This is a genomic window from Micromonospora sp. NPDC048830 (genome assembly GCF_043198215.1).
Taxonomy (GTDB): domain Bacteria; phylum Actinomycetota; class Actinomycetes; order Mycobacteriales; family Micromonosporaceae; genus Micromonospora.
This window is the reverse complement of record NZ_JBICUP010000027.1, coordinates 1-96024: the sequence shown is the minus strand read 5'-3', so window position 1 is coordinate 96024 and position 96024 is coordinate 1. Positions and strand designations below refer to the sequence as shown.

At 69.8% G+C, this 96024-nt stretch carries 76 protein-coding genes and 6 pseudogenes; 36 read left to right on the top strand and 46 right to left on the bottom strand.

Features of this window, described 5'->3' with window-relative positions:
• Positions 1 to 15 precede the first annotated feature (15 nt).
• Positions 16 to 7260, top strand: coding sequence for a hypothetical protein (locus ACGFIZ_RS22320; protein ID WP_393422062.1), 7245 nt, complete (start codon positions 16 to 18; stop codon positions 7258 to 7260).
• A 63-nt stretch (positions 7261 to 7323) separates the two neighbouring features.
• Positions 7324 to 7572 carry a hypothetical protein gene (locus ACGFIZ_RS22315; protein ID WP_393422060.1) on the top strand — a complete coding sequence of 83 codons (249 nt, stop codon included), beginning with the start codon at positions 7324 to 7326 and terminating at the stop codon, positions 7570 to 7572.
• 1046 nt (positions 7573 to 8618) lie between these two features.
• On the opposite strand, the pseudogene ACGFIZ_RS22310 reads toward ACGFIZ_RS22315, so the two are convergent.
• Positions 8619 to 8911: pseudogene (locus ACGFIZ_RS22310) on the bottom strand (transposase); the annotation flags it as partial.
• Between the two features lie 758 nt (positions 8912 to 9669).
• On the bottom strand, positions 9670 to 10203 hold the full coding sequence (locus ACGFIZ_RS22305; protein ID WP_393422058.1) for a DDE-type integrase/transposase/recombinase: 534 nt from the start codon (positions 10201 to 10203) through the stop codon (positions 9670 to 9672).
• Positions 10204 to 10342: 139 nt separating this feature from the next.
• Between ACGFIZ_RS22305 and ACGFIZ_RS22300 the strand changes: the two genes are divergently transcribed.
• The 5 genes and pseudogenes from ACGFIZ_RS22300 to ACGFIZ_RS22280 all read left to right on the top strand — a co-directional run bounded on the left by ACGFIZ_RS22300 (position 10343) and on the right by ACGFIZ_RS22280 (position 14381).
• Entirely contained in the window at positions 10343 to 10705 is a 363-nt protein-coding gene (locus tag ACGFIZ_RS22300) for an antibiotic biosynthesis monooxygenase family protein (RefSeq protein WP_347671939.1), read from the top strand.
• 190 nt (positions 10706 to 10895) lie between these two features.
• Positions 10896 to 11108 (top strand): annotated as a pseudogene (locus tag ACGFIZ_RS22295) (reverse transcriptase N-terminal domain-containing protein); the annotation flags it as partial.
• An 851-nt stretch (positions 11109 to 11959) separates the two neighbouring features.
• Positions 11960 to 12637, top strand: a complete 678-nt coding sequence (locus ACGFIZ_RS22290; protein WP_393422056.1) for a cyclodeaminase/cyclohydrolase family protein — start codon at positions 11960 to 11962, stop codon at positions 12635 to 12637.
• Between the two features lie 600 nt (positions 12638 to 13237).
• Positions 13238 to 13516, top strand: a complete 279-nt coding sequence (locus tag ACGFIZ_RS22285; protein WP_393422054.1) for a hypothetical protein — start codon at positions 13238 to 13240, stop codon at positions 13514 to 13516.
• A 418-nt stretch (positions 13517 to 13934) separates the two neighbouring features.
• Positions 13935 to 14381: an AAA family ATPase gene (locus ACGFIZ_RS22280; protein WP_393422052.1), complete on the top strand. Its 447-nt coding sequence runs from the start codon at positions 13935 to 13937 to the stop codon at positions 14379 to 14381.
• Positions 14382 to 14768: 387 nt separating this feature from the next.
• Here the strand turns inward: ACGFIZ_RS22280 and ACGFIZ_RS22275 are convergent, their stop codons facing one another.
• Both ACGFIZ_RS22275 and ACGFIZ_RS22270 read right to left on the bottom strand, forming a co-directional pair.
• A complete protein-coding gene (locus tag ACGFIZ_RS22275; protein WP_393422050.1) occupies positions 14769 to 15311 on the bottom strand; it encodes a transposase in 543 nt (180 codons plus the stop codon).
• 112 nt (positions 15312 to 15423) lie between these two features.
• Positions 15424 to 15630 (bottom strand): annotated as a pseudogene (locus ACGFIZ_RS22270) (transposase); the annotation flags it as partial.
• 724 nt (positions 15631 to 16354) lie between these two features.
• On the opposite strand from ACGFIZ_RS22270, the gene ACGFIZ_RS22265 reads away from it, so the two are divergent.
• On the top strand, positions 16355 to 16774 hold the full coding sequence (locus tag ACGFIZ_RS22265) for a helix-turn-helix domain-containing protein (protein ID WP_393422048.1): 420 nt from the start codon (positions 16355 to 16357) through the stop codon (positions 16772 to 16774).
• A gap of 142 nt (positions 16775 to 16916) precedes the next feature.
• Positions 16917 to 17279, top strand: coding sequence for a hypothetical protein (locus ACGFIZ_RS22260; protein WP_393422046.1), 363 nt, complete (start codon positions 16917 to 16919; stop codon positions 17277 to 17279).
• An 11-nt stretch (positions 17280 to 17290) separates the two neighbouring features.
• Here ACGFIZ_RS22260 and ACGFIZ_RS22255 read toward each other — a convergent pair whose 3' ends face one another.
• A complete protein-coding gene (locus ACGFIZ_RS22255) occupies positions 17291 to 17809 on the bottom strand; it encodes a phosphatase PAP2 family protein (RefSeq protein ID WP_393422066.1) in 519 nt (172 codons plus the stop codon).
• A 424-nt stretch (positions 17810 to 18233) separates the two neighbouring features.
• Here ACGFIZ_RS22255 and ACGFIZ_RS22250 point away from each other — a divergent pair, with 424 nt between their 5' ends.
• Together ACGFIZ_RS22250 and ACGFIZ_RS22245 are read left to right on the top strand one after the other, a co-directional pair.
• A complete protein-coding gene (locus ACGFIZ_RS22250; RefSeq protein WP_393422044.1) occupies positions 18234 to 18752 on the top strand; it encodes a hypothetical protein in 519 nt (172 codons plus the stop codon).
• Positions 18753 to 18765: 13 nt separating this feature from the next.
• Positions 18766 to 19989: an MAB_1171c family putative transporter gene (locus tag ACGFIZ_RS22245; RefSeq protein ID WP_393422042.1), complete on the top strand. Its 1224-nt coding sequence runs from the start codon at positions 18766 to 18768 to the stop codon at positions 19987 to 19989.
• Positions 19990 to 20256: 267 nt separating this feature from the next.
• Here ACGFIZ_RS22245 and ACGFIZ_RS22240 read toward each other — a convergent pair whose 3' ends face one another.
• Positions 20257 to 21453: an IS630 family transposase gene (locus ACGFIZ_RS22240; protein WP_393422040.1), complete on the bottom strand. Its 1197-nt coding sequence runs from the start codon at positions 21451 to 21453 to the stop codon at positions 20257 to 20259.
• A 106-nt stretch (positions 21454 to 21559) separates the two neighbouring features.
• Here ACGFIZ_RS22240 and ACGFIZ_RS22235 point away from each other — a divergent pair, with 106 nt between their 5' ends.
• A complete protein-coding gene (locus ACGFIZ_RS22235; protein ID WP_176738019.1) occupies positions 21560 to 21922 on the top strand; it encodes a hypothetical protein in 363 nt (120 codons plus the stop codon).
• Positions 21923 to 21978: 56 nt separating this feature from the next.
• On the opposite strand, the pseudogene ACGFIZ_RS22230 reads toward ACGFIZ_RS22235, so the two are convergent.
• Positions 21979 to 22131 (bottom strand): annotated as a pseudogene (locus ACGFIZ_RS22230) (transposase); the annotation flags it as partial.
• A 190-nt stretch (positions 22132 to 22321) separates the two neighbouring features.
• Between ACGFIZ_RS22230 and ACGFIZ_RS22225 the strand changes: the two are divergent.
• Genes ACGFIZ_RS22225 through ACGFIZ_RS22215 form a run of 3 tightly spaced genes read left to right on the top strand, consistent with a single transcriptional unit; the run spans position 22322 to position 24697 of the window.
• Positions 22322 to 23248, top strand: coding sequence for a BadF/BadG/BcrA/BcrD ATPase family protein (locus ACGFIZ_RS22225; protein ID WP_393422038.1), 927 nt, complete (start codon positions 22322 to 22324; stop codon positions 23246 to 23248).
• 12 nt (positions 23249 to 23260) lie between these two features.
• Positions 23261 to 23974 carry an N-acetylmannosamine-6-phosphate 2-epimerase gene (locus ACGFIZ_RS22220; protein WP_393422036.1) on the top strand — a complete coding sequence of 238 codons (714 nt, stop codon included), beginning with the start codon at positions 23261 to 23263 and terminating at the stop codon, positions 23972 to 23974.
• A gap of 30 nt (positions 23975 to 24004) precedes the next feature.
• Positions 24005 to 24697 carry a GntR family transcriptional regulator gene (locus ACGFIZ_RS22215; protein WP_393422034.1) on the top strand — a complete coding sequence of 231 codons (693 nt, stop codon included), beginning with the start codon at positions 24005 to 24007 and terminating at the stop codon, positions 24695 to 24697.
• A gap of 135 nt (positions 24698 to 24832) precedes the next feature.
• On the opposite strand, the gene ACGFIZ_RS22210 is transcribed toward ACGFIZ_RS22215, so the two are convergent.
• The 3 genes from ACGFIZ_RS22210 to ACGFIZ_RS22200 all read right to left on the bottom strand — a co-directional run bounded on the left by ACGFIZ_RS22210 (position 24833) and on the right by ACGFIZ_RS22200 (position 28335).
• Complete coding sequence (locus tag ACGFIZ_RS22210) at positions 24833 to 26635, bottom strand: putative bifunctional diguanylate cyclase/phosphodiesterase (protein WP_393422032.1); 1803 nt, start codon at positions 26633 to 26635, stop codon at positions 24833 to 24835.
• A complete protein-coding gene (locus ACGFIZ_RS22205; RefSeq protein WP_393422030.1) occupies positions 26632 to 27438 on the bottom strand; it encodes an SAM-dependent methyltransferase in 807 nt (268 codons plus the stop codon). Before ACGFIZ_RS22205 ends, ACGFIZ_RS22210 begins: the two co-directional genes overlap by 4 nt.
• 183 nt (positions 27439 to 27621) lie before the next feature.
• Positions 27622 to 28335 carry a hypothetical protein gene (locus ACGFIZ_RS22200; RefSeq protein WP_393422028.1) on the bottom strand — a complete coding sequence of 238 codons (714 nt, stop codon included), beginning with the start codon at positions 28333 to 28335 and terminating at the stop codon, positions 27622 to 27624.
• A 73-nt stretch (positions 28336 to 28408) separates the two neighbouring features.
• Between ACGFIZ_RS22200 and ACGFIZ_RS22195 the strand changes: the two genes are divergently transcribed.
• Positions 28409 to 29239 carry a PIG-L family deacetylase gene (locus tag ACGFIZ_RS22195; RefSeq protein WP_393422026.1) on the top strand — a complete coding sequence of 277 codons (831 nt, stop codon included), beginning with the start codon at positions 28409 to 28411 and terminating at the stop codon, positions 29237 to 29239.
• 68 nt (positions 29240 to 29307) lie between these two features.
• On the opposite strand, the gene ACGFIZ_RS22190 is transcribed toward ACGFIZ_RS22195, so the two are convergent.
• From ACGFIZ_RS22190 to ACGFIZ_RS22170, 5 genes are all read right to left on the bottom strand, one after another.
• Positions 29308 to 29715: a low temperature requirement protein A gene (locus tag ACGFIZ_RS22190; protein WP_393422064.1), complete on the bottom strand. Its 408-nt coding sequence runs from the start codon at positions 29713 to 29715 to the stop codon at positions 29308 to 29310.
• Positions 29661 to 30467 (bottom strand): low temperature requirement protein A, encoded by an 807-nt coding sequence (locus tag ACGFIZ_RS22185; RefSeq protein ID WP_393422024.1) that lies wholly within the window; start codon positions 30465 to 30467, stop codon positions 29661 to 29663. Before ACGFIZ_RS22185 ends, ACGFIZ_RS22190 begins: the two co-directional genes overlap by 55 nt.
• A gap of 189 nt (positions 30468 to 30656) precedes the next feature.
• Complete coding sequence (locus tag ACGFIZ_RS22180) at positions 30657 to 31874, bottom strand: low temperature requirement protein A (protein ID WP_393422022.1); 1218 nt, start codon at positions 31872 to 31874, stop codon at positions 30657 to 30659.
• A 152-nt stretch (positions 31875 to 32026) separates the two neighbouring features.
• The gene (locus ACGFIZ_RS22175; protein WP_393422020.1) at positions 32027 to 32497 is read right to left on the bottom strand and encodes a TspO/MBR family protein; all 471 of its coding nucleotides are present in this window, start codon (positions 32495 to 32497) and stop codon (positions 32027 to 32029) included.
• Between the two features lie 443 nt (positions 32498 to 32940).
• Complete coding sequence (locus tag ACGFIZ_RS22170; protein WP_393422018.1) at positions 32941 to 33762, bottom strand: S1 family peptidase; 822 nt, start codon at positions 33760 to 33762, stop codon at positions 32941 to 32943.
• Between the two features lie 562 nt (positions 33763 to 34324).
• On the opposite strand from ACGFIZ_RS22170, the gene ACGFIZ_RS22165 reads away from it, so the two are divergent.
• A complete protein-coding gene (locus ACGFIZ_RS22165) occupies positions 34325 to 35251 on the top strand; it encodes a pyridoxamine 5'-phosphate oxidase family protein (protein ID WP_393422016.1) in 927 nt (308 codons plus the stop codon).
• A gap of 100 nt (positions 35252 to 35351) precedes the next feature.
• On the opposite strand, the gene ACGFIZ_RS22160 is transcribed toward ACGFIZ_RS22165, so the two are convergent.
• The 10 genes and pseudogenes from ACGFIZ_RS22160 to ACGFIZ_RS22115 all read right to left on the bottom strand — a co-directional run bounded on the left by ACGFIZ_RS22160 (position 35352) and on the right by ACGFIZ_RS22115 (position 45470).
• A complete protein-coding gene (locus ACGFIZ_RS22160) occupies positions 35352 to 35804 on the bottom strand; it encodes a class I SAM-dependent methyltransferase (RefSeq protein WP_393422068.1) in 453 nt (150 codons plus the stop codon).
• A 20-nt stretch (positions 35805 to 35824) separates the two neighbouring features.
• Positions 35825 to 36094 (bottom strand): annotated as a pseudogene (locus ACGFIZ_RS22155) (class I SAM-dependent methyltransferase); the annotation flags it as partial.
• 5 nt (positions 36095 to 36099) lie between these two features.
• Positions 36100 to 36912: a class II aldolase/adducin family protein gene (locus tag ACGFIZ_RS22150; protein ID WP_393422014.1), complete on the bottom strand. Its 813-nt coding sequence runs from the start codon at positions 36910 to 36912 to the stop codon at positions 36100 to 36102.
• Between the two features lie 48 nt (positions 36913 to 36960).
• A complete protein-coding gene (locus tag ACGFIZ_RS22145; RefSeq protein WP_393422012.1) occupies positions 36961 to 38544 on the bottom strand; it encodes an FAD/NAD(P)-binding protein in 1584 nt (527 codons plus the stop codon).
• Positions 38545 to 38742: 198 nt separating this feature from the next.
• Positions 38743 to 40416, bottom strand: coding sequence for an AMP-binding protein (locus ACGFIZ_RS22140; RefSeq protein ID WP_393422010.1), 1674 nt, complete (start codon positions 40414 to 40416; stop codon positions 38743 to 38745).
• A gap of 582 nt (positions 40417 to 40998) precedes the next feature.
• Positions 40999 to 41811: a GNAT family N-acetyltransferase gene (locus ACGFIZ_RS22135; protein WP_393422008.1), complete on the bottom strand. Its 813-nt coding sequence runs from the start codon at positions 41809 to 41811 to the stop codon at positions 40999 to 41001.
• A complete protein-coding gene (locus ACGFIZ_RS22130) occupies positions 41703 to 43136 on the bottom strand; it encodes an MFS transporter (RefSeq protein WP_393422006.1) in 1434 nt (477 codons plus the stop codon). The genes ACGFIZ_RS22135 and ACGFIZ_RS22130 overlap by 109 nt, the downstream gene beginning before the upstream one ends.
• 50 nt (positions 43137 to 43186) lie before the next feature.
• Positions 43187 to 43321 carry a hypothetical protein gene (locus tag ACGFIZ_RS22125; protein ID WP_393422004.1) on the bottom strand — a complete coding sequence of 45 codons (135 nt, stop codon included), beginning with the start codon at positions 43319 to 43321 and terminating at the stop codon, positions 43187 to 43189.
• A gap of 422 nt (positions 43322 to 43743) precedes the next feature.
• Complete coding sequence (locus ACGFIZ_RS22120; protein WP_393422002.1) at positions 43744 to 44709, bottom strand: methyltransferase; 966 nt, start codon at positions 44707 to 44709, stop codon at positions 43744 to 43746.
• The gene (locus ACGFIZ_RS22115) at positions 44706 to 45470 is read right to left on the bottom strand and encodes a PIG-L deacetylase family protein (protein ID WP_393422000.1); all 765 of its coding nucleotides are present in this window, start codon (positions 45468 to 45470) and stop codon (positions 44706 to 44708) included. The genes ACGFIZ_RS22120 and ACGFIZ_RS22115 overlap by 4 nt, the downstream gene beginning before the upstream one ends.
• A gap of 390 nt (positions 45471 to 45860) precedes the next feature.
• On the opposite strand from ACGFIZ_RS22115, the gene rsmI reads away from it, so the two are divergent.
• The 3 genes from rsmI to ACGFIZ_RS22100 all read left to right on the top strand — a co-directional run bounded on the left by rsmI (position 45861) and on the right by ACGFIZ_RS22100 (position 52730).
• A complete protein-coding gene (gene rsmI / locus ACGFIZ_RS22110) occupies positions 45861 to 46823 on the top strand; it encodes a 16S rRNA (cytidine(1402)-2'-O)-methyltransferase (protein ID WP_393421998.1) in 963 nt (320 codons plus the stop codon).
• A 517-nt stretch (positions 46824 to 47340) separates the two neighbouring features.
• Complete coding sequence (locus ACGFIZ_RS22105) at positions 47341 to 49293, top strand: hypothetical protein (RefSeq protein WP_393421996.1); 1953 nt, start codon at positions 47341 to 47343, stop codon at positions 49291 to 49293.
• A complete protein-coding gene (locus ACGFIZ_RS22100; protein ID WP_393421994.1) occupies positions 49290 to 52730 on the top strand; it encodes an MFS transporter in 3441 nt (1146 codons plus the stop codon). The genes ACGFIZ_RS22105 and ACGFIZ_RS22100 overlap by 4 nt, the downstream gene beginning before the upstream one ends.
• Before the next feature lie 99 nt (positions 52731 to 52829).
• Here the strand turns inward: ACGFIZ_RS22100 and queD are convergent, their stop codons facing one another.
• The 4 genes from queD to ACGFIZ_RS22080 form a co-directional block, all read right to left on the bottom strand.
• Positions 52830 to 53186 (bottom strand): 6-carboxytetrahydropterin synthase QueD, encoded by a 357-nt coding sequence (gene queD / locus ACGFIZ_RS22095; RefSeq protein ID WP_393421992.1) that lies wholly within the window; start codon positions 53184 to 53186, stop codon positions 52830 to 52832.
• Positions 53186 to 53833: a 7-carboxy-7-deazaguanine synthase gene (gene queE, locus ACGFIZ_RS22090; protein ID WP_393421990.1), complete on the bottom strand. Its 648-nt coding sequence runs from the start codon at positions 53831 to 53833 to the stop codon at positions 53186 to 53188. The genes queD and queE overlap by 1 nt, the downstream gene beginning before the upstream one ends.
• The gene (gene queC, locus ACGFIZ_RS22085; RefSeq protein WP_393421988.1) at positions 53830 to 54531 is read right to left on the bottom strand and encodes a 7-cyano-7-deazaguanine synthase QueC; all 702 of its coding nucleotides are present in this window, start codon (positions 54529 to 54531) and stop codon (positions 53830 to 53832) included. Before queC ends, queE begins: the two co-directional genes overlap by 4 nt.
• A gap of 174 nt (positions 54532 to 54705) precedes the next feature.
• A complete protein-coding gene (locus ACGFIZ_RS22080; protein WP_393421986.1) occupies positions 54706 to 56055 on the bottom strand; it encodes a cation:proton antiporter in 1350 nt (449 codons plus the stop codon).
• 716 nt (positions 56056 to 56771) lie between these two features.
• Here ACGFIZ_RS22080 and ACGFIZ_RS22075 point away from each other — a divergent pair.
• From ACGFIZ_RS22075 to ACGFIZ_RS22045, 7 genes are all read left to right on the top strand, one after another.
• On the top strand, positions 56772 to 57701 hold the full coding sequence (locus ACGFIZ_RS22075) for a zinc-binding dehydrogenase (protein WP_393421984.1): 930 nt from the start codon (positions 56772 to 56774) through the stop codon (positions 57699 to 57701).
• Positions 57702 to 57981: 280 nt separating this feature from the next.
• A complete protein-coding gene (locus ACGFIZ_RS22070) occupies positions 57982 to 59385 on the top strand; it encodes an MFS transporter (protein WP_393421982.1) in 1404 nt (467 codons plus the stop codon).
• 137 nt (positions 59386 to 59522) lie between these two features.
• Entirely contained in the window at positions 59523 to 60458 is a 936-nt protein-coding gene (locus ACGFIZ_RS22065) for a WD40 repeat domain-containing protein (RefSeq protein WP_393421980.1), read from the top strand.
• Between the two features lie 49 nt (positions 60459 to 60507).
• Positions 60508 to 61020: a DinB family protein gene (locus ACGFIZ_RS22060; RefSeq protein WP_393421978.1), complete on the top strand. Its 513-nt coding sequence runs from the start codon at positions 60508 to 60510 to the stop codon at positions 61018 to 61020.
• Positions 61021 to 61583: 563 nt separating this feature from the next.
• Positions 61584 to 63455, top strand: a complete 1872-nt coding sequence (locus tag ACGFIZ_RS22055; protein WP_393421976.1) for a B12-binding domain-containing radical SAM protein — start codon at positions 61584 to 61586, stop codon at positions 63453 to 63455.
• A gap of 557 nt (positions 63456 to 64012) precedes the next feature.
• Complete coding sequence (locus tag ACGFIZ_RS22050) at positions 64013 to 65368, top strand: aminotransferase class III-fold pyridoxal phosphate-dependent enzyme (RefSeq protein WP_393421974.1); 1356 nt, start codon at positions 64013 to 64015, stop codon at positions 65366 to 65368.
• Between the two features lie 34 nt (positions 65369 to 65402).
• Entirely contained in the window at positions 65403 to 66215 is an 813-nt protein-coding gene (locus ACGFIZ_RS22045; protein WP_393421972.1) for an APH(3') family aminoglycoside O-phosphotransferase, read from the top strand.
• 155 nt (positions 66216 to 66370) lie between these two features.
• Here the strand turns inward: ACGFIZ_RS22045 and queF are convergent, their stop codons facing one another.
• From queF to ACGFIZ_RS22010, 7 genes are all read right to left on the bottom strand, one after another.
• Entirely contained in the window at positions 66371 to 66742 is a 372-nt protein-coding gene (gene queF, locus ACGFIZ_RS22040) for a preQ(1) synthase (protein ID WP_347668771.1), read from the bottom strand.
• Positions 66743 to 66749: 7 nt separating this feature from the next.
• Positions 66750 to 68006, bottom strand: a complete 1257-nt coding sequence (locus ACGFIZ_RS22035; RefSeq protein ID WP_393421970.1) for a DegT/DnrJ/EryC1/StrS family aminotransferase — start codon at positions 68004 to 68006, stop codon at positions 66750 to 66752.
• Complete coding sequence (locus ACGFIZ_RS22030) at positions 68006 to 69985, bottom strand: radical SAM protein (RefSeq protein WP_347668769.1); 1980 nt, start codon at positions 69983 to 69985, stop codon at positions 68006 to 68008. Before ACGFIZ_RS22030 ends, ACGFIZ_RS22035 begins: the two co-directional genes overlap by 1 nt.
• A gap of 1 nt (position 69986) precedes the next feature.
• Positions 69987 to 71255 carry a glycosyltransferase family 4 protein gene (locus ACGFIZ_RS22025; protein WP_393421968.1) on the bottom strand — a complete coding sequence of 423 codons (1269 nt, stop codon included), beginning with the start codon at positions 71253 to 71255 and terminating at the stop codon, positions 69987 to 69989.
• Positions 71248 to 72273, bottom strand: a complete 1026-nt coding sequence (locus ACGFIZ_RS22020) for a Gfo/Idh/MocA family protein (protein WP_393421966.1) — start codon at positions 72271 to 72273, stop codon at positions 71248 to 71250. The genes ACGFIZ_RS22025 and ACGFIZ_RS22020 overlap by 8 nt, the downstream gene beginning before the upstream one ends.
• Positions 72266 to 73450, bottom strand: a complete 1185-nt coding sequence (locus tag ACGFIZ_RS22015) for a 2-deoxy-scyllo-inosose synthase (protein ID WP_393421964.1) — start codon at positions 73448 to 73450, stop codon at positions 72266 to 72268. Before ACGFIZ_RS22015 ends, ACGFIZ_RS22020 begins: the two co-directional genes overlap by 8 nt.
• 126 nt (positions 73451 to 73576) lie before the next feature.
• Positions 73577 to 74875 carry a DegT/DnrJ/EryC1/StrS family aminotransferase gene (locus ACGFIZ_RS22010; RefSeq protein ID WP_393421962.1) on the bottom strand — a complete coding sequence of 433 codons (1299 nt, stop codon included), beginning with the start codon at positions 74873 to 74875 and terminating at the stop codon, positions 73577 to 73579.
• Positions 74876 to 75138: 263 nt separating this feature from the next.
• Here ACGFIZ_RS22010 and ACGFIZ_RS22005 point away from each other — a divergent pair, with 263 nt between their 5' ends.
• From ACGFIZ_RS22005 to ACGFIZ_RS21985, 5 genes are all read left to right on the top strand, one after another.
• Positions 75139 to 75963 carry an Rmt family 16S rRNA (guanine(1405)-N(7))-methyltransferase gene (locus ACGFIZ_RS22005; protein ID WP_393421960.1) on the top strand — a complete coding sequence of 275 codons (825 nt, stop codon included), beginning with the start codon at positions 75139 to 75141 and terminating at the stop codon, positions 75961 to 75963.
• Between the two features lie 51 nt (positions 75964 to 76014).
• Positions 76015 to 77247, top strand: coding sequence for a glycosyltransferase family 4 protein (locus ACGFIZ_RS22000; RefSeq protein WP_393421958.1), 1233 nt, complete (start codon positions 76015 to 76017; stop codon positions 77245 to 77247).
• The gene (locus ACGFIZ_RS21995) at positions 77244 to 78041 is read left to right on the top strand and encodes an SDR family NAD(P)-dependent oxidoreductase (RefSeq protein WP_393421956.1); all 798 of its coding nucleotides are present in this window, start codon (positions 77244 to 77246) and stop codon (positions 78039 to 78041) included. Before ACGFIZ_RS22000 ends, ACGFIZ_RS21995 begins: the two co-directional genes overlap by 4 nt.
• 94 nt (positions 78042 to 78135) lie before the next feature.
• Positions 78136 to 79764 (top strand): GMC family oxidoreductase, encoded by a 1629-nt coding sequence (locus ACGFIZ_RS21990; RefSeq protein WP_393421954.1) that lies wholly within the window; start codon positions 78136 to 78138, stop codon positions 79762 to 79764.
• A 14-nt stretch (positions 79765 to 79778) separates the two neighbouring features.
• Positions 79779 to 81032, top strand: coding sequence for an aminotransferase class III-fold pyridoxal phosphate-dependent enzyme (locus ACGFIZ_RS21985; protein ID WP_393421952.1), 1254 nt, complete (start codon positions 79779 to 79781; stop codon positions 81030 to 81032).
• Positions 81033 to 81074: 42 nt separating this feature from the next.
• On the opposite strand, the gene ACGFIZ_RS21980 is transcribed toward ACGFIZ_RS21985, so the two are convergent.
• Complete coding sequence (locus ACGFIZ_RS21980) at positions 81075 to 81884, bottom strand: hypothetical protein (RefSeq protein ID WP_393421950.1); 810 nt, start codon at positions 81882 to 81884, stop codon at positions 81075 to 81077.
• A gap of 7 nt (positions 81885 to 81891) precedes the next feature.
• Positions 81892 to 83049, bottom strand: a complete 1158-nt coding sequence (locus ACGFIZ_RS21975) for a tRNA-ribosyltransferase family protein (RefSeq protein WP_393421948.1) — start codon at positions 83047 to 83049, stop codon at positions 81892 to 81894.
• 275 nt (positions 83050 to 83324) lie between these two features.
• Between ACGFIZ_RS21975 and ACGFIZ_RS21970 the strand changes: the two genes are divergently transcribed.
• Together ACGFIZ_RS21970 and ACGFIZ_RS21965 are read left to right on the top strand one after the other, a co-directional pair.
• Positions 83325 to 84458, top strand: a complete 1134-nt coding sequence (locus ACGFIZ_RS21970; protein ID WP_393421946.1) for a DMATS family aromatic prenyltransferase — start codon at positions 83325 to 83327, stop codon at positions 84456 to 84458.
• 24 nt (positions 84459 to 84482) lie between these two features.
• Positions 84483 to 85898 carry a tryptophanase gene (locus ACGFIZ_RS21965; RefSeq protein ID WP_393421944.1) on the top strand — a complete coding sequence of 472 codons (1416 nt, stop codon included), beginning with the start codon at positions 84483 to 84485 and terminating at the stop codon, positions 85896 to 85898.
• Positions 85899 to 85977: 79 nt separating this feature from the next.
• Here ACGFIZ_RS21965 and ACGFIZ_RS21960 read toward each other — a convergent pair whose 3' ends face one another.
• The 4 genes from ACGFIZ_RS21960 to ACGFIZ_RS21945 are packed head-to-tail and all read right to left on the bottom strand — an operon-like array spanning position 85978 to position 90006.
• Positions 85978 to 86532 carry an ATP/GTP-binding protein gene (locus ACGFIZ_RS21960; protein WP_347668749.1) on the bottom strand — a complete coding sequence of 185 codons (555 nt, stop codon included), beginning with the start codon at positions 86530 to 86532 and terminating at the stop codon, positions 85978 to 85980.
• A 17-nt stretch (positions 86533 to 86549) separates the two neighbouring features.
• Positions 86550 to 86915, bottom strand: coding sequence for a DUF742 domain-containing protein (locus ACGFIZ_RS21955; protein ID WP_393421942.1), 366 nt, complete (start codon positions 86913 to 86915; stop codon positions 86550 to 86552).
• On the bottom strand, positions 86912 to 87343 hold the full coding sequence (locus ACGFIZ_RS21950) for a roadblock/LC7 domain-containing protein (RefSeq protein WP_393421940.1): 432 nt from the start codon (positions 87341 to 87343) through the stop codon (positions 86912 to 86914). The genes ACGFIZ_RS21955 and ACGFIZ_RS21950 overlap by 4 nt, the downstream gene beginning before the upstream one ends.
• Positions 87340 to 90006 carry a nitrate- and nitrite sensing domain-containing protein gene (locus tag ACGFIZ_RS21945; RefSeq protein WP_393421938.1) on the bottom strand — a complete coding sequence of 889 codons (2667 nt, stop codon included), beginning with the start codon at positions 90004 to 90006 and terminating at the stop codon, positions 87340 to 87342. The genes ACGFIZ_RS21950 and ACGFIZ_RS21945 overlap by 4 nt, the downstream gene beginning before the upstream one ends.
• Before the next feature lie 247 nt (positions 90007 to 90253).
• Here ACGFIZ_RS21945 and ACGFIZ_RS21940 point away from each other — a divergent pair, with 247 nt between their 5' ends.
• Positions 90254 to 90601 carry a hypothetical protein gene (locus tag ACGFIZ_RS21940; protein WP_393421936.1) on the top strand — a complete coding sequence of 116 codons (348 nt, stop codon included), beginning with the start codon at positions 90254 to 90256 and terminating at the stop codon, positions 90599 to 90601.
• Positions 90602 to 90824: 223 nt separating this feature from the next.
• On the opposite strand, the pseudogene ACGFIZ_RS21935 reads toward ACGFIZ_RS21940, so the two are convergent.
• The 4 genes and pseudogenes from ACGFIZ_RS21935 to ACGFIZ_RS21920 form a co-directional block, all read right to left on the bottom strand.
• Positions 90825 to 91350, bottom strand: a pseudogene (locus ACGFIZ_RS21935) (DUF6244 family protein).
• Positions 91351 to 91498: 148 nt separating this feature from the next.
• Positions 91499 to 93265, bottom strand: a complete 1767-nt coding sequence (argS, locus tag ACGFIZ_RS21930) for an arginine--tRNA ligase (protein WP_393421934.1) — start codon at positions 93263 to 93265, stop codon at positions 91499 to 91501.
• 318 nt (positions 93266 to 93583) lie between these two features.
• A complete protein-coding gene (trpS, locus tag ACGFIZ_RS21925; RefSeq protein ID WP_347668739.1) occupies positions 93584 to 94642 on the bottom strand; it encodes a tryptophan--tRNA ligase in 1059 nt (352 codons plus the stop codon).
• 101 nt (positions 94643 to 94743) lie between these two features.
• A complete protein-coding gene (locus tag ACGFIZ_RS21920) occupies positions 94744 to 94923 on the bottom strand; it encodes a hypothetical protein (protein ID WP_393421931.1) in 180 nt (59 codons plus the stop codon).
• Between the two features lie 288 nt (positions 94924 to 95211).
• Between ACGFIZ_RS21920 and ACGFIZ_RS21915 the strand changes: the two genes are divergently transcribed.
• The gene (locus tag ACGFIZ_RS21915; RefSeq protein ID WP_393421929.1) at positions 95212 to 95463 is read left to right on the top strand and encodes an SCO4848 family membrane protein; all 252 of its coding nucleotides are present in this window, start codon (positions 95212 to 95214) and stop codon (positions 95461 to 95463) included.
• Positions 95464 to 96024: the final 561 nt, after the last annotated feature.

Below are 96024 nucleotides of genomic sequence, written 5' to 3'. Positions count from 1 at the left end.
AACGCGCGTAGCACGGTGCCGGCCGGCGCTGCCTCCCGCGCCGATGACACGCCGATCCACCACAACGCCAACGCCAACGCCAACGACCGTGACAGTGACAGCGCCAGTGACACGTCTGTCTCCAGCGATGGCATATTCAGCAACCTCGACACCAGCGACACAATTTCGATCAGTGACGTGTCCTTGCCGGACGAGCCGGTCAGTGGCGCGTCGGGTAAGGGCGGCTTCAGCGACACGGATTCGCTAAGAAATGTGTCGTCGCCGGACGAGTCGTTCAGCGGCGACCCCGGCACACACCGCGAGCCGGTCGTCACGGCAACCGGGCAGGCCGTCGGGGCGATTGAGTCCGCGCAGCAGGTCACGGCTGCTGACCAGACGCTGGCGCGCCCGGTCAGCAGCGGTGACCGGTTGTGGTGTGTGCCGGCCACTCTCGACGCGTTCAAAGATGTGTACGGGAGGTGGGGCAACCGGGGAGTGTTCGACGACCGGTTCATCGGACCGGATCGCCGATTCGCGGCCAAGATTGGCTGGCCGCAACTGTTGGAGATTCTCGACGTGGTGCCCGAGCGTGTCGCCCCCCACCCCGACGGGGTCGCAGGAGAGGACGTGCTGGCCGCGTTGCGGGCGGTGCCGGGGTCGATGGTCGTGGTCAGGGCCGCACCACCGAACGAACCGCAGCACGTGTTCGCCCTCCACAACGAGCCACAAAAATCCGGGCCGCCGAAAATCAAGGTGCGGGACACCCTGGCGCGCGACCCCTTCGACCCACCCAAACCGAACGATCCGATACGTGACCCGTGGCTGCGACACCTGTTCATGTCCAGCACCCGGGTGGCGGCGTTCGACGGGGACGGGCAGCCCGCCACCATCACCGACCTCCTACCCGACCACACCACCGGCCACCCGCAACCGATCACCACGACCGGCACCGACCCCAGCGCGCTCCTGCTCGCCTCCACCAGCACGCCACGCAGCCCGTCCCAGGCGATGCAGGCAGACACCACCTCCCCCGACCCGGCCGACTCTCCCAGACAGCCATCCGAACCAGCGGAAAATGACGAACCGGCTGGTACTGGCCTGGCGTCTATTGGTCAGGCGTTCCGGAACGTAGTGGACCCTGATCCGGATCGAGTTGATCTGGATACGCCGATGCTCGACAAGGATTGGGAGCCGCCGGGGGGCACCGAACAGGTCGAGTCGGATCTGCTGGCGGAGGCCAATCGGGTACGGGCGGACGAGGACGCGCGGCGGCAGGAAGACGAGCAGCAGCGTGCCGACCCGCACTCGGCCGACGATGAACACGAGCGGGTCGAAACGGAGCGGCGGGACGCCGAAAACGCGGAGCGGCGGGCGGAGACGTGGCGTCAGGCCGAGCCGAGGGACGGGGTCGACGCGGCGGCCGGTGCGGCGGATCGGACGCGGTTGGAGCAGACCGTGATACGGCACCAGGAGCGGCTCGACGGTGCCGCGAACGCGGCGCTCGATGCGGGTACGGCCTGGGAGCGTGCGGTCGGGGAGAGGGATCAAGCCGACGCCACTCGGGCCGCAGTCAAGGGGGATGCCGGGGAACCCGATCCGGCAAGGCCGCGGTCCTTCGCCGACGGAGCCATCGGTGAGTTGAGTGTCTCGGCGGTGCAGCAACTGAGGCCGCAGGAGGTGACGGACACTGTCACGCAGTTGATGCATCTGGTGGGGGTCACCGAGGGCGTCACGGCACGAGATGACCTTGGTGTGATCGCGACCTCTGCGGAGGAGGTGCCGGGTATGAGCGGCGCCAGCCTCGCGGCGGACGCAAGCGCCCTCGGACGGACCCATGTTGCGACCGACCCGAGTGGCAAGGAGGAGACCGGCGACAAGACAACCGGCGCCTTCCCGTTTGGCGGGGAGTCCGAACGCGAGTCCGCGCTGGAGGTGGACGGCAAGGTCCTGAACCACACGGTGCTGAACCACAAAGAAGACCCGCAGGAGCAGACCGGCCAGCAGACTCAGGCAGTGGCCTCCGGTGGTGCGCTCACGGAGCACCACCGGGAGGCCGACGATCTGGTGCGACAGGAGGTGGAGTCACAACTGACCGCTGCGCGGCAGATCGAACCGCAGCCTGTCGTTTCGCAGATCAACGAATCTGCGCAGGCACTAGGACCCGACCCTGCGCACGGCGGTATGACGGAGGCGGTACGGCAATACGGGTCACAGCTGGATGGGATGCAGGGACTCGAGCACGTCATGCCTGTGCCGGAGAGCGTTGTCGAGTGGCTGCGCGAGCAGGTGAAGGCGGCGGCGGGCGCTCGGGGAACGCAAGCCGCCTTCGGCACGCAGCTCGATCGGCGGCTTACCGCAAGGTACCTGTTTGCGGAGTGGCCACGGGTGCGTAGCGAATCGGGACTACCGCTGTCGATACCCGCCGATGGCGGGCAGACCCCTTGGCTGCGGGTGGTGCTGGGCGACGCGGCGGCCGCGGACCCCGGAATCGAGCAACTGCGCGACGGCCCGCCGGTCGCATTCCAGCGCTGGGCGTTCGGCGGATGGGAGGTGGCTGAAACCGCGACCGCCTCCGATCTTCGATCCATGAATCTCCCGTTCTCGTATTCGCACAAATGGCCGGTCGAGAACCTCGGTAAGTTGCGGCGGGCGGTGCTGACGGTGCAGCCCACCATCACATACAACCAGATGTCGACCTCGGTCAGGGTCACTGGCGGGGTGCAGGCGCTGACGATCCTGCGCAGTCGCGAGCGTTCCTGGCCGTACATGTATCAGATGCGTTGGCAAATGCGCGTGGGTGACGACGTGAGCCGCCCGTGGATCGACCTCCCCCCGCCAGCCGAGCGGCTGCCGGTGTGGTTCCCGAAACATGTCGTGGAGATCCCGCCCGAGAACACGGAGCAGCCCCGGCCGGCGCGGCTGGACACATTACGCAACGACATTCCCTTGTTCGGGGTCCAGTCGGTGCCGAATGCCGACCGGATCCTCAGCGATGTCATGGCGTCGTTCCGGCCGCAGCTCACGTCGCTGTCGAAAGAGTCGAGAGACGACCTGCAGGAGTTCTTCGGCGAATACAGCCTACGCGGCGATATTCCGTTGATGTGGGTGGGAATCCAGCCATCGCCGTTGCTATTCGCAGAAGACGGTTCGGTAATCGGCTACCTGCGGGTGCGTGCGGACTTGTACGAGCGGGGTGTTGCCGGTCCGGCGACGCAGAATGCCGTGCTGGAGTCGCACGTGCTGCGAATCCTGCGCGTCGAGGGTTCCGCCAAGGTCACCAACGCGGTCGGCGTTGATGGTTCCGTGAGCTTTGGCATGTCACGTGCGCCCGCCGATCCTGTCACGGGGGTCGAGCCGACCGGCGGAACTGTCCGGGGGCAACTCGGTGCGCGGCATCAGGTGTCGCACACACTGGGATCAGGCGGTGGCGCACGCACCTCGCACTCGTTGCGGACGAGTAAGCCGCTGATCCCGCTGGCCGCCGACGTCATTTTCGATATGGAACTCGTCCGGGCGGATGGTGCTGTGGTCCGCCCCGAACCGTCGACCCCCTTGGGGTGGTCTGGGGCGCCGTACCTGGTGATTCTGCGCGTGCCGCCGGCGGACACCGTCACGAAGCCGACCACGCCGCGTTACCTGCCGCTTGAGATCGCGCAGCTGCGTTCGCTCGGCGTCTCCACCACGCCGCTGCGGGTCACGGGTGCCGAGCCGCTGTTCGCATCGGCCGAGACTTGGCTGAGGGAGCGGGGCTTCCTGCCGCCGGACGGCGATCCGTCGCTGGCGGACAGACTGACTGACGAGGCGACCCGGATCCAGCGGTTGGAAAACGTTCGCAAGCTTGATTTGGCACGCTCCGGTATGGGTCTGCGCGGCGCCGCGGACGAGCTGATCGAGGGCGGTTATCCGATCGTGTTCGAACTGCCGGTCCGTGGTGAAATCCAGCGGGTCGAAGTACGCCTGTCCGCCGATCGCCGCTTCGCCGACGAGCCCGAGGGAGGAGTCAGCCACAATCTGTTCCTGCCCGACATTCAGACGTTGAATTGGACCGGTTCGACTCTACCCGCCAGCGAAAAGCGCGCCCGGTCTCCGTTCGGCTGGAGCGCAGGCATTGCTGGTTCGTACTCCAACCCACTTGATCTGGGCGATCAGAGCAGGCCGTTGCAGAGTATTTCCAGCGGAGTCAACCGGTCCTCTCGCCCTGCCACGATCACGGAAACCAGCATCGGCTTCGGGCAGGAACTGTACGCGCTCAGCCCAAGCGCCGACGGGTCGCACACCTTCATGGTGCCGGTGGCGCTACGGATGGAGATATCGTGGAGCTACGGCCCCGTGCCCGAGCCGAGCATCGTCGACGGGATGTTCGCGTTGGCGGTGCCCACCTACCGCACTCTTACCCAGTCGGTGGAGATCAGTCCGTACCAGATGCCCGCACCTCGTGAGGTCACCCATCAGGATCGAGCCAGCCTGAACCAACCGGACGGTGATGCGGTCTACCAGAACGGAGTGCTTCGGCTGCCGGAGTCGGCGCTTGTGGACCGGGTGGAGGGCAGCCGATCGATCCGCGCGGTGGTCAGCGACCTCATCGGGGCCGTACGTCGCGCCGCCGCGGCCGCGGAACGGTCCGCCGCTTCGAGCAATGTCATGCCCGGCACCTTCCCGGTAGACGATGCGGCTGTGCCGCCGCAGGTCGCGGGTGACATAGAGATGCAGATGCAGACTGCGGAGTCGCCGCCGGACTCTGCGGAGACCAACTCGCGCGTGCCCCATGGGGAGGCAGGGGAGGATCGGACGCCGGCCATGCCTGGCGCGTTCCCTCCTGACGAGGCAACCGGGCCGGTCCAGGCGCGGGGGAACGAGCCGGTCGCCGACGATCAGACGGTCGCGCCTTCGGGCGGTGCAGGTCGTACGGCGTCGTGGTTCGGCGGGTTGGTGGTGGGTGGCTGGACGTGGGCGAAGCGGCGGGTGATCGGGGAGTCGTTGAGTCGACCTGAGAGCATGGGCCAGGAGGTGGCGCACGCCGCAATGTCGCCCCACCATTTGGCGGCCAACGCCCTGCAGGTCTTCGACAACCAGTACGTGTCCGAGAACATCGGCGAGCACGGCATGGTGTGGGGCACCGATGTGTCGGTAACGGTTGAGGGCTACCTCACCGATGTGGAGCCCCTGCCACCGCCAGGAACCATGGACATGGAAATCTGGCTGCAGTCCTTTGACGGGTCGTCGCAGACGGCAGAGAGCAGCGTCTTGTACGAAGTGCCGACGGCAGTAACCGGCACCTACGGCAGCGACACGCAATTCGTACCCTCAGGGACGTACACCTACGGCACCCGCGAGGACGCCCACACGACGTTCAGCGACAACACGATGGCGTTCAGGGTGACGACCGAGAACGATGTCTCGATGTTTCGCTTCAAGGCCAGGGCGATCTACATCGTCACCGTCACGAAAGGCAGCCGCAACGTGGTGGCCGGGACCCTTTCCGGCAGCCCGTTCTTCGAGAAGCAGCTCGCGGTGGAACTGCCCGAGGCCGTGGAGTTCCTCCTCACCGAGAACGACCTGTTCAACTATCCGGAGTTGCGGCAAATCCCGGGGGTCCCGCAAGCCGACCCCGAGAGGCCTGCCGAACCCGCCGACCGGATGCTTCCCCACTGGTTCGTTCGCAGCGGCGGGGAGCTTGGCTTCGGCGTGGCCACCGCGGTGATAGCCCGGGGTTCGCGTCCGCAGTTCCGCGAAGGCATCCGTGCCTTGGTCGAGGCGCAGGTGCCGGGGGTGACCCGTCCCGGCCATTCGGCCTACGTGCCTGGCATCTTGTCGCGGATCGCCGACCACAGCTCCCCGCTCGCTCTGCGCTCACTCATCAACGCTGGTCCCAAAGGCCGCGCGACCTTCCACTTCGTGCACCGGTGGTCGTGGCTCGGGCCGCGACTGGTGGAGGTGGAGATCAGCGCCCAGCCCGCACAGACTGCCGCCCAGCTCGCGGGGCTGCGCGGCCGGAAAACCTCGACCACCGCGGGCCTGGACGTTATCCTGGCCCACTCGTCCGGTGAAGGCGGATCCCTGCAGATCGCAGGCGCGAGCAGACAGAGCGTCACCCGCGCCACCGGCAACAAGGTAGCCTTCTCGCCGCTGGCCAAACGGGAAGAACACCAGTCGCAATCGCCTCTCGCGATTGCGACACAGCACAGCCGTACGAACGCCGCATCGTCGCTACGGGAGTACCGGACCTGGCAGCGGACCCTCGCCACCACCCAGTTCGACCGCGTCCCCTACACGCTCGGCGTGACCGCACGATCGATGCCGTTGAGCGACGCACTCATCGTCGCCGTGGGTAGGGCCGCGATCAACGGGCTCCTCGCCGTGGGTCGGCTTGTCCGGCTGGCCTGGCAGGACCTGCCGAGGGTGAGCGCGACCAGCGAGTCGTACCTGGCCTTCCCAGCCCTGGTCACGTTGCGTTTCAGCGAGGCAGAGACGCCTCGGGATCCAATCGTCGAACAGGAGCGCGTCGAGCCGGCGATGTTTACGTCCGACCCGACACTTGTCGTACCTCCGCCCACCGACACGGTCGCCGTCGACATGGAGGTCCCGGCGGAAATTCGTGCGCTGGTGGCCGGTGCGCCCTGGCGGCCGAGCCGAGCGTTTTCTGTGTATGACTTCGATGCCGTGGCGCAACTCGCCGAAGCGATCCGGACCGTCGACCCCTCCCTTGCCGGCGACGATCAGTTGCACAATTCCGTTTCCGCGGAGGGGATCTTCCTCCGTCTGGCCCAGCTTGCCCGCTCAGGCAAGGTCACCATGCTGGAACCGGCTGCAGTGGGTCGGCTGCTGGGCCGCGCCGGCACACCGGGTACGTCGCTCCAGTTCGCGCTGTACACGCCAGGATCCACGAGCACCAGTCGGAACGTGGCCATCGACAGCGTCTACGCCAACACCGACACCTTCGCCACGATCGTCAACTCGTCAGTAATCCCGACGTTCGGCTTCAGCCACACCGCCCCGTTCACTCATGACGGCAACAACTACGGCGGACCGATGGTGCCGATCGCCGGGGTTGAGGCGGCTCAGGATCAGAGCGCGGGCGGCTTTGGGCAGCGGCGCGAGATCATCCGGTTCGGTACCCCCATCGAATCGGCTGACGGTAACGGCACATCGGGATACCAGCTCACCGCGGTCGCCGTGATCCGGGTCGGCGGTCCCAAGGGAACCCGTTGGGTCGTCGGCAACATCGAGATACGCACCACGGAGGCCCCTGCGGGTGCCGAAAACCTCGCCCTAGCTAGATGATTGAGTCCGAAGTCTGGGCTGTACGGCAGCGCGGGCTTGAATGCAGCATGGCGAAGAGTATCGATGTCAGTTGTGAAGACAGACCCCGATACCCTTCTGACCGCACTCTACGTGTTCCTCGACGATCACGTCATCGGGCGTCGCCGGATCGGTCGTCCGCCCCTGCTGTCCGACGCCGAGTTGTTGTGCCTGGCCATCGCGCAGGTCCTGCTGGGTTTTCCCCGGGAACGGCACTGGATCCGCTACGCCCGCAAGCACCTGCGTCACCTGTTCCCCTACATCCCTGCGTTCCGCAGCTCCGCATCGATGTAGTCCGCGAATCTGGGCTTTGAACTGGGCAAACACCTATTGGCCCGGTGACATGGCGTGTCGCTGGGCCGTGGTGTTCGCGCTGGTCAGGCGGTTGCGGGTGTGGGCGCGGATCAGAAGGTTAGGGGTTCGAGTCCCTTCGGGCGCGCTTCTTTGATCAGGGAAGATAGCCGACCGGTTATCTTCCCTGCCGTCGTGTGAGTCACGTGCGAGTCACGCCTGTGGCACACGTTCTTGGACTCGGCACCCCCGAGTTGCGGACATGCGTGGCGGCGCCGTGGGTTCGTCAGGTAGGTGCGCTCGAAGGGCTCGGACTCCTAACTTTTCGGTCTGTCGGGCTCAATCTGGTTGAGGAAGACCGTGACGTTTGGTGAAGTGAAGTCCGGTGCTCGTGTTCCGGCTGCTCATGTCTGCCCGGCCGCACCGCCGCCCCTGCTTGCTGTTGCATCCGGCTCCCTGGGTGAATGCTGATGCGCACCTCGGATGGGCTGGGTCGGGTGTACCGGCGGTGCGGCTGCCGCGCCGAGGAGACCGGTAAGCAACTCGGCGCTCGGTGCGCGCGGCTGGCGGACCTCAGTCATGGGCGCTGGTACTTCGCGTTGCAGGTCGGCGGCGTCGACGGAGGTCGTGATCGAGTTCGTCGGGGCGGATTCGCCACCTTGGCGGAGGCTGAGCGGGCCTGCTGGGAACTGGCCCAGTTGCCGGGGCCGGAGGCGGTGGCGCGGACGTGGACGGTGCGGCGTTGGCTGGGCTTCTGGTTGTCCGAGCTTGAGGGCCGGGTGAGGCCCAACACGGTGCTCAACTACCGCAGCATCGTGGAGCGGTATTTCGTGAGCCACGAAGCCCCCACCGAACGTGAGTCAGGTGGGGGCTTCGTCGTTCCGGTTACAGAGTTCTTCCACGTCGCGCCAACGGGCGCGGCCGCATCGACATCGGGGAAACCATCCTGCGGCCGGAAGAGGGGAAAGGCCGACCAGCAACACGATCATTCAGGACAGACCAGCCAACACACCGGATCCACAACGGCATGTCACGAATTCAGCAACAGGGTCCCCGGGGTGCAGGTCAGCCAGCCGGCGCATGGCCAGTCCGGGCAGGTAGGCCAACTCGTGGCCGCAGGCGCGGGCGACGGTGACCGGCAGCGCGCCGATGGAGGCGGGCTGGTCAACGACGACCAGGATCTGCCCGTGGCGGCCCAGCCGCTCGAACAGGGTGCGCAGGCGTTGCTCGGTGTTGGCAGCGGGGCGTCGTGCAGCCGTCTGCCGTCGGGCGCGAGCCCGACCGCGTGGTGGTCGCTCTTGCCGACGTCCAAGCCGAGGTAGACGCCGTAGGGGCCGTGCACCGGATGCCTCCGTTCCGTCGATGCGGCCTCGGTCGCAGGTCACAGCGTCGGACTGCCGGCAGCCACGTTACGAGGAGACCTACCCGAAGGGTGGCCGGGCCCCTATCAGCGGTCCGCCGACGCCACCCAACCCGGCGGCAACACCCCCCGGATCATCGATGGCAGGGGCAATAAGCCATACCGGGCCGGGCGACCGAGGAGTCCCCGGCTGGGGGCGATCAAAAAGGTAACGGGCTATCCCGATCCCGGGTGGGGTCCGGAAGCGGAATGATCGCGTAGGTTGACGTCCTGCAGAGGGCACGTCACAGACCTGCAAGAATGTAGTGTGATGAACCGGATGCTGGTCGAGGCTGTGTTCGGTCTCGTTCAATCAGTCGCTGGCAGCGACAGAGCCAACGTGGCACTGCCGCTGCCAGCACCGCGCGAAACCGCGAGCGTCGCGTACGGGCAGGATGGCGGTGTATGTGTCACCCATAGCGACGCAGAACGTCGATGACGGTGATCCCGGGAAAAACCACCTTTATACCGAGGTTCTGCGTCTTCTTGTTGCACCGCATGGATCTGGATGCGACCGTCCGGGGCGGCTACTCCAAGTCCTTGCGCCGTTACTCGGATAGGCTCAGTAGTGGCAGGGTCTTGACAATTGCTCCCGAACCGGAGTACCAAATGGGGGGTCGCCATCGTACCCACCCCCCCTCCAGAGCTGCTGACCAGCAAACGCGCACCCGCCTATCTGCAGCTGCCGTAGCAGTGCGATATCAGCCCTGCATCACCAGGAGGTCTTTCCCATGTCCAACGCAGACGTGTTCCGATCGTTGTGCGGTGTGCTGAACGGCGAGGACGCGAAGGTCCTCCACGAGATCATGGCACCGGACATGGAGGTTCACATTGCGCCTTTCCCTGGCTTCCCTGCGGTGCTGCGGGCACCTGGAGAATTCGCGGAACTCCTGGCCATGGAGCACAGGGCTCTTCCCGGCTTGCCTGTCACGCCCCTTAATCTCATTTCCGAGAGTGACCGGCTCGCCGCGTATCTGAAAGTGCCAGGAAGGCACGGCACAATGCTTCTTCAGCAGTTTTCGGAAGAACCACCTCGCGGCCTTCGTGTTGCACCGGGCGGTCACCAGGATGTCCAGGACGTCCCCGTCCTGGACCACCGTCCGCCAGGTACTGCCGCTTTCCGTTGATCTCAAAAAAAAGACCTCGTCCAGATGCCGCTTGTCTCCGCCGGACCTTGCGTCGGCGCAGGCCACGAGCGCAAACCAAGTTGACAACGCCCTTGCAGCCTGATTCACGCAACCCAAGCCACAGGTCTTGGCAACAACTCCTCCAGCGGGTGGAAATGGTTGCCGGTGAAGATCCGGTGAGTGATCACCGAAAGTAATCCTCGCGTAGATTTTATCCGATATTCCTTACTCTTACACGGAGTGTGTCATGAGTGTCGTCAGGATGAATGTTTTGAAGGTTCCGCCGGACAAGCGTGCGGAAGTCGAGCGACTTTATGCGGAACGGCCACGCCTGGTCGAAACCGTCGAGGGCTTCGAGTGGTTCGAGTTGCTCCGGCCGACCGACGGTACCGAAAATTACCTCGTGTACACCCGGTGGCGAACCGAGGCGGACTTCGAGAGGTGGTTCACCGACTACCTGAAGCGGTCCCATCCGACGGTCTTCCCCGAAGGTGAGCAGTCGACGCCACCACCGTGGCGGCCGCAGTCACTGACGACGTGGTCCTTCGACGTCGCACAGCAGTCGCAGCCGTCATCCGCCGTTGACGGAGCGTCACAGCACCAGAGCTGAAGGACAAGTTAGAAACGACGACGGCGATGGCTTTCGCGGTGGCGATGGCGGGCCCTCCGGAGTGAGCGGACCGGAGGGCGAGGTCCCCGACTGGAACGCCATCGACTGGCGGCCTGTGAGGACAACGTACGGCGGCTGCGGCAGCGGATCTTCACGGCCACGCGGGCGGCGAACCTGAAAACAGGTTCGGAATTTGCAGAAGTCGATGCTGCGGTCCCGCAGCAACGCCCTGGTGGCGGTGTGGCGGGTCACGCAGCTCAACGCTGGCCGTAAGGCGGCGTCTACCTGCGTAAGTTCGCCTGGACACCATCGTCCGGCACCAAATGGTCGCAGGAACGGCCGTGCTCCCGGCGTGGAGCAGCAGCCCTCGGCAGATCGGGCATCGGCCCTGCTGGGCTCGTAGGAGCCGCAGCGTGACCGTGCCGATCGGGGGAGGGTTGCGGCGTCGCCGCTGGTGCCAGTAGCCAGTCAGGTGCGGGTCGTTCGGAGAACGAACCACAGTCCCCGCACGAGTGGGAACAGTGGCTCAAGGCCACCCGCACGGCGATCCGCAAACACGTGGTCACCGCCTGGGGCGCTGGCACGCCGGACGAACGCGCCGCAACCCGACTCATACACGCCTCCTGCCGCCGCCGGATCACCAACGGCAGCAAAAGGATAGCGCCATCACCTGCCCGCAATCCTTCAGGGTTTACTTGAGCCGGTTGCCTGGGAATCGGGCGCGGCCGGTTCTGAGGGGTCCCCGGCGCAGTCATGCGACGGGGCTACCCGACGAGCGATGGTTTGGCTTCCTGGCCGACCAGATGAGCCGCCGCGACGCCACAAGAACGTCCAGGCTCGAAGCCGACATCCGCCACTGGATCAGGAACTGGAACGAGGACCTCAAGCCGTTCATCTGAACGAAGAGCCCCGAAGAGATCCTTGAATCCCGCACCACTTCTGCCGACGGATCTCCGGCTCAGGACACTAGACGGACACCCATCGGAAACGACGTTACCTGCTGGCGCGCGGCCCGTGTACCCCTATCTCGTCCCGCTCGTGTGCGCCGGAGCAAGGTTCGAACGCGGCATCCTCGTCGAGCGCTCCGAGGCTGAAGCAGCCTGGGACGAGTCACCCGATCCACAACTCCTGACAATTTACTCCGCGACGCGTTTCGCTGGCTCAGCCGCTCCAACACCCGACGCCGTCATTTCCGGCTCGGACAACGCAGCCCGATCGCTTACGAGAACGCCTCTACACAACATCAAAGGAGCAATGGTCGACATGACGGATCGAATGCTGGACAACTGGTTGGCTTCGGTTGCGTCCGCCACACCCGGCCCCGGGGCGGGCGCGGTGGGGGCTATGAGCATCGCGATGGGAGCCGCGCTCGCAGAGAAAGCGGCGGCGGTCACATTGACGAGATTCAAGCCGACAGAACCTACGGTCACAAGCCATGAACAAATTCTCACAAGTGCGCGCGAGGAAGCTCTGCAGCTCCGGAACCGAGCCGTGGAGCTCGCCGACAAGGAGGCCATAGCGTTTGTGGCCGTGACCACCGCATACCGACTGCCGCAGCGAGACAACGCCGAAAAAGCCATCCGCGCGGAACAACTACGGGAGGCAACGCTCAGGTGCGTCGAGTTGCCGCCACACATCGCCGCTGTCGCCGCGGAACTGGTGCGACTGGTCGAGCGGATGGTCGACAGCGTCAATCTGCATGTGCTGGGAATTGTGGCCACCGCGGTGACGGCGGCTCGCGCCGGTCTGGAGTCGGCGGCCGACTCGATGCGCGTCGACGTCATGACGATGTCGTCCCATGACATCGGGCTTCAGCCTGGCGAGGCAGACGCACAGCTCGCAGCCGCCGATGCCGGCATCACCGCGGCTGAGGCCGCGATCGACCTGGTTCGCCAACGCATGGCGGCCGAGTCGGCGCGCAGCCAGGGCTGAGCCTCGATCCACGTGTGTCACGAACGTTGTAGGGAGCTTGATGTAGGAGGAGCTTCTGGATGCGGTGCTGCGTTAAGAGATGAGGGTTGGCCCCTCGGAGTCGGCCTGCGGGGGCAGGCTTCAAACCGCCCACTGCTGCGTTAGCTGAAGACTGTCGTGGTGAGCGTGTGGGAGAAGGCGCGCGTGATGCGTCAGGTGGGGATCAGGAAGACGAGTGTCGTAGCTGTTGAGGTGCCGAAAGAGGCTCGATGGCATCGAAACCGGAGCATGTGGATAGTTCCGGGATGAGCCTGGAGGTTACCCGTTTACCGGCCAGGTGGTGCCCGGCATGGAGGCGACGTGAGCCTGATCTGCGGCTCTTACGCGGAACGTGAGAAGGCGGTCCCCGATACCGCCGCCCTGTAGGTCGGGGTGCGAGAGGGAGCGTCCCGAGCGGCGGAAACCGTGAGGGGCTGAGTACCGATGCGGGAGGCGCCGGCGGACTGACTCGTAGTAGCTGTGAAGCTCCTGCTGGACACGGTGGGGGTGGAGCCAAGGGGTCAGGTCATCCGTGGTTTGTTCGTTCGATCAACCGGGCCCTTCGGGTCTGGGAGGAGTCGCGTGAGCGAGCTGAAGTCAGCAGGCAAGTCGTTCGAGATTTCGAAGCGGGAAGTATGGGAGGCGTGGGAGAAGGTCAGGGCGAACAAGGGCGCCGCCGGGGTGGACGGCTGCTCGGTTGGGGACTTCGAGGCCGACCTGAAGAACAACCTGTATCGGGTCTGGACGCGACGGCGGGTGTTCTCCGGTGTGCCGCCAGTGTTCGACACGGCCGTCGGTCCACACCTGGGGGTTTGCAGTAGCCGACGACTTCGATGTGCCTCGCGGGGTTGGTGTCGATGAGGCCTTCGCGGACGGCGAGGTTGAGCGCGGCGCGCAGGTGCTGCATCGCTGACGGGGACCGCGGCTTGCCCTTGCATCGAAGAGCGTCGACCCGCCTGGCGCTGCATCGTCCGCCCGACATCGCGTTCGGCCCGTACGGAGCGGGGTCGAGCGCGTCGTGGCGGATGTTGCCCGCCGACACCCGCAGGACCGGAATACCGGCCCTGACGGCGAGCCGCTCCAAGCGGCGTAGGTAGGCCTCCGCACGGATCGCTTCGGTCTGCTGCTCGACGGTTTCGTGAACCACGAAGCCCCCACCGAACGTGAGTCAGGTGGGGGGCTTCGTGGTTCCGGTTACAGAGTTCTTCCACGTCGCGCCCTAGGCTTGCCGCTGACCGGGAGAGAGTTGTTCGCCGCGCATATCCGCCAAGGAGGAATGATGCTCGCCCTTGTCATCACCCGTGGCCTGCCCGGCTCCGGTAAGACCACCTACGCCGAAAGGTGGGTTGCCGAGGATCCTGAGCGTCGCTTCCGCGTGAACCGCGACGACCTGCGGACCATGGGCCACGGTCGCAGGATCGGTGTGCGGTGGCAGGAGGACGCGGTGACCACCGCGCAGAAAGCGCAGGTGCTCGCGCTGCTGCGCGCAGGCCTGAGTGTAATCGTTGACGACACGAACTTGCCGGATGCTTCGGTGGAGCAGTGGCGGCGGCTCGCCAAGCAGGTCGGGGCGAACCTGGTGGCGGTCGACCTGCGGGATGTGCCGGTGGAAACCTGCATCGCCCGTGATGCGGCCCGTGGTGCCGGCGGTGGCCGGCTGGTGGGTGCGGAGGTCATCCGCCGGATAGCCGATGAGGGCCGGTGTAGGGTGCTCGACGCCGTGTAGCTGGGGCAGGGTGCGGGGGCCGGACGCCATGTGGGTGTCCGGCCCTTTCGCGTTCGTCCACCTCGATACCCCCTGGTCGGTTGTTCGGCATCAGGCTTTCGACGGCTTACTTCAGCTTCGCTTTTAACCGCTCCCCTCGGTTCTGCTGCGCCGTTTGGTGTCCTTTTTGGGGTGTTTATTGCCGGCTGCGTGGCGGGGTGCGGGGATGGAGGTACGGCCCTTGGGACGGCCGGGTCCAGGGCGGGTGGTTTCGGCGCGCTGGCGGGGGACCAGGATCCGCCGGGCCTGCTTTTCTGCCTAGTTGAGTCGGCCTGGAGCGCGGTGCCGCGTTGCCGCTGGTCCGTTTCTCCAGGCCGCTCGCCGAACCCGCCGTGCGGCCCGCCTCGACTACACCCTCGCCGCCTGAACGAATTCGGCAACAGGGTCTTGGCGGGTGGATGGTGCCACACCGGCGAGGCGGGCCAGGGAGTCTGGGGTGGGGAACCGGCCGCGGGCGTCGCCGATCTCGGCGAGCAGTCGAGCGGCGCGGACGGTTCCGGACTTGGGCAGGCTGGTGAAGACCTCTCGGTCTGGGTGCAGGGCCAGGGCTTCGGTGATCTGCTGTTCAAGGGCGTCGATCTGTGTGGTGATGGCCTGCAGGGTGGCCAGGTAGGCGCGGGTGATGCCGGCCAGGGCGTGGCCGTGGTCACCGGTGGCGCCGCGGGGCGCGGCGGTGATCCCGGCGTGCAGCACGGCTGGGTCGGTGCGGCCGCAGTAGCCGATGCTTTTCAGCCAGGCGGCCAGGCGTTTGGGCGAAAGCCGGTCCAGGGCGTCCTGGGTGGTGAACCGGGTCAGGAACCGCAGGCTGGTCTGCGAGTCGATGTCGGCGAACAGGTCCACCGCGGCTGGCAGGGCGGTGGCCAGGTGGGCGCGCAGTTGGCTCGTGGGCAAGATCGACGGCGTGTCGGTCTGAACGTGGGGCCCTGCAACTGCAGTGCCCTACGCGTCGTCGCTGGTTGTAGTGGCGGGCGTACTGATCGAGTGTTCGGCGGAGATGTTGTTCACCGACGATGAGCATGCGGTCGGTGACCTCACGGCGTACGGTGCCGACGAAACGTTCGGCGTAGGTGTTGGCTTGTGGGCTCTGCGGTGGGATCTTGCAGACGGTGATGCCGGCGTCGGCCAAGACGGCGTCGAAGGAGGCGGTGAATTGCCCTGCCCTGTCCCGGAGCAGCGCCTTGAACTGGTCGGCTTGTTCGCCGAGGTCCATGAGCAGGTTGCGGGCCTGCTGTACGGTCCACAGCCCGTCGGGGTTGGCGGTGACGCCGAGGATGTGTACGTCATGGAAGAAATCACAGGCGAGGATGGTCGACGCTTTGCGCGCGGAGGAACCGGCGCCAGGTGGTGTGGTCCCGACGTACCGGCGCTGGCGGTATGCCCGGACGCTTGAGGATCCGGCGGATCGTGGAGGCGCCGCGCGTAAGTACGACATCACACATTGGGCGTGGCCGCGACCCCTGCAGCTACCCCCCTCCCGGGGGGGGTACGCCTGGTTCGCAAGCTGCGTTGAGGGTCGCGAGAGGAGAGCGGGCGCGGGACGGGCATTGAGTGGCGCCGTGGCCCCGGGCGATTGGGCCCGGGGCCACCGGATGCCAGATCGCGGGTCGGTGCAGGTGCAATGTGCGGCGGCGCTGGTCCGGTTGTCGCTCTTTTTGCCGGGCATCCCGGGCCGGATACGTGCCGGCGCGAGTCGCACATCCCCCGTTCTGCGACCCCGCCGCGTCTGGCGATCGTTACCCGACCGTGATGCAGTCTCGACCCCTCGGGGACGTCGAGTGCGGCCGTTCCGTCACTATGGTTGTCCGGTGCGGCGTCGCGGCCACTTAAGTGGTCGGGCTCCGCTAGTGAAGCATGGTCGACCCGCTACTGCAACTATTGTGGGTTGCGAATGCGGCTTCACCACGATTGTGGCGCGCTGGGATGGGAGGGCGGTCATGGTGGACGGTGGCGCGGGCGAGGGGAGACCGTCCTTCGCGGCGCGGCTCAGGCATCTGATCGACACGCATGTCAAGCCAGGCACTGACGAGCCGTACTCTCCGGACGACGTCGCCAAGGGGACGGGACTGTCAACCAGCTATGTGAACTATCTGCTCAGCGGCGCGAGGGACAATCCCTCGCGCTCGGCAATCCAGCAGTTGGCGAACTTCTTTCGGGTGCAGCCCAACTACTTCTTCGACGCGGTGGAGGAGGCTGACTCGGGCGACATCGACGTTGACCCCGACCTGAAGACCATCACGGTGTTGGCGCGTAGGCTGCCACCGGGAGTTCCGCGCGCCAGCCTACGCAAGATCGTGGAGCAGGTAGCCGCGCTGGAGGCTCGCAACAAGTCGGCGCGCCGGGACCGGCCGACATAGCAGAAGGCCCATAGCTGCGTCGAGGAATTCGTGCCTCGTCTTTGAACGTTGATCGTGTAATCCGTCGGTTCTGAGGACCCGTCAGGCAGGCTGTCTCCCGAGCTTGTGGTTGTTGGAGGTGATGGCCGGTGGGCAGCTGGAGGTGTTCGTCCGGCAGGTGTCGATGGCCGAGGGCCAACGGTTGCAGCGGATCACCAGGACGGCGAAGGACTCGGTGAAGCTGCGGCGGGCGGTCGTGGTGCTGATGTCGGCTCAGGGGCAGCTGGCCCCGGACATCGCTCACCTGCTGAAGGTCACCTACGCGTCATGGCTGAACTGGATCGAAGCCGAGTTCGCCGCGGTCCGCTACTTTGCCCTCAACGGCACCGACCACCGCACCCACCCCGAACAGGACGCCGCCATCGGCGACTACATCCGATGGCGCAACCAACACGCCCGACCAAAATCCGGCTTCGCGATCAACTCCAAGATCCGCCACCCGGATTACCCGTTCAAGGCTGCATGACGAGGCCCTAGCTAGCGAAGCAGAAGGAATGTCGGCACCGCCACGACGAGCCCCACTACGGCGCCAGCGATCACTTGGCCGATCGTGTGGTCGCGAAGCTGAACCCGCGACCACCCGACGAGGGCGACCGCGGGAGCGGCGAGAAGTAGATTCGGTCCGAGAACGATTATCAGGACAGCGGCCGATCCGGCGGCGACCGCAGCGTGAATGCTGAGCTTCCACACCAGATTCACCACAGTCACGGCGAGGCCCAAGCCGAACATCACGACGACCATGGCGATCACCGGCTGGGGTGCATGGAAGCCGACCAGGAGGGCCAAGCCGACCAGCACTGAGACGAGCCCATACACCAGGGGCGTGCGGCGCTGCTCTCGCACCCGGATGTGATGGTCGCTGAGGCGCCCCCGGCGGACCCCCCACCAAATGAGGCCGTTGGGGATCACCGAGCAGAACAGCGCGCCCACCAGAGCCCAGCCGAGGCCCCGACCGACCGCTGGCGCGGTGGTGTGCAGGGCGACGACGACCGGCATGACCGCGGCCAGAAGCGCCGGCGCGAATACCTCAGTGACGACACGGGCGATTCGGGTGGACACGCTGCGGCTGGGTAAGTCGAGGGCATCAGGCACCCCTCGCATTTTGCATCAACCGCCTTCTGCAAACGACCGAGAGGTGCCACTCATGGGCTCCGCGCCGGTCCGCCGCCTGGGATCCTCATTCAGCAGGTCACTCGGGGGTTCGCCGATGCTGCTTCTGCCCCCCCGCCGCTCGCCGTTGCCACGAGCAGTCTTCGCGGGGTCCTGCGGATGCGCCTTGCTTCGCTATGCTGCCTGTCTGCGACCGCCACTATTGTGGTTCAGGCGAGCGCTGAAGGCCGGACGCTGACCTGGGCGGACGGAGAGATGGTACGAACGGGAGGCGTCTCGGGCACCGCCCGCAGAAGGGTGACGACAGACGATGTGGCACCAGAAGCGCCGGTCTTGTAGGTTGCTGCGTCGGCTTGGTGTCGCCCTGCCGGTGCCGTTGACCGTTCCGGCATTGGTATCGGCGCTCGAGGAGGAACGCGGTCGCCCGATCCAGTTCGTTGCGATGACCGTCGACGAGCCGGCCGGACCGTGCGGGCTGTGGGTGGCGACGGCCGAGGCCGACTACGTGCTCTACAACCGCGACTCATCGCCTGTGCTGCAGGTCCAGACAACGTTGCACGAGTTGATGCACATCGCGCTGAAGCACACCGGCGCAGCGGTCGTTGACGGTGTCGCGCATCTGGTAGAGAGCGTCGATGCCGATGGGGCGGAGACGATGCTGGCCCGTTCGTCGTCGTCCTTCGATCAACAGCAGGAGATGGACGCCGAACTGCTGGCGACGTACCTGGGAGCCCGGCTGGACCGGGTCGACCAGGTCGGCGCCTTCGAGAACCTGCACGAGGACACCGCCGCAGTGATGTACCGCATCGCAGCGACGTTGACTGACTAGACAGGGGCAGCACGTGTTGGTGGCCATCGGCCATGTCGTCGCCGCGCTCGTAGCCGCAGCGGCGCTCGTCGTCAAGTTGGGCGCGCTGGTGCGGGACCCGAAGGATCAGAAGATCTGGGCGAGCGTGGGCATCTGCCTGGGCTGTGGTCTCGCCGTCACGCTCGGCTGGGCGCCAGTCCACAGCGCCATCGATGAGATCTCCGGCGTGCCGAATCTGGCCAAGCTCGCCGAGCACGGCTCGGCGCTGCTAGCGGCGACCGCCATCCAGTTCCTCTTCCTGCACCTGGGCGACCCGCAACGGGCACGGCGGCACATACGCCAGCGGCTGGTGCTCCTGGCCGTCGTGTTCACGGTGATGGCAACGATGTTCTTGGCGGCAGACTTTCCAACCTCCGAGCCGCTGCACTTCGCCGACCGGTACGGGGACCAACCGGAAGTCGGCGTCTACATGCTGGCGTTCCTGCTGTATCTCGCAGTGTCCGTGGCCGACATTTTGCGCATGTCCCTCGGCTACGCCAGATACGCCGGCACTCGGCTGAAAGTGGTCATGCGCCTGCTCAGCGGAGGAGCTGCCTTCGGCGGGGCCTACGTCGGCCACAAGGCCTTCTTCATCGCTCTGAAGCTGGCCGACGTCAGCGCGCCCTGGCCGGAGCCCGTCGCCTCACAAACTCTCATCACCCTGTCGGTGTCATTGACCTGTTCGAGCTTCGTGCTCGCAACGATATGGAAGAGTGTCGACGGCCTGCGCGCCTGGCCGCGTCGGAGCGCGGCGTACCGGCAACTGCACGCCCTGTGGTTCCTGCTGTATCAGGCGGTACCGACCATCGCGCTGCATCCACCACGTCGACCTGAACGCGCCCGCGGTGCTGCATGGGGCGTCGGCCAGCGGCTGTACCGGCGATGCGTGGAGATCGGCGACGGACTGCAAGCCATAGGCCAACTGGATCCGCGACTGAAGGCGGCGGCCCGGCGACGCGCCGTCGAGGCGGGCTGGGACCAGGAAGGGGCGGTCGCGGCCGGCGAAGCAGCGGCCATCCTATCCGCCGTGCACCGCCAGCGGCAGGGACGACTCGTTCGCCCCGAAATGGATCCTGGTCTGGAGCAGCGGCCGCCGATGATCGAGCGCGTGGATGTGGACGCCGATGCGCGACGGCTAGGAATGATCTCGGCCGCGTTGCACGAACCCTTCGTACACGCAGCAGCAGCCGAAGGCGTCGACGTTGCGCCCAAGGGCTAGCCCCCAATTCTCAAGCCCTTCCGCCAGCTCCTGGTCGTGATGTCGATACCAGCGCAACGATGCCATCGCGAATACCGAAGAGGCCCGATCCTCAAGGGCGGCATCGTGGCGAGGTGCAGCGGTCAGCCCGCTAGACGGCGCGGAGCCTCCGGTGGCTTCGGCTAGGCTGCGTCCGTCTGACCAGGCAAGCGCCTGGCGCGCCGTATCGCCGTTGAGGGCGAAGTACTGCACGGCGCTAAGTGGTTCAGGGCGTAAGTCCTTCGGGGGTTATGCGGCCAGGGCGTGTGCGGCAGGCTGGTGATCGCAGCCGGTGGGCTGTTGGAGGTTCTGCTCTTTCTGTTCGTGTCGCTCGATCCGGGCCATGAGGTCCTCGAGGTCGGCCGGGGTGAATCTCCATCTGAAGGGCCGGGCGGTCGCGTTGTAGCGCTGCTCGAAGGCGGTGAGCCGGTCTTCGACCTGGTCAAGGCTGGTGAAGTCGTTGGGTGTCAGGACCTTGCGCTGGATGATCGAGAAGTAGATCTCCACCTGGTTGACCCAGGAGGCGTGGATCGGGGTGTGGACCATGACCGCGTTCGGGAACCGCCGGCTGAGCCGGTCGGCGGCGGCCTGGCCGCGGTGTGAGGAGCCGTTGTCGACCACCCAGAACACCCGTTTCGCCGAGGCATAGGGCTCTTGGGTCATGACCTGCTCGACCAGGGTCATGAACGGCAGGATGCCGGTCTTCGCGTTGCGGTGGGAGAACACTCGGGCCTGGTGGACGTCGTAGGCGGCCAGGTAGGCGAGGGCGCCTTTGCGCTGGTACTCGTGGTTGACCCGCATCATCCGGGCGACGCCGGGTGCGAGGGTGGGGTGGCAGCGGCAGCGGGCCTGGATGCTGGTCTTCTCGTCGCTGGAGATCACGTACTCGTCATCGCCGAGCGGGACGCCGTCGAACGTGCGGGCGTAGAGGCCGAGCACGCGGGCGGCTTTGACGGCGAACTGCGGGTCGCGGATGAAGATCCAGGACTGGTGCTGCCAGGGCTTGAGCGTGTCGCGGGCCAGGATCCGGCGGATGGTGGACGCCGAGATCGCCGCGACGATGCCCCGGTCGACGGCTTCAGCGGCCAGGTCCGGGCACGTCCACTTCGACAGTGGTGTGCCGGTCTCGGCCGGCAGCTGGCAGGCCAGGGCTATGACCTCGGCGACCTGGACCGGCGTGAACCGTGGTGGCCGTCCCGGGCGGGGCCGGTCGGTGAGGCCGGCGAGGCCTTCGTCGGCGAACCGGCCGCGCCAGCGCCGCACGGTATCGACGGTGAGGTCGTGTCGGCGGGCGATCGCGGCGTTGGAGTGCCCACGGGCCACATCGCAGACGATCCGGGCCCGGACGACCTGCTGATATGCGGCGGTGTGGGGGTAGGCCAGAGCGGTGAGCCCGCGCCGTTCGGCGGCGGTCAGGGTAATCGGGCGAGCGTGAGGGGCAGGCACCGGCCAGCTTCCATTGAAGATGATCTCGTTTCGGGGCTGGTCGAGGATGCCGGTCAGGCGGGCCGCAAGCCGACAGGACACGCCGGAGGCGGCAGGATGTGAACCTATGCCGGTCATCCCTGCCTCCACGAAGACGTCCCTGCCGCAGCGACTGCGGGCACGGGCCAGGGCGAACTGGCCGCAGTTGGCCGCGGTGCACGTGCGCTACCAGGGTCAGTTCGCCTACGTCACCGTCGAGTTGACCGGCGGCCAGCAGCTGCCGGTGATGCGACTGCGCTACAGCGGATCCGCCCACCGCTGGAGCCTCGCCACTTACCGGGCCAGTAACAACAGCTACGAAGACCAGTACTGGTTCAGCGGCACCACCGAAGAAGCACTCGACTTCGTCTGCGACGTCCTCATCAGCCCGATCACCGACTGGCCGCATCCAAGCACCGAACCGTCAACCCCCGAAGGACTTGCGAACTGAAGCACTAAGCCTCGATCCAGTTCAGCCACCAGGCGTAGGTGGTAAGAAGCACCAGCTCGGCCACCGCCGCGATTGAGCCTGTGGCGAGCGGCGCGGCCGGAGCTGGCGGGGACCGGGTTGACGCCGGCGAGACAGGCGATCGCGGCCTCGGAGCGGATGCGTCCGGGGTGTGACCAGGCCAGCAGGACGGTAGCGACGACGGCGCCGACGCTGCTCAGGCCGACTGTCGTCGCGATGGCTATTCCGGCAAGGCGCGTCAGGCGCCGGCGTGTGATCGATCCCTTGCCATCCGCAGGCTCCTCATTCACTCGACGGACTCAACCCTATGGTTTTGCATGTGCCCTAGAGGGCCGTACGGTAGCACCGCATACTGGCTGGCGAAAGGGGGTGACGCGGAGGATGCAGTTGTCGTTCGACGTGGGGCAGACGCGCTCCCGCGCCCGGGTTTCGGACTCCGAGAAGGTGCTCTGGGAAGGCGAAACCGAGGGCTTTTCGGCGGGTGGCAGCCCGGAAGGGCACATTGCCCGAGTTGTTGAATATGCGGCCTCGCGCTCGCCGGTGGACGCCTTCGACACTGCCGCCGGCGGCAGCACGGGCCTGCACGGCCGCATCCCGCCGCTGGAGAAACTCGGCGCCCGGCTGCACGCGACCGCCGGCGTACGCCACCTCTACCTCGCGGACGACGCGGTCACCTCGCACCTGGGCGCCTTCGCCGGCGAGCCGGGCGTGCTCGCCGCTGTCGGCACCGGTCTGGTGGCCCTGGGCGCCGGCAGCCGAGGGGTCGCCCGCGTCGACGGCGTCGGCCCGCTGATCGGCGACAAAGGCGCGGGCTTCTGGATCGGCCGGGAGGGCATCATCGCCGCCCTCTCCGCACGCGACGGGCGTACGGGCGGCTCCTCGGCACTCCTTGACCGGCTGCGCGAGCAATTCGGCGACGTGGACGACGTACCCGGAAAAGTAGCCGGCGCCGCAGCACCGATCGCCGTCGTCGCCTCCTTCGCGGTCGAGGTCGCGGCGGCGGCCCGAGCGGGCGACGAGATCGCCCGCGGCGTCTGGCGCGCTGCGGCCGCACACATCGCGAACGCGGTATGCGCGGCGGCCGATGGTGCGAACCTCGGCCCGGAACTGACCTGGTCGCTGACCGGCCGGATAGCCGAGGCCGGTGACCTGCTGGAACCGGCCCTGTCGACGGCCGTGGCACAGCGGTTCCCGCAGGCGTGCCGGGTCGCCCCGCAAGGCACGGCGCTGGACGGTGCACGCCACCTGCCCGGCGCCGGCAAAGCGCTACACGAATCGGCCCTGGTTGCCGAATATCACCATGGATGAAGGGACAGCAGCATGCCGTTCAACGAGCCGGGGGCCCGCGGCGTCGTCATCTCCTGCCAGGCACCCGAGATGAGCCCACTGCGCGACAGTCACGTCATGGCGCAGCTGGCCCTCGCGGCGCAGAAGGCAGGCGCCATCGGCATCCGCGCGGAAGGCGGAGCGGACATCGCCGCCATCCGGGCGGTCTGCTCGCTGCCTGTCATCGGCATCCGCAAGCACTGGTACGCGGGCAGCGACGTCTACATCACTCCCACCAAGGCCGACGTCGACACGGTGGCAGACGCGGGCGCCGAGCTGGTCGCGCTGGATGCCACGCCGCGACCCCGGCCCGGTGGTGAGACCCTGGCCGAGGTGGTCGCCCACGCCAAGAGGCGCGGGTTGAAGGTGATGGCCGACCTGTCCGGCTCCGAGGAGGCCAAGGGCGCCGTTGACGCGGGCGTGGACTACCTCGGCACCACCCTGGTTCCGGCGAGCGCCGAGGACGTACGGCCGGGCGGGCCCAATATTGCCGTCATCCGGCGGCTGGCCGAGGCGAACTGGGGCCTGCCGGTCATCGCGGAGGGCCGATTCGCGACGCCCGGCGACATCGTCGCCGCGTTCGGGGCCGGCGCGGCCGTCGTAGTGGTCGGCCGGGCGGTCACCGATGCGTACGCGCTCGCCAGCGACCTGGTCCGGGCCGCAAACGAGTTCCGGGAATCGCTCGTGGGCCCACGGCGACTAGTCTGAGGAATTCTTGAAGACCTGACCGGAGAGGCCATGCCCGCGAAGTACGAAGCCGTGTTGCAAGACCTGTCCCAGCGGATCGCCGACATGACCCCCGGGGAGCGGCTGCCGAGCGAACAGCAACTCGCCAAGGACTTCGATGTTTCGACGATGACCGTACGCCGCGCGCTGCAGGTCCTGATCGACGCCAAGCGCGTCATCGGCATCCGCGGCCGGGGCACCTTCGTGGCCCAGCCCACGGTCTCGAAGTTCGTGCTCGCCTCCTTCACCGAGTCGATGCGCGCCGCCGGGATGTCCGCCCGCACGGAGGTCCTCTCGGCCGGCCTCAACCGGGCCGACAAAGAGGTCGCCGAACGGCTGGAGATCGAGGAGGGCGAGCAGGTCATCAGCCTGACCCGGCTGCGCTTCGGCGACGGCACCCCGCTCTGCCTCGAATACTCGGTGCTGCGGGCCGCTCAGTTCCCGGGCATCCTTGGCCTCAACCTCGAGGGCTCGCTCTACGAGCTGCTCCGGAAGCGGTTCGACGTCGAGCTGTCGCGCGTCGAGCTGAGGATCACCGCAGTCATGGCCAGCGCCGAGGAGGCCAAGCTGCTCGGCATCGACCCGCAAGCCATCCCCTGCATCAAGGTCAAGTCGAGCAGCAAACAGACCGACGGCCTGATCGCCGAGGACACCATCTCCATCTACCGCGGCGACCGCTACGAGCTCATCGTCGGTGCGAGCTAGGCGTTCGTTCAGAAGACCGGAGGCTTCCCGAAAGCGGCAGGGTTCCGGCGGATCCTGGCTGGTGTCGACGCCGACGCTCTGGACGATGCAGCTGTCAGCGTGACCGGCGGGCCCTCAGGGCTACCGGGCTGGCGGTCAGCGTCGCTGGGCGGCGACGCGTCGGGTGATTTCGCCCGGCGGTACCGGCCGGCCGAAGTACCAGCCCTGGCCGGTGTCGCAGCCGGCGGCGCGCATTCGCCGGGCCCGGCTGGCGGTCTCGATGCCTTCGGCGGTGACGGTGAGCCCCAGGGTGTGGCCCAGGGCAACGACGGTGGCCAGGAAGGCCGCGTCGTCCGGCCGGCGCACGGCTGGCGGTGGCGGGTTCCCGATCCGTGGCGCGGGCCGGGCGAAGCTGGCATCGAGCTTGAGCCCGTGCAACGGCAGGGCGCGCAGGTTGGCCAGGTTGGCGTACCCGGTGCCGAAGTCGTCGATCACGATCCGCACACCGAGTTCGACCAGGGCGGCGAGGGTGGCGCGGATCTGGTCTGTCAGTTCGATGACCGCGTGCTCGGTGACCTCTAGTTGGAGCCGGTACGGCGCCAGGCCGGTCCGGTCGAGGATCTGGGCGACGGACGCCACCAGCCCGGTCTGGTGGAGTTGCCGGACCGCGATGTTGACGTTGACGTAGAGGCCGTACCCGTCCTGCTGCCAGGCGCTTGCCTGCCGGCAGGCCTGCTCCAGCAGGCGGCGCCCGAGCGGCACGATCAGCCCGGTGTGCTCCGCCAGTTCGATGAACTGCCCGGCGCCCAGCATGCCGAGGCGCGGGTGGTGCCAGCGGGCCAGCGCCTCGACGCCGGCGATGTGACCGTCGCGCAGGTCGACCAGCGGCTGGTACGCGAGGGCGAACTCACCGTTGCGCAGGGCCGCCGGCATGGCTGCGGACAGCCGGTAACGCTCGGCATCGGCGGCGCTACGCTCGTGCTCGAACAGCATCCACCTGGCCTTGCCGTCGGCCTTCGCCCAGTGCAGCGCGATCTGTGTGGCGCGGATCAGTTCGGCGGTGTCGCCGGACCCGACGGACTGCTCCGCGACTCCGGCACTGGCGGTGATGGGTATCTCGGTGTTGTCGACGTGGAACGGTTCGGCCAGCGCGGTCAGCGCGCGGTCGGCGACCTTGACGGCGTCCTCGGCGCAGGTGGTGTCCTCGATCAGGATCGCGAACTGGTCGCTGTCGAAGCGGGCGACCAGGTGGCCCGAGGGTTCGGCGAGGGCCCGCAGCCGATCGGCGGTCGCCGCCAGCAGCCGGTCGCCCACGTCGTGGCCGAGGACGTCGTTGACCGTGGCGAACTCGTCCAGGTTGATGCAGCACATGCCCACCCGCCTCGACGGCGGCCCGGTGGTGAAGACGCGGTCGAGTCGTTCCACGAACAGCGTCCGGTTGGGCAGGTCGGTCCACGCGTCGTGGGTGGCGAGATGCCGAAACCGGGCCTCGTTCGCCCGTAGTGCCTGCTCGGCGCGTGCCTGCGCGGCCAACGCGGCCAGGCGGACGGCGTCCTGGGCGTCCAGGCTGCGGTCGTGCACCGCGGCCGTGAACCCGGCCGCCAGTCCTTCCAGCAGCGCGGTCAGCCGTTCGCACATCGCGGCGTCGGCGGGCAGCCCGAGGTCGGCCGCGAGGCGGGTGTTCAGGACCGCGATGGTACGGCCCAACGCGTCCGGAGACGCGAACCCGGCGGCGACGAGATCCTCCCCGACGCCGAACCCGCAGGTGGGGTCAGGCGACTCGGCGAACAGGCCGCCGACGAGCCGTTCGGCCAGCGCGCTGACGATCCGGTACCGCTCGGCGGAGCTGATCGGCACGTAGTGCGCCCGGTGCAGCGCCTTTGCCCACGCCTTCGCGAACGTGTCCAGGCCGTGACGGTGCCGGCCGGCGAGCGAGTCCGCATCGGGGTGGCCTGTCACGCCGTACGCCCAACTCCTACATAGAAACTCATTCGCTCCGGATTGTCCCCGACGTCCTCGGGAGATTCCGGACGCCACAGCGGTGACCACACCACGCCGGGTTCCACGAGTTCGAGCCCGTCGAAGAACCGCTCGACCTGGGCCCGGGTACGGGCCGTGACCGGTGTGGTGGTCCGGCCGCTCAGCCGCGCCCCCTCACCCATCTCCTGGGGGCGGCTGTCGGTCGTAACGTGGCTGATGGCCACGTAGCTGCCCGGGCAGAGCGCCGCGCGCAACCGGTTCAGGATCCCGTACGGATCGTCCTCGTCGGGAATCGCGTGTACGACCGACGCCAGGAGCAGTCCCACCGGCTGGTCCAGGTCCAGCAGAGCCCGCGTCGCCGGATGGTCGAGGATGACCTCCGGCCGGCGCAGATCCTCGTGGATCGCGGCGGCGAACTCGTTGTCGGACAGGATCTGCTCGCTGTGTGCCACCGCCACCGGATCGATGTCCACATAGACCACGCGTGCGTCCGGCACGATCTTCTGGGCGATCTCGTGCACGTTACCCACGGTCGGGATGCCCGAGCCGATGTCCAGGAACTGACGGATCCCCATGTCGATCATGAAGCGGACCGCGCGGTGCAGGAACTCCCGGTTCGCCCGCGCCACCAGTCGCAGGTCCGGCACCGCCGCGATGGCCTGCCGAGCGAACTCCCGGTCGATCGCGAAGTTGTGGGAGCCACCCAACCAGTAGTCGTAGGCGCGCGCGACGCTGGGCTTGCTGAGGTCTATACCTTCGGGCGCCCAGTCCGGCCGCTCCATCGCTGCCCTCCTCGTCAAGCCCCCGCGCTTTTCGCCACGATGCGCCCGGCCCAGGCCGCGAGCAACAACAAACGTGTCCCGCGTACGCCCGTCGGACCGATCGCGGACTCAACCCTAACTGACCCACCGATCGATACCCATCCCGGCGGGTACGACCACCGCCACGCCCGAGGGCGGCACCCCTCAGACCAGGAGGGTTTCTCGCATCCTCGCGCCCAGATTGATTCCGCCGACCACCCGAGGACCGGTTGGATCGTGGACGTCGAGGGTGTTGTTGCGGCGCATCAGCTCGCGGACCGGGGGCGGCAGCCGGGGCGGGTCGTCGATGTCCGCGAGGATCTGCCCGGCGGTCGAGATCAGTCGATCGGCCAGCGCCGCGGCATCGGTGTCCACCCGTACCTGGCCGTACTCCCAGCTGGCGGTGGTGAGGTCGAGCACCTCGAATACGCGGGTCAGGAGCGGGTTCGGGTCGGTCACCTGGCCGAGCCGGGGCGCCCGGCTGCCGACCACCACGACGGCGGCGGCCACCTGCGCGTACGGGTGGAAGCCGCACGGCAGTGCGAACAGGGGCCAGCGCAGCGCCGGTCCGGCCTCCTTCCACAGCGGCCGGTAGTTTCGGCGGTGCACCAGGAGCCGCCGGCCGGTCCGTCGGTGTACGTCGTGGGCCTGGGCCTGTAGGTCCGCGTGGGCCTCGTCGGCGGCCTTGCTCACGATCTGGGCCGCCACCACCAGGCCGTCGTCGTCGTGCAGCATCCGGGTGATCGCTTCGATCTGTTCCGGAAACCGGGCCTGCGAGCGGGCGCCGTACCGGTGTCGGACGTCCCGCAGCAGTGCCTGCTGCCGCCCCGGATCGAGCTGGACTCGCCTGCTACCCAGCAACTGCCGGAGCCAACGCATCTCGCCTCGTTTCAGCCGCCGTCGCGGACCGCGGCAATGCTAGTGCGTCGGGCGTTCCTCGTATGGTGGTGGGGTGGCTGAGCGATCTCTGACCTTGATGGCGGTGCACGCGCACCCCGACGACGAGGCGACCAGCACTGGCGGCATCCTCGCCCGGTACGCGGCGGAGGGGATCACGACGGTGCTCGTGACCTGCACGGACGGGCGGTGCGGCGATGGGCCCGGCGGGGTCAAGCCGGGCGACCCGGGGCACGACCCCGAGGCCGTGGCAGCGATGCGCCGGGCCGAGTTGGCTGCCAGTTGCGAGGCGCTGAAGGTCACTCATCTGGAGACGCTCGGCTATGCCGACTCCGGGATGATGGGTTGGGCGGCCAACGACGCGCCCGGCGCGTTCTGGAACACGCCGGTGGCGGAGGCGGCCGACCGGCTGACCGAGTTGATCCGGCGCTACCGGCCCGATGTCGTCGTCACCTATGACGAAAACGGCTTCTACGGCCATCCGGACCACATCCAGGCGCACCGCATCACCATGGCCGCCGTCGAGCGGACGGACATCCCCGCAAAGGTGTACTGGACCACCGTGCCGCGCAGCGCGTTCCAGGAGTTCGGCCGCGTCATGAAGGAGATCGGCGTCGAGTTTCCCGAGCCGGACGGGCCGCCGGAGGAGATGCCGCAGCTCGGTCTGCCCGACGACGAGATCACCACCTGGGTGGACACGAGCGGCTACGGCGCGCAGAAGTTCGCATCGTTGGCTGCGCACGCCAGTCAGGCCGAGAATATCTTCTTCCTGCAACTCGGTCAGGAACGGTTCACCGAGCTGATGGGCGTGGAGACCTTCGTCCGGGTCCGCGACACCACCGATGCGCCGACGCCCGAGGACGACCTGTTCGCCGGACTGCGCTGACCGAGCACGCATGGCGGGTCAGGGCCCGGTCCCCGCGCACCTTTGGGTGTCTGTGGCTCCCGTACCGCTCATCTTGGCGGTGATGGGGCTTCCAGTGGCCGCCCTCTTGCCCGGGCGGCGTCGGCGGTGGCGATTCCGGCCAGGACGAGTGCCGCGGTGAGGGAGACGACCAGGGGCAGCAGGAGGGCCATCGGCGGGGCCGCGAGGGCGAGGATGAGGATTCCGATCAGCCGGGGGCGGGAGACCCGGGCGAAGACCACGTACTCGAAGTGGGCGCGTCCGGCGATGAACAGGGCGGGGCCGCCGAAGATGATCACTATCCAGGCGTCCCCGGTGTGGCCGAGTGGTCGCCGGATGACGAGTTCGTAGCCGACGGCGGTGACGATGATGCCGAGGGTCATGATCCCGTGGGTGAAGGCGGCTACGCGGCCGAGGTGGGTCGGGTTCTTGGATGTGGCGATGGCGTCGGAGAGGATCTGCCCGGCTCGGTAGAAGTAGATCCGCCAGAGCAGAACGGTGGTGGCGAGCAGATCATGAAGGCGGTGGTCGACTCCGCGTTGTACAGGCCCCTGGGGTAGGCGGCGGCGAGGGACAGGACCGATTCGCCGAGGGCGATGAGGAGGAGCTGGCGGTAGCGGTCGGCCAGGTGCCCACCGGCCGCAGCCCATACGGTGACGCGTAACCGGCCGAGTCTGGGTACCGGCCACCCGAATCTTGCCGCGAGGTAGTCCAGGGCGGCTGCGCCAGTCCACAGCCAGACCCGGGTGCCGTCGTGGGCGAGCGCGCCAGCGAGCCACAGGATGCCGGTCAGGGTGAACCGGACGAGTTCGCGGGCGAAGGCCCGCTGGTGTTCGTGGGCGTGGAGGATGATGGCGAAGGCGGGGCCGCCCGAGTGGAATGCGCTGGGCAGCGCGGCTGACATGATCAGCACCCCGAGCATGGTCATGATGACCACTGCCTGGACTGGCAGGCGCCGTGGGTCGAACCTGGCGGTGGTCCATGCGGTCAGGGTCCACACCCAGGTCAGCGGCATGAGCAACAACAGAGTCCTGCCCACTGCCGGGAAGGTGGTCCATCCTTCCGCGATGCCGGGACGGGCCAGTTGCTCCGTGATCCGTAGCGCGATCCGCTCGATGACGAAGACGAAGGCCAGGTCGAAGAAGAGTTCCAGGAATGTCGCCTGCTGCGGGCTCTCACCCTTCCTCAGAAGGTCGGTCCTGGCTGCCATCGCTGCCAGCCGCTCCGTCGGGTGTGACAAGTCGTCGAGGGCCAGACTTCCACATGTCAACCCGGTCAGGGCCTGGCGCGGGACGGAATCACCGCCGGCGAACAGGCAGGAATGGCTGGATAGCCATGCAGGCGACCATCGCGGGTGCGCAGCGGTGGCTGTCGAACCCTGAGGCTGTGGATCTGCCCGCTAGTGGGCTGGGGAGGGGGCTTCCGGCGGTCGGCCGGCGGCGTGCCGGGCGTCGGCGAGTGCGACGGCGAGTAGCACGAGCGCGACCACGACCACGGCGGCGAGCGGCGGGGCGAGATACAGGGGGATGCCGACGACGGCGAGGGCGGCGATGGCGGCGACGCGGCGGAGGGAGAGCCGGTTGAACACGATGCGTTCCAGGCGGATGCGGCCGTAGAGGAACAGCGCCGGACCGCCGAGGAGCGCGAGGAGCCACACCGCGCGCGGGGAGCCGTACGGGTGTTTCAGCACGATCTCGAAGCCGACGGCGGCGGCGACGATGCCCAGCACCATGACGACGTGGGCGGTGCCGGTGGCGCGGCCGGCGGCGTCCCTGTCTCCGGCGGCGGCGACGGCTTCGGCGAGGATCTGGCCGGATCGATAGAAGTAGATGCGCCACATCAGCACCGTGGACAGGAACGCCACCAGCAGCCCCGCGACGGTCGCCGCGGTGACCGGCTGGGTGGTCAGCGTGGTGCCGACGGCGAGCACGGTTTCCCCGAGGGCGATCATCAGGAACTGCTGGTAGCGCTCGGGCAGGTGGCGGCGGCTGTCCATGGCCCACGCGCTGACCTGTGGCCTGGCCATCCCCGGTACCGGCCAGCGCAGCTGCGCGGCGACGATGTCCACGGTCACGGCGGCCCCCCACAGGGCGGCCCGGGCGCCGCCGCTGAAGGCCGTGCTGGCGAACCAGATCACCGCCGTGGCCGCGAACCACAGCACCGACCGGAGGTAGAGCTGCCGCAGGGGGTGTCCGCGCAACGCGGGCATCAGGATGAGTGGCCGGCCGCACTGCAGGATCACGTACGGCAGGACGAACGACCATCCGCGGCCGACGAACGCGTACGGCAGCGACGTCGCCATGACCAGCAGCCCGAGAGCGCTCGCCAGCACGACCCACTGGATCTTGCGGCGGCGGGGGTCGAACCAGCTGGTGATGTGCGCGGTGGTGATCCACAGCCAGATCAGCGGTAGCGCCAGCACCGGCAGGAAGGCCATCGCCCGCCACCGGATGACGAAATCGTCGCTGACGATGTCCCGCGCGACCCGGCTGACCACCCCGGCCAGGGCGAACACCAGCACCAGGTCGACGAACAGTTCCAGGAAGTTGGCCTGCCGCACCTCCTCGCGACGTTGCAGCAGGTCCTGACCCTGTTCACCCCCGTCCCGAAGTCCCATACCGCTCATACTCGCCCGCGCGACCCCGGCCCACCGGCGCCTTGTGTTTTCGGCCTGGTTCACCGGGCGTTGTGCCTGGTGGGGAGGGGTGCGGAGATGGCCGCGGCGCTGAGTGACGTGACCCGGACGGGCTGCTCAAGGTCTGCTGTCGATCACCTGTCGCGGTTGAGGCCCACGATGGCACCGTTGAGGGCGGTGGCGAACAACGTCCACGCGGCGTAGGGGACCAGCGCGATACCCGCGACGCGGTCGGCGCGAGCGGCGCCGCGCAGCACGACGAGGTTGGAGACGTTGAGCGCGGCGATCTCGGCCAGCGCGGCGGCGGGCCTACGGGCGCGGAAGAACAGTGCGGTCCAGCCGGCATTGAGCACCAGGTTCAGGGCATAGGCGCGGGCGAATGCGGCCCGTTCGGCGCCGCTGCTGCGGTCCAGTGCGCGGGCGCCGGCCACCGCCATCAGCGCATACAGCGGGGCCCATACCAGGGGAAACGCCGTTGACGGGGGCTGCCAGCGGGGTTTGCGCAGCCGCTGGTACCAGCGTGCGGAAGGGTCGGTGGCCACGGCGCCGACGGCGGCCGCCGCGGCGACGGCCGCCCCGGTCTTGATCCAGGTAGGTGGTCGCATGGTGGCCCGGTACCCGTCTGGGGGCGGGCCAACCCGCCTCCGGCCGGGCCGGGTGGTGAGCGCACGTGGCGGGCCGGGATGCGGGTGGCGTGACGTCGGTAGGGGGCTGGAGAGTCCCGCGTTCACCGGGCTGGTCAGCATCGCCGGGACCAAGGAGAAGGTGGCCGCCTACTGCGACACTCTGCTCGCGCGGAAGGACGCCAGGACGTCCCCGAGCGCCCGGCCGACTGAGGCTCGCCCGTCCCGTACGGCGGGGAAGCCGGACAGCGTTCCGACGAGCGTTCCCAACAAGTCCGCCGGCGGCGACCGCCCGACCGCTCGTCCCACCTCCTGACTTGTCCGGCTCGGGGTCCGGCCGCCACGTCGAGGGGCGACGGGGCAGAAGACGCTGAAGGGGCTCCCGGCCACGGCCGGGAGCCCCTTCAGTCGCCTCGCTACGGATATCAGTAGATGGTCACCCCGTACGCGTTGGCTGCCTCGCGCACCGGCTGGTAGAAGGTGGTGCCGCCGGACCTGCAGTCACCGCTGCCGCCGGAGGTGATGCCGAGCGCCTTGGTGCCGTCGTAGAGCGGGCCACCGGAGTCGCCGGGCTCGGCGCAGACGGTGGTCTGGATCATGCCGCTCACGGTGCCGCCGCCCTGGCCGACGTAGCGGACCGAGACGTTCAGGGCGGTCACGGTTCCGCTGTGGGTGCCGGTGGTCGACCCGGTGCGCTCGACGGCCTCCCCGACGAAGGCGTCCGCGACGGTGAACCCACCCGGGTGGGTGAGGGAGGTGTTGTCGTACCGGACCAGCGCGTAGTCGTTGCCCGGGTAGCTGGAGCCGATGGTCGCGCCGATGAGCGTGCTGTGGCTGGAGTTGGTGTACCAGGTGCCGGCCACGTTCCCGCAGTGGTCGGCGGTCAGGAAGTAGTAGGTGCTGCCGCTGACGACGTTGAAGCCGAGCGAGCACCGGTTCCGGCCGCCGTAGATCGCGTCACCGGCGGACAGCAGTGGGGTGAAGACCCCTCCGGTGCGCTCGACTCGGATCGCACCGGCCGTGTCCCCGGCGCTCTGCTTGATCTTCGCGATCTCGGCACGGGAGACGGTGCTGTCGGCGGTCACGACGACGCGGCCGGACGCCTCGTCCACGTACCAGGCGATGCCCTCGACGCCCGACCGTTGCACCGCGTCGCTGACGGCGGCGAGTCGACTGGCGCTGTAGTCCTGGGGGGACGCGGCTACAGCCGTCGCCGGCGCGAACGCGGCGGTGGCATCGGCAGGCATCGATTGATCTGCAAGCCGCATCCTCGTGGAGCAACACCTGTTCAGGGCCGAGGTTGCCGCCGCGGTAAGCCCGTGCCCCCGTGCCCGCGCGCAAGGCACCGGGGCACGGGCCGCGTTGTCGGATCACGGCGATGGATCACCGGCTACGGTGCCGTATCCGGACGGCGAAAAGGTCGTCGCACCATTGGTGCAGGACGATGTCGTCGCTGGCGGTGTCACCCGGGACAAATCTGTTCGACGGAGTTGAGGCCAGCCCCGCTCGACATCTTGCCGCACCACCGGCTCGGTCTCCGACCATCGACCGGCTTGAACTCCGCTCGGGTAAGATCCGCTCACCGGACGGGGCAGTGCGGCAGCGGGATTCGCGGGATTTCACCGTGAGTTCGGCCGCGTCGTCGCAACTATTTTCGGGGGCTCCGTTCATCCGCTCATCTGGTTGTTTCGCACACCCCGGAAATCGCAGCCCGGGCCGCGGCACCGCCTCCCGGGCGCAGGAGCCCGCTCGGCAGCCGGCAGGCGTCGGCCGGTGCGGCGGGTCCGGACATCAGTCGGAGGTGGTCCAATGGGTCTGGCACACGAGGGAGAGCAGGCCGTCCAGCGCATGGCCGGTGAGGGCGGTCCCGGCTGGGGCTCACCGATGTTCGGCGCGGAGATCGGGGGTTTCACGGAGCTCATCCGCCACCAGCGCCTGGTCGCGCTGTCCGGGGCGGACGCCGAGGGGAACGTCTGGTGCACCGTGCTCACCGGTGACGAGGGGTTCGTCGACACCCTCGACAGCCGCACGATGGTGATCCACACCCTGCCACCCGTGGGCGACCCGCTGCGGGACGCCTTCGCCGAGCCCGGGGACTTCGGCATGGTGGTCCTCTCGCCGGAGACCCTGCGCCGGGTGAAGGCGGCCGGTACGGCTCGCCGGGACGGGGACCGCCTGGTGCTGCGGACCGAGCAGGTGCTCGGCAACTGCCCCAAGTACCTGCAACTCCGTACCGTCGTGGACGACGCCACGCCGCCCGGCCCGCCCCACGCGACTGTCGGCCGGGAGTTGACCGGGGAGCAGCAGGCCATGGTGCGGGCGGCGGACACCTTCTTCATCGGCAGCCGCGCGGCCGGTCACGGCGCCGACGCCAACCACCGGGGCGGACAGCCGGGTTTCGTCACGGTGACCGGTCCGAGGACGCTCACCTGGCCGGACTACCTGGGCAACTCGTTCTTCATGACCCTCGGGAACATGCAGCTCGATCCCCGGTGCGGGCTGGTCTTCCTGGACTGGGAGAGCGGTCGCACCCTGCAACTGAGCGGGACCGGACGGATCAACTGGGATCCGCAGCAGGCGCGCCAGTTCCCGGGGGCGCGTCGCATGGTCGAGTTCGAGGTCGACCACGTGGTGGACATCGAGCGGGCCAGCCGGCTGCGCTGGCAGTTGCACGCGTACTCCCGGTTCAACCCGCCGGCTCCGGCCCACGCGGCCTCGGCGGCGGCGCGCCCCTGACGGCCCGGCAGTCGACAGCGCCCGGGGCTGGCGCGGGAACCACCGCGACGGTGGTTCCCGCGCCGGTACGGGGGCGGATCGTCGTCAGTCGCCGCCCGGTTCAGCTCCCGGCGACACGCGCCACCTGGATGAGCGGCCCCCGGCCGAAGGGCGGGGGAGGGTCCTTGCGGAAGGATCCGTACTCGGCGGTGAGCTCGAAGCCGGCCGCCGACAGCAGCCGGCGTAGTTCAGGCGCGGTGACCACGTACTGGTCGAAGAAGTTGGGGTACAGCGAGCACTGGCCGTCGGGCCGGCCCACCAGGATCGTCTCCTCGTTGCGCCAGTTGGCCGCGTGCGCGTTGATCTGCGTCCGGACCAGCCGGGTGACGAGTACGCCGTCGCCCTGGTGGTGCGCGACCATGGACGGCTGACAGCTGTCGACGTAGTTGAGCAGGTGACCCGAGTCGAGTACGAGCTGGCCGCCGGGCCGCAGCCAGCGTCGGGCCTTGTCGAGCAGCCCGGGAAGCTGGTCCGGTGGGACGAGGTTGAGCGTGGAGAACAGGCTGTACACCACGTCGAAGGTGTGTCCGTGTCGAATTCGGTGGCCGAACCGAGCACGTACTCGATGTTCGCGCCGCCCGCGTTCTTGGCGTAGTCGGTGAACGTGGCACTCTGGTCGACTCCGACCCCGGAGTGCCCCCGCTCCGCCAGCGCCCGCAGGTTGGTCCCGGTGCCGCTTCCGAGGTCCAGGAACCGGCCCGGGGAAGGGGCGAGCGAAGCGAGGAACTCCGTCTCGAGGGCCAGCTGCCGGAAGTCCTTGCGGATGATCTCGTAGACGTCCCCGGGAAATTCGTATCCAGCCATCCGGGCTACTCCTCGAGCAGGTCGGGCTGTTCGTAGGTGATCTCGTCCCAGAGCAGTTGGAAGCTGAACCGGGCAAGTTGGGCGTCGCCGAACCCGTCCTTGGCGGCGAGCGCCTGCTCGTGGGTCAGGCGCTGCGGCTCGCCGGCGGCGTAGGCCAGCAGTTGTACGTGGGCGGCGCTGTCGTAGGTGAAGAACCAGTGCACCGCCTCCTCCAGCGAACCGCCGACCGTGATCAGGCCGTGGTACTTGAGGAGGAGCGCCTTCTTGTCGCCGAGCGTCTCCGCAATCTCCTGGCCGATGTCGAGCCCGACCGAGGTGCCCTTGTAGTCGTCGTAGCGGACCTGGTCCTGGTAGAAGGCGGAGGATTCCTGGTCGAGGGGTTCGAGGAGCCGGTTCAGGGAACCGAGGGCGCGGGAGTGCACGGTGTGGGCGTGGGCGATGGCCGTGGCGTTGGGCCGCAGCTCATGGATCTTGGAGTGGATGACGAACGCGCTCGGGTTGACGCGGTGGTTGCCCTCGACCACCTGCCCCGTGCTGTCCACCAGGATCAGGTCCCGGACCTTGACCCGGTTGAAGGAGACCCCGAACGGGTTGACCCAGAACCGGTCGTGGTGCTCGGGGTCGCGGACCGACACGTGGCCCGAGATTCCCTCGCCGAAGCCGTACCGGCCGAAGAGGCGCAGGGCGGCGGTGAGCCGCTGCTTGCGGTAGCGCCGCTCGTCGGCCACCGAGGCGAATGCCGGGTCGTCGGGGATGGGCAGGCCGGTGTGGGTGTCCGCGAGGAAGGGGGTGGCGTCGGGTGTGGACAGGTCGGTCATCTTCTCTCCGTGGAATCTGTTGAGGGGTCGAAGGACGGTCGGGCAGCCCTACCGGGGACTCGCCAGGGCGGAGACCGGCCCCAGGGCGCGCCGGGAAACGGACATGTGGTCACGCAGGGAGGCGCCGATCTCGTGGGCGCGGTTGACCATCGCCGGGATGCCGAAGGTGAAGAACAGGCTGCCGAAGGCGAGGTCGCCCAGGGCGTAGAACCGCGGATGCGGCGTCCCGTCGACGGTCAGCCGGCTGGTGACGCGCTCCACATGCAGCCCGCCGAGCGGGTTGCGGGCCGCCACTCCGGCGGCGACCAGCGAATCGATCAGCGGTGCGGCAGCGGCCGGGATCTTGTGGGCGGGTGGGTTCACCGCGTTGACGAGGTGGTCGGCGCTCAGGGTGCCGGAATCCGTCGTGATGGTGAATCCGCCGTCGTGGGCGGTCGCCGGGGTGCTTTTCGTGACCGCGATCCGCTGCAGGCCCTTGACGATTCGCAGTTGCCCGGAGTCGATCAGGCTCAGCAGCGTCGCGGCGCTGGCGGCCGGCATCGGGCAGCACAGCGTGAGGACCGTGCGGTAGTGCAGGTGCAGCAGTTCGGCCTTCTGGTGCTCGGGCAGCAGCGACCACAGCTCGGGACCGGTGTCCGGTACCGCGGCCTGCATGATCCGCAGGGCGGTGCTGGCGGAGTCGACGTCGGCGAACTGGCGTCGCAACCGCGCCACGGGTTGTTCCCGGGACAGGGCGGCGATCTCGAAGGCGACGGTGGTGAGATCCTGTCGGGCGGCACCGAGCTCGTTGCCCAACATCCGGATGGCGGTGTCCAGCGTCACCGTGCTCTGCTGCGCGGCCGCCCGAACGCGCTCCGGGGTGAAGTGGCGCAGCTCGTACGCGACCGGGCGCTGCCGGACCGCGGGTAGCAGACCTGTGCGGGACAGCAGGCTGATCGGTCCCCGGTGGCCGCGCGCGACCAACGCCAGCACCACGTCGACGGCGGTGAGGCCACTGCCGATGATGCCGACCTCGGCGTCCGGGTCGAAGGCGTGGAGGGTGCGCGACACCGGATAGGGGTCGGGCAGGAAGCGGGGCGAGCCGCTCAGTCCGTAGCTGTCCTGCGGGCTGCCGCCACCGACGCAGAGGACCACGTAGTCCGCCTGGAACTGGCGGCCCTGGTCGGTTCTCAGGACGGCGCCCTCGGCGATGGGCGCGGCGAAGACCACCCGCTCCCGGACGATGTTGACGCGCCACCCCCGGGCGATCAGTGCCATCAGGCTGTCGCGGGCGGAGTGCTCCAGGTATTCGCCGTACACGGTGCGCGGGGCGAAGCGTGTTCCGGAGTACGGGTCGAGCGGACTCGTCTCGTCGGCACCCACGCCGACGACGAGGTCGCGAGCCGCCAGCCACCGCTCGAAGTGTCCGGGGTCGCCGTGGCGCACCGACATGTCGTCGGGCGTGGCGTTGAGGCGCAGGACTTCCGTGTCCCACTGGTAGGGCCGCCCGCGCCACAGGTGCGGCCCGGGTTCGAATATCGTGACGCCCCCGGCCGGTTCCTCCAGCTGTGCGAGAGTGTCGAGGAGGCACACCGCGGACGCCCCGCCGCCGACGACGGCAATTTCGGCCCCGCGTATCCCACCAGTACTCACATCCAGTTCCCCTTTTCGGCATTCCAGTGTTTTGGCGCGGCTCCAGGAGCCGGGCGCGTGCCGTGTGACTGGAGTCGGGGTGCTGGCCCGGGCGACCGGTTGTCACCGCACCTGGGGAGCCCTCGCCCGTTCGATGGCATGCGTACCGCGGACGGCTGGTTCATGCACGGCGCTGACTGCTGCGGGAACGAGGCGCCGCTAGGGTTCGTACCGCTGAAGCAACTGGGCGCGCTTGAGTTTGCCTATCCCTGTCTTGGGAACTTCGTCCCTGTCGACGTGTATGACGCGAACATGCCGTGTTCCGAACCGGTCGGAGACGTGCCTGCCCACCTCACGCTCGGCCAATTCGTGGTCGGTGCCGGGCCGCAGGTGCAGGAAGATCAACAATCCGGCCGAGTCCGCCGCGCCATCCGGGCACACGACGGTGTACGAGGGCTCGACGAAGGACATCTCCTCCACGACGGCTTCGATCTCGTGGCTGTGGTAGCTCACGCCTCCGACCTCGATGATGTCGTCGGCGCGCCCGGTCACCGTGAGCTCCCCGTCCCGGATGAAGGCCAGGTCGCCGCTCTTGAACCAGCCGTCGTCGGTGAAGGTCTGCCGGTTCTGCTCGGGATTGTTGTCGTAGCCGGCGGTGATCGCCGCCCCCCTCACCTGGAGCCTGCCGACCGTCCCCTCCGGCAGGATCGCGCCGCGCTCGTCGACGACCCTGAGCTCGACCCCCGGGTGCGGCCTGCCGAGCGAGACGAACCGGTCCTCGTCGCTGCTCGACTCCGGATCGAACACGCTCTCGACCACGCCGGCCGACGTCTCGGACATGCCCCAGCCGGGATGGATGGCGGTACCGGGAAGCCCGAACGGCGCGAGGAACGCGAGGAACCGGCGGGCGATCCTGGCCTTGACCGCCTCTCCGCCGTTCATGATGTAGCCCAGCTGGCTCAGGTCCCAGGACTGTCCGGCGAGGTCCTGGGCCCGGTCGTTGATCAGGCCGAAGGCGAAGTTCGGGGCCCAGGTGGAGTGGGACCGGTGCCTGCTCATGGCGGCGAGCCAGCGCAGTGGGTCGGCGATGACCCAACGGTGGTTGGCGTGGACCTGGTGACAGCCGAGCAGGACGTCCCGCACATGGAACATGGCCAGCCCGCCGACATGGTCGAGCGGCATCCAGTTGAAGGACCGGTTGGCGGTCGTCAGCCCCCGTACGCCCGTCGCCGCGACGGCGCGGCTGAGGATGTTGCGGTGGGTGAGCCGGACCGCCTTGGGCAGTCCGGTGCTGCCCGAGGTCAGTAGGAGCACCGCCACGTCGTCCGGATCGGCGCGGTGGAAGGCGGCCTGCCGCTCCGGCGCCGGCGCGCACCGGCGCAGTTCGGTCACCGAGCCCAGCAGTCGCTCCGCCCAGGCCCGCGACCAGGTCGCGTCCACCGGGGTGGTCGCCCCAGGGTCGTCACCGGTCACCACCCAGGCGCGCCGCCCCAGCACGCCCCAGACGCCGGCCAGCAGGTTCGCCGCGGACATCCCCGCCGCCGGCGGTGGGTCGGCGCTCACGGGGACCGGGACGAATCCCCCCAGGACGCAGGCCCAGAACGCGGCCAGCAGGCTTGGTGCGTGGTCGATCTGCACCAGGACGCGGTCGCCGGGAACCGGGCCGTCCTCGTGACCGCGGATCCCGGTGAGGATCAGCGACGCGTCCTGCAGGAGTTCGGCGTACGTCTGGCGCGACTCGCTCCCGTCCTCGGCGATGTAGGTGAGGTGCCCGCTCCCGGGCAGCCGCGCCGCGCGGACCAGCGCCTCCCCCAGGGTCGGCACGGTCAGTGCGGGTGGCGGACCGCCGTTGGCACTCGCCGGGGAGATGGTGTTATTCCGATGCTCCGTCATGGGTCAGCTTCCGGTTGGTGATCCAGTCGATCTGCTCGGGCCAGCGTGGCTACACGCACCGCAGGACGGTGGATTATATGTCCAATGTGGACTGTCGGGACGGGGCCCTCGGGCCGGCCCAGCCGAGCTTGGCTCATTGACGCCTGGGAAACAGCTCGGTCCTGCCATATGGGATTCCCGTCCATGGATATCAAGCACCCCGTCATGGTCAGCTTGACCGCCCCCTGAAGGTGCTATTGCCGGGCCCCTCCGCATTGACGACCCTGCTCGGCAACCTCCGCGCGTGCCCGTTCACGTCGGGCGGTGGGTGAATCCCTGCGCGGTAGCGGACAGAGGGGTCGAAATTGGTTCGGCCCCACTCAAATTCGCGAAATACGCATTGACCGAGTGCCTTGGACTGTCGGTCGGAGGGCCGGGCCTCCGAACCCCTCGGACGTGCCGCGTCATGGCCGTGACCAGCGGAAGCGAGTGCTCTGGTCGTCACGTCCACGGTCGGCTGTGATCTTCCCGAAATGTGGGACGCCGATGCCCGCGTGTCCGCTCCCCGCGGCCCGGCCCGGCCCGGCCCGGCCCGAGAGCCGTTCAGACCGGCAGCGTCCCGCCCGCCAGGTCGACCATCTCGGCGGGCAGTCCCTCCAGCAACTCCGCGGCGCGTAGCCCGTTGATTCCCGCGAAGTCGACGCCCTCGGTACGCGCTCCGAGCAGCAGCGTCCACAGCGGCCGCGGCCGCGCGCCGTGCAGGAGCTTGGTGTACAGCAGGCCCGTGCCGTGGTGCACCCGGCGGTGCGGACGCTCACGTCGGTACGCGAGCGGTTGGTGGTAGGCGAGCACCAAGTAGGTCGACGAGCCATCGGTGGCGGCGTAGTCGAATCCCGTCATGCGGAGGTACAGCTCGTCCGCGTGCAACAGGCCGAGCACGGCCCCGACGATCTCGCCCCGGTCGTCGGTGGCGACGAACAGCACGGCGTCGTCGCCGTACACGGCCGCGATGTGCCGCAGATGCTCGGCCATAGCCTGGGGCCGCGACGCCAGACCGTACTTGGCGGAGGTGTTGGTGACGAGCCGGGCGAAGACGTCGATGTGCTCGCGGAGCGGCTCGACACCGGCAGTCAGACCGGCCCGGACGAAGTCCCGCACCCGGCGGTTGAGGGCCTGCCGGCGCTTCCGCGGCAGGGTCGCGACGTACTCCTCGGGGCTGCCCGCCTCGCTCTCGTGCCAGCAGTCGAACGCCTGCAACAGGCGGGCGCCGGCCAGGTCCGCAGGCAACACCTGCGCGACGGCGTCGGTCAGATACGGCACCAGCAGGGGGCGGCCCTCGGCCGACGCCGTGCGCTGCGCCTGTCGTAGCAGGGCGGCGGCCGACGACGCCCGGGGCGCGGCGACGACCGTCGGCACGTCCGTGTGGTAGGCGCTGACCGGGCCGGCGAAACTCCAGGGCTGCTCCACCAGCGCAGCCGGCAGCCCGCGGAGCAGCTGGGCCGGAGCGTACCGGGAACTGGACGTCGGTGCGTCGAGGTGCACCGGCAGCAGCCCCAGCGGCGGCTGACCCGGTGACGCGCCGTCGACGTACTCCGCCCCGCCACCCTGGCGACGATGTACTGCCGGATCGGCCGCGCGGACAACAGCAGCGCGCTGACCGCCAGCGCGCCCACCGTGGCGCCCGCCATCGCCGGCCGCTCGCCGAGCCACCCGGCGGCAGCCGGTGCGAGCAGGTAGCCCAGCGGTGCCAGCCCGAAGGAGGCGAGGTAGTTCACCGACACCACCCGGGAGAGCACGGAACCCGGCACGTCACGCTGGATCGCGGTGGTCATCACGACGTTGTAGAAGCCGAGCGCGACACCGACCCCTACCTGGGCCATGACCAGCGCGGACAGCCCCAGGCCCAGCACCAGGACGACGGGCGGGAGACTGAGCAGGGCCACGCCGGCGCCGGCGAGCAGCATGGGCCGGTCGATGCGGCCCCAGCCGCCCAGGACGCTGCCGCCGATCTGCCCCACACCGAACGCCGCCAGCGCGAGCGGCCACGCCGTCGCACCGCTCATCCGCTCGGCCAGTTGCGGCCCGAGCACGAAGAACGGGCTCGTCACCAGGAGGAGCATCAGGCATGACGCGACGGTCTCGACGGCGAGCCAGCGCCGGCTGAGGAGCTCCCGCACCCCTTCGGTGATCATGGACCAGGTCCGCTTCGTCGAGGCGGGTCCGCGGCTGGCGGGCAGGCCGAACAGCAGGGCCGCGGAGAACAGGAAGGACAGCGCGTCCACGGCCAGCCCGACAACCGGGGACACGAACAGCACGAGCAGCGCGCCGACGGCCGGGCCGCCGACCGCCGTGAGGCCGGAGGCCGACCCGAGCAGGCCGTTGGCGCGGGCCAGCGCGCCCTGGCTGACGACAGCCGGCAGGTACGCCGAGGCGGCCGGCCGCAGGAACGCCGTGGCCACCCCGTACCCGGCCTGAGCCGCCACCACCGTCCACAGGGGCAGGTGCAGTGCGAAGCACACCACGGTGAGCGCCTGCGCCGCGCCAGCCAGCACCGAGGCGGCAGCCATGATCGTCCGCCGGTCGCGTACGTCGCCGAGCAGGCCCCCGAAGGCGAACATCGCAATCTTGGGAACCATCGCCGCGCTGAGGACCAGGCCGATACCGGAACTGGCCCAGCCCGCGTCGATGACGGCCAGTGCCAGAATCGCCGGCGTGACGTTGTCGCCGAGCAGGCTGATCATCTGACTCGCGAGAAATCGCCTGGCCTTCCCGGAGAGAGGCTCCCGCTCGGTCATCGGACGGCCGGGTGGCCCTCGAACGACAGCGACGTGCGCGCCAGCCCGCCGGGTCCGCGTCCGCCGGGGCTCCACTGCCCGACGCCGGTGGTGACCTGGTCGCCGACCTGCATGTCCGGCGGGTCGAGCACTTGTCGTTCGTGGTCACCCGCGACCTCCAGACAGCCGGCACGAGGGGGGGGTGAGGAAGTCGCGGGGCGCCGTCGCCTCCAGGGCCGTCCAAAGTGCAGGCGAGCCGCGATCTCACCGTGGATATCGCCGCGACTCGCAGTCTGTCAGTCGGTCACGTAACGGTCAACCTCGATCGATTCCATCGTCGGTGCCGTCGGGATCGGCAGCCACCCGTCTCGGACCGGCCGTTCCGATCCTCGATTCGGAACGGAAATGCCCGGCGCGGCGGACCGACCGCGGCGGGCCACAGCGTCGACGCAACGGCCGACGACGCGGTGGCGTCGGTTCGGCCGCTGATCGTTTCCGCGTCGCTGTGGCCCGCCCCGGTGGTCGGGCGCGGTGGTCGGGCGCGGTGGTCGGGCGCGATGGTCGGGCGCGGTGGTCAGGCGCGGAGCTGTCGTTCCGTCGCGCCGAGGAGGGCGTCCGGGTTCTCCTCGTACAGGTCGTGGTACGGCCAGTCGGTCTCGGTGAGCCCCACCGGGCCGGGCGCGATCACCAGCCAACCCCGCTTCCACTCCCCGCCGCTCTCCGTGGCGCGGCGCTGGGAGGTGAAGATGTGCACCCGCAGCCCGTTCTCGGTCAGGCCGAGCCAGTCGCCGAGCCGGTTGCGGAAGGGGTCGCCCGGGTAGTCGTTCATGGCGAGGTTGACCTCGACCACGCCCCCGGATTCCAGCTTCTTCGGCACGCCCCGGAAGAACGTCTCCAGGATCGGCTCGCCGGCCTCGAGCAGGTCGACGAACTCCGACCCCTCCTCGTTGGTGGGCGAGTTGAAGATGATCCGGTCGAAGGTGCCCTCGGCCGGCTCGAACATGTCGCCCTCGCGGAAGGTGACGTTGTCCAGGCCGTTGAGGGCGGCGTTGAGCTGGGAGAGCGCCACCGCGCGGGGGTTGACGTCCACGCCGAGCACCGTCTCGTACCGGTCGGCGAGCGCCAGCGAGATCACCCCGGAGCCGCAACCCATGTCCAGGGCGCGTTTCCCGCCCTGGCGCAGCATCAGCCGGATCAGCAGGTCCGCCTCCCAGAGCGGGTCGACGTACCAGCGGTGCTGGATCTCCTCCTCGACGTCCGGGTCGCTGAGTACCACCACGCCGTGCAGGTGGTGGCCGCGCAGCGGCGAGGTGAGGGACGTCCCCTCGTCGACGGCCATGCCGCTGTTGAGCAGCGCCCGTCGCCCGTCCGCCCCGATCTCTCCGGCCAGATCGTCCGCGTCGACCGGCGCGCCGGAGAGAAGATTGGCGAGGGGGGTCGCTTCCGTGCCGCCGACCACCTTCCGCATGGCGTCGCCGAGCTGCCGAAGTGCCGCCGAGTCGACGCGCTCCGGCTGAATGGTCGAGCCTCCGACGATCATGCGCTACTCCCGAGAGTCGGTTCCAGGCTGGGGGCGAGGACGGACGCCGGCCAGAAGACCTCTTGGCGCAACGGCCCTTCCCAGGCCATGAAATGAGGGTGGTCCACGGAGAGACCGGCCAACTGCGAGGCGTGACAGCGAAGCATAGCGATCTTCAACCGCATCGTGGAGTCGTCCAGACGGGTGATCCGTGGGCAATCCACGTCGACCAGGTGGGCCAGGGCGGCGAGCTGCGGTTCCCACCGGTCGGCGGGGGGCCGGTCCCGGTCCGCGGCGTCCCAGCCCGAGCCGAAGGCGTACGGGCAGTCGGCGTAGAAGAGCAGCTGGCAGCCCGTCCCCGCGGCGGCGGTCAGGACGGCGTCCCGGGTACCGACGTGGTCCGGATGGCTGCCGATGCCGACGGGGGCCCAGACCCGCACGTCGGGTCGGAGCAGCGGGGCCAGGGCCGCCGTGACCGCGGCGGTCGGGAAGGCCGTGCGGTACGGCGCGTCGGGGATGGGCAGGTGCACCACGTCGTGGCCGGCGAGCGCCGCCGCCGCGCGGTCCTCGGCGGCGCGACCGCTGGCCGCGGCGGGGCCGGATTCGAAGCCGCAGAGGCGGTCCCACTCGTCGTCGCCGGCCCCCGTCGGGGCGCCGCCGCAGACGGTCAGCAGAAGCGCCGACGGGCCCTTGCTGAGTGTCGACGCCACCGAGAGCGCGCCGTCGTCGAAATGGGGTGAGACGACGATGTCCGTCATCGTCAGGTGATCCTGCTCAGGCATTCAGCGCCCTTTCGAGCGATTATGGCGGAAGCGAGACGGGATCCGTTTGGAATGATCGTCGAGGGGCGCTATCGGTAATGGTTGGCTGGCTGCCGACGGAGTTGGATCTTAAGTTATGCAAAAATAGCGTGTCAAGGTATTCAATTGGTGACGGTCCGTAGCTAGAAAGGTTCCGCGCCCGGGGGTGGCGGCACCCGTTTTCTCCCGATCCCATCGGCTGATTTCCCTGGTCACAGGGGGCGGTTTCCCTGATCACGGGGGCGTCGGCCGCCGGACGTCGACGGAGCGGTTCCGGAACCTCGGCCCGCCGGATCGTGGACCCCGCCGGCTGGCGCGGGGGTCGTGCCGGCGGCTCCGATACAGTTGGCCCGACGACACGGAGGGCAACGGGTGGCAACGGCGGACGGAACGCGGCGGTCGGACGAACGCGGTCCCGGCACCCTCTACCTGGTGCCCACCCCCATCGGCAACCCCGGCGACATCACTCTCCGTGCCATCGATGTCCTGCGCGGGGTCGGTGTCGTGGCCTCGGAGGACACCCGGCACACCCGCCGGTTGCTCCAGTCGGTGGAGAGCGACGTCCGGCTGCTGAGCTACCACGACCACAACGAGGAGTCCCGCAGCCAGCAGTTGTTGCGGCTGCTCCAGGACGGCACGGACGTGGCGCTCGTCTCCGACGCCGGGACCCCGCTGGTGAACGACCCGGGCTACCGACTGGTGGCGGCGGCGGTCGAGGCCGGCGTGCCCGTCCGGCCGCTGCCGGGCGCGACCGCCTCGGTGACCGCGCTGATCGGTTCCGGGCTGCCGAACCACCAGTTCCACTATGTCGGGTTCCTGCCCCGCAAGGAGGCGGCGCGGCGCGCGGCCCTCACCGCCCTGCGGTCGACCCCGGCCACGCTGATCTTCTTCGAGGCGCCGCACCGGATCGTCGCGATGCTGACCGACCTCGGCGCGGTGCTCGGCGACCGGCCGGCGGCGCTGGCCCGGAACCTGACCAAGGACGACGAGGAGTACCTCCGCGGCCGGCTCGGCGAACTGGCCGCCCGCCTCGGCGCGGAGCCGGTCGTCCGGGGGCAGTTCACGGTGGTCGTCGCCGGCGCCCCGGAGGAGCACGCGGACGAGGACCGCGCCCTGGCCGCGCGCCTCACCGAGACGCTGCTGCGCCACGGCGCCGAGGCCCGGCTGGTCCGCGACGTGGTCCGGGAGGTGACCGGGCTGCCGCGGAACTGGGTCTACGAGCAGGTGCGCCTTGCGACCGAACGGCCAGGCTCGGCCACCCCCGCCGGTGGTCCGGCCTCCGACAGCCGTCCCGAATCCCACCGTCGCCGGGGCGCGGACACGGCCCGCGGGTAGGCGCTCTCCCGACCGGCATCCGGTGAGTCCGTGGCCCCCGAATGCCGCCATGCGCCGGTGAAATGCCAGCGCAGGGCTGGCCGCATCGGGAATAACTGACATGCCGGATGCGTCCGTGGAGCGCAGTCGGGGCAGATCGCCAAATCCGGACCGACCGGGTCGCCGAGGAGTCCCGCATGTGGACGCTCTCCGATCTCGCTGTTAAAGTCGGAGCCCGGTGTTGCCTCGAATGTTGGGTGGGATGCGATCGGCCGACAGCGATGCAACCGGCCAGCGGCGAACGAGCTGGCCGTTGACGTGCACGCGGACGAGGTCGACCACGCGATTCGTGCCTGGCCCACTGCGGAGCGTAGACCTACGGCAGTTGCTCAGGTCTCCGTGAATGCATCCGGACCTGATCAACGGCAATCTCCTTGACAGTTTCTCTATCATTGATGTAGCCGAATGACGGCTATTCGTGTCGCATTCGGCGATTCCTGCTTGGCTGTATCGGTCACCTTCAGGAGTTGAGGAAGCCATGAAGAACCTTCGATTAGCTCTGGTCGGGCGTCTGTCGGGCAGCGCCGCGCCGGATGCGCTCGACCAGGCGAAGCGATTCCGGAGGCGGGGACGTACCCGGATCGAGGCCGACTGGACCGGAATCCAGAATCCCGACTTCCTCGCCCTCGGGCTGGGAGCGACCAGCATGATGTCCATGCTGTGGTCGCTGGCGCATGGTCGCCAGTGCGTCGGCGTCGAGCTGCGCGGCGACCCCTCGCTCGGCGTGCACTGGAACATCCGTGAGGACTTCTGGCACCACCTGGGCCTGATCGACCAGCTCATGCTGGAGCGGTACGGCGAGGAGGGCATCCCCCGCAAGGGCGACGGCGGGCTCTTCAAGCTCCGCGAGGCCTTCTACAGCCCCGTCACCGAGCCCGGCGACGTGTACGCCGACGAGTGCATCGCCGGAGAGGCGGCCCATGTCTCGGGCCTCGTCCACCACACGGAGTTCATCGACGACCGGTACGTGGACGGCAAGCCGCAGCGGGTCATCACCGTCCTCAATCCGGCGAAGCCGCCGGACGAGCACGATCCGGCCAAGGTCGGCCGCGACATGGTGACCGTGCTCGACGGTCCGTCGACGTTCCAGGCCGGCGCCTCTGAGGTGCTGGTCATGCTGCGTCGCTACCTCGAGATGATCGAGGAGATGGACATCGCCCGCGGGGTCACCCCCCGGGTGCGGCTCTTCCTGTCGCACCGGGTCGCCGTCGGTGACGAGGGCGACGGCGACGGCTTCTTCAAGTGGATGCGTCAGGAGGACGGCTTCGTCAGCCTCCCCGACGGGCGCAAGCGCATCCTCATCGAGGAGGTTCAGGAGTTCGACTACCGGGGCCGGTACCGCCGGATCCGCAGGCCCGGCTCGCCCCTGATCGACCTGGGCGTCCCCGAGCTGTTCATGATCGCCCAGGGCTTCGACAGCAGCGACGCGGACCGACTCGGCTTCCGGCAGGAGGAGGTCGAGGTCGACCACCACGACGGCCGTGGTCCGGTGGTGGCCCAGGCGGACTACCTCGCCGGCTTCCTCGAGATGCAGGTCGGCGGCCGGCTGCGCCGCCGGATCGCCTCCGAGTTCGACAAGGAGGGCAACGAGTACTGGGTCCGCCAGATCGCGGTGGGCCACGAGGACGACCCCGAGGTGGGCTGGATCCTCGTCCAGGTGCCGGACTTCAAGACCTTCGACCCGATCCTGGCCGGGCTCGTCCCGCCGGGCACGCCGAAGCGCTCGAAGGAGTACCTCAACGCGTACCAGCAGTTGCTGCGGGAGTACTACCTGGAGCAGGTCTCGCTGATCACCGAGGTGCCCGTGTCGGAGCTCGAGAAGATCCAGAGCCCGTACGGCCCGAAGCTGTTCAGCCTGATCGAGAAGTGCGGCGCGGACGCCCTGGTCGCCGCGAACGGAGTGGTCGCCGGGGACTCCTTCGGCAACGGCCACTTCATGACCAGCGGTGGCGCGGTCACCGGCATGGTGGGGCACGCCTCCCGCGTGCACCGGTACTGGGAGGCCCGCGACGAGGGGGCCAGCCCGCAGCAGGCGATCCGCGAGCTGGCCGACCAGATCAAGGTGGACACCCTCGGCTGGCTCCAGGTCAGCGCCCAGGAGTTCAGCCAGGCCGTGCCCATCAACTTCGGTGAGGAGCGGATCAGGGCGATCGAGGAGCAGACCGGGCGTAGCTCGGGCGAGCGGGCCACCACGATCGACGCGACGCGCCGGCACCGGCACTCGCTCGTTCCGCTGGACCACTCGGACTGGCGGCGGCTCTCGGTGCGCAGCGGGCGGCTGCACACCGTCGACCTGCCACCGATCCTCGATAATCATCCGGCCGAGCGGCGGATGATGTGCGCCGCCGCTGACGGGGACATGTCCATGGCTGCCGAGGGTTCCGCGCAGATGCGGGAGCCCGTCGCCGCCGGGGCGGGTTCGGCGTCGTGACCGCAGTCAACACCCCCCGAGGCGACTCCTACGGCGCCTCGGGGGAGACGGTCGTCCTGCGCGACACCGTGCAGCCGTTGCGGAGCCTGCGGGAGCGTCAGCTCGCGCTGGTCGTGCTCTGCGTGGGGATCCTGATCTCCGTGATCGACGGCTCCGCGGTGTACGTCGCCCTGCCGTCCATCCAGGATGGCCTGGGGTTCTCCCAGGCCAACCTGGCCTGGGTGGTGAACGCCTATCTCATTCCCTTCGGCGGGTTGCTGCTCCTCGCCGGCCGGCTGGGCGACCTGATCGGCACCAAGCGGGTCTTCCTCACCGGGCTCACCGTCTTCACCGTCGCCTCGATGGTCTGCGGCCTGGCGACCGAGCAGGCGGTGCTCGTCGGTGCCCGGTTCGTGCAGGGCGTCGGCGGTGCGCTGGCCACCGCGGTCGTGCTCAGCATGATCGTGAACATGTTCCCGAAGCCCCGGGAGCAGGCGCGCGCGCTCGGCTTCTACGCCTTCGTGGCGTCCTCGGGGGCCGCGCTCGGCCAGCTCGCCGGCGCGGCGCTCACCGCCTCGCTGAGCTGGAACTGGATCTTCTTCGTCAACGCCCCGATCGGGCTGGTCACCATCCTGATGGGCGCCCGGCTGCTGGACAACGTCCGGGACGCCAAGGCCGGCAAGGGGATCGACTGGGTCGGCGCGGTGGCCCTGGTCGGCTCGCTGATGCTGACGGTCTACACCATCGTGCAGGCCGACGCCGACGCGGGCCGCACGGCTCTCCTCGGCGGCGGGGCGCTGCTGCTGATGGTCGGATTCGTCCTGTGGCAGCGGCGCACCCGCAACCCGCTGGTGCCGGCGAGCGTGCTCCGGGCCCGGAACGTCGCCTGGTCCAACGTCGTCATCGCACTGATGATCGCCGGCCCGACCGCGATGTTCTTCCTCTGCGCGCTCTACCTGCAGAACGTCCTCGGCTTCACGGTCTACGAGCTGGGCTTCGCGTTCGTGCCGACCGCGGTCGCCATCGGTGTCGCCTCGCTGAAGGTCGCTCCGCGGTTGATCCGGAAGAACGACGCCAAGGTGCTGCTCATCCCGGCGATGGTGCTGATGGCGATCGGCCTGCTGCTGCTCGCCCGGATCCCGGCCGACGGCAGGTACCTGGTCGACGTGCTGCCCGCCATCCTGCTCATCGGTATCGGCTCCGGTCTGGCGACGCCGCCGGCGCTGCGGATCGCGCTGGCCGACGCCACCCTCGAGGACAGCGGGATCCGCTCCGGTCTGCTGAACACCACCCAGCAGATCGGCTCGGCGCTCGGGCTGGCGGTGCTGGCCCCGGTGGCGGCGAACGTCACCGAGGCGGCGCTGGCCCGGGGCGACGCGACCGCGGCGGCCCTCACCGGGGGCTTCCGGGTGGCGTTCCTGGTGGGCTTCGGCACGATGGTGGCCGCCATCGTGCTCGCCATCTTCGCCGTGCAGAGCGAGGTGCCGAAGACGGCACCCCAGACGCTCGACGAGGTCGCCTCGGCGTCGGGTCTCCGGAAGGTCGACCCGGCCGGCGTGGCGGACCCGGACTTCCTCGCCGTGGGTCTGGGCGGGGCGAACATGATGGCGATGCTGTGGTCGATCGCCATGGGCCGGCGGACGGTCGGCGTCGAGCTGCGGGGCGACCCCTACCTCACGCTGACCCAGTGGAAGGTCAGCGCGGACATCTACCACCATCTGGCGGTCATCGACCGGCTGATGATGGAGCGGTACGGCGACGAGGGGATTCCCCGGACCTTCACGGGCGAGCGGTTCGTCCTGCACGAGCTCTTCTACCGGGAGGATCCCGAGGACGGCGCGGAGGCCCGGGCGGACGAGATCCTCTTCGGCTGGGTGGACGCCTGCCTGGGCGGCCACGTCCGGAGCGCGGAGTTCGTCGACGACCGGTGGGTGGACGGCAAGCCGCACCGGACGACCAGCCAGATCCATCCCCCGGCCCCGGCGATGGAGCACGGACCGGAGACCGTCGGGCGCAGCATCGACGACGTTCTCGGCGAGCCGCTGGCCTTCCAGTGCAACGCCGAGGATCTGCTGATCATGCTTCGGCGGTACCTGGAGGCGATCGAGCGGATGGACCTCGCCGCCGGTCGGGAGCCGCGGTGCCGGATCTTCACGTACCACCGGGTGGCGCAGCCGAGCCGGTCGGCCGGCTGGCAGCGCTGGCTGGGTCGGGGCAACAAGGCGGAGGAAGGCTTCGTCCGGGGCCCGGACGGCCGGCTGCGGGTTCGGATCGAGGCGATCCGGGAACTCGACGTGAAGGGCACCTACCGGCGGGTCCGGGTACGGGGCAGCGAGTTGGTCGACCTGGGCACGCCCGGGCTGATCATGGTCGCGGAGGGCGCGGACAGCGACGACGCCAAGCGGCTCGGCTTCACGCAGGATCTGGTGAAGATCGACCACCAGGACGGTCGCGGCCCGATCGTGGCGCAGGCGGACTACGTCGTCGGGCTGATCGCCGTCTACGTCGGCGCCAGCTCGCGGCAGCGGATCGCCTCCGACTTCGACAAGCAGGGCAACGAGTACTGGGTTCGGCAGATCACCCTCGGTCACGACGGATTCACCGAGAGTGGCTGGACGATCCTGGAGGTGCCGGACTACCGGACCTTCGACCCGGTCCAGGCGGGCATGCTGCCCGCGGGCACCAGCCCCGATTCGGTCGAGTACTTCGGCGCGCACCGGTACCTGGTCCGGGACTACTTCCTCGACCAGGTTGCGCTGCTCACCGAGATCCCGCGCCGGGAGCTCGCCCGTACCCTCATCCTCGCCACCCCCAAGCTGGTCAGCACCGTGGAGCGGATCGGCAGGGACGCGCTGGTCGCGGCGAACTGCGTGGTCGCCGGCGACTCGTTCGGCACCGGTAGCTTCCTCAACAGCGGGGGCTCCATCACCGGCATGGTCGGGCACGCCGCCCGGGTGTACCGGTACTGGCAGGCACGCGAGGAGGGGGTCAGCCACGAGGAGGCGGTCCGGCAGCTCGCGGACGGCATCCGGGAGGACACCCAGGCCTGGCAGCGCGTGAGCGAGGCGGACTTCGCCCAGCCCGGGCACGCGAAGGCGGGCACCGACCCGCAGGACGGCAAGCGGCTCGACCCGGTGGCCCGGGAGAAGGTCCTGGAGGCGACGCGGCAGCACCGCCGGATCGTGGCCAGGACCAGCAACAGGCTGGACGACTTCGGCCGGCTGAACGTCGTCCCGGGGCGGCTGCAGCTCGTCGGTCTGCAGCCGCTGAAGCCCACGCCACCCGAGCTGCGGACGGAGGAGATGGACGGCCCTGTTCATCTGTGGCCGGCCATCGCCGGGAAGGCGATGGTGGGCGGAGCCGTTCCGCCGATGCCGGAGGCGTTCATGGAGTCGATGGCGGACTCGGACGCGTCGATGGCGGACGAGGAGCACGCCCCCAGCGGAACGCGGATGTAACCGAGAGAGTGGAGGGGCCGTGCCAGGCTGGCACGGCCCCTCTTCGTATGCGCTCCCCGCTGCCCCGGAGGGCTGGCCGTCCTTGCTGCCCCCGGAAAGTCAGCCCTCGCCGCGGTACACGCAGCCGGAGGTGCAGGTCTCCCGCACCGCCACCGCGGACAGCGGCAGCGAGTCGGCGAGTCGGTCCCAGATCCAGCGGGCCAGCACCTCGCTGGTCGGGTTCTCCAGCCCCGGCACGTCGTTGAGGTAGTAGTGGTCCAGGCTGTCGCGGATCGGCTCGACCGCCTTCTTGAGGTCGCCGAAGTCCATCACCCAGCCGGAGTGCGGGTCGACGTCGCCGCTGACGTGCACCGTCACCCGGTACGAGTGGCCGTGCAGCCGGGCGCACTTGTGCCCCTCGGGCACGTTCGGCAGCCGGTGCGCGGCCTCGAAGGTGAACTCCCGGAAGATCTCCATCAGGCGATTCCTATGTACTTGTGGGTCTGCAGGCTCAACCGCCACTGCGGGTGCTCCAGGCAGTACCGCACCGCTGCTTCGGTGTTGGCGACCCGGTCGGGGCCGTCCATGGGCTGGAGCATGAAGTGCGCGAAGTCGAGGCCCTCGAAGCGGGCCGGCTCGGCGCCCGGCTGCGGGTAGACGAGCTTCAGGTCGTCGCCCCGGGTGAGCACCAGCTCCGCGCCGGCCTTCGGGCTGACGCAGATCCAGTCGAGGCCGGGCGGCGCCGGGCGGGTGCCGTTGGTCTCCACCGCGACCTCGAAACCCACGTCGTGCAGGGCCCGGACGGCCGCCTCGTCGAGTTGCAGCAGCGGCTCGCCGCCGGTGCACACCACGTACGGGCGGCTGCGCGGGTGGTCCTCGCCCCGCCAGGCGGCGGCGACCGCGGCGGCCAGTTCGGCGGCCGTGGCGAAGCGGCCCCCACCCGGGCCGTCGGTGCCGACGAAGTCGGTGTCGCAGAACTGGCAGATCGCCCGGTGTCGCTCCTCCTCCCGCCCGGTCCAGAGGTTGCAGCTCGTGAAGCGGCAGAACACGGCCGGCCGCCCGGCGTGGCTGCCCTCGCCCTGGAGGGTGTAGAAGATCTCCTTGACCCGGTACACCGGCGTCACCCGCCGGGGGACAGGGCGGGGTCGGTCAGCCCGAGTTCGGCGAAGCCGCGCCCCCGCAGCAGGCACGAGTCGCAGGTGCTGCAGGCACGGCCGTCGACCGGGTCGTAGCAGCTGTGCGTCCAGGCGTAGTCGACGCCCAGTTCCAGCCCCCGACGGATGGTCTCGGCCTTGGTGAGCTGGATCAGCGGGGTGTGGATACGCAGCCGCTGCCGCCCCTCGACGCCGGCCTTGGTGGCGAGGTTCGCCATCGCCTCGTACGCGGCGATGTACTCGGGGCGGCAGTCCGGGTAGCCGCTGTAGTCGAGCGCGCTCACCCCGATGAAGATGTCGGAGGCGTCGAGGGTCTCCGCCCAGGCCAGGGCGAACGACAGGAAGATGGTGTTGCGGGCCGGCACATAGGTGATCGGGATGTCGCCGCCCAACTCGTCGGCGCTGGCGTGGTGCGGCACGGCGAGCGAGTCGTCGGTCAGTGCCGACCCCCCGAAGACCCGCAGGTCGATGTCGGCGACGACGTGCCGGGTCGCGCCGAGCGCCTTGGCGACCCGGGCGGCGGCCTCCAGTTCGACGGTGTGCCGCTGGCCGTAGCGGAAGCTCAGCGCGTGGGCCTCGTACCCCTCGTGCACCGCCATGGCGAGCACCGTTGCGGAGTCCAGCCCGCCGCTGAGCAGCACCACAGCCTTGCGCGTCTCCGTCGGCATGCGCCAACCACCACCCTTCACCTCGCCGTCACGCCGTCGTGCCGGCGGTTAAGCCTACTCAGGTTTCGGGTGGGAACCCGTCGAGGGCGACGGGGCTGCGGTGGGCGACACACCGAGGTCGCACGGGTGCCGAGGGCGGCGGTGGCCCACGCCACCGCCGCCCTCGGTCGCGGGTCAGGACTTGCCGGCCTTGACCGGTTCGTCCGCCGGCTCCGGCCGGGCGGCCGCGGCCGGGGCCGACGGCCTCGTGCCCACCGGAATGGTGAACAGGTTCCCCGGGACCCGGGGCAGGCCCTTGGGCAGGAGCGGCATCGCCATGGCGGTGGTGAAGAGGGCCATCAGCACCATCATGGTGAACATCTGGCCGTCCAGTACGCCGAGGGTGACGCCGATGTTGAGGATCACCAGCTCGGTCAGCCCGCGGGTGTTCATCAGCAGCCCGACGGAGTACGAGTCGCGCCAGCTCATGCCGGACAGCTTGGCCGGGGCGGCGGCCCCGATCAGCTTTCCGAGGCAGGCGGCGGCCATGATGAGGGCCAGTTCGCCCAGGCCGGTCCAGCCAAGCGCGCCGACGTCGACGGAGAGCCCGGTGACGATGAAGAAGATCGGCAGCAGCAGGCGGGTGCCGCTCTCCATCGGCGCGTGCAGCGTCGAGGCGAGCAGTGCCCGCGGCTCCCGGGGCATCACCAGGCCGAAGGCAAACGCCCCGAAGATCGCGTGCACCCCGATCCAGGATGTGGTGTAGGCGGACAGGAAGGCGCCGGCGGCGATCAGCGGCACGAGGTAGGGCGAGGCCTTGCCGCCCCGGGTCAGCCGGCCGATGAGCCGGTGCAGCAGCGGCCGCACCAGGAACATCATGACCAGGACGTAGAGCAGGAAGAGCCCCAGGACGGTCACCAGCGTGGCGACGCCGCCGCTGGCCGTGAAGCCGACGACAATGACCGCGAGCAGGGTCCAGGCCATCACGTCGTCCAGCGCGGCGGAGGCCAGGGTGAGAGCCCCGATCCGGGTGGCGGCCAGGCCGGTCTCGCTGAGGAGTCGGGCCAGCACGGGGAACGCGGTGATCGACATGGCGATGCCGAGGTAGACGGCGAAGTACCAGAAGGAAATGTGCTTCCCGTTGACCACGTCGTGTCGGTCGTGAAGGAGGGTGGCCGCGCCGATACCGAGCGCGAAGGAGAGGCCGATCGCCGAGAGCGAGACCGAGGCGATCGCTCCGGACCTGCGCTTGAGCAGTTGGCCGTTGAACTCCCACCCGACGAGGAACATGAAGAGCAGCAGCCCCACCTGGGAAATCATCGAGAGGTGGGAGCGGAGCTCGGCCGGGAACAGGAAGCCGCTGACGTCCCCGGGCAGCAGGCCGAGGACGCTCGGGCCGAGGACGATGCCGGCGGTGATCTCGCCGATCACCGGCGGCTGCTTCAGCCGGCGGGACAGCATGACGAGCAGTGCGCCGACGATCAGCACGATGGCGATGTCGGCGACGACGATGGCGACCTTGAGGTCGGAGTGTACGACGTCCATCTGGGTTTCCTCGGCTCTCTCGGTACGGATACCGGTTGAGGCCGGAAGTCGGCGCCCCGCCAGGTGCGAGGCACCGTCACGCCCGGCGGGGCGGGACGGTAGAGCGGCCCTGGTGGTGAGCGGTGCGAAGGCCGGGGACGGCCGGAGCACCGCAGCCAGGGCACGGCATGGGTGAATGGAAGGGAGTGTCGCAGATCCCGGGTACGCCGACCAGCCACCGGTCGCAACGGATCGCCCTGGCTGGTGCCCAGCCCCACTCCGACCCGCAGATGTGGACCATCAACAGGTGGACGAAGCGTGATATCGAGACGAGCGGAGCGCGGGTACGACGCGACAGTGGCAGTGAAGAACAGCGTTTATGAGACGCGGCACGACGACTGTCTCGTGATGTCTACCGCCACACCCCCCGACGTGCCACGCGGGCTGCTGGCACCTCAGCACGGGCCAGGCCGGAATGCCGGAGTGTGCACCGAAATATGGGCGTCAATTCTCCACAGACCGCGAATCTTTTTCGGGACGTTAGTCGACTATGGAAGCCGCGTCAAGGTGCAACTTCGACCGGAGAACATATTGAGCACCGATGGGTCGGGCTCTATCGTGTCCGGAGGACATCTCACACGCGCGTTGGGGGACGAATGCGGGCGCTACAGTTCCACGGGGGACACAAGGCTCAAATCATCGACGCGCCACGTCCGTCGGCACCGCCCGGATGGGCCGTGGTCAAGGTGCACTACTGCTGCCTCTGCGGCAGTGACCTCTGGCTCTACAAGGGCAAGTGGCACGGCAACCGGTACCCGATCGTGCCGGGCCACGAGTGGTCGGGCGTCGTGGAGTCCGCCCCGGAGGGGTACGAGTCCTGGGTCGGGCGTCCGGTGGCCGGCGACCTGATCGTCGGATGCCAGACCTGCGGCCCCTGCAGGGACGGCCTTCCGGTGATGTGCGAGAACCTGATCGAGATCGGCTTCACGGTGGACGGCGGCTGCGCCGCCTACGTGGCCGTGCCGATGACCAACCTCTACCAGCTGCCCGAGGGGCTGGACCTCGCGGCGGCGAGCCAGACCGAGCCGCTCGCGGTGGCGCTGCACGCGGTGGAGCGGATCAACCTCCGCCCGGCGGAGCGGGTCGCCGTGCTCGGGGCCGGCGGCATCGGCCAGCTCATCCTCCAGTCGGCCCAGGTGACCGGCGCGACAGTCACGCTCGCCACCGACCTGGTTGCCGAGCGCCGCAAGGTCGCGGAGGAGAGCGGCGCCAAGGTCGCGGTGCACCCCTCCGAACTGCCGGAGCTGACCTCGTACGCGGACAAGGTGGACGTGGTGTTCGAGGCGTCCGGCGACCCGGAGTCGGTGGTCCGGGCGCTCGACCTGGTCCGTCCCGGCGGGCGGGTCTGCCTGGTCGGCTACCAGGTCGGCGCGCAGCACCCGCTGGAGACCGCCCGCCTGCCGCTGGGGTACGCCAGCCTGGTCGGCGTGATGGGCCCGGGCGGCAAGTACCGGGAGGCGGTCGACCTGCTCGCGAGCGGCGCGATCGACACCCGGCCGATCCTCACGGACATCGTCAGGCTGGACGACTACGAGCCGGCCATCGACCGGGCCATCAACCGCACCGACGGCACGATCCGGGTGGTTCTCGACCTGCGGGAGGAGTGACCACCGACCGGCCGTGGCGCCGCCCGCAGGCGGTGGCGTGACGGCCGGAACGGGGCTGACGCCGTCGACGCCGGCCCGGTGGCCAATATCCGCAGAGCGTTTTTCCGCCGGTCGGACAGCGATTACCTGTCCGCCCGGCGGGCGGCGGTTGCGGGGGCAATATCTGCCCGTGACACTCGCTGACAGTGGACGGACGGGCCGTTTTCGGTCTCCAGACGGACACGCCGAATTGCATACATTGGCGGAATCGGATTCCGAGCGATATGAATGAGGCTGTCTTATGTCTGACACGGCCGAACAGGTGACCGGAGCGGAGCGTCAGCAGGCCGGGGGGTCGGGCCCCAACCGGCCCGGGCTGGCGCTGACCCTTCTGGCCGCCTGCGCCCTGATACTCGTCCTCGACACGACGGTCGTCTACGTCGCGCTCCCGCAGATCCAGGACGACCTGGGGATGGGCGCCGACCTGGTCTGGGTCGTCAACGCGTACGCCCTCGCCTTCGGTGGCTTCATGCTGCTCGGCGGCCGGGCGGGCGACATCGTCGGCCAGCGGCGGGTGCTGCTCGTCGGGCTGGCGGTCTTCGGCGTCGCGTCCCTGGTCTGCGGTGTCGCCAACGGCGGCGAGATGCTGATCGCCGCCCGTGCCGCCCAGGGCCTCGGCGCCGCGCTGGCGGCACCGACGTCGCTCTCGCTGATCGCGACGAACTTCGCCGACGGTCCGGCCCGGGCCAAGGCGATCGGCGTCTACACCGGCGTCGCCGCGGCCGGCGGCACCCTCGGCCTGATCCTCGGTGGCGTGCTCAGCGACGCCGCCTCCTGGCCCTGGGTCTTCTTCATCAACGTGCCGGTGGTCGCCCTGGTCCTCCTGCTCGCCCCGCGCGCGCTCAAGGAAAGCCAGCCGCAGCGCGGTTCCCTCGACGTGGTCGGCGGGATCACCGCCACCGGCGCGATGGTCGCCCTGGTGTACGCCCTGGTCCGCACCTCCACCGCCGGCTGGGGCGACCCGATCGTCCTGGCCTGCTTCGTCGCGGCGGCGGTCCTCTTCACCGTCCTGGTGCTGGTCGAGCGGCGCGCCCCGCAGCCGCTGCTGCCGCTGCGGCTCTTCACTGACCGCGCCCGCGCCAGCGGGTTCGTCACCCTGCTCTTCTTCCCGGCGGCCTTCGCCGGCATGTTCTTCTTCCTCACCCAGTACCTCCAGGGGGTGTGGAGCTACTCCGCGCTGCGGACCGGCTTCGCCTTCTTCCCGACGGCTGTCCTGGTCCTGGTCGCCGCGATCCTGACCGGGCAGCTGGTGCCCCGCCTGGGGGCGAGCGTGGTGGCCGCGATCGGCGGGGCGCTCACGGCCGTCGCGATGATCTGGCTCGCCCAGTTCTCCACCGACGGCAGCTACGCCACCTCGCTGCTCGGCCCGCTGCTGCTCGGCGGCGTCGGCGCCGGGCTGGTCTTCGCCTCGGGCACCGCGGCGATCATGTCGAACGTGGCCCCGGAGGTGACCGGAGCGGCCTCCAGCGTGCTCCAGGCCGTGCAGCAGGTCGGGCCGGCGCTGGGCCTCGCCGTCCTCGTCACCGCCGCGGGCGCGCCCGCCGACCCGGTGGAGGGCATGCGTCGGGCGTTCTGGGTGGCCGCCCTCATCGCCGTGCTGGCGGCCGTGCTCGCCCTGGTCGGCCGGCAGCGGCGGGCCGCCTGACGCGCTGACGTGGGTCGCGCCCTTCGGGCCGGCCACCCGTACCGACCCTGCACCGTCCGATGCCCGGTGCCGCGCCGCACGGTGCGGCACCGGGCCACTCCTGTCACCCACACCCACGTCGAGAACGGAGCACGCGCGTGGAGCCGGTAGCAGTTCCCCCCACCCAACCGTCCCTGGTGCTCAGGGGACACCGGGAGGGCGTCATCGGGGCGGTCTTCCACCCCGACGACCACCTCGTCGCCACCAGCGGCGAGGACGCCACCATCCGCCTGTGGGACGCCACCACCGGCGAGCAGGTCGGCGAGACGCTGACCGGGCACACGGACACCATCTGGCTCGTGACGTTCCACCCGGAGGGCCACCTCCTGGCCAGCGCCAGCGAGGACCGGACCGCCCGGATCTGGGACGTCGCCACCGGAAAACAGGTGGGCGACGCCCTCACCGGGCACACGGCCGGGGTCTACGGGGTCTCCTTCCACCCCGACGGCGGGCTCCTGGCCACCGGCAGCGCCGACCACACCGTACGGCTGTGGAAGGTCCCCGGCGGTGAGCCGGTGGGCGAGCCGCTCACCGAGAGCATGGACGAGATCGACGGGGTGGCCTTCCACCCGGACGGCCACCTGGTCGCCTCGACCGGCGACGCGGTGCGGCTGTACGACACCGCGACCGGCCGACCGGTCGGCGTGCCCCTGGTCGGGACCACGAAGGGAGCCGTGAGCGTCGCCTTCAGCCCGGACGGCCGGCTGCTGGCCAGCGGCTCGGACGACCTGACCGTCCGGATCTGGGACCATGCGGCCGGCCGCCCGGCGGTCGACCCGCTGGTCGGGCACACCGACGTCGTCGACGGCGTGACCTTCCACCCGAGCGGCCGGCTGCTGGTCAGCGCGGGCGAGGACTGCACGGTCCGGGTCTGGGACGTGGCCACCGGAAAGCAGGTCGGCGAGCTGGAGACGGGGCACAGCGCTCCCGTGTGGAACATGGGCTTCGACCGCTCCGGCTCGCGGATCGTCACCGCCAGCCAGGACGGGACCGCCCGGATCCTGCCGTTCCCGGCGTACCCTGCGGCCGGGTGACGGACCGCCGTTTTCCGCAGGTGACTCAGCTATCGAAAGGGACAATCCCATGACCTGGACCGCCCCTGCCGTCGACCGGAAGCCAGAACCGGCCCTGGGCGACGAGCGTGCCGTGCTGGCGGGCTGGCTCGACTACCACCGGGACACCCTGCTGCTCAAGTGCTCGGGCCTGACCGAGGAGCAGCTCAAGACCGCCGCCGTCCCGGTGACCAACGTGACGCTGCTCGGGCTGGTGCGCCACATGACCGAGCTGGAGCGCTGGCTGCGCAGTCTCTTCACCGGCGAGGAGGTCGAGGACCCGTACTCCACGGAGGGGAGCCCGGACGGCGCCTTCGACGACGTCGCGACCGCCGACGTGGTGGCCGACCTCGACCTCTTCCACCAGGAGGTGGAGCTGACCCGCAAGGCGTTCGGGCTGCGGGACCTCGGCGACACCTACGAGGACGAGGGCGAGGTGTACAACCTCCGCGCCACCGTGGTGCACATCCTCGAGGAGTACGCCCGGCACAACGGTCACGCCGACCTGATCCGGCAGACCATCGACGGCGCCACCGGCGCCTGACGCAGGCCGTACCGCACCGGACACCCGGGTGGAACGGGTACGGCTCCCTCGCCGGCGCATGTCGACGAGGGAGCCGTACGCTCTTGGCGTACGTGTGGATGTTGCCGTCCGGACGCCGCCACCGTCCCGGTCTCGAAGAACGCCACCCGATGGTCGCCTGGCAGATTGCTGTCAATCTTCCCGGCCAGCCGGCTCCACAGGTCGGGCGAGGATGCCGCCGGGACGCCCGGGCGCGCCCGCCTCGTACGGCGTGCATCCGTCAGCGTCGGCAATAAAACGTCAGGCTGACCCGCCTGCCCAGCGGCCTTCGGCCGGTCGCGGGGGACACGCATAGAAGGCCGCAAAGCCAAATCGCGAGTGCCTACCGGATGAGCTCGGCGAGCGGCGGTGGGTGATGAAGCGTCGCTTATCTGGGGAAATATTCATTACCGGTTGCCGATCGGGCAACCGGCTCTTTCCAGGTATTTGTTGGGGTTACCGCATCGATTACCGTGGTGTAGGTCAGGAGCAGCCAACGCACCCGCTGTTCGGGGCAGTGTCATTCTGTTACAGGAGGTAATCGAATGAAGGTATTCTTGGTCAAGCCTCCGATCCGCGGCTGCATGGTCGAGATTGGGCGGCACGTGCCGATCGGGCTCGCGTACGTGTCAGGCGCCCTGCGCGCCGCAGGTCACGAGACCGAGCTGTTCGACTCCCTCGCGTACGACGAGGACAACCACGTCGTGCCCGAGGCCGAGCTGACCCCCATCGAACGGGCCAAGCTGGACCGCCATCCGCGCTGGCGGCACATCATGCACTGGGGCGCCAAGATGGAGCGCATCGAGGCGGCCATGGCCGCCAGCGGCGCGGACGTGGTGGGCATCTCCTGCATGTTCACCCCCTACTACGAGACGGCCTACGAGCTGGCCCGGATGGCCAAGCGGGTGCTGCCGAACGCGAAGGTGGTGCTCGGCGGCCAGCACGGCACCGTCGCCTTCCAGCACGTCCTGCAGGTCCCCGAGATCGACGTGGTGATGCTCGGCGAGGCCGAGGTGTCCACCGTCGACCTGATGGAGGCGTTCGCCACCGGGCGGCCCCTGACCGAACTACTCAGCGTGGCCTTCCGCTGCGGCGAAGGGCTCTGCGACTGCGCCACGGCAGGCGCGCCACACATCCGCCCGCGCGCACCCTTCGTGGCCGACCTCGACGCCCTCGCGCCGCCGGCCGCGGACCAGCTCGACTTCGCCCGGTACGGCAACGCGGTCACCCTGATCACCAGCCGGGGCTGCCCGTTCTCCTGCTCGTTCTGCACGGTCCACGCCACGGTCGGCAAGCAGTTCCGGGCCCGGGACCCGGAGCGCGTGGTCGACGAGATCGAACACTACGTCCGGGTGCACGGGGTGCGGCGGTTCCTCGTCGAGGACGACAACTTCACCTTCGACATCGAGCGCGTGCACGCCATCTGCCAGGAGATCGTCCGCCGGGAACTGGACATCCGGTTGAGCCTGCCGAACGGGATGACCGTCGTGAAGCTCACCGAGGATCTGGTGGAGAGCATGGTCTCGGCCGGTTTCGACGACCTCTTCCTCGGCCTGGAGACGACCGACGCGGCCCGGCTGCGCAAGATGCGCAAGGGGTTCACCTCGTTGGACAAGGTCTCCGCCGGGGTGGCCCTGTTCGAGAAGTTCGGGCTCAGGGCGAGCGCCGCGATCATCGTCGGGCTCCCCGACCAGACCCTCGACGCGATCGTCCAGGACGCGGTGAACCTGACGCTGGCGGGCGTCGAGTTCTGGACGAACCCGTTCTACCCGATCTACGGCTCCCCGGACTACCAGACCTGCCTGACCAGGGGAATCGTCGATCCGCTGACCGACCCGGCCTTCTTCGACCAGTTCAACTTCGCCTTCGCCAACGGGGTGCTGGAGGCGGACGAGCTCTACACGGCCTGGGTCGGCACGCTGGCGATGGCGCTCTGGCCGGGGTACGTCCTGGAGGGCGAGGAGCGCCGCCGGCAGGGTCCGGTCTCCGTGGCCGAGGCCGGTGCGCGCCTGGTCGAGCACAGCATGGCGCAGCTCGACCCGGACGACCCGGAGGAGCTTCCGGCCACCGTGCGGGCGGTCCGGGAGACCGCGGACGGGCTGCTGGCCCTCGGCCACCCGCAGGGGTGTGTCTGCGTGATGCAGCACGTCGCCGACGTCGTCAAGGGCGCCGGCGCGGACCAGTTCTGCCGCTTCGCCGGGGACATGATCGCCGCCGCCATCGCGCTCTACAGCGGTGTGCCGCAGGTCAGCGCCCAGGTCGGGGCCCAGACGGCGGGGGACACCGAGGGGTGTTCGTTCCTCGTCCGCCCCACCGAGGACGAGCGGATCGGGCGGATCCAGCGGCGCTTCGTCGAGCTGCTCGACCAGGGGCGACGGGAGTCCGAGATGGTCGGGGCCGAGGCGGTCGTCGGCTGACCGCGGCGGGGTACGCCGGCGCCGGGCGGGCGCCCGGCGACGGCTTTCTCATTCCCACGCTCGGTCACCCAGGGTAGGCATGCCGACGTTTCCGATCGGGTCGCGACGCTTGGAAGAAGTGTTGCGGCCCGGCTTTTCGGGCAACTCGGCCGAGGCGCGCTGATTCGATCCGGGAAGAATGAGGTTCGCCCGGGCAACCGCGTGGTCTCGGCCTGTCCGTTCTCGTCGCGGAAAACCACGGTACGTGAGGTGTGGATGGAGGCGACCCCCGACGTGGTCCGTGACGCCCTGATTCGAGCGCTTGGAAACGTATGACCGGTGGTTACTCCACCCTGTTTACGCGATGCGACGGAAAGTTGAACCGCTAACCGTCAAGAGCTGTTTCGGCCATACCGCGCATAGTTGCGGTGCTATATGCTGGCGCGCACGGTGTTTTTGGGGGATGGCCGGTGGCGGCCGCCGACGACGGATCGGACATGCCGGTCGGACGGCTCGGCACGCATCCCGGCGACGTCCCTGGGCAAGATCATAAATCGGCGAGAGAAGGTAGCCAGGACATGGATTCTGCCAACTTGACGAACCGTGGGCTGATCGAGCGGGCCCGGCGCGTGACCGCGGCGGAGAAGTACGACATCCAGACGCGGTTCTCCTCGATGATCTCGTCGGGCGAGGGTGCGTGGCTCACCGACGTCGAGGGCAACCGCATGGTCGACCTCACGGCCTCCAGCGGCACCATCATCCTGGGGCACCGGCACCCCGCGGTGATCGAGGCGATCACGCGGCAGATCCGGGATTACGGTACGGCGTTCGCGTCGACGTTGTCGGTGCCGCGGGTGGAGTTGGCGGAGCGGCTGTGCGAGCGGTACGCCTGCGCGGAGAAGGTCGTGTTCCACAAGACCGGCTCCGAGGGTACGGCGCTGGCGACGCGGTTCGCGCGGGCGGCGACGGGCCGTGAGCTGATCCTGAGCTGTGGCTACCACGGCTGGCACGAGTGGCAGTTGGCGTCCGAGGAGTTCGGGTACCGGCAGTCCTCGGGTGTGGTGGGCTTCGGGTACAACGAGAAGGCCCTGGAGAAGATGCTGGACGCGTTCGGTGACGAGGTCGCCGGCGTGCTCATCTCGCCGGAGCTGCTGTACTTCGACCTCGACTACTACCGGCGGATGGCGGCGACGTGCGCCCGGTACGACGTGCCGTTCATGATGGACGAGGTGTACACCGGGTTCCGGGCGGGGCCGAAGGGTGTGCACGGGCTGGACGTTCCGGCCGACCTGATCGTGATCAGCAAGGGGCTGGCGAACGGCCACTCGTTGGCGGCGGTCATGGGCCGCCGGGATCTGATCGACGCGTACGACGTGGCGGGGGTCCAGGGGACGTACACGCGGGAGGTGCCGCCGATGGCGGCGGCGCTGGCGGTGATGGACGTGTTGGACACGCCGGGCGTGTACGAGAACGCGGAGCGGATGGGCCGCCGGCTGGCGGACGGGATGCGCGAGATCCTGACGGAGGCCGGCATCCCGAACTGGGTGGGTGGTCCTGACCTGATGTTCGACGTGGTGCTGCCGAACGACGAGCTGGGCTGGGAGATCTACGAGGCGGCGCACGAGTACGGCGTGTACTTCGAGGACAGTGGCACGCAGCTGGTGACGACCGCGTTCGACGAGGCCGCGGTGGATCACGCGCTGTCGGCGTTCCAGAAGGCGACGCGTCAGGTGGTGGCGGAGCGCCCCGACATCGCGCCGACGACGGGCGGTGAGCTGACGGAGGAGCGGAAGCTGGACTTCGCCGAGTGGGCGTTCGGTGGGCTGCTGCGGGACGACGAGCGGACCAACGCGCTGATCGACGAGACGATCGAGAAGGTGGTCAACCGGGACCGCAGCATCAGGCCGGTCCTCGTCCCCGACCCCAAGGCCTGACCGGCGGGCTGAGGAGACGGAGCCAGGGCCTGCGATGGTGACTGCGGCACCGATTCCGGTGGCCGGTTGGGGTGACCGGGGCGAACCGTGGGAGTGCCTGGGCGAACGCTCGTCCGGCGCGACGGTCTACCGCGTGGGGGAGGCGCCCTCCTTCTACGTGAAGACCACCCCGCCCCGGCACCCCGACGACCATCGGTTCAACCCGGTGAAGGAGGCCGAGCGGCTCGAGTGGCTGGCCGCCCGGGGGATCCCCGTTCCCGAGGTCGTGGCGGTGGACGCCAACGACGACCTCCAGTGGGTGGTCACCCGGACGCTGCCCGGGCGGCCGGCCGCCCGGCACTGGAAGCCGGAGGAACGCCGGCGCGTGATCGAGGTGGTCGCCGACATCGCGCGTACGCTGCACGACCTGCCGGTGGCGGAGTGCCCCTTCGAGCGGCGGGTGCCTGACCTGATCCACCAGGCGAAGGCCGGGATCGAGCTGGGCGCGTTCGACCCGGACGACGTGGACACCGCGCACGAGGGCTGGACGGTCCAGCAGCTCTGGGACGAGCTGAGCCGGATGACGCCCCCGCCCGAGGACGACCTCGTCGTCTGCCACGGCGACCTGTGCCTGGACAACGTGCTGATCGACCCCGAGACGCTGAACCTGGCCGGCGTCATCGACGTCGACCGGGTCGGCGTCGCCGACCGGTGGACCGACCTCGCCCTGGCGCTGTACAACATCGGCGAGGACGACGTCTGGGGCTACGGGCCGGCGTACAGCGAGCACTTCCTCCAACGGTACGGCTGCGCCACCGTCGACGAGTACAAGCTGACCTACTTCCAACTACTCGACGAGTTCCTCTGACCTGATCCGGGCGGGTCGGTGCCTCCGGGCACCGGCCCGCCCGCGTGCGTACCTGTCCCCAGCCGGACCGCGGGCGGAGGACGACGAGAACGGCGACGGCCGGTGGTTACGGGAACCACCGGCCGCCGCCGTCTTTCCGGGCCGTCCCGGGCGGGTCAGCGCTCGTACGTGCTCGACGCCGCGAGCGCGATGCCGCCCCGGACGTTGAAGTTGACCGTGACCTTGAGGAAGACCGGCTCGAGAGCGGCCACCAGGTCGTCACGCATCTTCGTCGCCAGGTGCTCGTGGAAGATCCCCTCGTCCCGGAACGTCTCCAGGTAGAGCTTGAGACTCTTCGTCTCCACTCCCCGGTCCCCGGGGCGGTAGTCGATCCGGATCGTCGCCCAGTCCGGCTGCCCCGTGATGGGGCAGCGGCAGGTGAACTCCCGGCAGTCGATGGTGATCTCCTGCGAGCTGTCGCCGATCGGGAAGGTTTCGAGGGATCGGTCGGGCGGGGTGTCCGCCCGACCGAGCTTCGTCAGAGCCATGGACCGATCATAGGCTCTGCTTCAGCGCCCCCAGATTGTCCCGGACCTTCACCACAGCGTCCAACATGTCCTGGACGTCCTCCGGCTCCACCGAAAGCATCGAGTGGTGGATCCAGACCGCTTCGTCCCACGCCACCCGCTCGGCGACCGGGAGGTGGAACGCGTCCGGGGAGATCCGCTCGCCGTACCGCTCCCGGATCGCCGGCCAGTCGTCGGCGGTGATGTGGAACAGCTCGTCGCGGTGCAGCGGCGGGTAGAAGGTGTTCCCCTCGAACTCCACGCCCTCGGCGAGCAGCGCCTCCAGGACCTTGTCCCGGTGCAGCCCGTCCCACGCCTGGGTGTCGAACCGGAAGAGCAGCTCGTACCGCTGGCGCCGGGTGACCCGCGGGTCCTCCGCCAGCGGGATGAAGCCGCCGATCTCGGTGAGCCCCTTGGTCAGCAGCTCCGCCATCGCGGTCCGCTGCCGGTCCAGCTCGTCGTACCGGTCGAGCTGGCCCAGCAGGACGGCCGCCTGCATCTCCGTGGCCCGGTGGTTCCAGCCGAAGATCCGGCCCGGGAACTTGTCGTACGGGGCCTCCTTGCGGCCGACGTGCGCCGCGGACATCGCCCGGTGGAACGCCTCCTCGGTGGCGGTGACCAGGAAGCCACCCTCGCCCGAGGTCATGATCTTGCTGGTCTCGAAGCTGTAGCTGCCGGCGTCGCCGATGGTGCCGACGCACTTGCCGCGCCACTCCGCGAAGTGGGCGTGCGCGCAGTCCTCGATGAGCAGCAGGTTGTGCCGGCGGCAGATGTCCAGCAGCGCGTCCATGTCGGCGACCTGGTTGCCCAGGTGCACCACCATGATCGCCCTGGTCCGGTCGGTGATCGCCTCCTCGACCTTCACCGGGTCGATGCACCAGTTGTCGTCGGAGATGTCGGCCAGCACCGGCACGGCGTTGACGTGCACGATGCCGGCGACCGTCCCGATCCAGGTGAAGGCGGTCGTGATGACCTCGTCGCCGGCGTGGATCCCGAGCGCGCGCAGCGCCATCGACAGGGTCACGGTGCCGTTGGCCGCCAGGAGGCCGTACTTCGCGCCGAGCCGGCCGGTGAACCGCTCGGCGAACTCCTGGTGCAGCGTGTTCGGGAAGGGGATGCCGCCGAGGTTGCGGGTCTCGATGACCTTACGGAGGCGCTCCACGTCCTCGGGGCCGACGTGCGGCCACTCCGGCCACGGCCGGGTGCGGAGCGGCTCACCGCCGAGGATGGCCAGTTTCTGCGTCATCAGTGGCTACCTGCCCCAGCGAGGGCCCCGAGGGCGATGTCCGGGTCGATTTCGAAGACGGTGCCCTTGTTGCTCATGTCCGTCCACTGCTGCTGAATCTTGTAGCCGATGGGCACCAGACCCTCGAACGGCATGTTGTTGTACTTCACCCAGTAGTTCTCCAATGCGAAGGAACCGGCCCGCAGGCTCAGTCGGTAGACCGAGTCGGACGGGTCGACCCGGCTGCGCTCCTGCTCCACGTCCACCTCGTGGGCGCCCTTGAACCGCTGCAGGGTGCGGACCAGGATGTCCCGGTAGACCTCCTGCGCCTCGTCGTCGCTGTACCCGGCGCGACGGGTGAAGTGCAGGTTGTGGTGGAAGCTCTGCTGCTCGTCGTCCTCGATGTGGATGCCGTACTCGTCCGGCCGGAGCTGGATCGGGGAGTTCCGCTCCACGATGAAGTCGGCGATCTGGTACGTCACCGTGTCGTGGTACTCGCTGAGGAACTCGTACAGCTCCTCGGCCTCGTGCCGCTCCTCGGTGGGCAGGCCGACGATGGTCATCAGGAACGGCTTGTAGCCCAGCTCGCGGCTGTCCTGGAGCAGCCGGTGGACGACGTCCATCCGGTTGCCCTTGCGGACCAGGTCGAGCAGGCGCTCGTTCGCCGTCTCCAGGCCGAACCGGAGCGTGCCCTGCGAGTCGCGCATCTTGGTCAGGACGGCCTTGTCGATGTTGCCCTCGAACCGGACGTCGACCTCCCAGAAGAGCTCCGGGCGCTTCTTCTCGATGAAGAAGTCGGCGATCTCCACCAGGCGCTTGGCCGGGAACACCGCGTCGGCGAAGTCGAAGTGGACGACCCCCTCGTACTTCTCCAGGAAGGTGTCGATGTCCTTCTGGAGGTTCTCGGTGCTGCGCTCCCGGTAGCTCCACGGCGCGAAGTTGGTGATCGCGTTGCAGAACGAGCACTTCATGTAGTAGCAGGAGCGCGAGCCCTGGAGGACCAGGCTGCCCTGCCCCTCCCGGAAGGTGGTGTACAGCGACAGGTCGAAGTCGCTGTAGTCCGGGGTCGGGATCAGGTTCATGTCCGCGACCCAGGAGATGTCGCCGCTGCGCTCGTAGTGGCCGTCCTCCTCACGCCAGTGCGTGTTGGGGACGTTCTCCCGCGGCTTCGACATCTCCAGCAGCAGCTTGCGGCCGACCGGCTTGGTGTCGAGCACGCTCTGCTCGGACATCGGCTTGCAGCCACCCGGGATGCCCTTCGGCCGCTCGCCACGGGAGAGCGCCTCGGCCATCTTCAGCAGCGGCTCCTCGCCCTCCCGGACGACCAGCGCGTCGATCAGGTCGCCCAGCTCGGGGCAGGTCTCCAGGCGGGGGATGAGCATGTCCGCGAAGGACGTCACCCACGGGCCGCCCCAGCAGATGTAGAGGTCCGGGTTCTCCTGCTTCATCAGGTAGCCCAGGGTCAGCGCGGGGATGACCTGGTTGTAACCCATGATGGAGAAGCCCATCAGGCCCAGCTCGGAGGCGGCGCCCGCGACCTTGTCGCGGTAGAACGCGTGGTAGATGTTCGCCTCCGGGTCGCGGACCAGCTTGGCGACCCGCTCCGGCTCGTCCCGCAGGATCGAGAGGAACTCACAGTACGAGTACGGGAAGGGCGGGTCCCAGATCGAGAGGCTCTCCGGGGCGACCTGGCACTGCTGGTTGAGCTCCCACTGCTCGAAGTTCGTGTCGGTGAAGTAGTTGCCCGTGATGTGGTTCAGGAAGAACTGCTTGATGAAGGGTTCGGTGAACTTGTGGTCGTTCACCGGGCCCTGCACCTGCTCGATCTCGACGCGGTCCAGCAGGTACTGGTTGAAGTCCGCGTTCAGGTCGAGGCCACGGGCGGGCATGCCCTTGTCTCGAAGGTAGGCCGTGAGGGTCGCCACCGAGATCGGCGGGGTCTCCGCCAACAGCGACGGTGGGAAGGCGACACCGGTGACGATCTTGCGAGGGGCAGTCATCTCAGGACTCCTCCATGAGGGATTGGTAGATCGCTTCCAGACGGGCGCCGGCCCCCGCGAGGGAGTACTCCCGATGCGGGATCGGCTCGGCGTTGTCCGCCAGGCGGCGGGCCAGTTCCGGGTCGTCGAGGACCATCTCGATCGACTCGGCGAGTTTCGGAGGGTCGAAGGGCGGCACCAGGACGCCGGTCTCCATGTGCTGGACCAGCTTGTGGACGCCGCTGACGTCGTGCGCCACCACCGGGCGCTTCATCAGCATGTACTCCAGCACCACGACGCCCAGTTCCTCGTACTGCGAGGGAAGGACGGCCAGGTTGGAGAGCGAGATGATCGACGGGATGTACTCGGGGGTCAGGAAGCCGGTGATGACCAGCTTGTCCGTCACCCCGAGCTGCCGGGCGAGTGCCTCGACGTCGCCGCGCTGCGGCCCGTCCCCGGCGATCAGGAAGCGGACGTCGCGCCGCTTGTTCACCTCGGCCGCGGCCTTGACGAACCAGTCGACGCCCTTCTCGGACGAGATCCGGCCGACGTAGAGGACCGTCGGGCGGTCGTCGGTCAGCCCGAACCGCTGCCGCAGCTCCTCCCGGCGCTCCGGGGTGTCGTGACTGACGAAGTTGTCCGTCACGAGGTGCGCCAGCCGGTGCACCCGGTCGTCCGGGACGTGGAGCTCGTCCCGGATCCGTTCCCGGACCTTGTCGCTGAGCGTCAGGACCGCCCCGGCGTGCTGGATGACGTACTTCTCGGCCGACTTCGCCACCGGGTCGGCCACCCGCTCGAACAGGGTGGTCGGGTGCTGGGTGAGCGACCGGCACGAGTAGATGTGCGCGACGATCGGCACGTCGAGCACCTGCGCCGCCGCGTACGCGTACGCGGGGGCCGAGCCGGAGCCGTCGCAGTGCGCGTGCACGATGCCGATCTCGCGCTTGAGCTGCTCCTTGTTGCGCATCACGTACAGCAGGCTGGCCTTGGCCCAGGCGCCGACCAGGCCGAAGTATCCCTCCAGCTTGGACGGGATCGGCAGGACCGGCAGGCGCCGGGCGTGCACGCTGATGTTCGGTGCGATCTGCAGGTCCTTCGGGATGCCGGGCGGTGCCATGGTGAGGACCCGCTGCGGGAAACCGCGGCGGGCCATCTCCGTGACGATCGCGTGGCCCAGGACGTGCATGCCGCCCATCGGGTCGAACCGTGGCTTCCACAGCTTCTGGTGATCGGCGTAGAGGAAGAACGGTGTCATCGAGAGCACGCCCCGGGGGGCGCTGTTGTCAGGCATCCAACTCCACTTTCCGTCCGTCGGCCGCGCTGCGGTAGGCAGCCTCCAGCGCACCGAGGATCGCCACGGCGTCCTCCGGGGTGTGCGCCATCGGCCGGCCGTCGAGCACCGCATCCACGACCTGACGGTCCTGGTGCACGTATCCGCTGTTGCGGATCCACTCCCACTCGGGGCGCAGCCACCCCTGGTTGGGTTCCCACACCTCGGTGAACTTGGTGTTGGTGTAGGCCGAGATGCCCATGCCCTGCCAGAGGTCGGCGCTGACCGAACCCTCCGTGCCGATCACCTCGACCGTGAGCTGCTCGCCACCCGGGCAGAGCCAGGAGACGTCGCACTGGCCGATCGCGCCGTCGGCGAACTCGACCAGGATCACGCCCTGGTCCTCGACGTCACCGGCGGCACTGAGCTGGCGGGTGCAGGCGGTGACCGAGCGGATCGCCTGCTTGCCGAGCATCCAGCGGCACAGCTCGATCGCGTGCCATCCGAGGTCGGTGAGGGCGCCACCACCGGCGGTCGCCTTCGACCGGAACCAGTCGGTGTCCGGGCCGGAGGTCCGGAAGGCCACCCGTACCGAGTGGACGGTGCCGAGCGCGTCCCGGTCCGCCACCAGCTCGCGGGCCCGGACGAACTTCGGGGCGTAGACGAAGTTGCCGCCGTGCACCAGCGTCACCCCGCGCTCCCGCGCGGCATCGGCGAGCTGCCGGGCGTGCCCGGTGGAGAGCACCAGCGGCTTCTCCACCAGGACGTGCCGGCCGGCGGCGATCGCCTGCGCCGCGATGGGCTCGTGCGTGGCGGCCGGGGTGGCCACCACGACGAGGCGGACCGCGTCGTCAGCCAGCGCCTCGTCGAGGGTCGCGGTGGGGCGCGCGCCGAACCGGGCGGCCAGTTCCGAGCCGACGCGCTCGTCCCGGTCGACCACCCACCGGAGCTCCACCCGCGGGTCGGCGGTCAGGACCTCGGCGTGCACCCCACCCATGAATCCGGCGCCGACCACGGCGACGCCCAAGCGCTCAACCATCCGCGGCTCCCACGGCGTCCGCCACCCGGACCGGCTCGGCCTCGGAAAGCAGTTCGAAGTTCGGCATCACCGGTCGGGCGATCTCGTTGATCACCTCGCCGACCAGGGCCATCGGGACGGAGACCAGCGGCCGGTCGTCCTGCCACAGCGGCTCGCCGAGCCCGCCGAGGAGGATCATGGCGCTGCTCTCGGCCGGGTCGCTGAGATAGCCGCGCTTGTTGTCGAAGCGCAGCCGGTGCATCACCTCGTCGAGGTCGATCTCCTCGGGGATGGTCACCATCGCGCCGGCCCGGGTGAGCAGCTCCCGGTGCAGGGCGACGGTGTCGTCGTCGAGGTGACCGAGCCGCCGGGACACCTCGGCCGCGACGACCATGCCGAGCCCGATCGCCTGGCCGTGGGAGATCCCGCCGGCCGCGGTGTACTCGATGGCGTGGCCGACCGTGTGGCCGTACTCCAGCACGAGGCCGGAGCGGCACTCGTGCATGTCCTCCTCGGTCACCGAGGCCTTCGCCCGGATGCTCTCCGAGATGATCTCGTACATCGTCTCGTCGTCGTAGACGGCGTCCTGCCGCAGCGACGTCCGGAGCATCTCGACCATGCTCGGGCGGATGGCCAGCGAGTTCTTGACCACCTCGCAGAGCCCGGCGACCGTCTCCCGGTACGGCAGGCTCCGCAACATGGCGGTGTCGGCCAGGACGGAGACCGGCGCGTAGAAGGTGCCGATCAGGTTCTTCCCCACGCCGGCGTTGACCGCCTGCTTCAGGGAGAGCACCGAGTCGGACATCGCGATGAGCGACGTCGGGATGTGGACAAGGCGGATCCCGCGGAAGAGCAGCGCGGCCATGAGCCCCGCGATGTTGCCGATCACCCCGCCCCCGACGGCCACCACCACCGAGGCGCGGTCCGCCCCGAGCTGGAGCGCCGACTCGGCCAGCGCGCCGACGGCCTGCAGGTCCTTGTACGGCTCGCCGGCTCGGTGGACGAGCAGGTTCGCCGGGACGTGGGGGGAGAGGCGTTCGACGAGTTCCGCGCCGAACAGTGGACCTGTGTTGCTGTCGCAGACGATCAGGAAACGACTGGCCGACATGGCGACCAGGTTGTCAACGATGGAACCTAGACAGTCGCTGCCGAGGCGGAACGGATAACGAACCGCACCCAGGCGTATCTCGACCTCCATACGTAACCCTTCGTCACGGGTCCCTTCAACCCTCGGTTTGGGCCCTTGCCAACGGAAGCCCAGGACAGGACTCCCGATCACGCAAACCGGCACCGGGCCGGCGGGGTTGTCCCGCCGGCCCGGTGGTCAGTCGCGTAGCTCCTGGTGATTTGCGAACACCTTCTCGAATGCTCGGACGATGTCCTTCATGTCGGACTCGTTGCCGAGCAGTGCCGAGTGGTGGATGGTGGCGAACCTCCGGCCCGCGTCCTCGGCGACCGGCAGCGAGTAGCCGGTCAGGTCCAGGCCGCTTCGGCCCTTGAACCGTGCCCGTGTGGACGGCTGGTAGAGCCGGTTGTGGTTCATCGGGGGGTAGCCGGGGGAGACGGCGGCGCCCGCCAGCTCGGCGGCGACCGCCTGGGCGATGCGCTCCACGCCGAGCTCGGCGATCTCGTCGTCCTCGATCCGGCCGGCCCACTCGTAGTAGGTGCGGTGGGTGGTGCCGGGCGAGGACACCTGCGGTGTGAGGCCGATCGACCCGAGCCCCTCGTCGAGCAGGGCCGCGTTGGCCCGCCGCCGCTCGTTCTGCTCGTCGAGAAGCTCGAGCTGGGTGAGCAGGATCGCGGCCTGGAACTCCGACAGGCACCGGTTGCTGCCCATCAGCTCCGCGGTCTGGGCCAGCTCCATCTCGCCCACGGCGGGCACGTGCGGGGTGTAGGTGCGGCCGTCGGCCCGCAGGTGCTCGGCCCGCCGCGACAGGGCCGCGTCCGCGGTGATCACCGCTCCGCCCTCGCCGCTGGTGAGCACCTTGCTGTGCTGCATGCTGAAGGTGCCGAAGGCGCCGAACGTGCCGACCCGACGGTCGCGGTAGCGGGCGCCGTGCGCCTGCGCGCAGTCCTCGATGAGCGGGATGCCGTGCCGCTCGGCGATCGCGGTCAGCGCGTCCAGGTCGGCCACGGCGGAGTAGAGGTGCACCACGACGATCGCCGCGGTGCGCGGGGTGATCGCCCGCTCCACGGCCGCCGGGTCCAGGCAGAGCGTCCGCGGGTCCACGTCCACCGGCACGGGCACCGCGTTGACCCCGGCCACGGTGGATGCGTTGGCGACCCAGGTCAGACCGGGGATGATAACCTCGTGACCGCTACCGACCCCACACGCCTCGAGAGCGACCATGAGGCTGGCGGTACCGCTGGAGGTCGGGACACAGTGCGGGACTTCGTGGAACTCGGCGAACGCCGCCGCGAATCGCCGCTCGAAACTCTGTTTTCCCTGATAGGGGCCGCTGATGGCCCAGCGGCCGGAATGGAGTACCTCATTCAGAGCGTCGAGGGTGCCGGGCGCGGAAGCGGGCCACAACGGCCAGCGCTCCGTGCGTATCGGGGAACCACCATTGGCGGCAAGAAGGGTCACGTCCACGTCCTCCCCTAGCCAGACTGAGGTTGCCATTAGATCGCGGCCGGCCCAAGTGTGCCAGACGCAATCACTACTGTCGACGTGTAAAAACTCGGCCAACCCGGACTTGCTGGACAGGCCGACCGCCACGGGCCCCGCCACGGAACGTGACGAGTGGGCGTTCCCGCTGTTTGGTCCTAATACCGGCGAAACAATGTCCGGCCCGCGGGGTGAGGACGCTTCGCACGCACAGCAATGGATCGGACGAATTTGCTGCGTAGCTTCGTCCGTCCGTCCAGTAATCCCCGGAGGAACCGATGACCGCGCCCGAGGCCGACGGCCGAATTGCTCAGATCGAACAGGCGATCACCAAGAGTCGCCGTTATCAGACGGTGGCGCCGGCGACGGTGCGCCGGCTGGCCCGGGCCGCCCTGGTCGCGGCTCGGGGCGACGTGCCGGACGCGGTGAAGCGCACCAAGCGTGGCCTACACGAGATCTACGGGGCGTTCCTGCCGCCGAGTCCGCCCAACTACCCCGCCCTGTTGCGCCAGTTGGACGCCGCGGTTACCGAGGGTGACGACGAGGCGGTGCGAACCGCACTGCACCGGGCCATGTCGGTCCACGTCTCGACCCGGGAGCGCCTGCCCGTGCTCGGGGAGTTCTATCAGGAGGTCTTCCGTCACGTGCCCAGGCCGGGCGTGCTACGTGACCTGGCGTGCGGGCTCAACCCCCTGGCCGCGCCGTGGATGGAACTGCCACCGGAGACCGTATACGTCGCCTCCGACATCGACGCCCGTCTGGTCGACTTCGTCGACGCCGCCCTGACCCGACTGGGTGTCGCACATCGGACAAGCGTGGTCGACCTGTTGGAGGACCACCTTGACGAACCGGCGGACGTCACGCTATTGCTCAAGACGCTCCCCTGCCTGGACACTCAACAACGGGGCGCTGGCTGGGAAGTTATCGATATTGTCAACTCGCCAATTGTTGTGGTAACCTTCCCGACCAAGTCTCTTGGCCGGCGATCGAAAGGCATGTTTCAGAACTATTCAACTAGTTTTGAGTCGCAGGCCAGAGAGCGGTCTTGCCGAATTCAGCGACTCGAGATCGGCAGCGAGCTGATTTACATCATTCAGAAATAGCTCTCCGACACTCTCCCGGGGGGATCGGGTGGCGCGGTGCGCATACTTCGGTTGACTCCATTCTTTCACCACGACTACGTCGACCACTGGCCGGCCGAATTCGATCCGGTGGGCGGCATGCAGGTGCAGATCCTGGCGTTGTCCCGCAGCCTGGCCAGGGCGGGAGCCGATCAGCTCGTGCTGACCCTGGGCTTTCCCGGGCTTCCACCGACGAAGAAAATAGAGCCGGGGCTGACCGTTCGGATCGCCCGCACGTCGCTGCCCAAGGTCCGTTCCGAGATCACCGGCCTGGTCGGGCTGGGACAGGCCTGGTTGCTGGCGACCGTGCGCGAATGTCTCCGGCTGCGACGCAGCGACTGGCGTCCCGACCTCGTCCACGTCCACGCCGACGGTCAGATCTGGCCGCTGGTCGCCGGCCGCGTCGCCGCCCGGCTGCTGGGCGTGCCGTACGTGCTCACCCTGCACTGCTCCCGGCTGTCCGTCTACCAGCCGATGTCGGTCGTGGACAGCATGGCGCACCGCCTCGTCACCCACGCGGAACGGCAGGCCCTGCGCTACGCCGCCCGCGTGAGCACCCTGACCACCCGCACCGCCGACGTGGTCAGCGCCGCGACCGGCCTGGACCGCTCCGCGATCGTGGTGAACCCGGACGCGGTCGACATCACGCCGGCCGGGCCGGCCGAGGCGGCGGCCTTCGCCGAGCGGTACGGGCTGACCGGCCGCCGGCCCCTGATCGGGTACGTCGGCCGGGTGGCCCACGAGAAGGGTTGGCCCGACCTGCTCCGGCTGGCAGAGCTCCTGGACGACCTCGACCCGACCTTCCTCGTCGTGGGGGACGGCCCGCAGCGGGAACGGATGGAACGGGAGATCGCCGAGGCCGGCCGGTCGCACCAGTTCGTGGTGACCGGGTTCCTGCCGCACGAGCAGGTGCCCGCCGCCCTCGCCCTCGTGGACACCCTGGTCATGCCCTCGATCCACGAGGAACTCGGGGGCAGCGCGATCGAGGCGATCATGACGGGCACGCCGGTCGCCGCGTATGCGGTCGGCGGGCTGCGCAGCACCATCGGCTCGGCCTGCCCCGACCTGCTCGCCGAACCCGGCGACGTACGCGGGCTGGCCGAGGTGGTCCGGCGCGTGCTGGCCGACCGGGACGCCGTGGTCGCCCAGCTCAAGGCCGCACAGCCCGCGACCGCCAGCACCTTCGACATGGCCGCCACCCGCGACCGGATGCTGGACTGCTACCGGGCCGTCCTCGCCGGGGCCGGCGCGTCGAGCCGGAAGTGACCGGGCGGCCGACCATGCACGCCACCCCGGCACGCGGGCACGTCCTGGTGACCGGCGGCAACCGCGGCCTCGGCCTGGCCACCGCGACCCTGCTGGCCGACGACGGGTGGTCCGTCCTGCTCGGCTGCCGGGACGACCGGCGGGGCGCGGCGGCCGTCGAGACCCTGCGCCGGCGCGGCGGTCGGGCCGACCACGTACCCCTGGACGTGACCTCCCCGGCGAGCATCGCGGCGGCGGCCGAGGCTGTGGCGGTCCTGACCGGTGGCCGCCTCGCCGGCCTGGTCAACAACGCGGGAGTCTTCCTCGACGAACGCGACGCCGGCCTGGAGAGCGTGACGGCCGAGGCCGTCCACGAGCTGCTCGCCGTCAACGCGGTGGGTCCCCTGCTGCTGACCCGGGCCCTGTTCCCGCTGCTGCGCGCCGCGACCGGCGCCGCCGTGGTGAACGTGAGCGCCGACGACGCCGACCCGGCCACCGCCGACGGGGAGGCCACCGGCTACCGGATGTCCAAGGCCGCCCTGAACATCATGACCGTCAACCTGGCGGTGGCCCTGCGGGCGCAGGACATCGCCGTCAACGCGGTCGATCCGGGCTGGATCCCCACCGACATGGGCGGCCCGGAGGCACCGGACGACGTGGGGGCCGCCGCCCGGCTGGTGGCCTGGGCGGTCACCGACGCCCGGGCGCGCGGCCTCACGGGTCAGGTTCTCAACGTCCGGAGTCCCCCCGAAGCGATGCGGTCCGATCCCGTGTCCGTCGGCCCACACCCCTCCGCCGTGCCGCCGTACGAGTGATCCCGGTGATCGGCCGGTCCCAGCCGGGGCCGGTGCCGCCGGCCGGCACGCAGACGCACCCCGGGAGGTTGTCATCAGTGCTCTCACCGACCCCATGACCGGCCACGATGAGATCACGGCTCGGCTGCGGTACGGCCCCGAGCCGACCGCCGACGACACCGGCCACGTCGCCGACGTGTGCGTGATCGGCAGCGGTGCCTCCGGCGCGATCACCGCATGGGCCCTGCAACGGGCCGGCCTCGACGTCGTCGTCATCGAACAGGGCCCCTTCGTGGACCCGTGGGTCAGCTACGACGACGTCGAGACGGTCGCCGAGACCGCCTGGATCCGCCAGGACAGCGGCGTCTGGGAGAAGACCGGTAACCCCTGGTCCACCTGCAACGTCGGCGGGGGGACGGTCTTCTACGGTGGCGCGGTCTTCCGGCACCGCCCCGTCGACTTCGACGCGGAGAGCCGGCTGGGCCGCTCCGACCTGCCGCTGCGCTGGCCCTGGGCGGTCGAGGAGATCTACCACTACTACGACCTGGTGGAGTCGGCGCTCGGCGTGGCCGGCGGCGGGCACGACCCGAGCCTGCCGGCCGACCCCGCGTACCCGATGCGGCCGGTGGAGACCACCGCCGAGGGCGCGGCGATCAGGTCGGCCGCCCGATCCCTGGGCCTGCAACCCTTCCCGACCCCGCTGGCCATTGCCTCCGAGCCCTACCACGGCCGGCTCCCGTGCGCCGGGGAGCGCCCGTGCATCTCGAACCGGTGCGACCGGGGCGCCAAGGGGGACGCGGTCACCGTCTTCCTCGACCCGGCGCGCAAGGCCGGGCTGCGCCTCTTCGCCGGGCTGAAGGCCGTCCGGGTGCTCCGCCGGGACGCCACCAGTGTGGACGGTGTGGAGTGCATCCGGGTGGACAACGGCAACCGGCACGTGTTCCGGGCCCGGCACGTGATCGTCGCCGGCAACGCCGTCCAGAGCGCGGCCCTGCTGCTCCGCTCCACCGACGACCTCAGCCCGCACGGCCTGGGCAACGACCACGACATGGTCGGTCGGGGGCTCTGCTTCAAGATGAGCGGGTACCTGCACGGCTACCGCCGGACGGACGGGACCACGGCCGGCGCCGGCCGGGTCGCCGGCCCCGGCCCCTTCTCCACCGCCGCGATCACCGACTACTACACCGCCGACGACGCGCCCGGCGGGTTCGGTGGCCTGATCATCGAGTCCCAGCCGGAGGAGGCCCTCCGGCTGCGCCCCGACGAGCAGATCATCCGGCTCGAGTGCCTGGTGCCGGACACGCCCCGCGCCGACAACCGGGTCACGCTCGGCCGGGGCGTGGACCGGTTCGGGCTGCCGGACATCGTGATGGACTACTCCCCGCACCCCCGCGACCGGGCCCGGCTGGAGTACCTCCAGCGCCGGGCGGAGGAGATCCTGCGGGCGGCCGGCTGTGAGTTGACCTGGCGCGACTCGTCGTACTTCTGGATGGGCAGCACGCACCTGCACGGCACCTGCCGCGCCGGTACCGACCCGCTCACCTCGGTCACCGACCCGGACGGCCGGGTGCACGGCCTGACCAACCTGATGGTGGTCGACGGCAGCGTCATGCCCTACCCGGGCGGCGTCAACCCCACCCTCAGCATCCAGGCACTCGCCCTCCGCATGGCGCACCGGCTGCTGCGCCGGGAGCTCGGCATCGAGCCCGAGGTTTCCCCCATCCGCCCCGTCCGACCAGAGTGAATCGAGCCGTACCCATGACCATCGACATCGACGCCGGCAAGCTGCTGGCCCAGGAACCGACCTGCCCCCGGGACGCCGACGGACGTCCCCGGGTCTTCGTCGAGGGGTCGGGCGCCTACCTGACCGACCCGGACGGTCGGCGTTGGATCGACTTCGACAACGCCCGGGGCTCGGTCATCCTGGGGCACGGCGACGAGGAGGTCGCCGAGGCGATCGCCCGCGCCGCCCGCGGCCGGTCGGGGGTGGGCACCGCCTGGAGCCCGGTGCTGGACGGCCTGCTCGGCCAGCTGCACGAGGTCTTCGGCGGGGACGCGGTCGGCCTCTACCGGACCGGCACCGCCGCGCTCCGGTCGGTCACCTCCGCCGTCCGGGACGCCCGGGAGCGCCCGCTCGTCCTCAGCTCCGGCTACCACGGGTACGACCCGATGTGGCACACCGACGAGCCGTTCGCCCCCAACGAGCACGGCATCGTCGAGTTCCTCTTCGACCTGGACGTGCTCGCCGAGTGGCTGGCCAGGCCGGAGCAGGTGGCCACGGTGGTCATCTCGCCCGACCACATGCACCTCGGTGACCGCTGGTACACCGAGTTCACCCGGCTGACCCGCGAGGCGGAGGTCCCGGTCATCGCCGACGAGGTCAAGGTCGGCCTCCGCTACCGGGCCGGGCTCTCCACCGACCTGCTCGACCCGGCCGTGTGGATCGTGTCGAAGTGCCTGGCCAACGGCGCCCCGGTCACGGCGGTGGGCGGGGACGGGCAACTCCTCGCCGCGCTGGAGGACGTCTCGTTCACCTCGTACTTCGAGCCGACCATGCTGGCCGCCGCGACCACCACGCTCCGGCGGATGGCGACCGGGGAGCCGCAGCGGGCCATCCGGGCCGCCGGCGACCGCTTCATCGCCCACACCCGGCAGGCGTTCGTCGACGCCGGCGTCCCGATCGACCTGGCCGGCAACGGCAACCTCTTCCAGTTCGTCTGCGCCGACGACGAGGTGCAGGACGCCTTCCACGCCGTCGCCACGGCCGAGGGGCTGCTCTTCTTCGAGGGCGACAACCAGACCCCGTCGGCGGCCTTCACCGACGAGGTGGTCTCCGACGCGTGCGGCCGGATCGACCGGGTCTGCGCCGCGCTCTCCGGCCGCTTCGCCGACCGCGAGCTGACCGAGGAGTCCTGGTACGCCAGCGCCTGGGGGGCGATGGACGGGCTGGCCGACCGGCCGCGTACCCGGGAGGAGACCACGGCGATCGTCGAGCGCCTCTGGGAGGACTGACCGGCGACCCCGGCGGGGGCCGGCCCCGGCCCTGCGCCGGCGTCAGCCCTTGCCGATCGCCACCAGGTCCTCGGTGTCGAGCGTGGCCCGCGACCAGCTCCAACCCCGGTCGCGGGCCAGCTCGGCCAGCTCCGCGACGTGCCGGGGCACGAAGACCGCCGCCCGGCCGTTCATGGCCCGGGTCGGGAACGACACCACCACGTGCCGGCACGCCAGCCGGTCGACCAGCGCCAGGCCCGCCCCGGGCCGGCGCCCCTCCATGCAGTGGTACGTCTTCAGCAGCAGCGCCAGGTCGGCGGTCACCTCGGAGTCGCCGCCGAGCACGTCGGAGTGCCGGACCTCGCTGTCCGGGTAGGCGCGGCTGAGGAAGGCGTTGCCCAGCGCGACGAACGTCGAGTTGAAGTCGTAGCCGACATACCGCGCGTCGCTCACCTCCCGCAGCCAGGGCAGGCTGAACGGGTTCAGCGCGCAGGCGAGATCAGCCACCGTACGCGGCGGCGGCACCAGCCCGAACAGGGCCGGATAGAAGGCGTCCAGGTCGGGCAGGCGCTCGGCCGAGGAGAAGTGGCCGGCCAGCACCTGCCGGCACCACTCCCGTCGGGCCTGCGGGTCCGCGAGGTCGGCCCGGTCCAACGTCTTGCGCAGCGCCGCCGGCCGCGCGGTGAGCAGGTGCAGGGCGGCGACCTTGTGCAGCCGGGCCCGGACCAGGCGCTCCAGCTCGGCCGGGTCTGCCGTGGCCCGTGCCTCCCACCGGACCAGGTCGGCGATCGTCTCCGGGTGCACGTCCCGGTACTTGGGCGCGGCGGTGAGCCGGGCGAGCACCTTCTCCACGGCGGGCGGCGGGGACGTCACCGGTGGGTCACCCCACCCGGCTCGGCTCGCGCAGGCACGGCCGGGCCATCCGGCCACCCTTGATCATCTCCAGCAGCCGGGTGTAGAAGCGCAGGTTGTGCATGGTGGCGAGCCGGTCCGCGAGGCCGTCCTTCACTCGGAAGAGGTGGTGCAGGTAGCTACGGCTGTACCGCCGGCAGGTCGGGCAGTCGCAGGTCGCGCAGATCGGCTCGTCCTTCCAGGAGTTCTCCTCGTCCAGGATGTAGACGTTCTGGTAGAAGCTCCGGTCCGGCGTCAGCAACCGGTCGGCGATCTCCGGCACGAACGAGTAGAGCCGGCCGTGCCGGGCGTCCCGCGTCGGGATGGTGCAGTCGAAGACCCAGCGGGTGTCCAGCTCGCACAGCGAGACCAGGTGCTCGGGGCGGCCCACCCCGAGGGCGAAGAGCGGCGCGTCCTGCGGGGTGATCCGGGCGAGCAGGGCGAACATCTCGCGCTCCAGCTCCCCCTCGGCGCTGAGCGGCCAGCCGCCGAACCCGAACCCCTGCGCCCCCGACTCGACCAGCGCGTCCACGCAGCGTTGCCGCAGCTCCGGGTCCGTGCCGCCCTGCACCACCCCGACCAGTAGCGGTGGCTGCGCCCCCCGTCGCTGCCGGCACTGGAGGTCGTACGCCTCGCGGGCCTGCCGGAACCAGCGGATGGTCCGCTCGGTCGAGGCGAGCTGCTCGGCCGGGGAGTCGTCCGGGCCGGTGCAGTCGTCCAGGGCGACCACCACGTCGGAGCGGAGGCCGAACTGCCACTCCATGACCTTCTCCGGGGTGAGCACGATCTTCTTCGCGGTGGGCGACTCCTGGAAGGTCACCCCGCCGGACCGGATCGCCCCGGTCTTGCCCTGCTTGCGGAGCAGGGACAGCACCTGGAACCCGCCGGAGTCGGAGACGATCACGCCGTCCCAGGCCATGAACTTGTGCAGGCCGCCGGCCCGCTTGACCGTCCGCAACCCCGGCCGCTGGGCCAGGTGCATGGCGTTGACCATGACCGCCTCGATCCCCACCGTCGACAGGTCGAGCGTGTCGACAGCCCGGACCGAGGCCCGGGTCGCGTCGGGGAGGAAGGTGGGCAGGACGACTGATCCGTGGGCGGTGTCCAGCGACGGGCCTGCCGGGGCGGATGGGTCCGCGGGCGTCATTGTTCGCAGCTCCTCGGCAGGGGCGGGTGGACGCTTCAGGATACTTGCCCCGACAGCGGGGTCCCCACCACCGGTCGGCGACGCCGGCCGCACGTGCCAGGCGGCCGCGGTCGAGCCGGGTCCGGGACGACGACGTCTGTCACCTTGTTACGTACGGTGGCCTTCCCCGGCCCTTCGATCCGTTATGTGGTGACAGACTGTGATCGATGTTGACCTTTATGCGACATGATCATTAAAGTCTCGTTTGTCCGGCAGGGTCGATCAAGGGGAGAGTGATGGCCGACTTGTCCGTCTCTAGCCATCTGGACGGTCAGTTGGCGCGCTTGTGCGAGGTGGCCGGGGCTGACCCGGCCGAACCCCGGACCCTGTTGGCGGGTCTGCTCGGGCCCGTCGGCCAGCGCCAACTGTACGAACCGCCAGTATGGCCCTCCGACATCTCCGACGACCACACGCCCGTGGAGTTCTCCATAGCCTTCAACGAGGCGGAGCCCCCGACGTTGCGGGTCCTGGGCGAGACGCTGGGGTCGCCGCCCGGCCCGCTGGCCAACCTGGCCGCCACGCGCGGCTTCCTCGACGCGTACGCCCGCGGGGCCGGCCTGTCGACGACCCGCCTGGACTCGGTGCGGGACCTGTTCGCCACCGACGATCCGCAGGGCGAGTTCACGATGTGGTGCTCGCTGGTCTTCCGCAACGGCCGGCGACCCGAGCTCAAGGTCTACCTCAATCCCGAGGCCAGGGGGGTCGAGCAGGCGCCCGCCCTGGTGGCCGAGGCCCTGCGCCGGCTCGGGCTCGGCGCGTCGTACCGGACGCTGCTCGAGCACGGCGTCCGGCCGGGCGAGCTGGGTCGCGGCGACCGGCTGACGTTCTTCGCGGTCGACCTGCACGACGGGCCGCAGGCCCGGGTCAAGCTCTACCTGACCCACCACGAGGCCGAGGTGTGGGACGTGACCCGGGCGGCCGGCGTGGTCGACGGCGTCGACGTGGCGGAGATCGAGGAGTTCTGCGCGGTGGCCGGCGGCGGCACCCGCCGCTTCGACGGCCGCCCGCTCGTGGGCAGCTACACCTTCACCGAGGGCGTCGACCGACCGGTCGGGTACAGCATCTACGTGCCGATCCGGAGCTACGTCACGGACGACCAGGAGGCCCGTGACCGGGTGGCGGCGCTGCTGGTCCGCTACGGATTCGACACCGCCGGGCTGGACCGCGCGATCAGCGCGGTGACGCCCCGGCCGCTCAGTGAGGGCGTCGGACTGATCGCGCACGTGTCGCTGCGGCTGGGTGCGCCCAGGCCGGGCGTGACCGTCTACCTGTCCGCCGAGGCGTACCGGGTGTGCCCGCCCCGCCCGCGGCGGGTGCCGGTGGGGCGTGAGGCGTCGCCGACCCCGGCCGGTCGTACCCGGCGCCCCTGACCCCCGCGAGGAGCGAGTTCCCACATGGATGTGCGTAAGGCCCTGCCGCCGTACCGGATCAAGGTCGTCGAACCGATCCCCTTCCTCACCGCCGAGGAACGCCGGCGGGCGCTCGCGGAGGCGGGGTACAACCCCTTCAACCTGCGCGCCGACCAGATCACCATCGACCTGCTGTCCGACTCCGGCACCGGCGCGACGTCCGCCGCGCAGGAGGCGGCCGCCGCGCTCGGCGACGAGTCGTACGCCGGCGCGCGATCGTGGTTCCGGTTCCGGGACGAGGTACGCGATCTCACCGGCTACCCGCGGATCCTGCCGGTCCACCAGGGCCGCGCCGGCGAGCGCATCCTGTTCGGCAGCCTGCTCAAGCCCGGGCAGATCTGCGTCAGCAACACCCACTTCGACACCACCCACGCCAACGTGGTGCTCGCCGGCGCGGAGCCGCGGGACCTTCCGTGCCCCGAGGCGGCCGACCTCGACAGCGCCGAGCCGTTCAAGGGCAACATCGACCTCGCGGCGCTCGAACGCACCCTCACCGGGCCCGAGGGGCGCCGGGTCGGCCTGGTCCTGATGACCATCACCAACAACGGCCTCGGCGCGCAGCCGGTGTCCATGGCCAACCTGGCGGCCGCCCGGGAGCTGTGCCGGCGTCACGGCGTGCCGTTCTTCCTGGACGCGGCGCGTTTCGCCGAGAACGCCTGGCTGGTCAACCAGCGCGAGCCGGGCTACGGCACGTGGACGCCGCGGCAGATCGCGACCCGTGCGTTCCAGCTCGCCGACGGGTGCGTGGTGAGCCTGAAGAAGGACGGCCTGGCGGCGATCGGCGGGTTCATCGGGCTGCGCGACGACGACCTGTACGCCGAGTGCGAGGCGAACCTGATCGCCACCGAGGGGTTCTCGACCTACGGCGGGCTGGCCGGGCACGACCTCGAACGACTCACCCAGGGGCTACGGGAGGTGGTCGACCCGGCGTACCTGCGGTCCCGCGCCGCGTCCACCGAGCGGCTGGCCGAGCTGCTCGACGACGTGGGGGTCGCCACGTTGCGCCCCGCGGGCATCCACGCCCTGTACCTCAACGCCGGGCGGCTGCTGCCGCACCTGTCCCCCCGGGAGTTCCCCGGGCACGCCCTGGGCTGCCAGCTCTTCCTCGACGGCGGGATCCGCTGCGCCGAGCTGGGGTCGCTCTACCTGGGCGAGATGGACGAGCACCACCGGCTGCTCACCCCCGCACCCTTCGAGCTGGTGCGGCTGGCGATCCCGCGCCGGGTCTACACCGACACGCACCTGGAGTACGTGGCCGCCGTCCTCGCCGACGTCGCGAAGGACCCCGAGCGGGTCCGCGGGTACCGGATCGTCTCGTCGCCGCCGCTGCTGCGCCACTTCAAGGTGCGGTTGGAGCCGCTGCCGCCGGCGACGGGCCGGCACGTGGCGACCTACGGCTGAGCGCGACGGTCCCCGGTTCCGTCGGCCGCCGAGAGGCGCACCGGAGCCGGGGACGTCCCGCTCGGGCCGGAACCGCCCCTCACGCGCGGACCGGCAGCCGCGCCAGGGCGTGCTGGACCAGCTCGATCAGCGCCTGCTTGCTGGACTCCCGGTCCCTGGCGTCGCACCACAGCAGCGGTACGGCGGCGTCCAGCTCCAGCGCCGCCCGGATCTCGTCGGCGCTGTACAGGCACTCCCCGTGGAACCGGTTGACGGCGACGACGAAGGGGATGCCCCGCCGCTCGAAGTAGTCGATGGCGGGGAAGCTCGTGCCCAACCGCCTGGTGTCGACCAGCACGATCGCGCCCACCGCGCCCTGCGCGAGCTCGTCCCAGATGAACCAGAACCGGTCCTGCCCGGGCGTGCCGAACAGGTAGAGCACGACGTCCGGGGCGATGGTGATGCGCCCGAAGTCCAGGGCGACGGTCGTGCTCGCCTTGCCCTCGACGCCCGTGATGTCGTCCACACCGACGCTGGCCTGGGTCAGCACCTCCTCCGTGACCAACGGCGGAATCTCACTGACCGATCCGACCAAGGTGGTCTTGCCGGTGCCGAAGCCGCCCGCCACAACGACCTTGACCGATTTCCGATCCACGTACACCAGTCCCTCTTCTAGAGCCGCTGCAGGCCGGCGAGAACGGTTTCGAGCAGCCGACGGTCAGCGATCTTCTGCTGTGCCGGGGATCCGATGTCCAGGAACCCCTGCTCGACGAGCACGTCGACCATCACCTTGGTGATGGTGAGTGGCCTGTGCAGGTAGGCGCCGATCTCGGCGATGGAGATCCAGTTGGTGCAGCGGTTGACGATCTCCCGGTACTCCATCTCCAACCGTGTGGTGTCGACGGGCAGCGCGATGACCTGGGTGGCCAGGTCCAGGTTGCTGTTGCGTGGACTCGTCCGGCCGTTGACCAGGATGTACAGGGGAACGAGCCGCCCGGCCTCCGCCTCGTCGTCGCCGTCCCACACGTCGTACGTCATGGTCGTTGCCCGACGGACTCGCTGAGCGGAAGGACGGGCGGTCGCGCCTCCGAGCCGAGGTACTCGCCGATGCGGGTCACCAGCCGGCTCATCTCGTAGGCGACCGTGCCCATGTCGACGGACGGTTCGCAGAGTACGGCCAGCCGCGCGTTCTGGCCGGCGGCGGCGACGAACAGGGTGCGGCCCTGGTACTCGATGATGACCTGCTGCACCGGCCCGCTCTCGAAGCGCCGGCCCATTCCCGCCGCGACGCTGTACAGCGACGACGCGCCGGCCGCCAGCAGCTCGCCGGCGTCCTGCGACAGGGACGTGGACTTCTGGACGATCAGCCCGTCGGTGGACAGGACCAGTGCGTAGACGACGTCGGAAACCTCCACGAGATCGTCCAGGATCCAGGTCAGATCGGTCTGAGGTGTCGAGTTGGTCACGCTTTCCTGCCTTGACTGTCTCTGGTTGCCGATTCGTCGATGCCCGCGGCCCGGCCGGCGGCCCATGCCTGCTGGTACCTGGCGAAACGCGCCCGCGTCTCCTCCGGCGACCTGGCCGGCTCCGCCGCCCGCGGGGCGCCTCCCGGCACATCGTCGTCGCGCAGCTCCGGCACGAGGTGCTGTTGCGGCTGCCGGTGCGGCAGCGGCGGCCGCGTCGCGTTCCGCGACCCGGGCGTGCCGTTGCCGGGGATGGCCGAGCCGCCGCCGAGGCCCGGAATGCCGTTGCCACCGGGGCCGGGCGTGCCGTTGCCGCCGAGGCCGAGCGTGCCGTTGCCGCCGAGGCCGAGCGTGCCGTTGCCGCCGGGGTCCTGGGTGCCGTTGCCGAGCGTGACCCTGCCGATGCCCGGGTGCGCGGTCCTGCCGATGCCCGGGTGCGCGGTCCTGCCGGTGCCGAGGCCGGGTGCCGCCATGCCGCCGGGCGGTGGGGTGCCGAGGCCGAGCGTGCCGCCGCCGAGGCCGGGCGGGACGGGGGCCTGCGGCTGTCGCGACGGGGTGGCCGTGGTGTTCTTCGTCGGTTGGGAGTCGCTCATCATGCCCCCCACGCGGTGCGGTCGGTCGATCTGGGGCCGGGTCAGCGGCCGGGCCGACTGGGGCGGGACGGCCGTCGCGACACCACCGCCGCCAGCGGGTCGCCCGCCCGGCTGCCCGCCACCGGCCAGCGCCGCCGACGCGGCGGTCACCGGCAGCCTGATGCCGGGGTCCGTGCGGTCCAGGTCCGGGGCCACCGGATCGGCGGCGAGCACCCGGTCCGGCAGGAGCACGATCGAGAGCAGACCACCGTACGCCGACGCGCGGAGGCTGACCTGGATGCCCTCCCGCTTGGCCAGCTCCGCGACCACGTGCAGACCGACCTGCGCGCCGTCCTTCAGCGCGGTCACGTCCGGCGTGGGCGCGGTGGCCAGCAGCTCGTTCGCGCGCTCCAGGGCCTCCGCCTTCATGCCGACGCCGGCGTCCTCGATCTCGACGGCGACGCCGTTCTTGACCTCGACGCAGTTCACCCAGACCGTCGTCTCTGGCGGGGAGAACGCGAGCGCGTTGTCCAGCAGCTCGGCCAGCAGGTGGATGGTCCCGGCGACGGCGGGCCCCACGATCGCCGCGTCCGGCGCGTTACGCAGGGTGATCCGCTGGTAGTGCTGGGCCTCGGCGAACGCCGCCAGCATCACCCGGCGTACCGGGACGGGGTTCTGGAAACGCCGGCCGATCTGGCCACCGGCCAGGATGACCAGGTTCTCCAGGAAGCGCCGGGTCTGGGTGAGCTGGTGGTTGATGTCGAACAGCTCCGTCAACAGCTTCTCGTCGCCGATCCGGTTCTGCAGGTCCTCGATGACCTTCAGGCCGCGCTGCAGGGGCCGCTGGGGCCGGCGGGCGACACCCATCAGCATGGCGACACCGGCCGCCCGGGTCTTCGCCTCGTCGACGGCCGCGCCGGCCGCCGCCTGCAGCGACCTGTTGATGACCTCGGCGACCCGGCCGATCTCGTCGCTGCCGTAGTCCTGCATGGGAAGTTCGACCGTGACGTCGACCTTCTCCCGCCGTCGCAGGCGTTCCATCATCGCGGGCAGTTGCTCGTCCACCATCGCGGCGGCGTCCCTGCCCAGCTGTGCCAGCCGGACGGACAGCGCGCGGTCCACCAGGATCCGCGACTGGCGGATCGCCCACAGGATCGCGGCGATCGCGATGGACAACGCCAGGAGGCTGCCCAGGGACGCGGTCAGCAGCTGCCCGTTGCCCGTGCGGAGGGTCTCCGCCGAGACCCTGTCGGCCTGCTCGATGGTCAGGTTGATCAGCTCGTCGGAGACCTGAGTCGTGAGCGTGTCCCACTGGGGCCTGGTGAACGGCAGCGCCCGGGGTACGCCGTCCCGCCACGGGCCGGCGGCGATGAGCGCGTTCTCCGCGGCGGTCAACTGCTTCCAGGGGTCACCCGCCGTGATCGCCGCGTGGCGTTCGCGCGCCTCCGGCTGCAGGTGTGGTGCCACGTCGGCCAGGCTGGAGTGGTAGGCGCCCACCAGGCTCACGAAGTTGAGGTAGTCCTGCTCGCTGAACGTACGGGCGCCGAAGGCGCTGTCGATGGTCGACCCGGCCCGGGACATCAGGTCGCTGGCGCGGAAGGTCTCGGTCGCCGCGATGCCGCCCTGGGTCGCCGCGACGTCGGGGACGATCCGGGCCTGGGTGTCGAAGAGCCCGGTCGCGGCGTCGAGCAGCTCGTTGTAGAAGTCGTACACGTTCTGCCGGTCGGCCGACCGGGAGTCGACGGTGCTCCGTACGCCCGGCAGCTCGTCCAGATGGCCCGCCAGCCCCTTCCACCGCTTCAGGATCGACTGCGGGGCGTTGGCAAGCGCCGACTCGGCGGCGGCGCGCATGGCCGCGACCCGCTCGTCCGTCTGCTGCCGCTGGTCGAGCAGCTTCTGCAGGTCCCGCGAAGGTTGGGCCAGGTAGGCGACGCTCAGCCGTCGTTCCTGCTGGAGCGAGGCCAGCGCGGAGACCGCCGGAATCGACACCTGGCGGACGCTGTTGGCGACCTCACGGTTGTAGAAGCCCTGGAAAAGCAGGTATCCGGACGCGACGAGCCACATGACCAGGGCGACGACACTGGGGATGAGCACGAGCCGGATGACCCGCCGCTTGAGGGATTTCTGCGGACCGCGACGCGGGTTCGACGCCGTTGGCTGGCCGTGCTCGTCCGAATCACGGTCTCTGTTTTCGCGGTCGGCCTGTTCGTGCGCCAAGTTGAATTCCAATCATGGGCAGCCCACAAGGCACCAGCGGCCGGGTCCAGCCGGCCGACGGCGATGTGGGCGCAACCCTACCGGTCTGTCCGGTCTAGCACTACCCGCCATAGCCGCAGCCGGATTGGGACCTATCGTCGGCACTGGTCAGGGCGGGTTTGCCCGCGACGGGCTCTACGCCAGGGGCGTCCGCCTGCCCGACGGCACGCTCGCCGCGGACTCCGTGTGGGTCAACATCGTCAACCTGCACGCGCACATCCAATCGGTCGGCCGCAACGTGCCGTACCTCGACCACAAGGGGCAGCGCATCGTCGCGCACGTCGTGGCGGGCCGCTCCGCCGCGGGCTACAACGGCACCCCCGCTGTCAGCGACCTGTCGCTGCTGAAGGTCGGCCGGCACGTCCAGGTGCTCGGTGCCTGGCACCCGGACACCAACGAGATCGACATCGCCACCGTCTACGCCGCCGCCTGACCGGCGCGTCCCGGGCGGTACGCGACCGCGCGCCGCCCGGGACGCACCCACCGCACAACCCAGAGAGGAACCCCATGATCGAAGTGCTCGCGGCGCTGCAACCGCTGGTCGTCGGTGCGGTGCGCCCCACCTCTCCGTCGTCCCCGCCTGAGGGCGTCGGGCGGCGTCCGGCTTCGTTGCCCGTGGCCGGGGCGGGCGGTCGACACGAGCCGGCCCGCCCCGTTCAGGCGTCCGATCCCAGCCGGCGCGCCTCGGCGATCGCGGCCTCCACGGACTGCCGGGCGGCGCCGGTCCGCTGGAGCACCATCGTCAGGACCTGCTTGACGCTCTCCAGCCCGGCCAGCATCGGGCCGGGCTGCCCGCCCTGGAGGACCAGGGTGGCGAGCCGCTGGGCCTCGCCGACCTGGGCGATGACCCCCGGCAGTGGCGTCGCGGGCGCTGTCGACGACGTCCCGCACCGGCGTCAGCCCGGTGATCGTCTCCTGCGGCGTCGCCTGCTGGGGTACGGAGGCGGTCGTCTTCGTCGCCGCGCCGATCGACGTGGCCAGCCCGCCCAGGCCGCCCTGGATCTCGGAGATCGCGCCCTGCACCCGCGCGACGCCCGCCGCCACGGCGGCGAAGCCGGCACCGGCGGCCCGCAGCGCCACCTCCTGCGCCTGCTGACGGGCGGCGGCGGCCAGCCCCTGCGCCCGTTCGACGCCGGTCGTCAGCGCCCGCAGCTCACCGGTGATCTTCTCGACGTGCGACACGGACCCGGCTCCCTCGATCGAAGAACGGAAGCATGTCGACCGAACCTACCGGCCCGGCGGCCCTGACGGGTACCGCCGGGCGGGCGCGGCCCGTGAACGTCCCGGGCGAGAACGACGGTCCCTCCGTCGGGTGGGTTCCGCCTGGGGCTCACAACCGTTCCGGGGTACGGATGCCGAGCAGGTGCAGGCCCCACCGGAGCACCCGGGCCGTCAGCCCGCACAGCAGCAGCCGCCCGCCGCGGACCGGCTCCTCGACGCGCAGCACCGGGCAGCGCTCGTAGAACGCGCTGAACGCCGTCGCCACCCGGTGCAGGTGGCCGGCCAGGTGGTGGAACTCCAACGTCCGCTCCACCTCCGCCGCCACCGGGGCGAACCCGAGCAGCGCGAACACCAGCGCCCGCTCCGCCGGGTCCCCCAGGGGCACCGCGGCCGGGCCGGCGGCGGGCAGCGGCGACGCGTCGTCCGCGTCGAGGAACGCACCGTCGTACCCGAACGGCTCCGCCCGCCGGAACACCGACCGGATCCGGGCGTACGCGTACTGCAGGTACGGCGCGGTGTTGCCGTCGAGGGACAGCATCCGGTCCCAGTCGAAGACGTAGTCCCGGTTCCGGTCGGTCGCCAGGTCCGCGTACTTCACCGCGCCGATGCCGACCGCCCGGCCCACCTCGACGGCCTCCGCCTCGTCCAGCCCCGGGTTCTTCCGCCGGGCCAGCGCGGTCGCCCGCGCCACCGCCCCGTCCAGCAGGTCGGCCAACTTGACCGGGGCGCCCGCCCGGCTGCGCAGCATCCGGCCGTCGGCGCCGAGCACCGAGCCGAAGCCGACGTGCTCGGCCCGGGCCGCCCCGGGCAGCCAACCGGCCGCCCGGGCCACGGCGAAGACCATCTCGAAGTGCCGCCGCTGCGGCAGGCCGACCACGTAGAGCATCCGCGTCGCGCCCAGCTCCCCCGTACGGTGGCGCAGCGCCGCCAGGTCCGTCGCCGGGTAGCCGTAACCGCCGTCCCGCTTGCGCACGATCAGCGGCAGCGGCTCCCCGTCCCGGCCCACCGATCCCGGCGGGAAGACGCAGGCGGCGCCGTCGCTGTCGCGGAGCAGCCCGAGCCGGTCCAGCTCGTCCACCACGGGGTCGAGCAGCGGCTGGTAGCGGCTCTCCGGGTGGAAGTCCCGGCCGGTGAGCGTGACGTCCAGCCGCCGGTACACCTGGAGGAAGTACTCCTCCGAGCGTCCCACCAGCAGCCGCCACAGCCGCATCGTCCGCCCGTCGCCCGCCTGCAACGCGACCACCCGCAGCCGCGATCGTTCCCGGAACGCCTCGTCCGCGTCGAACTTCGCCCGGGCGGCCCGGTAGAACGAGTCGAGGTCGTCCATCGACAGATCGCGCGCGCCCCTGGCCTCACCGAGGTCGAGCAGGTGCTCGATCAGCATCCCGAACGGCGTACCCCAGTCCCCGAGATGGTTCGCGCGCACCACCCGATGCCCGCGCCACTCCAGCAGCCGGGCCGCTGCGTCCCCGAGCACGGTCGACCGCAGGTGACCGACGTGCATCTCCTTGGCCACGTTCGGCCCGGAGTAGTCGACCACCACGGTCTCCGGATCGGCGACGCGCGGCACGCCCAGCCGGGGGTCGCCGGCCAGCGCGACCACGGCCGCGGCCAGGGCCCCGTCGGACACGGTGAGGTTGATGAAGCCCGGCCCCGACACCTCCGCCGCCGCGCACAGGTCGGCCAGCGCCGCCCGGTCCAGCACCTCGGCCGCGATCTCCCGCGGCGGGCGGCCGACCCGCCGGGCCAGCGCCAGCGCCGCGTCGGACTGGTAGTCCGCGCGCGTCGAGCGCCGCACCGCCGGGTCGACCGGACCGCCGGTCACCGTCGCGAACGCGGGTGCCAGCCGGTCGGCCAGCAACTGCTCCAGATCCATGGGTACGCCGATCTCGCTCGGACCCGCGTCGGGCGGGTCGCCGGATGGGGACTCCGGACGGACCGAGGTGTCGATCGGGCGGGACCGGCGGCTCGATCCGCCGGTCGCAGGAGGACGTGTGTCAGCTCAGCGTCGACGGGGGCTCGAACGAGCCCGGCGTCGCTCGCGGCGCACCGACCCGGCCAGGGCGCCCTGGGGCGCGCCGGCGGTGGCGTGGTCGCCGCAACTGGTCACGCCGGCAGCGTAGCCGACAAGCCCGGGCGCGGGCCACGCCCGTCCGGACCGGTCGGCACCCTCGCCGAGACCGCCGTACGCCGGTCAGGCCGGCGCGGCGGCGGACCGACGGGCCCGCTCCGCCCGCCGCCGGACCTGCTGGTACGCGCCGGTCAGCCCCATCGCCCGGCGGACCTCGACCAGGGTGCGCCGCACCTCGGCCCGGGTCCGCTCGGTCCCGTCGACGATGAGCTGGTCCACCATGCCGCGGTCCGCCTCGATCCGCGCCCGGCGCTCCCGGATCGGGTCCAGGAACCGGTTCAGCGCCACCGCCAGCTTCTCCTTGACCTCCACGTCCCCGACCCGGCCGGCCCGGTACCGCTCCTTCAGCTCCGCCACCTGCGCCCGGTCCGGGTTGAACACGTCGTGGTACGTGAAGACGGGATTCCCCTCCACCGTGCCCGGGACGTCGGCGCGCACCCGGTTCGGGTCGGTGTACATGCCCATCACCGCCCGGCGGACGGTCGCCGCGTCGTCGGAGAGCGAGATCGCGTTACCCAGGCTCTTGCTCATCTTGGCCTGACCGTCCGTTCCCACCAGCGTCGGCGTCTCCGCGGCGATCAGCTCCGGCACGGGGAAGACCTCCCCGTACAGGTGGTTGAACCGGCGGGCGATCTCCCGCGTCACCTCGACGTGCGGCGCGTTGTCCTTCCCGACCGGCACCACCTGCCCCTTGACACAGAGGATGTCGGCCGCCTGGAGTACGGGGTAACCGAGCAGCCCGTACGGCATCTCGTCCTTTCCGGCGGCGCGCGCCATGTCCTTCAGCGAGGGCACCCGCTCCAGGCGGGGCACGGTCACCAGGTTCTGGAACAGGGTGTTCAGGTCGCCCACCTCGGGGATGGCCGACTGCAGGTAGAACGTCGCCCGGGCCGGGTCCACCCCGGCGGCGAGGATGTCGGTCACCATCTCCCGGGCGTTGTGGGAGACCCGGTCGATGTCCTCGCGGGTGTTGCGGGTGGTCAGCATGTGCAGGTCGGCGATGATGAAGAAGCTCTCGTACCGCTGGTGCAGTCGCACCCGGTTGGCGATGCTGCCGACGTAGTGGCCGAGGTGCAGCCGCCCGGTCGGGCGGTCGCCGGTGAGCATCCGTACTGCGGACATGGTGGTACGCCTTTCGTGTGCCTTCAAGGAAGCGTGGGGGGACGCGCGGGCGCGCGCTGACCGGGGCGGAGATCGCCCCCGAGGTCAGGTGGATCGGCTCGTCAGACGAGAGCCGGGCGCCATCGCCCGCCGTCGCGGAACCGCAGCCCGCCGGCACGCAGGACGTCCAGGGTGCGCTCACGGCCGTAGCCGGAGCCGGTCGACATGGCCGGCGCAGCGCCCACCGAAGTGCCGTCGACCGGATCGACGGCCTCGGGCGCACAGGTGCACAGCCGGACCATGCCTCCACCGTAGCTGTCCCGGCCGTCGTCCGGTGAGCCCGGTCGACCAGGGGGAACCCGCGTTCGAGCCCCGGCCGGTCCGGGCCACGGTCCTGGTGTGGTGCGCCCCGGTGAGCGTCGCCATGTCGGGGACATGGTGGTGTTCGGGTGCCGGGATCTCCGCCATGTCGGCGACATGGAGTGGATCAAGCAGCGGTCGCCGCCGCGTGTCCTGACCTGCGGCGACGGGTCCCGTCCAGCGTCGATCAGCAAGCCTCCGCGCAAGCGCCGCTGGCATACTCGCCAGTCATGGTGCTGTCACGCGGATGGGCCGCTTTCCTGGTCGGGGTCGGCGTCTGGACCTGGCTGATCTGGCCCCGGTTCGCCCTGGCGATCTGGGACGACCCGCGCTCCTGGGCGGGCGGAACGTCGGGCGAGGGGGCCCCGACCGGCTTCCTGTGGATCCACGCCCTGCTGATCACGGCGTCCCTGGCCATCGGTACCGCGGTCGGCGTCCTCGGGATCCTGGGCCTGCGGGCCGCCGGCCGGCGCCAGGGTTGAGCGGAAACCCTCCTGAGCTGGGCACATCTTCAGGGGTGGATGGTGTGACCGGGGACGCGGCCCCCGGATTTGACGATCAACTCCCCGGCGCGTAACTTTCTCTCTGCCAGCGCGGAACGGACGAAACGGGGCGAAAGTCCTGGAGGCCGGAGCGCGGGAAAGGCTTCCGGGTCAGACGGGCTGTACGCCGTCGGGGTCGGATCGGGCGGTGCCCCTGGATCTGCCGCGAGGCGGATTTGGAGCGGCGGAACCGACCGGGTAAGCTCGACGACCGGCAGGGCCCCGGGCGAGCTAGCGGGAGACCGCAGCGGCCGGCCTGCCAAATCCGATGATCACGACAGCGGCTCGCCGCTGCCTGCGGTCGTCGGCGCGGTACCCGTACAAAGCACGACAGACCGGGATGCACGGTTTGACACGGCTGAGACGGTGAGGTAACGTAGTAAAAGTGCCCGGCGCGAGAGCGGCCGGTTGCGGGACGAGATGCCCCGGCTGGTGGTCCTCCTGATGGGGGGTTTCTGGTTGGTGTGTGGTTGTTCTTTGAGAACTCAACAGGGTGCTTGA

Bases quoted from the DNA above. Each gene is read 5' to 3' on its own strand.
- ACGFIZ_RS22315 (WP_393422060.1), top strand. From the start codon at position 7,324: ATGTCAGTTGTGAAGACAGACCCCGATACCCTTCTGACCGCACTCTAC.
- ACGFIZ_RS22300 (WP_347671939.1), top strand. From the start codon at position 10,343: ATGAGTGTCGTCAGGATGAATGTTTTGAAGGTTCCGCCGGACAAGCGT.
- ACGFIZ_RS22290 (WP_393422056.1), top strand. From the start codon at position 11,960: ATGGTCGACATGACGGATCGAATGCTGGACAACTGGTTGGCTTCGGTT.
- ACGFIZ_RS22280 (WP_393422052.1), top strand. From the start codon at position 13,935: ATGCTCGCCCTTGTCATCACCCGTGGCCTGCCCGGCTCCGGTAAGACC.
- ACGFIZ_RS22265 (WP_393422048.1), top strand. From the start codon at position 16,355: ATGGTGGACGGTGGCGCGGGCGAGGGGAGACCGTCCTTCGCGGCGCGG.
- ACGFIZ_RS22255 (WP_393422066.1), bottom strand. From the start codon at position 17,809: ATGCCGGTCGTCGTCGCCCTGCACACCACCGCGCCAGCGGTCGGTCGG.
- ACGFIZ_RS22250 (WP_393422044.1), top strand. From the start codon at position 18,234: ATGTGGCACCAGAAGCGCCGGTCTTGTAGGTTGCTGCGTCGGCTTGGT.
- ACGFIZ_RS22235 (WP_176738019.1), top strand. From the start codon at position 21,560: ATGCCGGTCATCCCTGCCTCCACGAAGACGTCCCTGCCGCAGCGACTG.
- ACGFIZ_RS22225 (WP_393422038.1), top strand. From the start codon at position 22,322: ATGCAGTTGTCGTTCGACGTGGGGCAGACGCGCTCCCGCGCCCGGGTT.
- ACGFIZ_RS22220 (WP_393422036.1), top strand. From the start codon at position 23,261: ATGCCGTTCAACGAGCCGGGGGCCCGCGGCGTCGTCATCTCCTGCCAG.
- ACGFIZ_RS22215 (WP_393422034.1), top strand. From the start codon at position 24,005: ATGCCCGCGAAGTACGAAGCCGTGTTGCAAGACCTGTCCCAGCGGATC.
- ACGFIZ_RS22205 (WP_393422030.1), bottom strand. From the start codon at position 27,438: ATGGAGCGGCCGGACTGGGCGCCCGAAGGTATAGACCTCAGCAAGCCC.
- ACGFIZ_RS22200 (WP_393422028.1), bottom strand. From the start codon at position 28,335: ATGCGTTGGCTCCGGCAGTTGCTGGGTAGCAGGCGAGTCCAGCTCGAT.
- ACGFIZ_RS22185 (WP_393422024.1), bottom strand. From the start codon at position 30,467: ATGGCAGCCAGGACCGACCTTCTGAGGAAGGGTGAGAGCCCGCAGCAG.
- ACGFIZ_RS22180 (WP_393422022.1), bottom strand. From the start codon at position 31,874: ATGGGACTTCGGGACGGGGGTGAACAGGGTCAGGACCTGCTGCAACGT.
- ACGFIZ_RS22175 (WP_393422020.1), bottom strand. From the start codon at position 32,497: ATGCGACCACCTACCTGGATCAAGACCGGGGCGGCCGTCGCCGCGGCG.
- ACGFIZ_RS22170 (WP_393422018.1), bottom strand. From the start codon at position 33,762: ATGCCTGCCGATGCCACCGCCGCGTTCGCGCCGGCGACGGCTGTAGCC.
- ACGFIZ_RS22165 (WP_393422016.1), top strand. From the start codon at position 34,325: ATGGGTCTGGCACACGAGGGAGAGCAGGCCGTCCAGCGCATGGCCGGT.
- ACGFIZ_RS22150 (WP_393422014.1), bottom strand. From the start codon at position 36,912: ATGACCGACCTGTCCACACCCGACGCCACCCCCTTCCTCGCGGACACC.
- ACGFIZ_RS22140 (WP_393422010.1), bottom strand. From the start codon at position 40,416: ATGACGGAGCATCGGAATAACACCATCTCCCCGGCGAGTGCCAACGGC.
- ACGFIZ_RS22130 (WP_393422006.1), bottom strand. From the start codon at position 43,136: ATGATCAGCCTGCTCGGCGACAACGTCACGCCGGCGATTCTGGCACTG.
- ACGFIZ_RS22120 (WP_393422002.1), bottom strand. From the start codon at position 44,709: ATGATCGTCGGAGGCTCGACCATTCAGCCGGAGCGCGTCGACTCGGCG.
- ACGFIZ_RS22115 (WP_393422000.1), bottom strand. From the start codon at position 45,470: ATGCCTGAGCAGGATCACCTGACGATGACGGACATCGTCGTCTCACCC.
- ACGFIZ_RS22105 (WP_393421996.1), top strand. From the start codon at position 47,341: ATGAAGAACCTTCGATTAGCTCTGGTCGGGCGTCTGTCGGGCAGCGCC.
- queD (WP_393421992.1), bottom strand. From the start codon at position 53,186: ATGGAGATCTTCCGGGAGTTCACCTTCGAGGCCGCGCACCGGCTGCCG.
- queC (WP_393421988.1), bottom strand. From the start codon at position 54,531: ATGCCGACGGAGACGCGCAAGGCTGTGGTGCTGCTCAGCGGCGGGCTG.
- ACGFIZ_RS22080 (WP_393421986.1), bottom strand. From the start codon at position 56,055: ATGGACGTCGTACACTCCGACCTCAAGGTCGCCATCGTCGTCGCCGAC.
- ACGFIZ_RS22070 (WP_393421982.1), top strand. From the start codon at position 57,982: ATGTCTGACACGGCCGAACAGGTGACCGGAGCGGAGCGTCAGCAGGCC.
- ACGFIZ_RS22060 (WP_393421978.1), top strand. From the start codon at position 60,508: ATGACCTGGACCGCCCCTGCCGTCGACCGGAAGCCAGAACCGGCCCTG.
- ACGFIZ_RS22055 (WP_393421976.1), top strand. From the start codon at position 61,584: ATGAAGGTATTCTTGGTCAAGCCTCCGATCCGCGGCTGCATGGTCGAG.
- ACGFIZ_RS22050 (WP_393421974.1), top strand. From the start codon at position 64,013: ATGGATTCTGCCAACTTGACGAACCGTGGGCTGATCGAGCGGGCCCGG.
- ACGFIZ_RS22045 (WP_393421972.1), top strand. From the start codon at position 65,403: ATGGTGACTGCGGCACCGATTCCGGTGGCCGGTTGGGGTGACCGGGGC.
- queF (WP_347668771.1), bottom strand. From the start codon at position 66,742: ATGGCTCTGACGAAGCTCGGTCGGGCGGACACCCCGCCCGACCGATCC.
- ACGFIZ_RS22035 (WP_393421970.1), bottom strand. From the start codon at position 68,006: ATGACGCAGAAACTGGCCATCCTCGGCGGTGAGCCGCTCCGCACCCGG.
- ACGFIZ_RS22030 (WP_347668769.1), bottom strand. From the start codon at position 69,985: ATGACTGCCCCTCGCAAGATCGTCACCGGTGTCGCCTTCCCACCGTCG.
- ACGFIZ_RS22025 (WP_393421968.1), bottom strand. From the start codon at position 71,255: ATGCCTGACAACAGCGCCCCCCGGGGCGTGCTCTCGATGACACCGTTC.
- ACGFIZ_RS22020 (WP_393421966.1), bottom strand. From the start codon at position 72,273: ATGGTTGAGCGCTTGGGCGTCGCCGTGGTCGGCGCCGGATTCATGGGT.
- ACGFIZ_RS22015 (WP_393421964.1), bottom strand. From the start codon at position 73,450: ATGGAGGTCGAGATACGCCTGGGTGCGGTTCGTTATCCGTTCCGCCTC.
- ACGFIZ_RS22010 (WP_393421962.1), bottom strand. From the start codon at position 74,875: ATGGCAACCTCAGTCTGGCTAGGGGAGGACGTGGACGTGACCCTTCTT.
- ACGFIZ_RS22005 (WP_393421960.1), top strand. From the start codon at position 75,139: ATGACCGCGCCCGAGGCCGACGGCCGAATTGCTCAGATCGAACAGGCG.
- ACGFIZ_RS21990 (WP_393421954.1), top strand. From the start codon at position 78,136: ATGACCGGCCACGATGAGATCACGGCTCGGCTGCGGTACGGCCCCGAG.
- ACGFIZ_RS21985 (WP_393421952.1), top strand. From the start codon at position 79,779: ATGACCATCGACATCGACGCCGGCAAGCTGCTGGCCCAGGAACCGACC.
- ACGFIZ_RS21975 (WP_393421948.1), bottom strand. From the start codon at position 83,049: ATGACGCCCGCGGACCCATCCGCCCCGGCAGGCCCGTCGCTGGACACC.
- ACGFIZ_RS21970 (WP_393421946.1), top strand. From the start codon at position 83,325: ATGGCCGACTTGTCCGTCTCTAGCCATCTGGACGGTCAGTTGGCGCGC.
- ACGFIZ_RS21965 (WP_393421944.1), top strand. From the start codon at position 84,483: ATGGATGTGCGTAAGGCCCTGCCGCCGTACCGGATCAAGGTCGTCGAA.
- ACGFIZ_RS21955 (WP_393421942.1), bottom strand. From the start codon at position 86,915: ATGACGTACGACGTGTGGGACGGCGACGACGAGGCGGAGGCCGGGCGG.
- argS (WP_393421934.1), bottom strand. From the start codon at position 93,265: ATGGATCTGGAGCAGTTGCTGGCCGACCGGCTGGCACCCGCGTTCGCG.
- trpS (WP_347668739.1), bottom strand. From the start codon at position 94,642: ATGTCCGCAGTACGGATGCTCACCGGCGACCGCCCGACCGGGCGGCTG.
- ACGFIZ_RS21920 (WP_393421931.1), bottom strand. From the start codon at position 94,923: ATGGTCCGGCTGTGCACCTGTGCGCCCGAGGCCGTCGATCCGGTCGAC.
- ACGFIZ_RS21915 (WP_393421929.1), top strand. From the start codon at position 95,212: ATGGTGCTGTCACGCGGATGGGCCGCTTTCCTGGTCGGGGTCGGCGTC.